Below are 115,343 nucleotides of genomic sequence, written 5' to 3'. Positions count from 1 at the left end.
GGCTGAAAGGATTGTATATCAATACGGCCAGGCTTCACATGTATCCCTATGATGAGAGACTGATGCCCCTGTATGACATATGCAGGGAATTCGGCAGGCCAATTATCTTTCATGCCGGACTCAGCCTGGAACAGAAGGCATTTTCAAGATTTTCCAGACCCGCGGATTTTGAGGAGATTTGCTGCAGCTATCCGGATGTCAATGTCTGCCTGGCCCATGTGGGATGGCCCTGGGTCCAGGAAACGGCCGCCCTTCTCCTGAAATACGAGAACTGCTATACAAGCACGGCGCTGATGAATTTCGACGGCCCTTACCAGACATACCGTAAGGTGTTTAAGGAAGATATGGGGGAATTGTGGGTGGAGCATAATATTTCCCGCAAAATCATGTTTGGTTCCGGCTCGCCCAGAATCCGCCCGGTCCGGTGTAAGAGAGGGCTTGACAGTCTTGGATTCTCTCCCGAAACCCTGGAGAACATATATTATAAAAATGCCCTCAGATTTTTGGGATTGGAGGAATGGACAAATGGAGTTTAAACTAAAGGAAGCAGCTGTCTGTGCGGACCAGGAATTTGAGATGATTAGGATTACTCCTGAGGTCAGGCAGTTTGTGGAGGAGAGCGGAATTGAAAACGGGCTGGTCTATGTGATTACCGAGCATACCACCACGGGCATCACGGTCAATGAAAGCCTGGACTGTGTGGAAAAGGATATCATGGAATGCTTAAGCCGCATTGCCCCGGAGGACTATCCGTATCATCATAACCATTATCTGCCCACATACGGGACCATTGGAGGAAATACGCCGGGCCATCTGAAGTCCCTCCTGACAGGAAACCACTGTGTGTTTCCCATTGTCCGGGGAGAGCTGAAGCTGGGCCATGCAGCGGATATTTACTTCTGTGAATACGATGGAATCAAAATGCGCCATTATATGATATACGCCGTGGGGGAAAGGAAGGAATAAAGCATGAAACGGGCAATTGCAATGGCAGATAACTGCATTGATGTTTACTATAAGCTGGACCGGTATTACCTCACCGGAAACAGCATTGATTTTGCACTTAATTACCGGGATTTGGGCGGTGACGTGACAGAGATGACCATTCTTGGCAATGATGTATTTGCCATGGCCCTGGAAGAACGCCTGAGGGAAAGGGGAATAGACCTGCGGGTGCTGAAACGCGCGGACCGTCCTACGGGAATGGCTGCCATGGACATTGTGGATGGGGATAAGAAGCATCTCCATTTTGAGGGCAATGCCATGGAGGAGATTGAACTTTCAGGGGAGGACCTGGAATTTGTCAAAACCTTTGATATTGTTTATGCGGAACGCTGGTCCAGGATTGACCGTTATATAAAGGGACTGAAACAGCCGGGGCAGATATGGGTGTATGATTTTTCCAAGCGGCTGGAGCAGGAGAGCAATGACAGGATTATTCCCTATCTGGATTATGCGTTTTTCTCCTATGACCAGGACGACAGCTATATCAGGGACTTTATGGTAAATGTAAGGGAAAAGGGCGCCGGTACTGTGATTGCCATGTTGGGCGAACACGGCAGCCTTGCATATGACGGCAACAGGTTCTATGAAAAGGAAGCGGAAAAAGTACCGGTGGTGAACACGGTGGGAGCCGGGGATTCCTATATTGCCGCCTTTACCTATGGCGTAAGCCTTGGGGAATCCATACCTGAATGCATGGACAGGGGAAAGGCGCGGGCTACTGAAATCATTCAGCAGTTCAATCCATATAAATAAAAGAAAGCAGGAGATGAAATGAAGGATTACAAAATAATTGCGGTGGGAGATAATGTCTGTGATAAATACCTTTCCAGAGGCAAAATGTATCCTGGCGGCCAGTGCGTCAACACCTGTGTATATGCCAAGCTCAACGGGGCCCGGACAGCCTACCTTGGCAAATATGGCAGCGACCAGGTGGCGGAATGCGTCCGGGACACCCTGAAACAGATTGGGATTGACGACAGCCGCTGCCGCCGCCATGAGGGTGAAAATGGATTTGCCCTGGTGACACTGAAGGGAAATGACCGGGTATTTCTTGGCTCCAATAAAGGAGGCATTGCCAGGGAATACGGCTATGATTTTACTGAGGAAGATTTTGCGTATATCAGGAATTTCGACCTGATTTATACCAATTTGAATTCTTACATCGAGGACGACTTAAAGAGCCTTAAGGGAACCGGCGTTGCCATTGCCTATGATTTTTCTACCAGATGGACGGATGAGTATCTGGAGAAGGTATGTCCTTATGTGACGGTGGCCATTCTTTCCTGTGCGCATCTGACCAGGGAGGAACGGGAGCAGGAGATGCGGAAGGTCCAGTCCTACGGCGTCCAGGTAGTCCTTGGCACTGTTGGAGAGGACGGGTCCTATGTGCTGTATAAGGACAGTTTCCTGTATGTGCCCGCTGTCCATGCGGACGATGTGATTGATACCATGGGCGCCGGTGATTCTTACTTTGCAGCCTTCCTGTGCTCCCTGCTGGAAACATCGGAGACAGGAGCTGTGGTGGAGGGCTCAGAGGAACGCATGAAGGAAAGACTGGAAGAAGCCATGAAGAAGGGCGCTGCGTTTGCAGCAAAAATGTGTGCAAAGGAAGGGGCATTTGGTTATGGCGTGCCCATTCTTGGCAGGACTGAAATTTAGCACATAAGCGCCTAAAATACAGGCGCTAAGTGCTCATAACGAGCCACTGCACTAAGCTCGAAAGGACCATCATATGACTAAGTTCGTGAGGGACCTCACTAAGTCATATGAATGCATCGCACGTAAGCCGCTAAAAGACAGCGGCAAAGTGCTCATAGCAATCGCTAAGTGCCAGTGACATGTATCGCACATATGCGCCTAAAATACAGGCGCTAAGTGCTCATAACGAGGAGGATATGATAATGAAGCCGGATGTATATGAGAATAACGGAGAAGGAATTCTGTGTGTTTATAAAAATGAAAAGTGGCTTGTAAGTATTAAGAACTGGAAACCGGATAATGACATAGACGGCATTGCCCACCTGGAAATCCATCACTCCACTGACGAGCAGTTTATATTGGCTGGGGGAAAGGCAATCCTGATTACCGCAGAGAAGGAAGAGGACGGGTTTCAGATTGAACTGACTCTGATGGAGCAGGGAAAGGTATACAATGTGCCCAAGGAGTGCTGGTTTTATTCCATTACCCAGAAAGATACCAGGATGATGTATGTCCAGGATTCCAACTGTTCCATGGAAAACAGCGATTTCTGCGACCTTTCCAAAGATGAGATTGCATACATACAGACCAATGCCCGCAGGCTGTTTGAGCAGTAGGCGGTGCGCCTATGGAAACAGAATTCGTACTGTTTGACTTTGACGGGGTCATTGCAAATACGGAGGAGAGCAATGCGGCATATCTGGAGAAGGCCCTGGGAGCTTTTGGAATCCGCCTGACAGAGGAGGACAAAAGGCTGTTAATCGGAACCAATGACAAAACTGCCATCGAAGCCCTGCTTTCAAGAGCCCCTGTGAAGGTCGCGGCAGAGGAACTGGCCAGAATGCGGAAAGAGGTGGGCAATACCTATGAAAACAGCGACATCCGTCCCATGCCGGGCGTGGTATCCCTGATTCAGCATATACGGGGCAGGGGAATGAAAACAGGACTGGTGACTTCCACCTCCACCCGTCTGATTATGATTGCCCTGAACCGAATGAAGATGACCAGCCTGTTTGATGTGGTCGTATGCGGCGATATGTGCACCAACCTGAAACCGGACCCGGAGTGTTATAAAAGGGCAATGGATTATCTGGGAGCAGAGCCGGGCAGATGCATTGTGTTTGAGGATTCCGCCGTGGGCATACACGCCGCAAAGCTGGCCGGAGCCCGGGTGGCAGCCTACCGGGGCTCAGGAATCCCACAGGATGTAAGGGAAGCGGATTATATTGTAGATTCATATATTGGGTATAAGAATACGCTGGATTGCATTTTGCAGGGCCGGATAATGCCCGGTAAACAGATGCCGTAATAAAAGTTCAGGCATGCTTTAAACCCAGGGAACAGGAAAGTCCGGGGACCGAAAGACCGCGTCAAATCAACACAATATAACTCTCATTTCTATCGGCATGCCGTTAACCCAGGCATGCCGATTTTCTCTTCCAGTCCTGGTTTGAGTATAACGGATGGAGATGCACCTGACCCTCTGCCGCTTCTGCACTCATATCCAGCCTCTGTCTGATGTTCATAGATAAATTCATATTGCTGCCAATCCGTTTAAGGGATAAAATATAGTAACGCTGATTATGGGAGGAATACACTATGATTTTATCGGACAAGACATTATATAGAATGCTGGAGGCAGGTACTTTGTCAATCACGCCTCTGGAAAAAGAGCAGGTACAGCCGGCCAGCGTGGATATACGGCTGGGAAATACCTTCAGTATTGTGGAGGATTTATCCACAGGAATCATCACCTTAAAGGATGAGGTCAGGTATAAGACCATAAGCACAGATACCTACATCCTTCTGCCGGGCCAGTTTGTGCTTGCAACCACCATGGAGTATGTTTCGCTGCCGGACAACCTGACCGCGTTTGTGGAGGGAAGAAGCTCTCTGGGGCGTCTGGGTTTGTTTATACAGAATGCAGGCTGGGTGGATCCGGGCTTTAAGGGAGAGATTACCCTTGAACTCTTTAATGCAAACCGCTGTGCCATTGAACTGAAGGCAGGAAGAAGGGTGGGACAGCTTGTGTTTGCGGAGATGGACGACATAGCGCTCAACCCATATAATGGAAAATACCAGGGGCAGAGGGGAGCCACCGGGTCCCGGGTATATATGGACTGACGGTCTGGTCGGATTAAACGGCTGCCAGCGTCCGGTCATTGATTGACGGAAGATATGGGGGCATGATATGATAGTACCAGTTACAAGGTTCGGCGGAGAATAAAATAAAAACAAATTGAAAAGGAGAAATGACATGGCATTCTATTTTGAGGAACCTTCCCGCACGTTCAGTGAGTATCTTTTGATTCCAGGCTATTCATCCACCCAGTGCGTCCCTTCCCAGGTAAGTCTGAAGACGCCGTTGGTAAAGTATAAGAAAGGAACGGAACCGGATATATCCATCAATATCCCTATGGTGTCCGCCATCATGCAGTCCGTGTCGGATGACAGGATGGCCGTTGCCCTTGCCCAGGAGGGCGGACTTTCCTTCATCTATGGGTCCCAGGCCATTGAAAAGCAGGCTGAGATGATTCATAAGGTGAAGCGGTACAGGGCTGGTTTTGTGGTAAGTGATTCCAATGTATCACCGGATATGACGCTGGCGGATGTGCTGGCCATCACGGAGGAGACTGGCCATTCCACCATTGCAGTGACTGAGGACGGACAGCCAAACGGAAAGCTGTTGGGCATTGTCACCAATAAGGATTACCGTGTCAGCAGGATGGGACCTGATACAAAGGTAAAGGACTTCATGACCACGCTGGAGAATTTGGTCTATGCCGACGAGTCCACCACCCTGAAGGAAGCCAATGACATTATCTGGGAGCACAAGATTAACTGTCTTCCATTGGTGAACAAGAACCAGGAGCTGGTGTATCTGGTTTTCCGCAAGGACTATGATACCCATAAAAAGAATGAGAACGAACTGATTGACAGCTCCAAGCGGTATATGGTGGGAGCCGGTATCAATACAAGGGATTATGCGGAGCGGGTGCCTGCCCTGCTGGAGGCGGGAGCGGACGTGCTGTGTATTGACAGCTCGGAAGGTTTCTCAGAGTGGCAGAAAATCACCATTGATTATATCAGAAAGAATTACGGGGATTCCGTAAAGGTGGGAGCCGGCAACGTGGTGGATGGAGACGGATTCCGGTTTCTGGCAGAGGCAGGAGCTGATTTTGTCAAGGTAGGCATTGGCGGCGGCGCTATCTGTATTACCCGTGAACAGAAGGGAATCGGAAGAGGGCAGGCCACAGCCCTCATAGAGGTGGCAAAGGCCAGGGATGATTATTATAAAGAGACAGGCGTATATGTGCCCATCTGTTCGGACGGCGGCATTGTACACGATTACCATGTCACACTGGCGCTGGCCATGGGCGCTGATTTTATCATGCTGGGGCGGTATTTTGCCAGATTTGACGAAAGCCCTACCAAGAGGGTGAATGTCAACGGCAGCTATATGAAAGAATACTGGGGCGAAGGAAGCGCCAGGGCCAGGAACTGGCAGCGGTATGATATGGGCGGGGATAAGAAGCTGTCCTTTGAGGAGGGCGTGGATTCCTTTGTTCCATACGCAGGAAGCCTTAAGGACAATGTGAACCTGACACTGAGCAAGGTGCGTTCCACCATGTGCAACTGCGGGGCCCTTACCATTCCGGAACTTCAGGAGAAGGCTAAAATCACTCTGGTATCCTCCACCAGTATTGTGGAGGGCGGAGCCCATGACGTTATGCTGAGAGACAAGAGGTAGAAGGCAGGGATATAGGGATAGGGATATCCGGGCCGGGGCATAAGGGAATGGAAGATAGAGAATTTGGAAATTAGAGAATTAGGAAATCAGAGAATAGGAAATTCGGGGGACTGCTGCAATGAATGCCGCAGTCCTTTTTTTGGCCCCAGACATTTTGATGTGGATGGAGGCAGGTAATATAATTGCAAATATGGTTTATTCCCGGGCATACCCTGGGAATCGCTGCCCTTAATGCCCTGGGTATGGATGTATGGGAGTGGGAAAAGCCGCAAGGGTGCGGGATATTTAAAAAATCACATGGAAAAGTCTTGCATTTTATGCGGGTTGTTAGTATAATACAGATAGTTAGCCGAAACTAACACATGTGAATCAATCATGGAACTCCTTTTGCCCTGATTCTTACGGGTCAGGGCAGGGGCGTACATGGGAAAGGACGCGTATGGATTATTTAGAGATAGAGAAAGTCATTGGAAGGGAAATCATTGACTCCAGAGGAAACCCCACCGTGGAGGCAGAGGTATATCTGGCAGACGGCACCATTGGAAGAGGAGCTGCTCCCAGCGGGGCGTCCACAGGTGAATTTGAGGCGCTGGAGTTACGGGACGGTGATAAGAGCCGTTTCGGTGGCAAGGGAGTCAGCAAGGCAGTACATAATATCAATACTATTATCAATGACGCTGTCAGGGGAATGGATGCATCCGATATATATGGCGTTGACCAGGCCATGATACAGGCGGACGGCACAGAGGACAAGTCCAATCTGGGGGCAAATGCAATTCTGGCTGTGTCCATTGCCAGCGCAAGGGCGGCTTCCATGGCTCTTGGGATTCCGCTGTACCGCTTCCTGGGTGGTGTGAACGGAAACAGGATGCCGGTGCCCATGATGAACATTCTCAACGGCGGTGCCCATGCGGCCAATACAGTGGACGTGCAGGAATTCATGATTATGCCTGCGGGCGCACCGAACTTCAGGGAAGGTCTGCGCTGGTGCACGGAAGTATTCCATGCCCTGGCAGCGCTGCTTAAGGAAAAGGGGCTTGCCACCTCTGTCGGTGATGAGGGCGGGTTTGCCCCTGACTTGGCAAGCGACGAGGAAGCAATCCGGTTTATTTTAGAGGCAGTCAGGAAGGCTGGCTATGAACCGGGAACGGATTTTGTGCTGGCCATGGACGCGGCCTCCAGTGAATGGAAGAGCGGAACAAAGGGAGAGTACATGCTTCCTAAATGCAAAAAGCATTTTACCTCCGCAGAACTGGTGGGACACTGGAAGGAACTGTGTGCAAAATACCCCATCTACTCCATAGAGGACGGCCTGGATGAGGAAGACTGGGAAGGCTGGCAGCTCATGACAAAGGAACTGGGCGGCAGGGTACAGCTGGTGGGCGACGACCTGTTTGTTACCAATACAGCAAGGCTTAAGAAGGGAATCTCCATGGGATGCGGAAACTCCATTCTCATAAAGCTGAACCAGATTGGCTCTGTGTCGGAAACACTGGAGGCCATCAAGATGGCGCACAAGGCAGGGTATACAGCCATTGCGTCCCACCGGTCCGGAGAGACAGAGGATACCACTATCGCGGATTTGGCAGTGGCTCTCAATACCTGCCAGATTAAGACAGGCGCGCCCAGCAGGAGCGAGCGTGTGGCAAAGTATAACCAGCTGCTGAGGATTGAGGAGGAGCTGGGAGACAGCGCTGTTTATCCAGGGATGGGAGCATTTAATTTCCTGTAGGGCATTTTCTGTCACGGACAGGGGAGTGGACTTGATTTTCCTTTGGTAATTTATTATAGTAACGGGGAAAGCATGTTGAGAAAAATGATTTGACGTGCAGGAAAGGGGATTTGACAGGCATGGATATCAGGATAAGACAGTATTCAGAATCTGACGTAGAAGAGGCAGTCAGGATATGGAATCATATTGTGGAGGAGGGCGTGGCATTTCCGCAGATGGATACACTCACAGCAGAGACAGGAAATCAGTTCTTTTCTGAACAGTCTTTTACCGGAATTGCATATGACGCTGGCAGTGGGAGCATCGTGGGTCTGTACATCCTTCATCCCAACAATGTGGGGCGCTGCGGCCATATCTGCAATGCAAGCTATGCAGTAAGGTCCGATATGCGGGGACATCATATCGGAGAGGCGCTGGTGACGCATTGTATGGAAAAGGGAAAAGAACTGGGATTTGGTATCCTGCAGTTCAATGCTGTGGTGAAGAGCAATGCTTCAGCGCTGCATCTGTATGAAAAGCTTGGATTTACCCGGCTGGGCGTGATACCGGGAGGATTCCTGATGAAGGACGGACATTATGAGGACATAATTCCCCACTATCATGTTTTGTAAGGATTTATAAAAGATATTAAAAGGATTTTATATTCTGCGCAAATGTACTTGATTTTCATTTTTAATCATTATATGCTCTTTGCAGACACCGGTGTACTTATAAAAATCAAGGAGCTTTTATGCAAAAAGAAAATTGGCCTGTGCCGCAGTGGCGGTTAGCAGGACCCGGAGAACAGGGCATAAACCCGGAGCTGCCCCGGCAGCTGCATTCCGTTATCACATCAGAATACGGGAATACCAATGGAATCCTGGTTGTCAGGAACGGCTGTATTGTTTATGAGGAATATTTTAATGGCTTTGGGCCGGATAAGCCGGTCCATGTGGCGTCCGTGACAAAAAGTGTTCTGTCTGCACTGGTGGGAATTGCCGTTGATAAAGGATACATACCATCCGCCGGTCAGAGGGTGATGGAGTATTTCCCGGACCAGGTATCGGAGGAACACGTCAGGAATTGCGGCAATGCAACCATTGAGGACCTGCTGAATATGACGGTGCCTTATGGATTTGAGGACTGGAAGGAACCATTGGAGCGGATGTGCACCTCTCCTGACTGGGTGGGATTTACGCTGGATATGATGAGGGGAAATTGGGAAAACAGTAAGGGGAAGAAGCACTTCCAGTACTGCACGGGCGGCGCCCATCTCCTGTCCGCAGCGGTACAGCGGGCCGTTGGGACAAGTGTCCGGGAATTTGCCAACCAGCATTTGTTTGCGCCCACAGGCATGAGGGTGATTCCGGATTATCCCATGGAGTCCTATACCTATGAAAGCCTGTTTGGGGAGAAAGTCAGGGGATGGGTACAGGACCCCGGCGGCATTACCACCGGCGGCTGGGGACTTACAATGACGCCCAGGGATATGGCGCGGTTCGGCCTTCTGTATCTGAATATGGGTATGTGGAATGGAACGCAGATAATACCTGAATCATGGGTCCGGAAGTCTGTGAAGCGTAATTCCAACCGTTATGGTTATATGTGGTGGCAGTTTGAGCGCAAGGGCGTGGCTGTCCATGCAGCGATGGGAGACGGAGGAAATATGATTTGCTGGATTCCTGACAGGAATCTGGTGGTGGCTATGGCATCTGGTTTTAAACCGGATGCGAAAAACAGGTGGCTGCTGGTCAGGGATTATATACTGCCGGCTGTTGAGGCGGTTTAGCGGCAGAGCATGGCTGGGGATATAGAAATCTGAATCTGATGAGCCGTATACAGGTACAGGAGCTGGCAAGGCCAGCTCCTGTTATCTGTTATCTGCGGCTTTATTCAGCTTTAAGAAGCTACGGGTGACGCTGCGGAATTGAATGTTGGGACAAGCCCTGGTTTCCTTTCACTCCGATTATATCTGTCCGTTCCAGTGCATCCGTAATCCAGCTGATGAAACGGCTGTAAAAGTCAAAGACAGTGTCATCGAAATGGATGCGGCTCATGTCATCCTCAATTTTCTGTATAATGATATTCCAGGTACCGGCAGGAATCTGGTTATCCCGGCAAACGTCAACTTCAGGATATTCTGATTCCAGATAGGACAGCAGGAGTTTGGTATAGTCTGTCTTAAAGACCAGCAGTGGGTCCTGACAGCATGCATAGCAATCCCCCTGGCCAGTGTCGGAGCAGCAGGGATAAAAACTGAGATACACCTTTTCATCCGGAGCCGAAAAACATCTTAATACCATAACCATCCCCCCGTGTATGATTGCATTGACGTGTGCCTGGTTTACTATGTCTGGTCTTAATGTGATAATTAAATTATAACACGCTGGGGGGAGATTGGATAGTACGAAAAAACAATACGGGTATTACATCTGGGAACTTTTGGGCCGGCTTTCATCGGGATGCAGACTGCAGGGAGCAAGGCGTCAGGGAGGAATGCAAGGCGGATTGACAGGAACCGGGGGCAGCTATAAAATAGAAGGATACCGGTTCTTTATTATGATGCAGGGATGGAAAAAATTGGGGCCTGAAAAAATGGGGTGTATAAAAGAAAACAAAGGGGGCAGAAGAAAATGAAGGAATGCCGAGTACTGACAAAGCGGCTTTGCATTCTGCCGCAGAGCATGGAACAAATCGCTGCTTTGCGCGATGCAGAGCCTGATGAAGAGATGAGGCAGGCATATGGGGAAATGATGGAAACCATCAGGCTGCTGCCCGGACAGGAAGAGTGGGGCACACAATGGGAAATCCAGCTGCGTGGCGGGTCTGCCATCGGAGGGCTGTGTTTTAAAGGCGCTCCGGACCAGGATGGGGCGGTGGAAGTCGGTTACGGTATAGATGAAACGTATCGGAACCAGGGATATGCAGCAGAGGCAGTAAGCGGAATTGTGAAATGGGCCTTGGCCCAAAAGGAAGTGACATGTGTGACGGCACAGACTGAGGCGGATAATGTTATATCACAGAGGGTACTGACAAAATGCGGTTTTGTCCGGGACGGGTTGGGACCGGAAGGCCCTCTGTACAGGATTAGATTGGAGGAAAACAGCAGTGGAAGGACAATGGATACGGATAGTTAAAAAGAATGATGAGTTCTCCATGGAATACCAGGCGGGAGATGTCTTTTCCGTTGACAGCACCTGGTATGGCGGTGTGAATGTGACCAGTAAGTCGGGGATTCCCCTGTCTCTGGACAAGGAAGAGTACGAATTTGTGAACAGGGAACAGAACCCCCATGTAATTGACGCATATTCCTATGGTCTGGGTGTCATGGACTGCTTCTGTGAGATGGTATCCGCCGGCCTTAAGACCCTGGCCATGAGCCATCCCTGTGATACCAGGGAGGAGCGGGATTCCTATCTGGAGGATGTGAAAAGGCTGTGCGGAACATACGGGGTGAAGTTCTATCCGGAGGATGAGGCCTTTATTACGGATTTGTTTCCGGAGGAGTTAAATAAGGGTAAGTATAATTATCTCTTTTACCGGACCGACGATGTGCTGGAGCGCTACCTGGGTCTGAAGGAACAGAAGAAAAATCTGGTTGGAAATGGCGCCTATACAGGACAGGAGAGATTCCGGATTGCCGCGGAGTTTGGGAGGCTGCTGTCTTATCCTGAAGAAGGAATAGAGAGGCTGATTGGGAAAGCAGCCGGAAAAACGCTTGGAGAAAGCAGGTCCGGGGATTAAGGGGAAATCATATAAAGGGTAATGAAACAGGACAATGACGGTTCATAGGGCTGAGTGAAAAAGCCCGGTGAGCCGTCATTTGCGCTGCAGCGGATTTCCGTGATTAGACAATTGCGTCTGAGTTATGGGTATAGTGCAGAATGAACTGGTAAAATGTATCAATGCACGGCACAGATATCCGGTTCCTCCGGACTGCCAGATATATTTCCCTATGGGCCCGGTCGTGCTTAATACGAATGCGTTTGATGGGAAAGTTGGTGAAAAAATCCAGGTCAGGTACAATGGCAATCCCGTAATTAATGGAAACAAGACCGGCAATGGACATCTCTTCCTCTACCTCACATATAATATTCGGTTTCAGGATGCTGGTACTGAATAAGTTGGATATCACGTTCTGGGTTTCACTCGCCTTTGAGTTATAGCCAATAATGGGATATGAAATTAATTCCTCAATGCAGACTTCCTCTTTTACGGATAAGGGATGTTCAGGCGCTGTAATCAGGATTAAATCCTGGTGCAGTACGGGAGTGAACAATATTTCTTCCTCGTTGGGAACAAAGGTACACAGGGCCAGGTCATAGTTGCCTTTTTTAAGATTTTCAACAATGACCCTGGAATTATTCTGCTTCAGGGAAAAGCTGATGTTTTTAGAGGTTTCCAGCTTTAAAAAATTAGAAAGTAATCCGGGAACAAAATTTGCTCCCAGAATATAAAGAAAGGCAAAATCAATCATCCCGGAATCATTTCTGGATAATTTTCTTATGGTTTTTTCGCCGTTTTCAATTTCATCAAATCCCTTCGATATATAGGAACTGAAGATTTTTCCATATTTGGTGAGCTCTACATTGCGTCCTTTTTTTTGAAACAGGGGAACACCCAAATCCTTTTCCAGAGCTGATATGGCATGGCTTAAGCTGGGCTGGGATATGTATAAAAGTTCTGCAGCCTGGGAGTAGTGCTGCAATTGGGCTAATACCTTAAAGTAATACAGTGTGTTCAGATTCATGATTAACCTCCTGGTTTGTCTTTTGTAAAATTTATATACAAACAAATTTCGCATATCACAGATAAATCCATAGATTGTATCTATAGATTGTGGGGTAAATATGCATTTGTGCGAATAAATAAAGGAAGATATAATTAAATCATGAAAAAACTATATTACATCAAAAGATTATAGATTATTTTGCTAAGATTTACAACAAAATAAATCAATTTATCCATGGGAATATCTGGAACAAAAGCAATGAACCGGTTTATGCATAATAAATAAAAAAGGGGTATATGCAAATGGGAGACAATTATAATCCTTATGATGAGGTATTGGAAATTGTGCGTCAAGCCGCGGATTTGTTAGGATATGCGCCAAAGGATTACGAGGCAATCAAATATCCGGAAAGAGAGCTTAAGGTTTCCATCCCTGTGGAGATGGATGATGGTTCAGTGCGTGTATTTGAGGGCTTCCGGATACAGCACTCAACTTCCAGGGGACCTGCCAAGGGAGGTATCCGCTACCACGAGGGCGTAAACCAGAATGAGGTAAAGGCACTGGCTGCCTGGATGACTTTTAAGGCTGCTGTTGTAGGGATTCCCTACGGAGGAGGAAAAGGCGGTGTGGTAGTAGACCCGTCCAAGCTTTCCGAGAGGGAGCTGAGATGTCTTACAAGGCGGTTTACTGCCATGATATCACCCATCATAGGACCGGACCAGGACATTCCTGCGCCGGATGTGGGAACCAATGCAAGGGTGATGGGGTGGATGATGGATACCTACAGCATGCTGAAGGGCCATTGTGTCCCGGGAGTGGTAACAGGGAAACCTCTGGAGATAGGAGGCGCCTTAGGCCGGAAGGATGCCACGGGAAGAGGCGTCATGTTTACTGCCCTCAATGTGCTGGAGGTACTGAGAATGGGCAGGGATGAGGCTACGGTTGCGGTCCAGGGATTTGGAAATGTGGGGGAGACCACTGCAAGACTTCTTCACCAGGCCGGAATCAAAGTGATTGCAGTCAGCGACGTCAGCGGTGGGTTGTATAAACAGGAAGGGCTGGATATTCCGGATATCTGCAGATACGTCACATCAGGAGAAAACCGCCTTTTAAAGGATTACAGGGCGGATGGCGTGACACATATATCAAACAGGGAGCTGCTGGGGCTGGATGTGACCATTTTAATTCCGGCAGCACTGGAGAACCAGATTAACAAGGCAAATGCGGATGAGGTAAAGGCCAGAATTGTATTGGAGGCAGCCAACGGACCCACTACCAATGAGGCTGACAAAATATTATTTGAGAAAAATATCGTGGTAATCCCGGATATATTGGCCAATGCTGGCGGCGTTATCGTGTCCTATTTTGAATGGGTCCAGAATATCCAGGAAGTAATGTGGAGTGAAGAAAAGATTAATCGGAAACTGGAAGAGATAATGGGTAATGCGTTTTTGAGCGTTTGGGATACGGCAACGGGACGGAAGATTTCCCCTCGTATGGCAGCATATCTGATTGCAGTAAAACGGGTTGTGGAGGCAAAAAAAATCAGAGGAATCTGGCCATAGGGAAGGAAACCGATACAGAGGCTGATAAGACGGCAAAGGCGCAAAGACGAAAATAAGTTTTTGCGCCCTTTTACTATGAACCGAATAAACTTAGGAGGATTACTACGATGATGAATGCATGTGAACCAGCAGAGCGGTTAAAAGAAGTACAGTTTTCACCAGTAAGAAAGGTTTTGGAAAAGGCAAATCAGATGGCGGCTGAAGGACGGAAAATTATCCATATGGAGGTTGGGGAACCTGATTTTGATACACCCAAACCCATAGTGACCGCAGCAGTGGATGCGCTGACCAGGAAGAAGATGACCCATTATGCACCCAACAGGGGAACATTAAAACTGAGAAAATCCATTGCATCCATGCTGAAAGCAGAATATCAGGTGGAAGTGGACCCGTCGGATGAGATATTGGTAACAGTAGGTGCGGCAGAGGCTATTTTTGATGTAATATTTTCACTGGTCAATGCATCAGATGAAGTTATCATACTTACCCCTGCCTACATGAATTATGAGAATTGTATCCATATGACCGGCGCGACATGTGTAAAGGTGGCGTTGGAGGAAAAGGACGGATTCCAAATTGACCGGGAACGTCTGGAGGCAGCCGTAACAGAGAAAACAAGAATGCTGGTGGTGACAAATCCCAACAATCCCACAGGGACCGTTCTTACAAGGGAAAGCCTGTCAATCATTGCGGATTTGGCCAAAAAACATGAATTTATTGTATTGGCCGATGAAATTTATTCCAGGCTGTCTTATGGAAACAGGAAGTTCTGTTCCCTGTCTTCCCTGGACGGAATGAGAGACAGGACCATCATGGTAAACGGGTTTTCAAAAGTATTTGCCATGACTGGATGGAGGGTTGGGTTTGTTGCCTGCCATCGCAAATTCATTCCTGCCATACTGAAAGTCCATCAGTACGCGACGACCTGTATACCTGGTTTTATCCAGGAGGGTCTGGCTGAAGGGATGGAAACAGAGGCGTGCACAGAAGCTGTGGACCATATGATAAGCTGTTTTGAGGAGAGGAGGGACTTTGTAGCATCTGAACTGGATAAGATACAGAAGCTCAGTTACGTCGATTCCATGGGGGCATTTTATTTCTTTATTAATGTATCAAAAACAGGAATGGATGGAAATGAATTTGCGGAAAAGCTTTTGGAAAAAAAGGGGGTGGCATTGGTTCCGGGACAGGCCTTTGGCGAAGCCTATGGTGATTTTGTAAGGCTGTCTTACGGAAGGGGGATGGATGTATTATCGGAAGGACTTACTCTGATGAATGAGTTTGTTAGGGAACTGTAAAAAACATACGCACAAATGATTAGGAGGAAACTGGGAATGAGAAAAAGAATCATAAGCTTACTGACAGCGGCAGCTATTGTGGTTTCATTTACAGGATGCACCCCCCAGGGGTCAGCCGGAAATTCTTCTGAAAACAAAGAGACACAGGCGTCTCAGGCAAAGACAGAGGAGGAATCCCAAACCATTAAAATAGGAGCGGTTTATCCTCTGACAGGGACCAGCGCTGAGACAGGAAACCAGACAATCAATACACTGAAGGCCATGGCGGAGCTTATCAATCATGAATATGATATTGATTATCCCTTTGCCAAGACCCAGGGACTTCCTAATCTGGGCAATGCAAAGATAGAAATCATTGCAGCGGACAGCCAGGGAAATCCGGAAGTGGGCGCCACGGAAGCAGAGCGTCTGATAACGGAGGAAAATGTGACGGGATTAATTGGCTGTGATGCCAGCGGGGTGACTAAGACAGCCAGCGCTGTGGCTGAAAAATATGGTATTCCGTTCATTAATGCAGAGTCATCGTCGCCTACCCTGACGGAACGGGGACTAAAATATTTTTTCCGCACAGGACCAACGGATGCTACATTTGTGGAAGATACGTTTAATTATATGGACCTTTATAGAAAGGAAGCCGGCTTTGAAAATGTGGCTATCATAGCGGATGAGGCTGAGGCCGGCGTGAATTTTAAGAAATTGTGCGAAGCAGCAGCCGGGAATCATGGCTACAACATAGTCCAGTCCATTACATATCCTGGAAATCCTACCGGACTTACGTCAGAGGTACTTAAACTGAAGGATGCGAAACCGGACGTGGTACTGATTTATGCATTGACCGCAGAGGCCATTCTATATACCAATACATGTAAAGATTTGGATTTCAGCCCTAAGGCGACCTTTACAGCCAGGGGAGGATTTGTTGCAACGGAGTATTTCGACACCTGCGGCAAGGATGTGGATTACATATTTACGGCAAATGCCTGGAGTATGGACCTGGCTAATACAAAACCGTATCTGACCGAAATCAATAATCTGGCCAAGAAATTTTCCAACCATGATATGACTGGAAATACAGCACGCGCAGCCCAGGGTTTCCTTATCTTTGCAGATGCAATCAACCGGGCGGGGAGTACGGACGCCGACGCGATTGTCAAGGCATTGGAAGAGACGGATATGAATGAGGAATACCTGATTGTACCATGGACCGGGGTAACCTTTGACGAAAGCCATCAGAACACCCAGGCAACAGGCATCATCACCCAGATTCAGAATCAGGCATATGTGACCGTATATCCGGATTCTGCCAAGAGTGCTGAGTCTATAATCCCGGTACCGGCATGGAGTGAACGAGACTAGCGGAAAGGCAGGTGCATTTTATGACATTGCTGTTGCAGGTCCTGCTGGAAGGGACATTTACAGGGATGATTATTGCCCTGATAGCGATGGGGGTTTCGCTTATTTGGGGTGTCATGTACATTGTTAATTTTGCTCATGGGGAAATACTGATGCTTGGTATGTTCATATCCTATTATTTCAGCGTTAAATCAGGACTGGACCCGCTTCTCTGTCTGCCTATTGCAGCGGTGGTAATGTATTGTTTTGGAATTGTTTTTTACAAGGTGCTTATAAAGCGTGTCATGAATGCGCCTATGTTAAGCCAGCTTTTGCTTACATATGCCCTCAGTATTGTGCTGGTCAACGTTGCTCAGATAGCGTTTGGTTCTGACTTTAAGACAGTGCCGAACCAGATATTTACAGGCTCGTTTTCCGCAGGAGGTCTAATTATATCCTACTCAAAGCTGGTTCCCTTTATTATCTGTATCGTCACTGCAGTTACCCTGTATTATATTCTGAACAGGACACAGCTGGGGAGGGCCATTAAGGCGACTGCCTTAAATAAGGACGCGGCAGCGCTGGTGGGAATCAATCCGGAAAAGGCATATATGCGCTGCGTTGGTATTGCCGCGGCTACTGCCGGAATCGGCGGAGTGGCGTTGTCCTATTACTTTTATGTATATCCAAGCGTTGGTTCGGTATTCATTAATTTTGGCTTTGTAGCTTGTTGTATCGGCGGTATGGGAAGTATACCCGGGGCTGTAATCGGGGGTGTCCTGATGGGAATCATGGATACGGTGGTGGGAACTTATACCAATGCAGCTCTTAAATACCTGGCTGTATTTGCCCTGTTCCTGCTGGTGGTTTATAAAAGGCCCAAGGGCCTGTTTGGGTGGTGATGCTTATGAAAATTGGAAAACGAATGAGAGAAGCCCTTTTTATCAGCAATATAAAGCCTTGGCATCTGATACTCACTGTCCTGATTATAATTGCATATCCCCACGTATTCACCAAAAGTTTTCAGCAGAATTTGGGAATCCTGATTCTGATGTGGGCATGTCTGGGTTCTGCCTGGAATATATTCGGCGGATATACAGGCCAGGTGTCCCTTGGCCAGGCCATGTTCTTTGGCGTGGGGGCATATGGAGCGGTGCTTCCTTTTTATTACTGGAATGTCACTCCGTGGATTGGCATGTTGATAGGTATGTTTTTTGCAACGCTTCTTGCGCTGCTGGTGGCTCTGCCTATATTTAAATTAAGCGCGCAGTATTTTGCCATTGCCACCATGGCGCTGGGGGAAACCGTACGTATCATAGCGGTGAACCTGCCCTTTACAAAAGGAATGATGGGGATTGATTTTCTTAATATGAAGATGAATCCCTGGTATTCCCTGCAATTCAGGGGAAAGCTGCATTATTATTACATTTTCGGTGTCATACTGATGCTTGTGATATCTATCATGATATATATCAACAGCTCAAGAATCGGATATTACTTCAGAACAATCAAAGCGAATCAGACAGCGGCAGAAAGCGTAGGAATCAATGCCAGAAAATATAAGACCATTGCGCTGGTAATCAGCGCATGCATCGCATCTCTGTGCGGCTCTTTCTACGCCATGTATCAGACCTATATTGACCCGAGCACCGTGTTTATAAATACCCTTTCAACAAAAATGATTATCATGGCGGTAATCGGGGGCGTGGGAACCATTTACGGACCTGTGATTGGGGCTGCGCTTATTGTGCCGCTGGGAGAATATACCAGGGCCACCATCGGAGCCACTATATCAGGGATTGACCTGGTTCTGTACGGCGTCTTAATCATACTCACTATTTTGTACCAGCCTCAAGGCGTTTTGAAGCTGTCCGGTAATCTGATTCACAAAGCCAGGAGTAAGGAGCCGGGCCGCTCCGCCGGGAAGGGGGGCAGTGCATGAGTATATTGGAGGTAACGGGCCTGACAAAAAAGTTCGGAGGTTTGACTGCGGTATCGGATGTGACGTTTGATATTGAAGAAGGTCAGGTGTATGGCGTCGTGGGACCTAATGGGGCAGGAAAGACAACCATGTTCAATCTTATCAGTGGAATTTATCCCGCCACAGCCGGGACCATACTTTTTAATGGGGAGGATGTGACATGCCTGCCGCCGTATGAAAGAGCAAAAAAGGGGATTGGCAGGACGTTCCAGATTCCCATGTCCATGGATTCCATGACTGTGCTTGATAATGCCACTGTAGGCGCCATGCTTCACATTCCGGGCACTATGGAGGCCAAGGAATATGCGGATATGATACTTGAATTTGTGGGACTGGGAAGTAAGAAGGACCAGCTGGCCGGTTCTCTCAGCGTCATTCAGAAGAAACGGCTGGAGATTGCAAGGGCACTCAGTACAAAGCCGAAACTCCTGCTTTTGGATGAATGTATGGCAGGGCTCAATGGAGCGGAACGTGAAGCTGCCATCGACCTGGTGAAGAGGATAAATAAGAGGGGAATCTCCATCCTGGCCATTGAACATGTGATGCCGGTGGTAATGGGAATCTGTGAACGGGTCCTGGTATTGCAGTATGGACAGCGGATTGCAGAAGGAACACCGGAGGAGATTACAAAGGATGAAAAAGTGATTGCTGCTTATCTGGGGGAATGATTATGCTGGAAGTGAAAAACTTGAAATTTGGATACAGCGCTATGATGCCGGTCCTGAATGATATATCCTTCCAGGCCGGGAATCAGGAGATTGTTGCCATTCTTGGCTCAAATGGAGCCGGAAAGACCACGACATTAAAAACAGTTTCCGGATTACTAAAGCCCTGGGAGGGAGCCATAACTTATAATGGGGAAGATATCACCGGCATGCCCGCGTATGAGGTCCTGAAAAAAGGAATATCCCTTGTACCGGAAGGAAGGATGCTGTTCGGAAAACTGACTGTCTATGAAAATCTGTCCATGGGGGCATATACAAGAAAAAATCAGGATGAAATCAAAAAGACACTGGATATGGTCTATGAATTGTTTCCCAGGGTCAGGGAACGCGCAGAGCAAAAGGCGGAGACCTTGTCAGGAGGAGAACAGCAGATGGTAGCCATTGCAAGGGGCCTTATGTCAAAACCATCTTTGCTGATATTGGACGAACCGTCCCTGGGCCTGATGCCTAAGCTGGTAAAAGAAGTGCTGCAGTTTGTAAAGACAATCCGTGAGACGGGCATATCGGTTCTGATTGTAGAACAAAATGTCAACGAAACCCTTGCGATTGCAGACCGGGCCTATGTCATACAGGACGGCACTACGGTGATATCAGGAACCCCGGAGGAACTTAACGGTAATGATGAAATACGCAGGATATATCTTGGAATGTAGGAGGAGCTATGGGAGAAATGCCATTAGGAATCCGGTCTCTTCTGGGACCGATTACCGACTTAAAACCAGAGGAACGAGTCCTCATTGTTACGGATACGGAGAAATTTCAGATAGGAAAGGAACTGTTTGACTGGGCTTCCAAGGCCAATGAGACATCTATGGCAGTGATGACGCCCAGGACGTCCCACGGGGATGAGCCCACTGCGGAGATAGCGGCAGCCATGGACACAGCCGATGTTATCTTCGCAGCCACGTCCATGTCCATGTTCCATTCCCAGGCCAGACGCAGGGTGGTACTAAACGGCCATTGCCGGTATGTGAATCTGGTTGATTATATACCATCCATGTTTCATGAAGGCGGGCTTACAGCCGACTTTTTGGAGATTACAGAGATATTAAACCGCATTGCCCCGCATTTCAGCGGAAAGAAACTGGAACTCACATCACCCGGGGGAACAAACCTGGTATGCAGTGTGGAGGGAAGGGGGCCTGTGATTGATTATGGCCGCAGCATCCGTCCGGGCCAGTCGTCATCGCCGCCTAACGCTGAAATTGCCCTGGGACCGGTGGAGGGAACCGCCCAGGGGGTATTGGTAATAGACGGAAGCATCCCGCACCCCAGTCTGAACATGATACGGGAACCCATTACCATGCAGGTTGAGGATGGACAGATTGTGATGATTTCCGGAACAGATGAAGCTGAAACATTGAGGCGGATTCTGGAACAGTATAAGGACAGCCGGGTTTATAATATCGGTGAAATAGGGCTTCCTGTAAACCGGGAAAATAAAATATGCGGACGCATGCTGGCAGATGAAGGCGCCTATGGGACCGTACATATTGGAATTGGAAACAATCTTTCATTTGGCGGCAATGTGGAGGCTCCCCTTCATATGGATATGGTTATAAGAGATATCACGTTGAAAATTGACGGGAGGGTTATATCTCAAAACGGGATACTGCAGGTATAAAATACGCTCTAAGGCATACGTAAATTAAAGAGAGGGAAAATTATATGAATACAGAATTTATAAAGGGAGTCATTGTCCCCATACTGACACCCATTGATAAAGATGAAGTGATGGATGAAGGAAAAATGAGAAAACAGGTGGATTTCGTCATTGATGGAGGTGTTTCCGGCATTCTGGCATTTGGAAGCAACGGCGAATTTTATATGGCGGAAGAGGATGAGATGATATGGGCCTTGAATATCATGCTGGACCAGTCTTCCGGCCGGGTACCGGTTTATATGGGAATCGGGGCAATCAGCACCAAGAAATGCATCCGCATTGCAAAAGCCGCAGCCTCAGCCGGCGCAGACGGCATATCGGTTCTCCAGCCCATGTTTCTGAAACCCACAGAGGACGAGCTGTACCTGCATTTCAAACGTATTGCGGATGCAGTGCCGGATACCCCCATGTTATTATATAATAATCCGGGGCGTACCGGGTATACCCTGAGCGCCGGCCTGGTGGAACGTCTGGCCAGAGAAGTGCCGAATATTGTAGGTATGAAGGATTCCTCCGGTGATATGACACAGACAGAGGAATTCATAAGAAGAACCTCCGATATAGGCTTTAAGGTTTTTGGAGGAAAGGACACCCTGATTTTTGGGGCAATGGTCCACGGAGCCGCGGGCTGTGTGGCCACAACAGCAAATTTTATACCGGAATTAGTTACAAGTATCTATAATCTTTATATGGAGGGAGATTTGGACGGCGCGAGGAAAGCGCAGTTTAAGCTGAATCCCATCAGATTGTCCATGGATAAGGCCAGCTTTCCGGTGGCCACAAAAGATTTAGCCAATATGCTGGGCCTGGACGTGGGAAAACCATATACACCGAATCTGCCGGGGCATAAGCAGGCAATAGAAGCAATGGAACTGCAGATGCGCGGAGCGGGTTACATAGAATAGAGGTTGAGGCAGATGATGAAAGTTGGATTTATCGGTCTTGGTATCATGGGGTACCATATGGCGTGTAATTTGAGTAAAGGCGGATATCAGGTTTATGCCTACGATATTATGCCGGAGGCTGTGGAACGGGCAGAAAAGTCAGGATGCATCGGCTGCGCAAGCATTAAGGAGGTAGCAGATCAGTGTGAGGATATCATAACAATGCTGCCCAACGGCCCGCATGTGAAATCCGTTGTTTTAGGCAATGGGGGAATCGCTGAATTTGGGGGATGCGGGACATTTATCATTGACATGAGCTCCATTGCTCCGGGAGTCTCCAGGGAAATTGCTGAAGAACTTAGTCTGAAAGGAATCCATATGATGGATGCTCCTGTATCAGGAGGCGAGCCAAAAGCAGCAGACGGAACCCTGGCAATCATGGCAGGAGGAAGCCGGGAGGATTTTGAACGGGCCGGAAAATATTTTGATATACTGGGGTCTTCAGCCATACTGGTTGGCGGTGTGGGAAGCGGAAATACATGTAAGCTTACCAACCAGATGATTGTGGCAGTGAACATAGCTGCCCTGTCAGAGGGATTACAGCTGGCAGCAAGGGCAGGCGCAGATGTGGAGAAGGTGTACGAAGCAATTAAAGGCGGCCTTGCAGGTTCAACCGTTATGAATGCAAAGGCTCCTATGATGCTGGAAGGAAATTATAAACCGGGCTTTAAAATTGATTTGCATATTAAGGATTTGACCAATGCAATGGAGACAGGGTACGCCACCCATACCCCAATGCCGCTGACCGCCCAGGTGATGCAGATGTTTCAGGTTCTGAAGGCAGACGGGTGCGGGCAGGAAGACCACGGAGCGTTAATCAAGTATTATCAGAAATTGACAGGAACGGATGTGACACAATAGAGTGGGGAAGGGCGCACGGACACTTGGAGGAATGGGAGCGATATCACCCGCTTGAATCAATTTGAATAAAGGGGAAATTATTTAATCAGGACGATGGGGTCCTTCTTATCTATCGGCATGTCAGTGTATCTGGCATGCCGTTTTTTTGCGGCCTGTAAATGATGCTTCTGCGGACAGGTTAAGACATTGGTTATTGTCCATTTTACCCGGAAGCAGTATAATAAATGCATTATGGATAAAGGGCAGGCACAGAAAACCAATGAAAAACCGGGTACGCATGGAACGGATTATTGTAATTGCAGGAATACTGGTAGTGCTGTTCCTCACGCTGGTTACCAGCTCCTATTACCAGAATGTCTTAAAGCAGGTAGGAGATGAGGGCGGAGAGGATGGGAATGGATACCGCTACCACTATGTCATGATAGTGGAGGACTCCGACATGCCCTTCTGGAAGGATGTGTATGAGAGTACCAGGGAGGCTGCCAGGGAGAACAACGCTCTGGTGGAGCTGATGGGAAAGAGCCTTTCCTCCACCATAGAGATGGAGAGCCTTATGGATATGGCCATTGCCTCCAGGGTGGACGGAATCATCCTGGAATACACAGGCGGCCATAAAATAGATGAGCGGATTAATGACGCGGGTAAGGCGGGAATACCTGTGGTCACGGTTCTTAAGGACGCTTCGGATACCAGCCGTATAAGCTTTGTGGGGGTCAATGATTATCAGCTGGGCCGGCAGTACGGGGAACAAATCCTTAAGCTGGTGCCCCGGGATAAGGATGATGTGGAGGTGATGCTCCTCCTGCATGACAGGGACAACAGCAGCCAGGCCCAGATAGCAGAGCAGGTCAACAACCTGCTGGTGACCTCGCCGGACACATCGGGAAGGGTCAGGCTCATACAGGAAACCATGCGTTCCACCGGAAAGGTGGATGCGGATGAAACCATAAGGAACATATTTTTCCGTAAGGAGGGCATACCGGATGTCCTTGTATGTACGGAGGCCGTGGACACAGAGGCAGCCTATCAGGCTATGATAGACTATAATAAGGTAGGGGAGCTCCAGCTGCTGGGGTATTACAAGTCAGACCAGATTCTGGAGGCTGTTACAAAGGGAAATATTCCGGTTACGCTGGTCATTGACACGGAGCAGATGGGGCGTTACTGTGTACAGGCATTGGAGGAGTATCTGCAGGAAGGACATGCCAACTCCTATTACAGTGTGGATTTGCAGTTTGTCACAAAGGAAAATGTAGGCCAGCTAATGAAACGCGGGCGTTGAGTAAGGAAAAGTGGGCAATGTATATGGAAAGACCGGGAAAGAACATATGGGGCCGCCTGAGCCTGGAGAAAAAGATACTGCTGGCCGTAACCCTTATGATACTGACGTTATTTGTAAGCAATATATTTATCTATCTCCAGGTAAATAAAATAGCCGGAAAAATGGATACGGTATATGCCAGCAATGTCAACCTGAGCGAGCTGTCAGAGGCATTGGAACATGTGCAGAAGGACATGGGGGACTATGTGTCCGTGAAGAGCTCAGACAGCCTGGAGAGCTATTATAAAAGCCAGCAGGAATACCAGGAATTTTTAGAACGCCTGAATGACAAAACAGTTGACAAGCCGGGGAAAATCCTGGAAAAAAACATCCGTATGATGTCGGAATCCTATCTGGCCGTGACCCAGGATGCGGTCCAGGCCAAGAGGGGACGGAATGTGGAGCGGTACAGGGAGGCTTATGAGAGGGCACTTACCCTGTACCAGTACATCAACATGCGTATATCGGAGCTCAACGAGCTTCAGTTTAAAAATAACTCAGCCAGTTATCAGACCATGAGAGAGGCCCTTCGCTATATGGAGGTGTTTAATATGGTAATCCTGATGATTGTGATGATGGCCGGACTTATGGTGCTCAGGATGCTGGTAAAGGATATGGTGACGCCTCTTACCAGTCTGGCAAGGACCGCCAATCTGGTGGGCCAGGGTAATTTTAATGTTAAAATGCCGCATACGGACTCCAATGACGAGATTGGCATTGTCACCAGGACCTTTAACCAGATGGTGGGCAGTCTGGAGGAGTACGTGGCCAAGGTGAAGGAGGGGGCGGAGAAGGAGCAGGAGCTCCTGGAGCGTGAGCTATTAATGGAAAACCATCTGAAGGAAGCGCGTCTTAAATACCTCCAGTCCCAGATTAATCCCCATTTCCTGTTTAATTCCCTCAATGCAGGGGCGCAGCTGGCCATGATGGAGGATGCGGAAAAAACCTGTATTTTCCTGGACAAGATGGCGGAATTTTTCCGCTATAATGTAAAAAAGGGGCTGGAGGACGCCACCGTAGGGGATGAGACTGCTGCGGCTGAAAATTATATTTACATACTGAACGTAAGGTTTGCAGGGGACATACAGTTTAAGGAGTCCATAGACCACCGGGTATTGGATGTGAAGATGCCCAGCATGATACTGCAGCCCATTGTGGAGAATGCGGTCAGGCATGGAATCCGGGGCATGGAAGAGAATGGGACCATCCTGCTGACGGTCCGGGGAGGCAGGGATTTTATCCGCATCAGTGTCCGGGATAACGGAAAGGGCATGAGCAGGGAGAGGATTCTTGAGGTCATGGAAGGCAGGAAGCAGGAAACGCCGGATGACGGCGATTCCACGGGAATCGGACTGGATAATGTGGTAAGCCGTCTGGAGCTGTATTACCAGCAAAAGGGCCTGGTCCAGATTGTGAGCGAAGGCCCCGGAACGGGGACCGAGGTTATCATCCATATTCCGGTGAAGGAGGAAGACGAACATGTTTCGGATATTACTGGCAGATGACGAGGGGATTATGCTGGAGTCCCTAAAGCATATCATTGCCACCAGCTTTGGAAGTGAATGTGAGATACAGTGTGTCAAGACAGGAAGGGCTGTTGTGGAGATGGCGGAGAGCTTTCACCCGGACATTGCGTTTGTGGACATCCATATGCCGGGGCTCAGCGGTATCCAGGCCATCCAGGAAATCAGGAAGGTCAATAAGGAGATGATTATCATCATCATCACGGCCTACGACAAATTCGCCTATGCAAAGGAGGCTGTAAACCTGGGGGTTATGGAGTATCTGACCAAGCCAATTTCCAATAAGAAAATCATTCTGGACGTATGCATGAAAGCCATGCAGAGGGTGGAGGAAGCCAGGCAGAAACGCAGCGACGACCTTAAGATAAGGGAACGTCTGGAAATCGTGGTGCCCATGATTGAGAGCGGATTTATCTACAACATGCTCCAGGACGACGGAGGTACGGACAGCTCCGGCTATCAGGAACTGCTGGGAATCCGTGACGGCTACGGTTTCTGCCTGGTGCTGGAATTCGGAGACAGGGATGAGAACGGCAGGCTGACCAATGCAATTGGCTCCAGCGTAAAGGCTAATAAATATTATCAGGATATGAGGGAAATCCTTAAGGATTATTTTTCCTGCATTACAGGACCTGTCATGGGCAACCGGGTGGTGCTGTATGTGCCCTCCCCTGAGCCGGTGCTTAAGTATGAAGAACGGGTGGAGGTCATTACCAGGACAAGAACCATGCTTCAGAAACTGGAGGAGCGCATTGGCAGTGATTTCCGCAGCGGCATCGGGAGTACAAAACCAATGGAAAACGCAAAAGAGTCCTATGGGGAGGCGCTGAGAGCCCTGCGGGAGAGCGGAAGCCATGTGGTCCACATCATGGATATCCCAAGCAGACAGGAGGACGTGACCGGGGAATATCCAAGGGAGCTGGAAAACAGCTATTATGAGCGGGGAATGAAGGCGGACAGCGAGGGAGCCGCTGCCTGCGGAGCGGAACTGTTTTCCTGCATGGAGGGAAGGTATGGCTGCCGCGAGGACATGGAGGCAAAGGTGCTGGAGCTTATCATGCAGCTGGAGTACCGGATATGCGCAAAAGACGGCACTGAGTTCGGCCTGAAGCCCAGGGGCAGCTATATACGCGAAATAAGGGATGCATCTGACAGCGACAAATTATGCCTCTGGTTCCTGGAAAAGACACGGGAAATATGCAAATGCGCAGGTACTGAGAAAAAGAAGGAGATGGAGTATCTGGTGGATTCAGTGAGGAAATACATTGATGAAAATTACCAGAAGGATATATCACTGGACGAGATATCCAGAATGGTAAATATAAGCCCTTACTATTTCAGCAAGCTGTTTAAGCAGGGAACAGGGGAAAATTTCATCGAGTACCTGACCCGGACCAGGATGAGACAGGCCTGCGTCTGTCTTCAGAACCCGGATTACAGCATCAAACAGATATGCGCCATGGTAGGATACAGCGACCCCAATTACTTCAGCCGTATTTTCAAGAAATACGAGGGCGTCAATCCCAGTGAGTACAGGGAACGGATGGAGAATGGAACAGGAAAGGGGTAAGGAAGGGGCCGGAGAATGGGCGGGAAAAGGATAAGGAAAAGATGAGGAAAGGATAGGGAAACGGTATGGGTATACGCAAAAGGGGTACTGCAGGACGCATTGCCTGTATACTGGCAGCAGTCCTGTTTACAGTCCTGGCTGCTTCGGGCTGTGCCGGAACAGAGGACGCAGCGGCGGGCAGTGTGGAGCAGGAGGAGCCTAAGGTACAGATTGGTCTCAGCTTTGAATCCTTTGTCATAGAACGGTGGATGCGTGAGCGGGATGTGTTCGTGTCCACGGCAAAGGAGCTGGGGGCGGAGGTCAATGTGCAGAATGCCAACGGGGATGTGCAGGAACAGATTTCCCAGATAGAGTATTTCATCAAGAAGCAGGTGGATGTTATCGTGGTGGTGGCAGGGGACTGTGAGGCGCTGTCGGATGTGATGATTAAAGCACGGGAAGCCGGAATCAAGACGGTTTCCTATGACCGGCTTATAATGAATTCCGGATGCGACCTGTACATATCCTTTGACAATACCGAGGTGGGAAGACTGATGGCCAGGAGCCTGCTGGAAAACATACCGGACGGAGGCGATATTTTCCTGATTCAGGGTCCGCTGACGGATAACAATGTAAAGCTTATCCGTGAGGGCATTGACGAGACGCTGGCAGGCAGCAATCTCAACGTGGTCTACGAGTCCAACTGTGTGGGCTGGATTGCGGAGAATGCCTATACCTACACCAAGGAGGGCTTAAAACAGGACCGCAATGTAAAGGGAATCATCTGCGGAAACGACGACCTGGCCAGCCAGGCCTTCCGGGCCCTGTCCGAGGAAAGGCTGGCCGGAAAGGTATGTGTGACTGGTCAGGACGGCGACCTGGCAGCCTGTCAGCGCATTGTGGAGGGTACCCAGGAGATGACGGCTTTTAAATCAGTGGAGCAGGAGGCCAGCATGGCAGCCAAATGCGCAGTGCTCCTGGGACTGGGGGAGGAAATCGAGGAGGTGCAGGACACTGCCTATGACGGTACCTATAACGTGCCCTATCTGGAGCTGCAGCCCATTGCCGTCACCAAGGAAAATATGGACGAGGTTATCATTAAGGGCGGGTTTCATGCCAAGGAGGATGTGTATCTGAATGTAAATTAGCATATTTTTAACTAAGAACAATATAAACTGAGCAAAAATGTCCTGTAGAGCACAGGGCATTTTTTTAAATCCCTTAAAAGTGTGCAGATGGGTGCCAAGCAAGTCCAGAGCCGGTTATGGTATATTGAAACCATCAAAAACATTTGGAGGAGGATTTACAATATGAAAAAGAAATTGTTAGTGACCATGCTTACATTAGCCATGGCAGGCAGCCTTATGGCATGCGGAAGCAAGGAGGGAGCCGCTCCTGCTTCAGAGGCAAAGACAGAGGCGCCGGCTGATTCAAAGGCAGAGGATGCCAAGGCTGAGGACACCAAGGCAGAGACAGAAGCAGCAAAGGACGGGGCTGCATCCGGCGAAAAGCATCTGGTTGGCGTGGCAATGCCCACCAAGGATTTGCAGAGATGGAACCAGGACGGAAGCAACATGAAGGCAGAGCTGGAGGCAGCAGGATATGAGGTAGACCTTCAGTACGCCAGCAACGATGTGCAGACCCAGGTATCCCAGGTGGAAAACATGATTTCCAACGGCTGTGAGATGCTGGTAATTGCATCCATCGACGGAAGCTCTCTGGGCGAGCCTCTGGGACAGGCCAAGGAAGCGGGCATACCGGTTATTTCTTATGACAGACTTCTTATGAACTCTGACGCTGTTACATACTATGCAACCTTTGACAACTATATGGTAGGACAGAAACAGGGCGAGTATCTGGTAGAGGCCCTTGGATTAGAGGAGAACGACGGACCGTTTAATATTGAGATGTTCACCGGCGACCCGGCTGACAACAACTGCAACTTCTTCTTCGGCGGAGCCATGGACGTGCTTCAGCCATACATTGACAGCGGAAAGCTGGTTGTAAAGTCCGGCCAGACCACATTTGAGCAGGTGGCAACCGCCAACTGGGATTCAGAGAAGGCACAGAACAGGATGGATACCATCATCGCAGGCAACTATTCCGACGGAACCGTATTACATGCAGTACTTTGCTCCAATGACTCCACTGCACTGGGTGTTGAGAATGCCCTTGCATCTTCCTATACCGGCGAATATCCTATTATCACAGGACAGGACTGCGACATTGCCAATACGAAGAACCTGATTGCCGGTAAGCAGGCCATGTCCGTATTCAAGGATACACGTACCCTGGCATCCCAGGTAGTTAAGATGGTGGACGCTGTTATGCAGGGCGGAGAGGCAGAAGTAAATGATACCAAGTCTTATGACAACGGCACAGGCGTAATCCCCACATATCTCTGCGAGCCGGTGGTTGTCACAATCGATAATTACAAAGAAATGCTGATTGATTCCGGCTATTACACGGAAGACCAGTTAAAGTAATCAGATGGACCGGTGAAACAGGCCGGAAAAGATGAGAATCGTACAGGCGGGGAGAAATACCCGCCTGTACGGTTGTAGGAGGGATAGAATGGCAGAGATACTTTTGGAAATGAGAAATATCACCAAGACCTTCCCCGGAGTAAAAGCCCTTGACAATGTAAACCTGAAGGTGGAAAAGGGAGAAATCCACGCACTGGTGGGGGAAAACGGAGCCGGTAAATCCACTCTCATGAACGTGCTCAGCGGCATATATCCCTACGGCACATATGAGGGCGATATCATTTACGACGGACAGGTGTGCAAGTTCGATAAAATCAGCGACAGTGAGGAAAAGGGAATCGTCATCATCCACCAGGAGCTGGCATTGATTCCATACATGTCCATTGGTGAGAACATGTATCTTGGAAATGAAAAAGGAAAGAAGATGGCAATTAACTGGGATGAGACATACGACGAGGCTGACCGCTATCTTAAGACAGTGGGCCTTAACGAGTCCTCCCATACGCTGATTAAGGATATCGGAGTGGGAAAGCAGCAGCTGGTGGAGATAGCCAAGGCCCTTGCCAAAAAGGCCCGGCTGCTGATTCTGGACGAACCAACGGCTTCCCTAAATGAGGATGATTCCAAGGCCCTGCTGGAGCTGCTGCTTAAATTCAAGCAGGAAGGCATGACATCCATCATTATTTCCCATAAACTCAATGAGATTGCATATGTGGCCGATAAGATAACGGTTATCCGGGACGGCGCCACCATTGAGACGCTGGATAAACAGACCGATGACATTTCAGAGGACCGAATCATAAAGGGCATGGTGGGACGTGAGCTGACGGACCGGTTCCCCAGGAGGGAAAACGTAAACATCGGAGACACTGCCCTGGAGGTTAAGGATTGGGTGGTATACCATCCCCTGTATTCAGACAGGAAGGTGGTGGACCACGTATCCCTCCGCGTCAACAAGGGGGAAGTGGTGGGAATCTGCGGGCTTATGGGAGCAGGGCGTACGGAGCTGGCCATGAGCATTTTCGGAAAGAGCTACGGCACCAATATATCGGGCCAGCTTTTTATCGGGGGAAAAGAGGTCCAGCTGAACACGGTTCACGATGCCATACACCATAAAATCGCATATGTAACCGAGGACAGGAAGGGGAACGGCCTTATCTTGTCCAATCCAATCCGTGTTAACACAACCCTTGCCAATATGGAGGCGGTCAGCAGCCATGGAGTCATAGACAAGGATAAGGAATATATGGTGGCTGTGGAGTACAAGGATAAGCTGAAAACAAAATGTCCGGGAGTGGAGCAGAACGCGGGAAACCTAAGCGGCGGCAACCAGCAGAAGGTGCTTCTGGCCAAATGGATGTTCACAGAGCCGGATGTGCTGATTCTGGATGAGCCCACAAGGGGAATCGACGTGGGCGCAAAGTACGAGATATATTGTATCATAAACCGTCTGGTGGAGGAGGGAAAGTCCGTCATCATGATATCGTCGGAGCTTCCGGAGGTGCTGGGCATGTCGGACCGCATTTATATCATGAATGAGGGTAAGCTGGCCGGGGAAGTGGACGCAGCAGAAGCGACCCAGGAATATATCATGTCCTGTATTCTTAAAGCTGATAAAGGAGAGTAGACCATGAATCAAAAGCTGAAAATCTCAGAGATTCTGAAAAAATATACAATGATAATCGCTCTTGCGGTCATCATCATACTGTTTACCGCGAATACGGGAGGCAAAATGCTGCTTCCCCAGAACGTCAACAACCTGATTGCCCAGAACGCCTATGTATTCATTCTGGCCACCGGTATGCTGTTCTGTATCCTGACCGGCGGAAACATTGACCTTTCGGTTGGTTCCGTGGTGTGCTTCGTGGGCGCCATCGGCGGTAAGATGATGGTGGAAATGGGCATCAGCCCTTACCTTACCCTTATTGCCATGGCAGTCATGGGAATGCTGGTGGGAGCATGGCAGGGCTTCTGGATTGCCTATGTCAGGATACCTCCTTTCATCGTTACCCTGGCGGGAATGTTAATGTTTCGGGGACTTTCCAACGTGGTGCTCCAGGGCATGACCCTTGCACCCATACCGGACCAGTTCCTGGTGCTGTTTAATACTTATGTACCGGATTTCTTTGCAGTGGAAGGCTTTAACCTGACCTGTTTCCTGGTGGGCGTCATTGCCTGCGTTGTCTATGCATTTATCGTGTTCAATGGAAGACGGCAGAAGCTGGCAAAGGGGTATTATGTGGAACCCCTTACAGGCGTTGTTATCAAGATGGCAGTCATCTGCGTGGTCCTGCTTTCCTTCATGTTCCGTCTGGCCCAGTACAAGGGGATTCCCAACGCTCTTATATGGGTTGCGGTTATCATTGGAATCTACAGTTATATTGCTTCCAAGACCACCACAGGCCGTTATTTCTACGCTGTGGGCGGCAATGAGAAGGCAACAAAGCTTTCCGGTATCAATACCAACCGCGTATATTTCCTGGCTTACCTGAACATGGGCCTTCTGGCAGCCATAGCAGGCATGGTTACGGTGGCCAGACTGAATTCCGCCAACCCAACGGCAGGAAACAGCTATGAGATGGATGCCATCGGAGCTTGCTTCATCGGCGGAGCTTCGGCATACGGCGGAACCGGTACAGTCCCCGGCGTTATTGTGGGCGCTACCCTGATGGGCGTACTGAACCTGGGCATGAGCATCATGGGCGTGGACCAGAACCTGCAGAAGGTGGTAAAGGGCGGCGTTCTGCTGGCAGCGGTTATATTTGATGTGGTAAGTAAGAGAAAGTCGTTTATTGTCAAGTAATTATGTGAGATACAGGAAGAAACAAAATACCCTGCAGCCGGTTGTTTTAACAGCCTGCCGCAGGGTATTTTGCTTGAGAAACAGACGGGCGTCATGTATAATAAAAGTGCATTGCAGCATACAAAGGAGATAGGACATGACAAAGGAAAAACTTGCATTGGAAATCATAGACCGCCTGAAAAAGGAATACCCGGATGCAGGCTGTACCCTGGATTATGACCATGCGTGGAAACTGCTGGTCAGCGTACGTCTGGCGGCGCAGTGTACGGACGCAAGGGTGAATGTGGTGGTGGAGGACCTTTACGCCAGATACCCGGATGTGGATGCACTGGCAGAGGCGGATGTGGAAGAGATTGAACGGATTGTGAAGCCCTGCGGTCTGGGACACAGCAAGGCCAGGGACATCAGCGCCTGCATGAAAATACTGAAGGAACAGTACAAGGGTAAGGTGCCGGATGATTTTGACGCCCTGTTAAAGCTTCCCGGAGTGGGAAGAAAGAGCGCCAATCTGATTATGGGGGATGTGTTTGGAAAGCCGGCCATTGTGACGGACACCCACTGTATCCGCCTGGTGAACCGCATGGGTCTGGTGGATGGTGTCAAGGAGCCAAAGAAGGTGGAAATGGCTCTGTGGAAGCTTGTACCGCCTGAGGAAGGCAGTGATTTCTGCCACAGGCTGGTATTCCATGGCCGGGATGTCTGTACGGCCAGGACAAAACCCCATTGTGAGGCATGCTGTCTCAGTGATATCTGTAAAAAAGCAGGCGTGGAATAAACTTAAAATAATCCGGAATATCATGGGTTCCTAAAATGCGGGATGTGTGCTATATTAAAGAATAATATTCTGTTGCAGGTCAATCATGCTGCGCACATCCCTTGTATGTGCATGAAAGGAGAGGACTATGATGAAGAATTCCGGAACCGTAAGATTGGAGACAGAGCGGCTGGTACTGCGGCCTTTTGCGGCGGAGGATGCTGACGCCATGTACAGGAACTGGGCTAGTGATTCCCAGGTCACAAAGTTCCTTTTCTGGGAACCGCACAAGGATGTGGATGAGACAAGGGGAATCCTGGAGGGCTGGATTCAGTCCTATGGGTCCGGTGATTTTTATAACTGGGCCATAGCCTGGAAGGAAGATGAGAGCAATGTCATCGGAAGTCTGGGCGTTCCGCAGCTCAACCAGAAGGCGGGGCGTGTGACAGTGGGATACTGTCTGAGCCGGAAATGGTGGAGGCACGGAATCATGAAGGAGGCATTTGCTGAGGTAATCCGGTTCTTTTTCGAGGAGGAGGGTGCTAACCGTGTGGAGGCCCTCCACGATACACGAAATGTGAACAGCGGAAAGGTTATGGCAGCCTGCGGGCTTAAGAAGGAAGGAACCCTGCGCCAGTATGGGTGGAATAATCAGGGGATATGCGATGAGTGTATCTATGGGATGGTGGCTTCGGATTATTTTGAAGGGAAATAGTAGAAAATATAAGGAATAATTTGTGTTTTCCCACCAAACATAGTATAATCAAACTGTTTTATACGGCTTAACCAAGAAGGAGATTTATATGGAATTGTTTGAAGAAAAAAATACAACAGAGACATCAGCCCCTGCAAATCGATATGAAGGCAAGTCCTTCATTTTCTCAGATATCCCGTCACAGGAAAAAATCATTCAAGTACTGTGCGCAACCTTTGGTCTGGACCCGGAGGGAAAGGGGGATACCCTGGTACTGCATAACGGAGATATAGAGATTCGTCTGGCAGTGGCCAGCGAATCCGCCGGTGAGCAGGCAGAGGAGTTCATAAAGAGACAGGTGGAGGGAACCTGCGACCATTTCTATCAGGTTGAAACAGGGGTGACGGATGTTAAAACCAACCTGCTGTACCAGATTGGACGGGCCAGAAGTTTCGTGCTGGTGGAATACGCCTTTGACGTGGAAGACCAGGAGGACATTGAGGACAAGAAGACCATGATTGAGGACATGTTTGTGTCCATCTTAAACGACCTGGAAGGAATCATTCTGATTCAGAACCAGGAAGAGAAAGAAGACAGCATGTTCTGCTGCGGTGAGAATGGGGAAAAGCTGCTGATTCTGTCCGACAAGGGCGGAAGTGCATTTACCCGCTATCTTCCCTATCAGGAGCCGGAGTTAAAGGCCGGAAAGGATATTACCCAGGAACAGGTAGACCGCAGGATGCGTACCATGCAGACCCTTATCGGCAATGCCGTCTATGTACCCGGATGGCTGCCCCCGGTTGCGCCTGCTTCACAGGTGACCTGTCCCTCCCTGGAAGAGACAGCGCAGAGGGCGCTGGCCATCATGGGCGTGGCCATTTATTCGGAATGCCTGCTGGATGAAAAAAACGGGATGGAAAAGGCCCAGAATTTCCTGATGGATTATATTGATAATAACAATACGCAGGATTATTTTTCACCCAGGGAGTGGAAGTATCTTCACGATACAGCTCCTGACAGGAAGGAAGTCCTGTCATTCTTAAGGCAGTATGAATCTCTATACGTGGTAGAGTGGGCGCTGGGACTGGTGGAGGAGCTGGGATTCCCGGACCATCCATGCAATCCGGCTGATTTGGTGAAGTCCCTGAGAAATGGCACCAGTATCAGTAAGATTATGGCAAAATCAAGGCCCAAGAGCCCAAGGGAGCTGCTGGATGCCTGCGACCTTATTTCCTGTCTGGAATGGTCCTGCATCAATGCCAGACGCCACAGGCTGCCGGAGCCAGTGGGTATGAAGTCAGGAGTGGTAAGGGAATGGCGCAAGGCGCTTAACTGGCTGACAGGCCAGGGCGATTGGGATGGTGTAAGGGCTGATTCCTAAGATGCGTCTGTAAAGAGGTTGATGGAAATGAAAACTGGAATTGTTGTGGAAGGCGGCGGAATGCGTGGCATTTACGCCGCCGGCGTATTGGATGTATTATTGGAACATGGCATTAAGACAGACGGCCTGGTGGGCGTTTCGGCCGGAGCCATCCATGGGTGCAGTTTTGTGGCGGGGCAGGCCGGACGTTCCATCCGGTATAATCTGAAGTACTGCCGGGACCCCCGGTATATGAGTTTCCGCTCCCTGGTTATGACCGGGGACCTGGTGGGAAATGATTTCTGCTATCACGAACTGCCGGAGCGGCTGGACCCCTTTGACAATGATGCCTTTGAGGCGTCGCCGATGGAGTTTTATGCCACCTGTACGGATGTGGAAACCGGAAGGCCGGTGTACCACAGATGCGACAGCCTGAGGGGGGAGAATATTGAATGGATTCGGGCATCCGCGTCCATGCCTCTGGTTTCCAGGATTGTAGAGATAGAGGGACAGAAACTGCTGGACGGGGGAGTATCCGACTCCATACCGGCGGCAGCATTCCGCAAAATGGGCTTTGGCAAAAGCCTGGTCATACTTACAAGGCCGGATGGTTACCGCAAAAAGCCGGGCCACATGCTTCCCGCCATCCGAAGGGTGTACCGCCGGTATCCTGAATTTATAAAAACCATGGAGTGCCGTCACCTGATGTATAACAGGGAACTGGAAGAGGTCAGACGCATGGAGGCTGACGGGGAAATCTTTGTCATACGCCCCAGCCATCTTATTAAAATCAGCCGGACAGAGAACAGACCGGAGAAGATACAGAAGATGTATAATTTGGGGCGTCTTGACGGGATGAAGGCCCTCCGGGACACAGCAGATTTTTTAGGACTGGAGCCTGTTATGTACAGGTAATACCATAAAGGAGCCATGAACACCGGGATTGTGAAACGTATCCGGGTTCACGGCTCTTTTTGCGTTGATGTCTGTCCCATATTGTTTTTGTAATCCGTTCCCCAGGCCACCATGGAGTCCAGTATGGGCTTCAGGCTGTACCCTGTCTCTGTCAGGGTATATTCCACTTTTGGGGGAACCTGGGGGTATATCTTCCGGGTAATCAGTCCGGCCTGCTCCATGGCCCTGAGATGGCTGGTCAGAACTTTCTGGGTTATGCCGCTGACGGACCGCATGAGCTCGTTGAATCTCTTAGTGCCTGTGAGCAAATCCCGGATGATGAGAACCTTCCATTTATCGCCAATGAGCTGCAGTGTCATTTCCACGGGACAGTCAGGGATTTTCATTCCGTTATCCATTATGTATCTCCTTCTGGTATCTTTATGATTGTATGGTGCAAAATAGCTGTTAGTATAATTGTATACCTATAAATGAGCCGTGACAATGGGGAAATTGGAATCAACCATAACAAAAAGTTAGAGCTTACCGTAAAAAATATAATTTTACATCTTACATATGTAAATATATAATGGTTAAATGTATTGTAAACTGTGTTTGAAAGGAGTCAATACCATGGAATATAAAAGATTTGGAGAAAAAATTGTTGTCCGCCTGAATCCGGGCGAGGAAGTGGCGGAGTGCATCCGGGAGGTCTGCAGAAATGAAAAGGTGGCACTGGGCGAGGTTTCCGGGCTGGGAGCTGCCTGCGAGGTGGAACTGGGGGTATTTGACACAGGGGAAAAGAAATATTACGGAAAGTCTTTTAAGGGAATCTATGAGATTGCCTCCCTTACAGGCAACATCACACAGCAGGGAGGAAATCCCTACCTTCATCTTCACATGGTAATCGGCAACCCTCTGGAGGGAGAATGCCATGGAGGGCATTTGAACAGGGCGGTTATCAGTGCCACTGCTGAGATTTTCATTACGGTGATTGACGGAACCGCTGGCAGAAGAATGAGTGAATCAATCGGACTGAATCTGATTGAATTCGCAGAAGTGTAGTAACCGGAAGGACAAAACTGAATTTGCAGAAGTGAAATATCCGGAAAGACAGGTCCGGGCTGCCCCATGTACAGGAGGCGGTCCGGCTTTTTTTGCTCATACCCTTTAATTGGGATTTGGAAATACTAAGGAATCATGATATACTAAGGAAAACGCGTTGTACATGAAAGAAAACAGCGCAGAGGGAGGCTTGATATGGAGCGGACGATTCTGCTATTGGGAAATCCTGAATTATATGAGGTCAGCGGGGAAGTAAAAAAAGAGGAGCTTCCGCAGATGGAACAGGTAAGGGAGGATTTAAAGGATACGCTGCTGGCATTCCGGTCCCGCTATGGCGTGGGAAGGGCCATTGCGGCGCCTCAGATTGGGGTGAGGAAACGTGTTATTTACCGGCATCTGGATACCCCAGTGCTGTTTATCAATCCCCGTCTTTCCTTTCCGGACCAGGAGCTGATAGACGTGATGGATGACTGTATGTCATTTCCCGGCCTTTTGGTGAGGGTCAAGCGGTATAAACGGTGCATCATATATTATAAAGATTTGGAATGGAATGACTGCTCCATGGAGCTGGAAGGGGATATGTCGGAACTGATTCAGCATGAGTACGACCATCTGGACGGAATACTCGCAACCCTCCGGGCTGTGGACAAAAGGGCCCTGGTGATGAAGCCTTATTGACGGATGAAGTATGGCGTCTGTGAGGACACACAGCGGCCATGCATATACAGCCGCCGCGGATATACATGACAGCTGCGGATATACACGGCCGCCGCAAAGATACATGACAGCTGCGGATATACACGGCCGCTGCGGATATACAGACATTTTCGGACACACAGGAGGAATGATACCGGATGATTGAAAAGGAAAGGTTTTTGACAAGCTATAACATTGAACCTGAGGAACTGGAGGCGGCAGGACTGGATTGGGAAGAGCTGGCGGCCATATATGATGATTATCTGTCCATTGAGGGGAAGCTGCGCAGCATTGGTAAGGATTTTGTATACGATTATCTCTATGATATAGAGAGAGCGGGAATCCACTCTTACAGGTACCGCACCAAGGACCCAGGCCACCTGATTGAAAAAATCATACGAAAGCGCAATGAGCATTTTGAACGGTTTGAGGATATAGATTCCGGCAATTACCATAAGTATATCACTGACCTGATTGGCATCCGGGTGTTTTTCCTTTACCGGGAGGATTGGATTCATTTTCACAAATATATAACCAGCGTATTTGAGAATAACCCTGGTCTTTATGTGGTGGACCGCATCAAGGATTTTGATGAGGACCCCGGACATTATTACATTGCGGAACGGCCAAAGGTTTACCGCAGGAACGGGGACACCAGAATTTATGATGAGAATCTGATTGAGATTAAGTCCAATGGAATATACCGTTCCCTTCACTATATTATCAAGTATAAGGGATACTATGTGGAAATCCAGGGGAGAACCCTGTTTGAGGAGGGGTGGAGTGAGATAGACCATGATATCGTGTACCCTTATTTCCAGGACGATGAGATGTTAAAGGATTTTTCCACTCTTTTGAACCGTCTCTCTGGTATGGCGGATGAGATGAGCTCCTATTTCCGCAGGATGAAAGGAGTAAAGGAAGAATGGGAGAAAAAATCAGAGAGGCATGATGATGAGGGATAGGCAGAGAGAGAAGCTGGAGACAGAGGCCGGGAATCCAGAGCAGACAGAGGCCGGGAATCCGCTCTCTGGAATGAGCCTGGAAGAATTGTGGCGGCTGTTTCCTATTTTCCTTACAGAACACAGGCCGGTTTGGGCGCAGTGGTACCAGGAGGAAAAGGAACGGCTGTGCCGCCTTCTGCCCATGGAGGATATCTGTGAAATCAGCCATGTGGGAAGCACGTCCATTCCAGCCATCTGGGCCAAGCCCATTGTGGATATTCTGGTGGAAATTAGCAAAGACGGAGATATGCAGGCCATGAAGGAACAGATTACCTGCTGCGGCTACACTTGCATGATGGAAAAGGCGGGAAGGATTTCGTTTAACCGTGGATATACGCCTTCTGGATTTGAGGAGCGGGTATTCCATCTGCATCTAAGGACAGCAGGGGATAATGATGAGCTGTATTTCCGGGATTATCTGAGGGAGCATACGGAGGCTGCCAGGGAATACGAGGCCCTGAAGCTGGGGCTCTGGAAGGAATACGAACATGACCGTGACGGATATACAGAACACAAGGCAGCCATGGTGGCAAGATTTACCGGAGAGGCAAAGCGCCTTTATCCCGGCCGGTATGAACGGCCCATGCTGCGGTTTATGAGGGCAGAGACAGGAGAAACAGAGGAACTGCGCCGGCTGGCCAGGGAGTCGGAGGCTCACTGGGGATATGACGAAGCATTTATGGAAACCTTTGACGCAAGATTTAATATTACAGACAGTTTCATCCGCAGCAATCCTGTGTTTGCAGCCAGGGAAGGAGGCTGCCCGGCTGCCTTCTGGGGAATCAGGCAGGATGGATATGAATGGGAGCTGGAATATTTTTATGTGGCGGAGGGTAAAATGGGGAGCGGTCTGGGAAAACGGATGTGGAAGCATATGACAGGCTGGTGCGCGCACCAGGGAATCGGCCGCATTCACTTTGTCACCAGTCCCCAGGCTGCGGGATTTTACAGGAAAATGGGCGCGGTGCAGGACCGGGAAACCAGGTCCATTGTGGACGGACGGCTTATTCCCCATTTTGTATACGATGTATGATATTACATAGGAAAAGGCGGACTGGATATACTGCAATATTGGTTTGTGCAATAAAGAGGTTATGGCCGTAACCTGTTGACCTTGTACAGGGTATCTGTATATAATCGCATCAAGACATGGATGAAAGCCGGGCGCGGCTTTCGCAAAATTTAAAATCATGAGGAGATGCATGTATGAGCGATTGGTGGAAGAAGTCCGTTGTATATCAGATTTATCCCAGAAGTTTTATGGATTCCAATGGGGATGGTTTTGGGGATTTGCAGGGTATTATCCAAAAACTGGATTATCTTAAGGACCTGGGAATTGACGTAATCTGGCTGAGTCCTGTATATGATTCACCGCAGCAGGACAATGGATACGATATCCGGGACTACCGGCAGATGTATGAAAAGTTTGGCACCATGGAGGACATGGATGAGCTGATAGAAAAAGCCCATGACCGGGGAATCAGGATTGTCATGGATTTGGTTGCTAACCATACCTCAGATGAGCACCAGTGGTTTGTGGAGAGCCGGAAGTCTGCCGACAATCCTTACAGCGATTATTACATCTGGAAAGACCCAAAAGACGATGGAGGAGAACCGAATAACTGGGGCTCCAGCTTCTGTGGAAGTGCCTGGACCTATGACCCGGAACGGGGACAGTATTACCTGCATTTCTATGATAAGAAGCAGCCGGACCTGAACTGGGAAAATGAGACTGTGCGCAGGGAGGTCTACGACCTGATGAAATTCTGGATGGATAAGGGCGTGGACGGCTGGCGCATGGACGTGATTGCATCCATTTCCAAATACACGGATTTTCCGGACTATCCGGAAGAACCCGGCAGGCGTTACTATACCGGTTTCATGCATTCCAACGGTCCAAGACTCCATGAGTTCCTTCAGGAAATGAACCGAGAGGCGCTTATGGGATATGACTGTATGACTGTGGGCGAGGCCCCTGGTTCCACCTCTGAAAATGCCCGGCTGTTTGTGGACCCCAGGCGCCAGGAGCTGAATATGATATTTACATTTGAACACATGAACATTGACCGTATTCCAGGCCATGTGAACCGCAAATGGGCATTGAAGCCATTTGATATCCGGAATCTGAAGCGGGTCATGTCGGACTGGCAGGAGAAGCTGGAGGGCCATGGCTGGAATGCGCTTTATCTGGAAAACCATGACCAGCCCAGAGTGGTTTCCCGGTGGGGCAGCGATACCTGCTACAGAAAGGAATGCGCCAAGGCCTACGCGACAATTCTGCACGGCATGAAGGGAACCCCCTATGTATACCAGGGGGAGGAGATTGGGATGGTAAATGCTTCCTATGAGCTGGATGAGTATGAGGATGTGGAAGTGAAGAATGCCTGCCTGGAACTGGTGGAACGTGAGAAAACCATCAGCCGGGAGGAGTTTAAAAAGGCGGTCTGGAATAAGAGCCGGGATAATGCCAGGACGCCCATGCAGTGGACCGGTGGGGAGAACGCAGGATTTACTTCCGGCACTCCGTGGTTCAAGGTAAATCCGCGTTATAAGGAAATCAATGTGGAGGAGGCTCTTAAGGACCAGGATTCCGTATTCCATTACTATCAGAAGCTGATTCGTCTCCGCCATGAGGAGGATATCCTTACAGAGGGAAGCTACCGCCTGCTGCTGCCTGAGGATGAATCGCTGTTTGTGTACGAGAGGGAATATGATGGAAAAAAGTGGCTGGTGGCCGCCAATCTGACAGGCAGCCCGGTGCCGGCCGGCCGCCTTGAGGGGATTTTGTCTCCGGAGTACAAGGTTATCATTCAGAATAAGCCGGAGGTCATGAAGGACGGGATGATACAGCCCTATGAGGCTTTTATTGCTGAGATAAGAGGAGACAGGTTAATATAGAGGAAGCAGGAGTGCCGCTCTCATTATAATTGAGGGCGGCACTCCTGTCTGCGTTCAGTGCGGTAAATGCTAAATATCTGTCAGCACAGAATAACAGTAAATTTAGACACTAATATTGGACACAGCCATTAGACACTTTGCAGGCTGGTGTGGTAAAATTTTTATAGACAGAATGGTGAATAGAATATTTCCTTATAAAATCAAGGATTTTACGGCCGGTTTTTAGTGTCTAAAAAAAGTTGGCATCGTATTTGCTTAATATATAAGTGAAATGAAAATAAAACAGAAAAGGGAAGGAGTTCCAACATGAAGAAGATATTGATAGCCACCCACGGAACCTTTGCCTCCGGGGCGGAGAGTACGGTCAAGTTCCTTATGGGAGATGTTGGGAATATTACCTGCATCAATGCTTATGTGGACCAGGACGAAAATCTGGTGGAGACACTGGAACGGTATTTTGCCCAGGTCCGGCCCGGGGACCAGGTGATTGTGCTTACGGATATCAAGGGGGGAAGCGTGAACCAGAAAATTGTACCCTATGCGGTCCGGGAAAACGTATTTCTGGTTGCAGGCTTTAACCTGCCGCTTCTGGTGGCCCTGGCCATTGCGCCGGAAGGAATCACTAAGGATGAGGTCAGACAGTACATTGAAGATTCAAGAAACCAGATGGAGCTGGTGGAGCTGGAAGCGGAAGATGGCCGGGATGAGGATTTTTTTGAATAGGATGAACGTGACATGTATCGCACGTAAGAGACCAAAAGACGGTCTCTAAGTGCTCGTAACGAGAGGAGAGTATTGTATGGTTAAGGCTTTAAGGGTAGATGAGAGACTGATTCACGGACAGGTGGCAATGGCGTGGACCAGGGATTTGGGAATTCAGGGAATTATGGTGGCGGACGATGAGGCTGCTTCCAATGAGATGCAGAAGATGACACTGAAAATGGCTGTGCCGGATGGTATTAAATGCATCATCAAGACAGTGCCGGAAATCATTGCACTGCTAAGTAATCCAAGGTCTGAGGGGATGCGGATTCTGGTGCTGGTAAAGACGGTGAAGAATGCCCTGGAAGTGTATAAGGCTGTGCCTGGCATCGAATATGTTAATATTGGAAATGCAGGACGGTTTACCAGCGGCGACGGTACGGAGCGCATGGTTATTTCCAGGTCCGTGAGCCTTACGGCTGACGAGGTGGGGGCGCTGAAGGAACTGGTGGAGCTGGCTCCGGGTACGGCTCTTCAGATGGTGCCGTCTGATGAAAAGAAGCTTGTTTCGGAAGTATTATAAATAAAGGGGGATAAATTTATGTTAGCACATACATCCATACTTGTTACTGCGTTTGTCATTGCAGTCATGGTACTGATAGCATCAGGCGTCAGGGACCTTCTGGGGTTTACCATGCTGGACCGGCCGGTGTTCATCTGCCCTATCATCGGATGGCTTTTTGGTGATATACAGCAGGGTCTTCTCATCGGAGCTTCCCTGGAAGCCGTGTTCATGGGAATTGTAAATATAGGCGGTGCGTCGGCGGCAGAGTGCGGAATTGCCAGCGTGGTGGGCTGTGCCTTTGCCATTATGAGCGGCGGAGGCCCTGAGGTGGCTCTTCCACTGGCACTTCCCATCGGAATGCTGGGGCAGCAGGCAAAAAACATTATCTGGATTGGAATTATAGGCTGGTTTGCACCTGTATTTGATAAGCTGGCTGAGAATGGAGAGGACAAAAAGCTTACAAGACTCCACTATGGGCTGTGGTGCCTGAACTGGGGACTATACTGCCTGATTCCGTTCTTTGCAATCCTGTTCGGCTCTAGGGCAGTGGAGGCTGCGGTCAAGGCCATTCCGGCTGTTATCATGAACGGCCTGACGGTCTGCGGAAACCTGCTTCCGGCCGTAGGTATGGCCATGCTGCTGAAGCTGCTGTGGAACAATAAAATCTGCGTTTACTTTTTCCTGGGATTTGTGCTGGTGGCCTACTTAAAGCTTCCGCTGATTGCATTGGCAGCCCTGGGCGTCATAGCAGCCCTGCTGGTGGCACAGAGGGATTTGGAGCTTAACCAGCTGATGAGGGTAAAGGCAGCAGCACCTGCCGGTGTTCCCGCACAGGGGATGTTAGATGAAGAAGAGGAGGATTTTTTCAATGTCTAAGATAACTGATGTTTCCAGAGAAGAAAAGAAGATGCTCAGGTCCGTATTTCTGCGTTCCTTTACCTTATATACATCCGTAACTCCGGCAAAACAGGGGGCGTCCGGCTTCTGCTACTCCATGATTCCCTTTATCAACCGGTTCTATGCCAACGACCCGGAGGGAAAAAAGGAGGCCATGGCAAGGCATATTTCCTATTTTAATACAACAGTGCCCATGTCCACCTTCATCATGGGTCTCTGCGGCGCCATGGAAAAGGAGAACAGTGAAAATAAGGACTTTGACGCAGGTTCCATCAACCCCATCAAGACCAGCCTTATGGGTCCTCTGGCTGGTATAGGAGACTCCATATTCTGGGGCGTATGGCGTGTAATCTGCGCAGGCATAGCCATCAGTATGGCTCTGGCAGGCAATGTGCTGGCTCCTCTCGTATTCCTGCTGCTGTTCAATATACCAAGCAATGTGGTGCGTTACTACGGTACCTTTCTGGGATACAGCCTGGGTTCCGAGTACATTGAGAAACTGTACAGCGGCGGTCTGATTACTGTTCTGACCAAGGCGGCCAGCATCATGGGGCTAATGATGGTGGGAGGCATGGCCAGCAGCATGGTGGTGTTTAACAGCAAGCTGTCATTGTCCATGGAGGGGACAGAGATTTTCTCTCTCCAGAGTATGCTGGACCAGCTGTTTGTGGGCCTGGTGCCCCTGTGCCTTACCCTGCTGTGCTTTTATCTCCTGACTAAAAAGAAAATGAGCATCAATGTGCTGATTGTGGGAGTGATTGTCCTGGGTATTGTGCTCTCTGCTTTGGGAATCGCATAGTTTGGGAATCACGTAGTTTGGGAATTGCATCCCGCCGAAGCAGCATGGTATGATGGTGCTGAGACGGCGGTGGAAACAGAACTGTTCCATTGTGGGAAAAGGAAATCGGAATCAGTAGGATGGGGGTCTTGTCCATGCAGGCAAAAGAACGGGTTTATGAAGCGCTGAAGGAATCTTGCAGCGATGGGAAGGTAACGGCAGCAGAGCTGGCTCAGAAGCTGAACCTGAGCCGTCAGGTGGTAAGCCATTATCTGACCAGGCTCATGGAAGACGGACTTGCGGTAAAAACCAGTACACGGCCAGTGTACTGGTTTCCCGTGACTTCGGAGGATTTGGAATTTTTTGGGGAGGAGCAGTGGGACTGTGTGAGTAACCGGCTGCCACAGGAGGAAGGGGAAGCAGCTGCCGTACAGCCCTGTTCTGTGTTTTCATCTATGGTCGGATACGCGGGAAGCCAGAGACAGACCGTGGAGATGTGCATGGCGGCAGTGAATTACCCTCCGGACGGCCTTCCCATGCTTCTTACCGGTGAAAGCGGAGTGGGAAAAAGTTTCATTGCCCGTTTGATTTATGAATATGCCCTGGAGCAGGGGGCCATTGGACCCGGGGCGCCCTTTGTGGTGCTCAACTGTGCGGATTATGCCAATAATCCGGAGCTCCTTTCCGCCACCCTGCTTGGCTATAAAAAGGGAAGCTTTACAGGCGCTGACCGGGACAGGGAGGGACTTTTAAAAGAGGCAGACGGCGGGTATCTGTTTTTGGATGAGGTCCACAGACTGTCCTTTGAGAACCAGGAAAAATTGTTCCTGTTCATGGATTCCGGCCAGTACCGCCCCCTGGGAGACAATGCCTGGAAAAACTCCAGGGTACGTTTTATCTTTGCCACCACGGAAAATCCGGAGGAAGTCCTTCTGGAAACCTTCCGCAGACGTATCACCCTTCAGATTCCCATACCCAGCATGATGGACCGGCCTCTTAGGGAACGGCTTCAGATGCTGTATCTCTTCTACCAGAAGGAGGCAAAAAAGGTGAACCGCCGGATAGAGGTGGAAGGAGCAGTGGCAGAAGCGCTGCTGTTTACCAGGCTGCAGGGAAATATCGGAAAGCTGGAGAATCTGATACAGGTCAGCTGTGCCAATGCATTTTACAGGCAGCAGCACAGGGATATGCTTCACATTACCATGGGGGAGCTGCCGGAAATAGCGGGTTTCAATCAGAGCAGCCCCGGCCAGAGCGGAGGCAGCCGGAGCAAACGCATCTATATCCTGTCCGATATCCTGGTGGATGGAGACGGCCTGCCCTTTGAGCAGACGGAACTGGCCTGCGAGGGTGCGGAGCAGGAGGCGGATGCCCTGTGGAAGGATATTTCGGGGATTCCCTTTGAACGCATGGAGACCTCGGTGGACAGCGTATATCTGAACTTTAAACGTATGGTGAAGAAGCTGAGAACCCAGGAGTACTCGGCCTGCCGGCAGGAGCCGGACTGGAAGCTGTTCAGCCCGGTATGCCGTGAAATTCTCTGTGCCTACGGTGTGGGCGAGGCAAAGGGTGTTCAGGATGAACTGGGATTCCTCTATGGTATATTTAAGTCCGGCAGTCCTGATGATGAAATGTGCCGGAAACTGGACGCCTATTTTGAGCAGGCCATGCCCAAGGCATACTATGTGGCGGGGCGGATTTGCAGGAGTCTGGATGAGATGGACCAGGAAGCAGGAAAGGCCCTTAACTTTTTGTTTGCCCTGTCCCTTCACGAATATATGGTGGAAACCATGGAATTTCACGGATTGATTGTTGCCCATGGGGATTCCACGGCCAGCAGTATCCAGAAGGTTGCCAACCGTACCTGCCGCACCTTTGTGTTTGAGGCCATTGACATGCCCATGGACACGGCAGTGGAGGATACCATAACAAAGGTCAGACAGTATCTGGAGCGGGTCAATGCCAGGAAGGGCATGATACTGCTGGTGGATACCGGTTCCCTCAGCCAGCTGTATTCCTCCATTAAAAATGACCTGGCGGGAGATTTGCTGATTATCAACAATGTGACCACGGCCATTGCCCTGGATGTGGGCATTAAGATGCTGGGACGCTGCTCCTTTCTGGATATCGTTAAGGCCGCCAGGGAGACCTATGCCTTTGAAATCCAGTATTTTGAGGGAGTATCCAGAGGAAGAAACATCATTGTTTCCTGCATGTCGGGCGTGGGCATTGCAGAAAAGCTTCAGGAGGCCATGTGCAAGGTGGTTGACCCGTCTGTCATTGATATTGTGACCATGGATTATCAGGAACTGCGCAGGCTTCTGGACGAGAATCAAAGGGAATATTTTAAGCAGACACTGCTCATCCTTACCACATCGGCCCTGCCGGAACATGTGAGGGTGCCCTGGCTGAACATCTATGACATACTGGACGGCAAGGGAGAGGACCTGCTGTGGGGTTCCTTTAAGGGATTGATGACCAGGGAGAAATTTGAGGAACTGAAACGGGAATACATCCGCTTTTTTTCCATTGAGGGAATTGTCAGCCGTCTCAGATTCCTCAATCCAACGGTGGTCATCAACGAGGTGGAGCTGGTGCTTATGAAATATGAGCAGTATTACCACCTGGAAATGACAGGACATATCAGGCTTAACCTGTATATGCACATTGCGTTTATGATTGAGCGCCTTATGACCACGGACCCGGCTCCGGAACAGGTACGGGAGCTGCCGCCGCGGGAAAAGCGGTTTTATGGGATATCCAGGGAAATTTTTAGCGACATGGAACAGAAATACAGAATCAGGATGAATTCCTATGAACTTTCCCTGCTCTATGAGCTGTTCCGCAGAATTATCATAGAAGAAAACAGTTAGGGCTGGCCAGAATCTTTGGAGGTAAAAACATGCCAATTAAAGTACACGGGGACGGAAGGGAATTCCACCTGTATAATCATAAGATAAGTTATATCATGACCATACTGCGCAACGGCCAGCTGGGCCATCTGTACTATGGAAAGGCTATCCGGGACCAGGCGTCCTTTGAACATATGCTGGAAATACGGATTCGTTCCATGGCTCCCTGTTTTTATGAAGGAGACAGGGAATTTTCCATGGAGCACATCAAACAGGAATATCCATCCTATGGCCACGGAGATATGCGCTGTCCGGCCTATGACATTCTCCAGGCGGATGGGAGCCACATCACGGAATTTGTCTATGAATCCCACCGCGTTTATGAAGGGAAGCCTGTACTTAAGGGACTTCCGGCCACCTATACGGAAAGGCCCGAGGAGGCTGCCACCCTGGAGATAACCCTGTGGGATGAGTGGATAAAGACTAAGCTGGTTCTCACCTATACAATTTATGAGAATCTTCCTGTTATTGCAAGAAGCGCCAGGTTTATCTGCCAAAATGAGCATGGCGTGATTCTGGACCAGGCCATGAGCGCCAGTGTGGACCTGCCGGACAGCAGTTTTGAGATGGTGGAGCTTACAGGGGCCTGGGCCAGGGAGCGGAGCATAAAGACCAGAAAGCTGGAACATGGTGTCCAGTCCGTGTACAGCATGAGAGGATGCAGCAGCAGTAATTACAATCCTTTTCTTGCCCTCAAACGGCCGGAGACAGGGGAGCATGCAGGGGAGGTTTACGGATTCAGCCTGGTGTACAGCGGCAATTTCCTGGCCCAGGCAGAGGTGGATACATACGATGTCACCAGGGTTATGCTGGGGATTCATCCCCATTGTTTTTCCTGGCCGTTAAAGTGCGGAGAGGTGTTTCAGACTCCCGAGGTGGTTATGGTATATTCGGACAGCGGACTCAACGGCATGAGCCAGACCTATCATGAGTTATACCGGAGCCGCCTGGCCAGAGGAGCCTGGAGGGATAAGGCCAGACCCATATTAATCAATAATTGGGAGGCCACTTACTTTGACTTTGACGAAGAAAAAATCCTGGGGCTGGCCAGGACTGCCAAGGACGTGGGCGTGGAGCTTTTTGTGCTGGACGACGGATGGTTCGGCCACCGGGACAACAGCTGCTCCTCTCTGGGAGACTGGTATCCCTGCCGGAAAAAACTGCCGGACGGGGTGGCGGGAATTGCCCGTAAGATAGAGGATATGGGGCTTAAGTTCGGCCTGTGGATAGAACCGGAGATGGTGAACAAGGAAAGTGATTTATACAGGGACCATCCTGATTGGATGCTGTCCGCACCCGGCCGCAGCGCCTGCCACGGCAGGAACCAGTTTGTCCTGGATTTTTCCAGTGAGGAAGTGGTGGATGGTATTTACCAGATGTTAAGACGTGTGCTGGATGAGGCTCCTGTCTCCTATATCAAATGGGATATGAACCGGTGCATGTCGGAGGTATATTCCCATTTCTGCCGGCCGGAGGAACAGGGAATGGTATTCCACCGGTATATACTGGGGGTATACAGCCTGTATGAGAAACTGACCAGGCGCTATCCCCATATATTGTTTGAATCGTGCGCCAGCGGCGGGGCGCGGTTTGACCCGGGTATGCTGTATTACGCACCGCAGTGCTGGACATCCGACGACACGGATGCAGTGGAGCGGTTAAAGATACAATACGGCACCTCCATGGTCTATCCTTTAAGCAGCATGGGCGCCCATGTGTCGGCTGTGCCAAATCACCAGGTCCTGCGCACCACGCCCATTGAAACCAGGGCCAATGTGGCCTGCTTCGGAACCTTTGGATATGAACTGGACCTGAATCAGCTGCCAGGGGAAGAGCTGGAAAAGGTGAGGAGACAGATTGCTTTCATGAAGGCGAGCAGGGAGCTCATCCAGTTCGGAACCTTTTACAGGCTGCTGAGTCCCTTTGAGGGAGGAGGGAATGTGACCGCCTGGATGGTGGTATCCGGGGACAGGAAAAAGGCCCTGGTGGGATATTACCGGATATTGGAGCCGGTAAATGAAGGGTACAGGAAAGTCCGTCTGGCCGGTTTAGAGGCAGGACTCCGTTACCATGTGTCTGTACAGGGAGGAGGATATCACGGCGGATTCAGGGAAGTGGATGTGTATGGCGATGAACTGATGAATTTCGGTCTCATTGTATCCGATTCATCCTCCGGGGACAATAAGGAGAAATACGACGGGACCAACGGGGATTATCAGTCCAGGATATATATACTGGAGGCTTAATATGGATGAGGACATGGGGACAGGGAATCGTGTGCAGAGGGAAAACCGCATGGATAAGCCGCAGGACAGACGTGTTACCATAAGGGAGATGGCAGAACTGGCAGGGGTCAGTACGGCTACGGTATCCAATGTCATTCACGGGAAAACCAGGCGTGTGTCTCCGGAAACAATACGCCGTGTGCAGGACCTGATTCAGACCATGGGGTATGACCGGGACAGTACAGGGGATGAGAAAAAGGCCGGCGGCTCCCGGCTGGTGGCGCTGGTGGCAAACCCGCATAAGACCTACGAGGAGGCCATTGGAGCCGACCCGTTTTATGGGAAGATAATCGGTATGGCAGAGCAGTATCTCAGGGAAAAGGGGTACTATATGATGTTTTATTCATCCTCCGACATGGACGATATTTTCCGTATGGTTATGGAACGGGAGGTAGAGGGAATCATAACCCTGAGTTTTCATAAGAATGACTGCGATAAGCTTGCAGGCCTGTTAAAACGTCCCGTGGTTTCCATTGATGCCAGCGGGTATCAGGGAAGGGTGCCCAACATTGGCCTGGATGACTGGCAGGGAGGCAGGCTGATGACAGAGTATCTGCTGGAATGCGGATACGGACCTGTCTATGTGTGCGCGGGGAGAGACCATGGCGTGGACCATATCAGGTATCTGGGGTGCCAGAGCGCCTGGAAGGAATGGGGAAAGAAAGGAGCTGCGGGGGAGAGCGCCGGACGGGATAGGGAGGGGAGATATAACCAGGTGCATTTTGTATCCCTGGGCATGAACCGGGAAAAGAGAATGGATACCCTGGCATCCCTTGTCCAGCCGGTGAAAGCCAATATCAGGGAAGGCCTCAGGCCGGCCTTATTCTGCCTTTCGGACCTGTATGCCCTGGAAACCCTGAACCATTTCATGGCCCATGGTATAAGGGTACCCCAGGACCTTGGGATTGCCGGATTTGACGATATAATGTATGCATCCCTTTCAAGTCCGGGCCTGACCACTGTGCGGCAGGATATGAAGCGGAAGGCGGCACTGGCTGTGGACACGCTGGTGGACATGGCGGAGGGACGGAAGGGGACAGGGGACGGGGGAGAGACCCTGCTTCCGGTTAAGCTGGTGGTCCGTGGGACCACGGCAAAAGGATAGCTGAATGGGGCGGTGTGCGGGCAAACATGGGGACCACAATAAAGGAAAGTGACTGAAATGACATTGTATAAAAAGACAGACACCGTAATTCCCAATATTAAGCTGATGGCAATCAATATGGACGGAACCCTGATGGACAGCAGCGACCATATTCCGGAGACAACCATCAAACGAATTCGGAAGCTGAGTGAACAGGGGATTTTGATGGTGCCCTGCAGCGGGCGGTATCTGAAGAGTATTCCTCAGAATCTGCTGATGGCGGGGAATGTCCGCTATGCAATCACAGCCAATGGAGCACAGATTTGGAGGCTGCACCCCCTCTCATCCTTATACAGGGCAAAGCTTCCGGACAGGACCGTAAAAACTGTCTTGGAATTCCTGAAAGGGCGGGAAGGGTATGGGGAACTGTTTTCACAAGGGAAATCGTACATAAACGAAGGGGACTGTATCAGGGCATCCCGTATGAAGCAGGATTATAATTTTGTCCAGTATTTTACCCGGAACCACACACTGGTCCCTGACTTGTCAAAAGCCGCGGACCTTTGGAATGAAACAGAGAAAATAAACCTGTTTTTTCTGGAGGCAGGGGACCGGAAGGAACTGGAAGGAATACTGCGGAAGCAGGGAGGAGTTAGGCTGACCAGTTCCATGGCCGGAAACATGGAAATCAATGATGGGTCAGCCCACAAGGGCGCTGCGCTGAAATGGCTCTGCCGCTATCTGGATATTCCCATGGAGCAGACACTGGCCATTGGGGATGGGGACAATGATGTGGAGATGATACGGTCCGCTGGCTGGGGTATCGCCATGGGCAACAGCGGGGATGAACTGAAGCGCCTTGCCCGCTTTGTGACAAAGGACAATGACCATGGTGGGGTGGAAGAAGTGCTGAAATGGGTGGAAGGATAAAGGGATGAACAGGCATCCGGCCGGGTAAATGGCTGCGGACGCCTGTTTTACTTATAATCTGTGCTTTATTTTAAGAACAATGAGGGCAAAATGCATTCAGACGGTTGCTTTTTTTATGAGCTGTTATATAATCGGTACTGTTAAAAGCGGAATGTATCGCACGTAAGAGTCCAGAATATGGTTACTAAGTGCTCATAACGAACCGCTGCACTAAGCGGTCAAAAGACGCCCGCCAAGTGCCAGCGGAATGTATCGCACGTAAGAGACCAGAATACGGTCTCTAAGTGTTCATAACGAGGAGGCAGGAATATGCGAGGAGTGGAGACACGTATACAGGAAATAAGGCACAGGATATTCAGGGAAGTGGCAAGGATGGCTTACCATACGGAATGGCCGGTGGATAAACGTATTGAAGAGCTTCCATATAAAATTATACCGGGAGAAGTGGGCAATTTCCGCAACGACGTTTTTCTGGAGCGGGCTATTGTGGGGGAGAGACTGAGACTGGCCATGGGGCTTCCCTACCGCAGCGCGGCGGAACATGCTCCGGTTTCGGATAATATAGAGGCGGCAGACAGGCCGGAGACTTACTATACGCCGCCCCTGATTAATGTGATTAAATTCGCCTGCAATGCCTGTCATGAGAAGCGGGTATTTGTAACCGACGGCTGTCAGGGGTGTCTGGCCCATCCGTGTGAGGAGGTCTGCCCCAAGGATGCCATTAAACTGGACAGGACCAACGGCCGTTCCCATATTGACGACGAAAAATGCATCAAGTGCGGAAGATGTGCGGATGTCTGCTCCTATAAGGCCATCATTATCCAGGAAAGACCCTGTGCAGCTGCCTGCGGCATGGACGCCATTTCCACGGATGAAAATGGGAAGGCGGATATTGATTACGACAAATGTGTGTCCTGCGGCATGTGTCTGGTGAACTGCCCCTTTGGCGCCATAGCGGACAAATCCCAGATATTCCAGGTCATACGCGCCATCCAGTCAGGAGAACGGGTTTATGCCGCGGTTGCCCCTGCCTTTGTGGGACAGTTCGGTCCCAAGGTGACGCCGGGCAAACTCCGTGCAGCCATGAAGGCGCTGGGGTTTGCAGATGTATTTGAGGTGGCGGTAGGCGCAGACCTGTGCGCTACCCAGGAGGCAATCGACTTTATTCAGGAAGTGCCGGAAAAGCTTCCCTTCATGGCAACATCCTGCTGCCCGGCCTGGTCCATGATGGCAAAAAAACTATTCCCGGAACAAGCGGACTGCATTTCCATGGCACTGACTCCCATGACCCTGACGGCAAGGCTGATTAAACGCCACCATTCCAATGCAAAGGTGGTGTTTATCGGTCCCTGCGCAGCGAAGAAGCTGGAGGCCATGCGCACGGATATACGAAGCGACGTGGATTTTGTCCTTACCTTTGAGGAAATGGACGGTATCTTTGACGCCAGGCATGTGGATGTGGAGAAGATAGAAGAAGACCCGGAAGGCGTCAATGACGCTTCCACAGACGGCCGTAACTTTGCAGTGTCAGGCGGTGTGGCCAAGTCCGTGGTGGATGTGATTCATGAACGTTACCCGGATAAGGAGATTAAGGTGGCCAATGCAGAGGGACTCAGGGAATGCAGGAAGCTGCTGACCATGGCAAAAGCAGGGAAATACAATGGCTACCTGCTGGAGGGAATGGCATGTCCCGGAGGGTGTGTGGCCGGGGCTGGCACCATGCAGCCTATTAAGAAATCCCAGGCATCCGTAAATCTGTACGCATCCAAGGCAAAGCATAAGACATCCAATGAGACAGAGCATGTGAAGGAACTGGATAAGCTGGTTGACTAAAGGAGCTGCGGTTTCGGGTTTCACGTCAGGCGGAATGATATTGACTATAGAGGCAAGTGGGAAGCAGCAGGAAAACGCAGGCTGGCATGCGTTTTCCTGCTGTTTTGCTGTCGGGATTTGCTGCGGGAAGTGCGCTCCTTCCATTTAACTTCTTTCCAATGAAGAAAAAATAATATATAATAACAATGGCATGTGCACTATCATATGCAGCGGGGAGGGACTGATTTGCGCAGAGGCATTTTTCATAAATATTTGTTGGGTTTTACATCTTTTTTCCTGGTACCTATGGTGGTGCTTTCCATTTGTTTACAAATCATTATGTACCGGAATCTTTCCAGGGAAATTCTCGGGTACAATGAGAATATCCTGGAGCGCCTGGGGGATGATTTGGTCACCATGAACGGCCGCCTGATGGAGGCAGGGAACCGAATCAGCTTCAGCAGTCCTGTGGTGTCCAGGAGCCGGGACACAGACAACCAGATACAGATGATGGACATGCTGCGCCGGGAAAATGCAGCCAATCCTTACATAACAAAAGCCTATATTATTTATGAAAATGAGGATATGAGCTTTTCCTCCCAGGGCCGGTATGACAAGGATATTCTGCTGGCGGGCCAGCTGAGGATACCGGAGGGGGAGAGACAGCCTTTTCTGGATAAACTGTATAAAATGGACCATCCCGGGTACGACATCATCAACAAGGAATACCATATGAAGGACGGGGTCATAACAAAACCGCAGATGGTATTTATTTATCCGGTATATAATTATTCCTATAAAGCGGAATCCTGGGTGGTGCTGGAGCTTCAGTCCTCCAAAATCAGCCAAAGCATGACCACATCCCCGGGCAGCTACAGCCATGGAATCGCTGTGCTGAATGGAGATGGGAAGCCGCTGGTGACAGAAGGGGAGGATATGGAACCGGACGGAGTGATGGGACAAATCCTGGAGGCGGAGCCGGGACTGTGCACCGCATTCCAGGCGGGCCAGGGCCGTTATATCGTATATCCCATGGACCATCCGCCTCTTATCATATTAAGCAGAATTACCATGCCGGACCTGCTGGGGGACGTGGTGCAGAACAACAGCCTGCTGGTTACAGGGGTTTTGGTATTTTTGATTCTGGGATGTTTCATGGCAATTTACATGGCCTACCACTATTACAAGCCCATCCGTCAGCTGGCCCAATATATGAAGCAGGATAATGAAAACAGTGAGGACAGGAGCCGGGATGAGCTGGTATTTATAAAGAACCGGTATGACAGCCTGAATTCCGTCAAGGATTCCCTGGCAAAGGAGATTGAGAACCAGTGGCCTCTGGTGGAGGAACGGCTTGTGACAAAGCTTCTTTACGGGGAGGATGATGCCGGAGAGGATGATATGGTGAACGGCATTCTGACAGAGCAGATGAAGGGGCGGAATCACATGGTGGTCCTGGCGGCGGGAGGCGGCCTGTCCTCCAGGGAATTATCCGCCCTCTACAAGGAGAAGGAAGGCCCTATAAAAGAAAAATTCCAGACGGATTACGGAGTGTATACAAGTTTTCTGTACTATTTTGGTGCAATCGCTGTTATCCTCAGCCGCAAGGTTCTGGCTGAGGAGCATAAGAGTGAGGCAAAGGAGCGCCTGAGGGAGGTATTCGGCAGTCATGAATGCATCATTTCCGTGGGCAATATTCACGAAGATGCATCGGGGGTGCATCTGTCCTATCTGGAGGCTCTTACCAACATGAAGTTCCGCCTGCTCAATCCCCACAAGGAGCTGGATTTTGAGAGTATGGAACAGGGAAGGGGCGAGGAGTACAGCGCCACCATCAGCCGCTATCAGACAGAGTGCCTTCTGTGTATTAACCGGTGTCTGGACAGCGGTTCTCCGGAGGAGGTGGAGGGTTCTGTGCAGGAGGTGATGCTGAGTCTGGAGGAGCTGCCGGGCCAGATGGCGCTGATGTGCTGTTATGACATCGTGAGCCATCTCCTGAAGGAGGTAAAGAAAAATGACATCCGCCTGACGGAGAAGGAATTGTACCAGCTCACTGCATTCCGGACAGTGGAAGAATTCGGGGATAAGCTGGGGGATGCCCTTATGAGAATCAATGGTGTCCTGGCAGCCTCCAGACAGGATGCGCGCAATGATTTGATAAAACAGGTGCTTGCCTATATAGAGGATAACTACAGGGACAGCAGTCTCTGTCTGGTGGGGATGGCGGAGCATTTCGGCTACTCGTCCAGCTATATGAGCAAGTTCATTACCCAGAATCTGAATACCAGCTTCTCGGAACTGATATCCAAAAAACGTCTGGATTACACAAAGGATTGCCTGGTTCATACAGATAAGCAGATAGCCCAGATTGCCCAGGAAGCAGGCTATGCCAATCTGTCCAATTTTACCAGAAGGTTTAAGAGCTCGGAGAATGTGACGCCGGGACAGTATAGGAACTTGTATGGGGATGGTAAGAAGGCATAGAATGAGTATGGCAGGAGATATGGCGGTGAGAGAACCGCCATTCTCCTGCTATTTCTTTGATTGATAGAAAAAATGGACTAGATGCCATGTTATTGTACGTTAAAATTAAAACAGACCCGCATGCTGAATCCATCATATTCGCAGAGATAAAGCCTTTTACCATTAAAGGAATATATGGCCATTGGGAGACGCTTGGCCACGCGATAAATATGTAATAAATGCATAAAAATATGACATTAATATAGTGCAATATTTATCTATTGACAAATATAAAAAATAGTAATAAGATTAAATCACGAAATAAATTTGGAAAAACGCTTTACTAAAAGCTTTTTCCTGGTAAAAGAAAACAACTATATTTTAGGTGAAGGAAGGAGTAGTTTTTATGAAGAAACGTTTTTTGGCAATGACAATGGCAGCGGTATTGGGATTAAGTCTGGCAGGGTGCGGCTCCAGCAGTACAGGAGCAAAGGCAGAGAGCAATGCAGGTAATGAGCAGACTGCAGGGGAAGGCGCCGGTGAGGCTGCGGATGCCCAGGGTGAAAGCCCGGTAAAGGTAGCGGTTGTCTATTCCGGTAATCTGGGCGATAAATCCTATAATGATTCCTGTAATGCCGGTGCACAGCAGGCAGCCAAGGATTTTGGAGTAGAGGTAAAGAACCTGGAGGGCACAACTGCAGACGAGTGGGAAGCTAACCTTCTGGCATGCTGTGAGGGAGGTTATGATTTGGTTATCTGTTCCAACTCTAATTTCCAGGAATACCTTGAGAAATATAAAGACAGCTATCCGGATGTTAAATTTGCTATCATTGATACAACTGTAAAAGGACCAAATGTGGTTTCCATCAGTTTTGCCCAGAATCAGGGGTCATTTTTAGCAGGTGCAGTGGCAGCTATGTTTACGACCCATTCCGAGATTGAGGGAGTAAATGACGATGCCATCATAGGCTGGGTGGGAGGCCAGGATATTCCGGTGCTTCACGATTTCTATGTTGGATTTGAACAGGGTGCAAAATATATTAATCCTGATATTACGATTCTTCAGTCTTATGCCGGAACATGGATAGACCCTCTTAAGGGCAAGGAGCTTACACTGGCTCAGTATGAGCAGGGCGCTGACATTGTTATGAATGTTGCTTCCGGTACAGGCACAGGTATTCTGGAAGCTGCCAAAGAAGCAGGAAAGTATGCAATTGGCGTTGATTTGAATCAGGATAACGACCAGCCGGGACATGTGGTAACATCCATGGTTAAGCGGGTTGATACAGCCTGCTATAGTGTGATTCAGTCCGTTGTGGATGGTACTTTTAAAGGGGATACAACCAGTTATTTGGAAATTTCCAATGATGGTGTGGACTTAACTGATTTTGCAGTTATTAAAGAGCATTTAGGCGATAAGTTCCCGGCAGATATCCAGGACAAGGTGCAGGAACTGAAAGATAAAATCATTTCTGGTGAGATTGTGGTAAATAACTACGAAGGATTCGGCAAAGACGCTCAGTAAGGCAGTAAAAGATGCAGGAATACTTCAGGGGCGGCAGGGCGTGAATAGGTCCTCCCGCCCCGGGTTTTATGAAACCTTTACAGGCAAAGATTCAGGGAAAAAGGTGACCGGAATGAACGGATATGTAGTGGAAATGAATAGCATCAGGAAATCATTTGGTTCCGTACAGGCGGTAAAGGATGGACAGTTCAACCTGAAAAAGGGTGAAATACATTCTCTGATTGGTGAAAATGGAACAGGAAAATCCACCATGATGAAACTGCTATACGGACTATATGATTTTGATGGGGGAGAGATAAAAATTAAAGGTGAAAATATGAACCACATCACCCCCAAGATTGCCATAGAAAAGGGAATTGGCATGGTACACCAGGAATTTATGCTGGTTAATGAACTTACTGTGCTGGAGAACATTATTCTGGGATTTGAGCCCAGAAAGGGATGTACCATAGATTTCGAAAAAGCGAAAAATACGGTGCAGAACTATATAGACCAGTACGGCATGGATATACAAATGAGCAAGAAAATAAATCAGATTTCCGTGGGAGAAGCCCAGAGAGTGGAAATCATTAAGATATTAACCAGAGGAGCAGATGTAATCATACTGGACGAACCAACAGCTGTGCTGACTCCTCAGGAAACCCGCAGACTTTTTGAGATTCTGGAGAATCTGAGGAAGGACGGCAAGTCCATCGTTTTCATCTCACACAAACTCAATGAGGTTATGGAGATATCTGACCGTATTACGGTAATGCGTCAGGGATGTTTTATTGGTACGGTAGATAAACAGGATACATCGCCTTCGGATTTGGCCAGGATGATGATAGGAAGGGAAGTTTTCCTGGACATAAAAAAAGAAAAGGCCGATATCGGGGATGTGGTTCTGGAAGTCAAGGATTTGTGGACATCTGGTGAAAAAGAAATATCCAAGATACGCGGGGTTTCCATGGAGGTCAGAGCTGGAGAAATCGTGGGAATTGCCGGGATTGACGGTAATGGACAGAGCGAGTTTATAGAAGCTATAACCGGATTGAGGAGAGTGGAGAAGGGAAGCGTTATTCTGGGAGGGACGGAAATTACGAATTTCTCCCCGAAAAAATCCAGAGAAGCCGGACTTGCCCATATTCCTGAGGACCGTAATACCAGAGGATTGAACCGTACCATGACGATTCGGGAAAATCTGGTGGCTGTTCAGGAGGATAAAGCCCCCTTTGCCAAAGGAATTCTGGTAAATGATGCTGCTTCCTATCCGTTTGCAAAAGAGATGGCGGAAAAGTTCGATATACGTCCCAGGGATACGGAAATCCCCACATCCTCTCTTTCAGGCGGAAATGCCCAGAAGGTAGTGGTGGCCAGAGAGGTTTCCATTGGCGGAAAACTTCTGGTGGCATCCCAGCCTACAAGAGGTGTTGATATAGGCGCTATAGAATCAATCCGTACTATTTTGCAGGATGTTAAGAAAAAGGGTCTGGGAGTTCTTTTGGTATCTGCGGACCTGGAGGAAATCATGTCCCTGTCTGACCGGATTGTGGTCATGTATGAAGGACGGATTACAGGGCGTATGATGGCGGAAGAAGCAGACGAGGAGAAACTGGGTCTTCTGATGATGGGCGGTCACGATATGGAAGGCCACAATATTCAGGAGCAGGAAGGAGGCAGACAATGAACCCAAAAGTAGAATCAGTGATGAAAAGCCTGAGGAGGATTTTACTGCTGGCACTTCTGGCACTGGGCATAGGAGCTGTTTTTATACTGCTGATTCATGAAAATCCGCTGGAGGCATATGCTGCTTTGTTTAAGGGGGCTTTTGTCGGGAAGCTAAAGATAGGAACCACTCTGGCAAACTTTACCCCGCTGCTTTTGACATCCATCTCATTTGCAGTGGCAGCTAAAGCTGGTGCCTTCAATGTTGGCGTAGAGGGCGAGGTATTCCTGGGCGGTATGGCGGCCGCCTATGTAGGAATTTACTGTACATGGCTTCCTAAGCCCCTTCTGCTGGTGGCATGCTTCGCAGCTGCCGTTGCAGCCGGCGCAGCGTGGGCCTGGATACCGGGATTTTTAAAAGCATATTATGGTGTCAGCGAGGTGTGTACTACCATTTTAATGAACAGTGTGGCATTGTACATTACTTCTTATCTGGTAAGCGGACCAATTAGTGCAGGTGTTGCCAACCCGCAGTCCATACCGGTAAATGTGACGCTTCCTAAGCTTTTGAAACCAAGTAATGCCAACGCAGGGCTGTTCATAGCGATTATAGCGGTGATAGCGGTTATCTGGATGCTGAACAAAACGACCCTGGGTTATAAGATAAGAACGGTGGGAACCAATCCGGCCAATGCCGAGTATGTTGGCATTAATCCCAAGAAGGTGTTTATTCGTACCATGATGCTCAGCGGTGCAATTGGCGGGCTGGCAGGCTGTATTGAGGTACTGGGTACATATGGATACTTCCTGAATAATTTTGCGACCAACCTGGGGACAAACGGAATGCTGGCTTCCCTGATTGTTAAAAACAATGTGGTTACTACCCCGTTTATCGCATTTTTCCTGGCGGTGCTGCGTTCCGGCGCTTTGGGTATGCAGCAGAATACCGGCGTTCCAAAATCCATTGTAGATACTATTACTGCAATTTTTATCATCGTGGCTACCATGGAATTGCTGTTTCAGTTTAACAAGAAACGCAAGGCAAAAGCAGATGCGCAGTAGGAGGAGGACATATGCAATTTGATAAAATTTTTGATATTTCATTAATATATGCGACGTTCCGTTCAGCTACGCCCATCATATATGCTGCTCTCTGTGCAGCCATTACCCAGCAGGCAGATATTCTTAATATTGGTACTGAGGGTATTATGCTTACAGGTGCATTTACAGCTGTAACCGTTAGTTATCTGACCGGAAGCTGGGTTCTGGGAATCCTTATCTCAATGGTAGCCGGTCTTCTCATTGCCATGATAATGGCTGTGGGACACATTAAGTACAAGGCTGAGATTTGCGCAATTGGAATGGGTATTAACCTGTTTGCCGTTGCTTTTACTAAATTTATGCTCAATAGTGTGCTGGGAGTAAGCGGCTCCTTTACCAGTCCTCAGATTAAAGGCATACCTAAGGTACATATGCCGTTTTTGGATGGTGTGCCTGTTCTGGATAGCTTGTTTAATAACTGGAGCGTGACGGAGTGGTTTGTGATTGTACTGGTATTTCTTATGATGTTCCTTTTTTATAAGACAGTATGGGGACTGCGGCTGCGGGCAGTGGGGCAGTTTCCAATGGCTGCAGAAACAGCGGGAATCAATGTAAATGCCATGAAATACCAGGCAATTGCCATATCCGGATTGATTGGAGGGCTGGCAGGAGCCCATCTGTCCCTGGGATACAGCCAGCTTTTTACAGAAGGCATGACCAATTCCAGAGGATTTATGGGCGTGGCTGCCATGTACTTTGGAGGTGCTCATCCTGCACTCACCGCGGTGGGCTGTCTGATATTCGGATTTACAGATTCATTGGGGGCCCGCATACAGGCTTATGGTGTTCCGTCCCAGTTTGTACTGCTGATGCCCTATGTAGTAACCATAGCTGTGCTGGCAGTTTCCATGATTTCTAAGAAAAAAGCCCAGGAGAAGAAAAAGAGTTCGCTGGTTACGATTGAATAACAGGAGGTTGATATATGGATAAGCGTAAGATTATTTTAGACTGTGACCCTGGACACGACGATGCGGTGGCCATCATGCTTGCGGCCAAAAGTCCGCAAATTGATTTATTGGGCATCACGGTGGTCGCCGGCAACCAGACCTTGGAGAAGACTACTGCCAATGCATTGAATGTATGCCAATATCTGGGATTGGATATTCCTGTGTATGCAGGCTGCGGACAGCCTATGATACGGGATAAGCAGGTTATTGCAGATGATATACATGGGGAGACCGGACTTGACGGACCGGTATTTGAGCCTCTTCACCGTAAGGTGGAAGATAAACATGCAGTGTTGTATATCATAGATACGTTAATGGCCTCGGACGGTGATATTACCCTTGTACCCACAGGTCCTTTGACTAATATAGCCATGGCGGTAAGACTGGAACCAAGAATCCTTCCCAAGATTCGTGAGATTGTGCTTATGGGAGGCTGCTATCAGCTGGGAAATGTGACGCCTGCAGCGGAGTTCAATATTTTGGCAGATGGTGATGCGGCTCATGTGGTATTTACCTGTGGAAGACCCATAACCATGGTTGGACTGGATGTTACCAGAAAAGTACTGTGTTATCCTTCTGTCATTGAACGGATGGAAAAAATCGGAACAAAGTCTGCAAGGCTGTTTGCAGATTTGATGCGATTTTTCAGTAAAAGCCAGAAAGCTGTATTTGGATGGGAGGGAGGGCCTCTTCATGACCCTCTGACAATCGCATACCTGATAGACCCAACCGTACTTACAACAAAGGCTATGTTTACAGAAATAGATATTCGCAGTGTCCAGAGCTATGGCCGTACAAATTGTGACTTCTTCGGATATTTCAAGAGGGAGCCGAACAGCAATGTGGCAGTGGAAGTGGATGTGGATAAGTTCTGGGATATTATTGAACAGGGAATCCGCAATTATGGTTGATACGGTCTGCTGGTTATGAATTGCAGCAGCCATGTCTGGCTGAAAAAAGGAGTTGAAATCATGAGGCATCTAAAAGAAGTTCTGGAGCAGAATAAACAAGCATATATACAGCATTTGATGGACCTGATAGCGATTGATACCCATGACTTAGGCCACGGAATATCAGGGGGACTGGAGAAACAGGGGCAGGAGTATATGGTGAAATTATTCGAGGATATGGGAGCAGACAACATCCGCCGGGACCCCATGACCGAGGAAGCCATCAAAGAATGCCTGGACAGATATCAGGAAGGAAATCCCGGTCATAATTACGACGGACGCTATAATGTGTATGCTGTTTTCAAAGGGGACCAAAACGGCAGGAGCCTGATGTTCAATGGCCATATAGATACCATGCCTGCCGGTAATGAAAATGAATGGAATACACCGCCGCATACGCCAACCATGAAAGACGGTAAGATTTACGGCCTGGGTGCAGCTGATATGAAGGGCGGCCTTATGGCGTCCGTTATGGCAGTACAGCTGCTTAAGGATGCCGGGATAAAACTGCCCGGAGACATACATATCACTTCCGTCTGCGATGAGGAGGGCGGGGGCAACGGCTCCATGGCGGCAATCATGTCAGGAGAAAAGGCGGATGGAGTGGTTGTCTGCGAACCTTCTTCTGATGAACTGATTCTGGCTCATATGGGATTTGTCTTTTTTAAGGTGGAATTTGAAGGAAAAGCAAATCATTCCGGTGCAAAGTGGAAGGGAGTCAGCGCCATTGATAAGGCCCTGAAGGTCATCAGGGAGCTGGAGGAATTGGAACACAATTGGCTTCTTACCTATAAACATCCTCTGCTCCCTGCTCCTAATCTGAATATAGGTACGATTCATGGAGGAAGCGCTGGTTCTACCGTACCAGGACATTGCTATTTTGAGACATGCATCCATTATCTGCCCGGGCAGATGAGCTATAACCAAATCGTAGAAGAATTCACAGATGCAGTGAACCGGGTGGCTGACAGTGATGTATGGCTTCGCCAGCATAGGCCGGTGATAACTATGTATCAGGCTGGAGGGGCTTTCGAACAGGAGCCCGGCGACAGCTTTGTGGCCTGCTTTATGGATGGATATGAGAAGGCGCTTGGAAGACAGGTGCGCCAGGTAGGCTCTCCGGCTGGCTGTGATTCACGATTATGGAAGAATATTGCGGGCTGTCCAACTATGCAGTTCGGACCGGGACGTCTGGAAGAGTGCCATTCTGTCAATGAGTATGTGGAGACGGATTCTTATTTGGAGGCCATTCTTGTGTATGCTCAGCTCATACTGGAATGGTGTAAGGCAAAAGAATAGAAAGAATAATAAGGAGAATAGAGATGAGTAAGAAAGTATTGTTAGCAGGCGAGTCCTGGATGAGCTATACCACACACGTGAAAGGATTTGACAGTTTTTATACTTCTGTATATGAGACAGGAGAAAAGTGGCTGAAGGCAGCGCTGGAAGAAGGCGGATATGAGGTTACTTTTCTGCCGAACCATCTGGCAGGAGAGGAGTTTCCGTTTACGATGGATGAATTAAAGGCATATGATGCGGTTATTCTTTCTGATATCGGTGCCAACACGCTTCTTCTTCCAACAGCAACATTTATGAGAAGCGAGAAGAAACCAAACAGATGCAGCCTGATTCGCGATTATGTTTTGGATGGAGGAGCCCTCATGATGGTGGGAGGATACCTCACCTTTTCAGGTGTGGATGCAAAGGGAAAATGGCATGATACTGCAGTGCAGGAAGTCCTGCCGGTAGAGGTGCTTACGGTTGATGACCGTATGGAGCACTGCGAGGGAACTGCGCCGGTGATGGTTGCTGAACATGAAGCCCTGAACGGGATTCCTAGGGAGTTCCCCCAGGTATTGGGTTACAATAAGACCATTGCAAAGCCGGAAGCAGTTGTGGCTGCCGTAGTGGATGACGACCCGTTTATTGCCTTTGGAGTATATGGGAAAGGAAAGAGCGCTGTGGTAACCACGGACTGTGCTCCTCACTGGGCTCCGCCGGAATTCTGTGAGTGGGAATATTATAACAGGATGTGGCAGGGAATCATGGACTGGCTGACAAAGTAAGAATAAGGATGGGGACTGCTGCCTGAAATCAAGGGATTCCATGGGCAGCAGTCCCTTTTTTACAGGAGGATTGCAGATGGAAGCAGAGAAGAAAACAGAGGAACGGAAAAAGACAGCGGCTCTGGAGCTTTTAAAACATATACTGGATATTCCCAGTGTTAATGGAAAGGACAGAGAACAGAGGGTAGCTGATTATCTGGCAGAATATTTAAGAGGAAAGGGTATGGAAACCACAGTACAGCTGATAGATGAGCATCACGGCAATCTGATTGGTGTGCTCAAAGGAAAAACAGAAGAAACCATACTTTTTAACGGTCATCTTGATACGGTTCCGTACGGTGATATACAAGAGTGGAATACCAATCCGGCGGTATGCGAGGAACAGGATGGACGTTTTTATGCAAGAGGAGCCAGCGATATGAAAAGTGGGCTGGCTGTAATGACCTTTGTTCTGGGAGAGCTTGCGCAGAGCGGATACGTTCCTGAAAAAACAATTGTTTTTGTGGGAACCTGCGATGAAGAGCGGGGAGGCCTGGGGGCAAGGGAAGTAATAAAGAAATATCCTGATTTATTTCCGGAACTGGTTATGATTGGAGAGCCTACTTCATGCCAGGCAGGTGTCGCCCAGAAGGGGTGTATCTGGTTAAAACTTACTGTTTCAGGAAAGACAAGCCATGGAGCAGAGCCTTGGCAGGGAATCAATGCACTGGAGCAGGGCTTTGACCTGCTTGGTGATTTGAGAGAGGAGCTGCAGGGAGAGGAACATCCTGTGCTGGGACGCAGTACACTCCAGATTACCATGGCAGAGGGAGGAATTGCCCCCAATATGACTCCGGACAGGGCGCAGTTTCTGGCTGATATCAGGATTGTACCGCCCTTGGATGAAAAAAAGGTCCTAAACCGTCTGGAATATCTTATAGAAAAGCGTTGTGAAGAATATAAGGGGGAACTGGTTTTTGTACCTGAGATATCAAATTATAGAATGCCGGTAGAAACTGATTCGGAAAACCAGTGGCTTCACAAGCTGAAAGGCCTCATCGGCGATGAGGTCAGGGAGGTTGGCATTAATTATTTTACGGATGCATCCATTTTCCTGACAGCCTGGCCGGACTGCCCGGTACTGCTCTTTGGACCGGGAGAACCTCAGATGTGTCATAAACCTAATGAATACGTTGAGATATCCAAATATTTTGAAGCAATTCAGGTCATGGAAAAGTTTTGCAGGCACATTGCTAAATGATAAACTTATGATATAATGAAATGTAAGACTTTGAGCATAGTTTTAACAGGGGGCAGGATTTGCGAACTACAATTAAGGATATAGCGAAACACACAGGATTTTCAATTACCACCATATCTTTGGTGCTGAATGGTAAGGCACATAAAATCCCAAAGGCTACAGAGGAGGCAATTCTCCAGGCTGCGAAGGAACTCAATTACCGGCCAAATCAATTAGCTGTAGGATTGGTAAAGAAGCAGACAAAAACCCTGGGACTGATTTTATCTGACATCCGAAACAGCTTTTTCGCAAATATGGCTAAATCCATAGAAGATGAATGCCGCAGAAACGGATGGAATCTTATTCTGTGCAATACCAACGACCTTCATGAGCGGGAGATGAAATATCTGCAGATGCTGGCTGACAAAGGCGTGGACGGAGTATTGATTTGTATGGCAAGGGAGAATGACAGTGAGAAAGTAGAGGAGATGGTAGCGCTGATGGATTCCCTCAACATACCGTTTGTACTTGTGGACCGTTTTTATCCTGAAGTCAAAGGCTGTTCCGTGATTGTGGACCATGACGAGGGCGGATATCTGGCAACCAGGCATCTGCTGGAGCTGGGGCACACCAGAATCGGCTGTGTGGGCGGACCGAAGGACCTGGCTGATTCCAACCGAAGAACGCAGGGATATATAAGAGCGCTGATGGAGAAAGGAGTGGAATTTAACCCCTCCCTTATCTTTTATGGGGATTATGACCTGAACAGCGGCGTGCGGGGGGCAGAGTATCTGCTCAAAAAAGATGTAACAGCAATCTTCGCTTATAATGATATGTCGGCATACGGCGTATTTCACTATTTAAAACAGCAGGGAATTTCTGTTCCGGAGGACATATCATTGATTGGATATGATGATATCTTTTTTTCTGAGATATTAAGCGTACCTCTTACATCAGTCCATCAGCCGGTGGAGGAAATGGGAACAGAGGCGGTCCAGCAGATGATTCGGATTATCCGCCAGAAACAGAAGCAGGATACAAAGAAAAATATTATGTTTCAGCCATACTTAGTGGTCAGGCAGAGTACGGCAGCTCCAACAGCTGTAATGCATGTATAGATGTATCTGTATTTCCCGCATCTTAAGAAATTTCAGATTTTTATAATAATTTGTTCACATTCGGTTCAGAGGCAGGCATTATACTTAATAGAGAATACGGGAAGAAGGAGTGAAAAAATGAACATACTGTTTTTCCTGACTCCTAAAAGTGACGTGGCGTATATAAGTGAGGATGATACGTTAAGGCAGGCTTTGGAGAAAATGGAGCACCACAAGTATTCCGCGGTACCGATTGTCAGCAGGACAGGGCGCTATGTGGGGACGCTGACGGAAGGTGATCTGTTATGGGGAATCAAGAACCAGTTCAATCTGGACCTGAAAGGGGCTGAGAAGATACCTGTCACAGCCATACGCCGCCGGTGTGACAACCGTCCGGTTAAGGCAGACGCAGATATGGAGGACCTGATTGGGAAGGCGCTGAACCAGAATTTTGTGCCGGTTCTGGATGACCAGAAGAGTTTCATTGGTATCATTACCAGAAAGGACATTATTAAGTATTTCTACCAGAAGTGCGAGACCGCTGAGGAACGTTCCAGGAAGTGTCAGGAACAGGGCGGAAAGGAACATAAAAAGACGGACCTGTCCGCAGTGGTAAAGCTGCGCAGCCAGGAGGGAGTCCTGGTGTAGCAGGACAGAGCTGTCCGGCACAGTAAAGGCTGTGCGATTGCAGGGAATCATGCAGAACGCCGTGGGGCGGGGCATGATTCCCTGTTTTCATAAAGGGACATTGGCAATATGTCCCTTTCCCCATATGGCCTAAGTCATGAAACTGTGATAATATGTATATATGGTCGCTCTTTGGTTTTGTGCAGATGATTCCGGCGTTAAAACTGGGGACAGAAAACTCATATGGAATTTGCACGAAAACAGCAGACAAACCCGGGAAAAGATGGTATAATGTCGCCAGACATTATAATGCGCCAATGCGTTGTCACGTCAAAGCGGGATAGTACAGGAAACCGGACAGGATACACGGGTGCAGGGAAAGGGAGGTCAGACAACATGATTTGGGCAAAAGAAGAGACAATGTCCAGGGCGGAGATTGAGGCAATACAGCTGAGCCGCCTAAAAGACACGGTGAACCGGGTTTATGAGAGGGTACCGGCATACCGCGCCAAGATGGAGGAGGCAGGTGTAAGGCCGGAGCACATACAGACACTGAAGGATTTGCAGAAGCTTCCTTTTGTAACAAAACAGGATATGAGGGATAATTATCCCTATGGCCTGTTTGCGGTTCCGAAGAAGGAACTGCGGAGAATCCATGCATCCAGCGGTACCACGGGAAAGCCTACTGTGGTGGGATATACGGAGAATGACCTGGAGGTATGGAAGGAATGCGTGGCCCGTCTGGCAGTGGCAGGAGGCGCATCGGACGAGGATGTTGCCCAGATTTGTTTTGGGTACGGCATGTTCACAGGCGCCCTGGGACTTCACAATGGCCTGGAAAAGGTGGGCGCTGCCGTGGTTCCTTCCTCCACCGGCAATACCCAGAAGCAGCTGATGTACATGAAGGATTTTGAGACCACCCTGCTGGTGGCCACCCCGTCCTATGCCATGCGTATTGCTGAGGTGGCTCTGGAGATGGGAATTAATCCAAAAACAGACCTGAAGGTGAAGACGCTTGTACTGGGCAGCGAGCTGATGACAGAGGCCATGAGGAACGAGCTCTACAAGGTATGGGGAGAGGATGTAAACCTGACCCAGAATTACGGCATGAGCGAACTGATGGGCCCCGGCGTGTCAGGAGAATGTCTGGAACTGAACGGAATGCATATCAATGAGGACCATTTTATTGCGGAGGTAATCGATTCCGCCACAGGCGAAGTCCTTCCTCCCGGAGAAAAGGGGGAGCTGGTTATCACCTGTATATCCAAGGAAGCGCTGCCTCTTATCCGCTACCGCACCAGGGATATTACAAGGCTTATGTATGAACCGTGTTCCTGCGGCCGTACCACTGCCAGGATGGAAAATCTGTCAGGACGTACGGACGATATGTTAAAGATTCGTGGTGTCAACGTATTCCCAAGCCAGATTGAGGAAGTGCTGATTAATACAGAGGGAATCGGACCTAACTACGAAATTGTGGTGGACAGGAAGAACCATTCCGACATATTGATTATCAAGGTTGAGGTGGAAGCAGAGAGCATGATGGACTCCTATGCTGCACTGGAACGGCTGGAAGACACATTGAAGGATAAGATGCGCCTGATGCTTGGCCTGGATGCCAAGATTCAGCTGGTATCCCCCAACACGCTCCAGCGGTTTGAGGGAAAGGCAAAGAGGGTCACGGACCTGCGCAAAGAAGTCTGATGAGGCAGCAGGACAGTCCTTAAGATGTCCGGTGCATTTAATACATACTGAAAGGAAGGAAGAAACGTGTCAGAGAAAAGAATATTACTTGGCAATGAAGCCATAGCAAGAGGTGCCTATGAGGCAGGGGTAAAGGTATCCGCCGCCTACCCGGGCACTCCCAGTACGGAGGTCAGCGAGTCACTGGTCCAGTACGATGAGATTTATGCAGAGTGGGCTCCCAATGAGAAGGTGGCCACAGAGGTGGCTATCGGCGCGTCCATAGCGGGCGTGCGTTCCATGTGTGTCATGAAGCACGTGGGAATGAATGTGGCTGCGGACCCCCTCTATACGGCTGCATACACTGGTGTAAGGGGAGGACTGGTACTGGTGGTGGCCGATGACCCGGGCATGTACAGTTCGCAGAACGAGCAGGACAGCCGCATGGTTGCCAGGGCTGCCATGGTCCCCATCGTGGAGCCATCGGACAGCGCCGAGGCCAAGGAATTCATGAAATACGCATATGACCTCAGTGAGAAATATGACACTCCGGTCATTCTGCGGAGCACCACCCGTCTGTCCCATTCCCAGGGTCTGGTGGAGCTGGAGGAAAGGGCGGAGCCCTTTGACATCCCTTATGAAAGGGATATGGCCAAGTATGTTATGATGCCTGGAAATGCCATCAAACGCCATGTGGTGGTGGAAGCCCGCATGAAGCAGCTGGCGGAGGACGCGGACAGCCTTCCAATCAACCGGGTGGAATACAATGATTTGTCCGTGGGCTTCATCACGGACGGTATTGCATACCAGTATGTAAAGGAAGCCATGCCCCAGGCATCTGTCCTGAAGCTGGGACTTCTGAATCCACTGCCCAGGAAGCTGATTGAGGAATTTGCGGCCAAGGTGGATAAGCTTTACATATTTGAGGAGCTGGAGCCCGTTGTGGAGGAGCAGGTTAAATCCTGGGGCATCACCAAGGCAGTGGGAAAGGAAATATTCACGGTCCAGGGTGAATACAGCGCAAACCTGATTCGGGAGCGTGTGCTGGGCCAGGCATCCCAGGTGGATAAGGCGGCCCAGGTGCCTGCAAGACCTCCCATACTCTGTCCGGGATGTCCTCACAGAAGCGTATACACGGTGCTTAACAAGCTGAAGATACATGCTGCCGGAGACATCGGATGCTATACACTGGGAGCCGTGGCGCCTTTAAGCGTCATTGACACCACCATCTGTATGGGAGCCAGCATCAGCACCCTTCACGGTATGGAAAAGGCAAAGGGAAAAGAATATATAAAGAACTGGGTGGCTGTAATCGGTGATTCCACCTTTATGCACACAGGTATCAACTCCCTTATGAACATGGTTTACAACCAGGCCACGGGCACGGTCATTATTCTGGATAATTCCACCACAGGAATGACAGGCCACCAGGACCATGCTGCCACAGGCAAGACCCTTAAGGGTCAGGTGGTTCCTGCCATCAATATCTACGGGCTGTGCAGGTCGCTGGGAATTGAACATGTATGTGAGGTAGACGCTTTTGACCAGGCGGAATTAGAGCGGGTAATCAAAGAAGAGGTGGCCAGGGATGCGGTATCCGTTATCATCACCAAGGCGCCCTGCGCCCTGCTTAAGGGAATCAAGTTCCCCAATAAGTGCAGGCCTCTGCCGGATAAATGTAAAAAATGCGGAGCATGTTTAAGGCCGGGCTGTCCTGCCCTTACAAAGAATGAGGACGGCACCATATCCATTGACGAGACCATGTGCAATGGGTGCGGACTGTGCAAACAGCTGTGTAAATTTGACGCAATCAATCTGGTAAAGGCGGGTGAATAAAATGACATCAAAGAATATTATGATAGTAGGCGTAGGCGGCCAGGGAACCCTTCTTACCAGCCGCATACTTGGAAAGCTTGCAATCGGAGCAGGTTATGATGTGAAGCTGTCCGAAGTGCACGGCATGGCCCAGCGCGGCGGCAGCGTGGTTACCTTTGTGCGCTATGGCGAGGATGTGGCGGAACCCATTGTGGAGGAAGGCCAGGCAGATGTGCTGATTGCCTTTGAGCGCCTGGAGGCGCTGCGGTATCTCCATTTCCTCAAAAAGGACGGAGTGGTTATTGTCAATGACTGGCGTATTGACCCCATCACGGTGGTGACAGGGGTGGCTGAATATCCGGAAGGAATCATTGACCGGTTAAAGGAGGCGCGCAGGACCATTGTGGTGGAGGCCACGGAGGAAGCGAAAAAGATGGGCGCCCCCAAGGCATTCAACGTCATTGTCCTGGGAGCAGCTGCAAAGCATATGGGATTTGAAAAGGAAGACTGGCTGAAGGTGATTGAGACAACGGTTCCGCCCAAGACAGTGGAGATTAATAAAAAGGCATTTGAAACCGGTTATGCACTTTCAGTATAGATGGGCTGAAGCCGGAAGAAAATCCGGAAACGGACTGTAAGCGGAAAAGGGATATGAAATTATATCAAGTGAGAGTTGGAGGGGTTACAGGCAAATGATATGGAATGAGACGAAGGAGTGCATGAGCAGGGATGAGATGACCAACCTGCAGAGCGCAAGGCTGAGAAAATTAGTTGACAGGGTGTACCACAGTGTGGAATATTACCGCAAGAAAATGCAGGCAGTGGGATTGGAGCCCGGAGATATCCGGGGAATCGAGGACCTGGAACGGCTTCCGTTCACCACAAAGGATGATTTGAGGGACACATATCCCTTCGGCATGTTTGCAGTGCCCAATTCCCAGATTACCCGTATCCACGCATCCAGCGGCACCACGGGTAAGTCCACGGTGGTGGGATATACCCGCAAGGACATTGATGTGTGGAGCGAGTGCGTGGCCAGGTGCATCACCATGGCCGGACTGGGAAGCAATGATATCATCCAGGTGGCTTACGGATACGGACTGTTCACCGGTGGGCTGGGTGCCCACTACGGAGCTGAGGAGATGGGCGCCACCGTGGTCCCCATGTCCACAGGCAACACCAAGAAGCTGGTGACCATGATGGTGGATTTCGGGGTCACAGGAATCATGTGTACGCCGTCCTACCTTCTTCATATTGCAGAAACCATCGAGGAGATGGGAGTAAAGGATAAGATTAAGCTGAAGGCATCCATCAACGGAGCAGAGCCATGGACCGAGAAGATGAGGACCCAGATTGAACGGCAGCTGGGAATCCATGCCCATGATATCTACGGCCTCAGCGAAATTATGGGACCGGGCGTTGCCACGGACTGTCAGTTCCATGAGGGGCTTCACATTCATGAGGACCATTTCCTTCCGGAGATTGTGGACCAGAATACATTGAAGCCGCTGCGGGACGGCATGACCGGAGAGCTGGTAATTTCCACCCTGACCAAGGAAGGACTGCCCTTAATCCGTTACCGCACAAAGGATTTGACCAGTCTTGACCACAGTGTCTGCAAGTGCGGAAGGACCACGGCCAGGATTGCCAGATTCACGGGAAGGACCGATGACATGCTGATTATCCGCGGCGTCAATGTATTCCCGTCCCAGATAGAGTCAGCCCTTCTGGAAATGGGCGGCACCACGCCTCATTATCTTCTGATTGTGGACCGTGTAAACAATCTGGACACCTTAGAGGTCCAGGTGGAAGTGGAGGAACGCTTCTTCTCAGATGAAATCCGGGAGCTGGAGAATCTGACCGGGAAGATTGCCTATATGATTCAGCAGGCCATAGGTCTGGCGGTAAAGGTAAAACTGGTGGAGCCAAAGAGCATTGAACGCAGCATGGGCAAGACAAAGCATGTGATTGACAAGAGGAATCTGATTTAGGAAAGGGCGGGGTGAAAGAATGTTTGTAAAACAATTATCTGTATTCATAGAAAACCGTGAAGGCAGGCTGGAGCAGGTCACAGAGGTACTGAGGGAGGAGGGAATCAACATACTGTCCCTCAGTATGGCGGATACCACGGAGTACGGTATGCTGAGAATGATTGTGTCTGACCCGGATAAGGCAAAGGCAGCGCTGAGGGAAAAGGGATTTTCAGCTATGCTGACCGATGTGCTGGCAGTAAAACTGGAGGACCAGGTGGGCGAACTCCACAAGATGACCCACATTCTCTGCAGCCAGGGGCTGAACATAGAGTATATGTATGCCCTGGCTTCTGCAAACCGCAGGGCCATGATTGTGAAGGCATCTGACGGAGAGACAGCCGCCAAGGCAGTGACAGATGGGGGATTGGTGCTGTACAGCAATGAGGAGATGTGCTGGTAGGATGTGACGGCAGTTCTGCAGGGCAGGGATTGTGCGGCAGGAAGATATGCGGCAAAAAGATGTGCGGCAGAAATATATGCGGCAGAAAGATGTGCGGCAGAAATATGTGCGGCAGGTAAAATAGAGGCGCCGTACTATCATCTGTGAGGATGATGGTACGGCGTCCCTGTTTTTTGCTTTTATGTGCTCCAAAAGGATGCCCTTAGCTGGAAGTGTCCTTCTTGGCCATATTTTACCTCCGGATGCAATGACTATCCTTTGGAGAAGCCGCTGGATGTTACGTGGGCCACCTCATTGCCCAGGTCGTCCTTTACATCTACCAGATAGTAACAGGTGCTGCGTCCTTCCTTTACTTTATGCGCCTCGGCTATGAGCCGTGCGCCTCTGGCAACACCCAGGTAGGTGATTTGAGACGTGGTTGAGACGTGAAGGGGTTTGTTCCAATTGGAAGCCACTGCAAAGGCAAAATCAGCCAGAGTAAAAATAGCGCCCCCCATGACCGTGCCCGCTGCATTGAGATGGTGCGGTTGTATTTCCAACGAACATTTTGCATATCCCTCATCCACCTGTTCGATAACAGCACCGTTTTCCGTGGCAAAACGGTCATTGGAAAAGACCTTCTGTATTTGTTCCAGTTTCTGTGCATCCATATGGAATACCTCCTGTGGTTGAATGTATGGGTTAAAAATGAATATAAACCAACTATATACCAGAAAAAGGAAGGTTGTCAATGATTGTCGGCTATGTAAGGCATTATGTGTGATGAGAAAGGAGGAGAGAGGTAAAAGAGGAAGTGTGCAACAACAGGATATACGAAAAAACAGGGCCTCGTTGGGAGGTCCTGTTTCGTATGGTATCACTTATTACCATTTATTTTAGTTGCCGCAGCCACAGCCGCCTTCTGCTACGGCTGGTCCGGGCCCTCCGGCTGTACGCGGTGTGGGGCCGCCGCATCCCGGATTATTGCCCCAGGTGGCATCGTTGAAGCCTTCCCAATATCCATTGCGGAAGCCTTCCCTGAATGCCTGACGCCTGGCGCCTGCACAGATGTCATGGCCGCCGCTGTTATTTCCACAGCCGCAGCCGCAGCCACAACCGCAGCCGCAGCCGCAGCCACTGCCGCTGCCGCTGTTTCCGCCGCAACCGCTGTTATTTCCGCATCCACAACCGCAACCGCTGTTACTGCCGCAGCCGCATCCACATCCACAATTACAACGATTCCATCCACATCTACAAAATCTAAAGCAACACATATATTGCACTCTCCTTTTTTGTTGGTTTGTACTATATCATATGGGACGCCCAGATGAAGTGTGAGTGATTGTCTCAATGTATTTTATTGTCACCTGCTGTTTTTATTCTCATAAACTATAGTAGAAAAAGATATATGGAAGGAGTATCCAACCTATGGATTCTTATACAGATGTAAGCACTCAGTGCTGCGGCCGCAGCCGTATGTCATGCGGCACATCATTTGGAAATGAATGCGGTTCCTATACAAGTCCGGATTATCGGGATATGAACGCATTTCCATGGGACTCATGGGGGAGCAATCCTGAGCTTTCTTATCCTACCCCAGCAGCCCCAGCAGCCCAGACCGCCAATATGTCATGTCCCTCAACTGAGGGCGGTGTGTTGGAACAGCAGTTTCCGGTAGCCATGGCTTATGTGCCATGGCAGCAGTGGCAGACCACCTATGCCCCTGAGCGGGGTCTTGTCCAGGGGACTATTTTCCCTGACCTGGACCTTCAATTTAATTACGGGAGGTGCGGCAGATGACGAATCAGATGATGAATCCTGACTTTAATGTTTCCCGTGCTGCCATGCTCCGGGAGGTAGACCAGGCCGGTTTCGCAGTGGTTGACGCTAACCTTTACCTTGACACCCATCCCTGTGATGCAGCTGCCATTGATTATTATAATCAGATGGCAGACGCATACAGAAATGCAGCGGCGGCCTTTGAGGCCCAGTTCGGACCTTTGACTGCTTCCGCCAATAATGATGCTTCATACTGGTCCTGGATTAACGACCCGTGGCCATGGGAAGGAGGGTGCTATTAATGTGGATTTATGAGAAGAGATTGGAGTTTCCGGTTAATATCAAAGAGCCCAATGCCCAGATGGCCCAGTTTATAATGAGCCAGTACGGCGGGCCGGATTGTAATAACCTATGATATATAAAAGTGAATATATAAATGCCCCTTTTTGCGGTCAAAAACAATGTCCTTGACAATTTTACGGAGGGCATTTCCTTTTGTTTCATAATCTATATTTGAGTCTGAAATGATTTCGTGTACATGAGCAACCTGACGCATGACATCCTCTTTGCTGGGGACTACGTCAGGAGCCTGTTCGGCCTGACGATGCAGCCGTTCTGCATCAGCCATGAGTTCCTCCCGCTCTGATTTAAGGCGGAGCTTATTCTGCTTATATTCCTCCAGCGTGTCTATCTCATTCTCATAAGCCTCCCTGATGCGCCGTTCCTTGACTTCCAGGTGCGCCAGGGCCTCCTGGATGGCAACTTCTTCTGCATTGACGGTATCATTGGTTTTCCGGATGTATTCATATTCCAATTCATTTGTTGCCAGAACTTCCTCCAGTGATTCAATCACAGCCTTCTCCGCCAGTCGGACTGACAGACAGCAGGAACCTTCATGGAATCCCTTGGCATATTTCCAGCACTGGAAGAAGTCAGGACGTTTCTTCTGGTCGTTGGAGCGGTTATAACCAAGGCTGCTGCCGCACACGCTGCATTTCAACATGCCGGACAGCCAATGGGCGTTGCTGGAAACTTCACGGCGTTTCTGAGGGCGGTACTCTTTTTCGAGCCGCTTCTGGACATCGTCAAAGATGGACGTAATGGATGTTCGAATCTCATGTGTCCCTTGAAATGTGTATCCGTTCCATACTACTTCCCCAATATAGAAACGATTAGTAAGAATACGGTTAATTCCACGGCGGTCGAACCGATTGCCGCGGCGGGTTCGATATCCCTTTGAGTTAGTAGCCCTGGCCGTGGCGGTCATATCCTTGCCACTATGGTATGTTTGGAAGATATATTCCACGATGGCGTAGGATTTTTCATCAACAATGAAAGGCTTGCCTTCTCCTACAGCTCGGTAGCCAAGGCAGGGAGTGGACTGATATCCTTCGCGGAGAGCCTTTTCAGTCATGCCGCGGATTACTTCACCAGAGAGGTTGATGGAATAGTATTCATCAAACCATTCAATGATGGTCTCAATCAGCCGGCCGAACATGCCTTCCATGATTGGCTCAGACACGCTCTTGATTTCCACGCCACATTTTTTTCGAAGGATGCCCTTGTAAAAGGTACTTTCCTCCTGGTTTCTGGCGAACCGAGAGAACTTCCAAAGATATAACCGCTTGAATGGTGCAGGCCGTTGCGATTTCGCAAAGGCAATCATGCGCTGGAACTCAGGCCGGTTATCTGCCTTCCGGCCAGATATCCCCTTCTTTTCGATGAATATGTATTCTTTCGGGATTATAAAGCCATCTGCTTTGGCCGCATCCATGATGACGCGAATCTGGGCGTCCGGGGACAGCTCCGTCTGGTCATCTGTGCTGACGCGGACGTAGGCGGCGCCGATTTCCAGGGTGGTTGGTGTGGTCATTATATCATCTCCTTTGTTATAACCATATGAAAAATGGATATAAAAAATACGCCCCTTGCCAGGACGCTTCAGGAATGATATAATTTAGGTGTTCAAGCTAAATATATCTGCTGGAGCAGTCCGGCAAGAGAGTTATGTTAAAAGTCATTCCTGCGCCAACAGGGGTGGCTTTTTGCGTATGCGGTTTAACAAGCTGTGAAACTAAAATGTGTGGGCTTGATTTAGATATACCTCATAGCTATCATAATCAACATCATAAGGAGATGCTTTTTCGGTAACCGTTTTACCAGCCTCAACATTAGCAATATCCTGCGGATAATCTACATGAGCAATGTCATTACCCTTATAGTAGACCACGATATATTCGATTTCATCAATGGAGACACTGTCATTATTTGTTATTTCAATGATTATACCGTCTTCACCTTGGTTTGAGGAAACAGACACTTTATCAGCATGGTTCTGGTATGATGGATAGCAATTTAATTTAATATCACTGTTTATCTCAAAGTCGTCATACTCTGGGGGGGCACTTAACTTTGAAACAACCGTGCTACCTGGTAAAACCATGTCGTGCCCATCATCGGCTGTATCTATCGTGTTTCCTGAACCGTTTTTGTAGTTAATCTGGACACTCAATTCATCAATTGTAGTATTGCTATTATTAGTTATAAATAGGCAAACCTCACCGTCAAGCGTTTTTTGAGGCGTTATTTCTAATTGCGCCTTTATAGCGTCTGGGTCATCCTCGCTTTTGGTGGCGATGGTCTCACTCGTAGCAACGCCCTTGGAAGTTTCACTTGGATTTTCTGAGGCCGTTTGCGCAGATGCTACTGGTTCAGCAGTAGTATGCTCCGCTTTCCCTCCACAAGCGGTCATCATGCTAATTGCTAACGCAGTTGTAATAATGATTTTTTTCATATACTTTTCCTCTTTTCTTTTATTTATTAGGCTATGAGCCTTCAAATTAATAACGTTTTTTGTGAGAATTTCCCCCTTAATCCATAAGTTTACCAATTACTTTACCCATACATACAACATTATCTTCTTCATGAATGGGGATATTAGGATATTCACCATTCTGGGAGATAAGCTCATTTTTTCCAAGTTCTTTGATAAAAGCGCTTCCATTTACAACGAACACCCCGATATCTCCTACTTGCATTTCCATATTCTGACTAACCAAAGCAATATCACCGTCAATAAAACTGGGTTCCATGCTGTCGCCATTTACATCAAGAGCAAAGTCTGCGCCGTGATATTCGGGAATATCAGGCAGTTCTATTTCATCTTCCGCTTCATTGCCTAATATAAAAATACCGGTTCCGGCAGACACACCGCCGCGGTAGTAGGGGATAACAAACAGGCCAGTATTATATTTAGGTTGAAACTCTATAATAGTTGAGCTTCCTATATTTTTTGCATTAGTATCTTGATATTCTGGTATCTTAGTTAGTAAGGTTACCTGCTCAAGAGCCTTATCTTGTCCAGCGCTGTTTAATAAGCCGAAACTGCCAAGCAGCTGTCTTACTCTTTCTCTTTCATATAAATCAGATATTTTACGATGAAGGCCATTGAAAGCTTTGGCTGCTCTTTCCGTCACTATAGGCAATTCTTCTTTGATAGCCTCATGTTCTTCTTTGGTTAAATCGTAATCATTGTTCAATAATTTTTCTAATGCAGAGTTGAAGGGACAGTCATCGGGCGTTGTGGGAAAATTTAAAGAACGGCGCCCCATTGGAACATCATAGCCCATAAGCCAGGTTTCAGACACACCTAACGCCAGCGCTAACACTGTAAGTTTCTCCTGCCCGGGTGACACTTTTCCAGAAACATATTGAGATAAATCGTTTCTTCCTAATTTAACATCAAATTGTTTGCAAAAAGGTTCTGCACGTCTCAATATATCCGCTTGCCGTAACTCATATCGATTCATTGCCTCCTTTAATCTGTCGGCTGTTGTTGCTTTCATGATGCACCTCTCTTTCATATAGCATTGTATCATGAATTGAACAAAAGTTCAAGATAAACATTCAAAATAGTTGAACATATCTATTGACAAGAAAACACCATAATGTTAAGATAAGTGTGTTCAATTAAATTGAGCAAATGCAAAAGGAGGTGAAGCTTTTATGACATATGATTACAGTAAATTAAAGGGAAGGATAGTCGAAAAGTTCGGAAAACAGCAATCCTTTGCCGTGGCAATGGGATGGTCTGAAAGAACGTGCTCTTTAAAGTTAAGTAATCAAGTTTTTTGGAAACAGCCGGAAATATCTTTGGCATCACAATTACTGGACATAGACAGGCAATACATACAAGATTATTTTTTTGTGCAGTGTGTTCAATGTAATTGAACAAAAAAGGAGGACACACAGAATGACTGATTTAGAATATCGGTTAATTAAAGAAGCAGTAAAACAGGAAGTGCTTCAGGAAATGAAAAGCAGTGAGATGCGGAAAAGGGACTCTTTTCTTAAAGAGGTAAGGAAAAAACAGCATGTCATATTTGATGAGTATTTTCCTGGCCTATATCAGACAGATGCAGGAAGATATTGGCGGACAAAAGAGGCGATTACAAAACTCACCAATCTGTGCCGTTTTAGAATGAGTTACGGTAGCGCGTGGGATGCCTCAATTAATTCAGAGGTAGAAGCAGAAAGTGCCATTAACACATACACTGAAATCTGTGCGCTGGCAGCGAAACTGATTGGATGACAAAGGAGGATATACATAACATGAACGAGATTAAAGTAACAGGAAAACAGGAGTTCATGGGATTGGTTATCCCGGTGGTACTCGGAGGATTTGGAGATAGAAAGAAGTGCATTTCGGATAAAACCATCGCTGAGATACATGGGATAACCAGTAGTGACGTAAGAAAGGCAGTGGGGAGGAACACATCCAGATTTCAAGAGGGGATTGATTTAATGGACTTAAAAAGCCCGTCACCATATGACGACCTCTTGATTTCGCTAGGATATAGTAAGCAGCAGATAATTCAGGCCGAACACATCTATATATTATCGGAACGCGGTTATGCAAAGCTGATTAAGATTATGGATACGGACCTTGCCTGGAAAGTTCACGATAAACTGATGGACGAGTATTTCGAGCTCCGGGACGAAAAAGTAAAGATGGATAACCTGTCCCCAGAGCTCCGCCTTCTTATCAACATGGAAATGGAACAGAAGCGACAGGCGGCAGTGCTGGCAGAAGTTAAGGAAGCCAACCAGAAAAATGCTGACCGGATAGAAAGCATCCGGGACGTAGTATCACTGGACACCACATCGTGGCGGGATGATACACGGAACCTCATTAATAAGATAGCCCAGGAGTTGGGGGGCGGAACAGCTTTTCAGCAGGTACGGGCAGAAAGTTACGAGCTCTTGGAAAAGCGGATGGGTGTGAGCTTGAAACAGCGCCTTACCAATAAACGCAGACGCATGGCAGACGAGGGTGTGTGTAAATCCAAGAGGGACAGGTTATCACAGGCGGACATCATAGCGGAGGATAAGAAACTGATTGAGGGTTATACCGCGATTGTAAAAGAAATGGCCATCAAATACGGGGTAGCGTAGGAATGGAGGTACATATCAACACGACATGCAAGACATGCCGGCATAGCCAGTGCCCGGAACGGACACGGTGGTATCCGTGTAAGGACTGTGAGAGGAAGGAAACAAGTACAACCGGTACCGCATACAATCTACCAGAGAGGGGTGGTGATAGTGCAAAAATTACAGGTGTTCAATTTCATAGAAATTGATGGCCAGGATGTTCCAATAGAATCGCTGACGGACGAAGAAAAACGACGCATTGCCTATGCGTTGCAGGACAACTTGATGATACCGCTGGGATTCAGGCGGAAGAAGACCGCCTAAGGGCGGTCAGAGTGGACAAGCATATGAAAGGAGGGACAAGTCATTGAGAGCTAAGACATTCGCAGAACACCGTATCCGACAGTACCTGGATGTGGTTTACCCAGGGCTGGATGGGCACATGGAAACTGTCAACGCGCATGAGGTCATAGTCACTGACATCAATGGTGACAAAATCCGTGTGGCGTATGACAGAGGGGAGGTGTATGAAGTTGAGATGTAGCGATGACAGGGACGAGCATCCTTTAATGACGGCAACGAGATGGATTATCATAGCATCTTTTTGGATGTTCGGAATGGTGGGTGCAGCAACGGCAGTTATGGCGCTGGCCATGGGCGTACTGTAAGAGGAGGCAGCCATGGAGTCAGTGACATGCCGGAGCTGCCGGTACCGGAACCGATGTATGGAGTACAGCCGGATGATTCCGTGCCGGTCGTACAAAAAATGGACCCCAGACGGGTGGAGCCGTCCGAAGTCCAGGCAATTAAAATAATCACACCCTTATCATAAGGGATTATGGAGGAAAAATCAATGACTAAAGGAATAATACAGACAGAATTCGATGGAGCGTTAGTCCGCACGACAGAGATTGAGGAGAGCGATGTTGTCTTTGTGGTAGCCGCCAAGAGGGGAGGGGAATCCCTCACTGATTCGGACTGGACAGTACAGAACATTGCCCGGATTGATGGCGCGAACAGGAAGGAGCTTATCGAACTTCTGGTGGGCTTCATTAAGGAAATCCTAACCAACATATGCGACGGGAAACCAACGGAATCAGCAGATGCCATGAAACTGTTCCTTAGACGCTTGGATAGCCAGACGGATAAGTATATACTGGAACACTTCCACGAGATTATGGCTGGGAAGGAGTCTGGCCATGGAAGATAGGTATCGCCGTATGTGGCTCCTCTACCGGGAACGGATGGCCCGCCGGGCAGGCGAGGCAGCCAGTACAGAGAAAAAGGAGATGTATGATTGGGTGCTGGAGGAGACAGCACTGATAGAAGCGGAGGTGTTCCTGGAGGAATGAAACAGATATTGATTGACCGGACGGAACTGCTGGGAAGGATAATTGCGATTGAATCCGGATGCCTGGACGTGAAGTCACGTTCCGTAATCCAGCAGATTAAGGAAACCATCCTGCGTCTGCCAACAAAGGAACAGAAAGGGGATGCAGACCATGGATGATGGGAAGATACATATCCCGGCCAGAAAAAGGCAGCCGGTCCAGGATGGGCAGCCTGTGGTCAAGCTCACACAGGAGGCATACAATGCTCTGGTTGAGATATATAACGAGAGCCAGCTGTCCATGAAGCAGATAGCAAGCCTCATCATCATGCAGAGCCTGGACCGCATCGTGTATGACAAGGAGGGTTAACCATGAACGTATATGAGAAACTACAGCATGTCCAGTCCGGTCTGAAAGCTCCGAAGAACCAGTACAACAAGTTCGGGAACTACCATTACAGGAACTGTGAGGACATCCAGGAGGCGGCCAAGCCCCTCCTGCAGGAGGTCAAGGCAGCGCTGGTGGTCGGAGACGAACTGGTCATGATAGGAGAACGGTATTACATCAGGGCCACGGCCCGGTTCGTGGATTGTGAATCCGGCGAGACAGTGGAGAACACGGCCTATGCAAGGGAGGAACAGGAAAAGAAGGGCATGGATGTGTCACAGGTGACAGGGAGCACCAGCAGTTATGCCAGGAAATATGCATTAAATGGTCTGTTCTGCATTGACGACGTGAAGGATGCGGACAACCAGGACAATACTGCCGGTAAGGCCCAGGCAGCCGGAAAGGGAACCAGGGATAATACGAAGCCAGCCGGGAAGACGAAGGCAGGTAAGGGAACGGATGTAGGAGCGGGGCAGACAACAGCTCCGGCAGAAGAGGGAGATAAGGCAGCACCAACAGGGGCAGGGATGGTCACCAAGGCCATGATTGCGTCCATCACGTCCCTGATAGAAAAGTACAGCTCCAAAGGGCTTAAGATGGAGAAAATTCTTAAGATGTACCAGATTAAAGATATCGTGGAGATGACCGTGGACCAGTACAGGGACTGTATGGACAAGCTCAAATTGTACGAGAAGGCAGATAAGGAGGGGGCAGCGTGAACAGTGTGCAGTTAGTAGGAAGGCTGACCAGGGACCCGGAAGTGAGGTATTCAGATGGAGGCTCCACCGTGGCCAAATTTACCCTGGCAGTAGACCGGCGGTTTAAGAAAGATGGCGGAGATGATGCGGATTTTATTTCTTGTGTTGCGTTCGGAAAGACGGCCGAATTCCTGGAAAAATGGTTCCGGAAGGGACAGCGCCTGGGATTGACCGGCCGCATCCAGACCGGTTCCTATGTTAACCAGGAGGGGACCAAGGTCTATACCACCAATGTAGTAGTGGAAAATGTGGAGTTTGTGGATAGTAAGGGGGCATCTGCAGAAAATGACGGACCGCAGCAGCATCCTACGCCTACAAGTGCCATTGGTGATGGCTTCATGAACATCCCGGATGGAGTGGAGGATGATGGTCTGCCCTTTAATTGACCAGAGGTGATTACTTGAACATACAGATTGACAGCCGAGAGAAGGCCCGCGCCATCCAGAAGATTGTGGCGGAGTTTGACCGCCAGGGCGTGGACCATTTCGTATCAAAATTATATGTCGGGGATTATATGAACTATGATAATCCCCGTTTGATTATAGACAGGAAACAGAACCTGACGGAGCTCTGCAGCAATGTCTGCCAGGGACATAACCGTTTCCGGGATGAGATGCTGAGGGCCCAGGAGCACGGAATCAGCATGATTATCCTGTGCGAGCATGGCAAGGGGGTGGAGTGTCTGGAGGACGTAATCTGGTGGGATAACCCGCGCCGGCATAAACGCTTCCAGGACCAAAAGACAGGACGGTGGATAGAAAGGGAGACCAATGCGACCACTGGGGATAAACTGTATAAGATTCTGTGTACCTTCCAGCGCAAGTATGGATGCCGGTTCCTGTTCTGCGAAAAGAAGGATACCGGTAAACGGATAATTGAGCTGCTGGGCGGTGATGGCCATGACCAGTGAGGAGATTAAGGCAGCCTACAGCATGAGGGATGTGGTGGAACGGTATGGTTTCCAGCCAAACCGCGCCGGTTTCATCCATTGCCCATTCCACGGCGGTGACCGGGAGCCATCCTTAAAGGTGTATGACCGTGACTTTCATTGCCATGCCTGCGGCGCCCATGGTGACATCTTTGATTTTATCATAATGATGGATGAGGTCTCCTTCAAGGAGGCATTCATGAGCCTTGGCGGGGAATATCAGAAGCCTACATTTTCCAGCCGGCTGGCGGTTTACCGGGCGCAGAAACAGCGCGCGATGCGCCAGAAGGAGGCGGAGCGAGAGCGGGAGAAGCGCAGGCTGAACAATATGCTTATAAGTATCTACAGGGCCTATATGGAGCGCTCTGAGCCCCTGAGTGATGTCTGGTGTGATTGTTATAACGCCCTGCAGTACCAGCTCTATGTACAGGCAGGATTATGCGGATTGGAAGCGAGGTGGTAGCATGGTGCCGTTGAAGGAGCTGACGGCCGAGACAGTATTGTCGGATGATGTGCTGACAGAGGTATTTGACCAGGAGGACGAGCTGTACAAGTCAAGGCTGCTGCTGTCGCTGGAGGACCGGGCCGGGGAGCTGGGGGTAAAGAAGAAGTTCCAGGAACTGGTCAAGGCCTATAAACGTGTGGAGCGGGAGATGCGGCGCCGGGAACGGGATAAGAAAAGCCAGCCCTGCACGCTGGAGCAATGGACCAATTTTGAAGGACCCTATAACCGGATGCAGTGCAAGGAGTGGATTGCCGGCGAGGGAGGTATATTCCTCCGGAATCCCACCACGGGATATACGGACATCCTGGCCTGCTACCATCCCATTCTGCCAGTGGAACGCCTGCGTAACCTGGAGACCGGTGAGGAGCAGATAAAACTGGCCTACAAGAGGAATGGCCGTTGGGATGAACTCATCGTGCCCAAAACAATGGTGACATCCGCCAACAAGATTGTGAGCCTGTCCGGACGGGGGATTGCAGTCACCAGCGAGAATGCAAAATATCTGGTACGTTATCTGGCCGATGTAGAAAACGCGAATGAGGAACATATCGCGGTGCAGTATTCCACATCGAAACTGGGTTGGGTCAGAGGAGGATTCCTGCCTTACGACACGGACATTGTGTTTGATGGGGATGTGCGGTTCCGCCAGATAGCGGAGAGTATAGGGCCTTCCGGCAACCGGAATAAGTGGTACGAGCATGTAGTGCAACTGCGCAGTCGGGGGAGGATGGAAGTTAAATTTATGTTGGCAGCATCGTTTTCCAGTGTGTTGGTGCAGCCCCTGGGAGGATTGCCATACTTTGTGGACCTCTGGGGCGAAACGGAAGGAGGAAAGACTGTGGACCTGATGCTGGCGGCATCTGTATGGGCAGACCCGGATGAAAGCGCCTATATCAAAGACTACAAGGGAACAGAGGTTGGCCTGGAGGCCATCTGTGACCTGCTGAATAACCTTCCCCTTATCCTGGATGATTCCAGCAAGAAGAACCGGAAGATAGAGGATAATTTCGAAGGTCTGGTCTATGACCTGTGTTCGGGGAAGGGGAAGACACGTTCCAATAAGGAACTGGGATTAAACCGGGAAAACCACTGGAAGAACTGTATTCTGACCAATGGGGAACGGCCTTTAAGCTCTTATGTGACCCAGGGAGGCGCCATCAACCGCATCCTGGAGATTGAATGCGGTGAGCGTGTGTTTGAGGACCCGGGGTACACTGCAGAACTGGTAAAGCATAATTATGGCTATGCAGGACAGGAATTTGTGGATGTCGTTAAGAACATTGGCGTGGACTGTATCCGAGAAATACAGCAGGGTTTCCTGCGACAGCTGGCAGATGATGAAAAGATGCAGAAGCAAAGCCTGTCCCTGTCCATCGTTCTGACAGCTGACAAACTGGCAACGGATTATCTATTTAAGGATGCCCATTACATAAGCCTGGATGAGGCCAGGGAGGTCCTGATAGACCGCAATGAACTTTCTGATAATGAGAGATGTTACCAATTCGTCCTGGACAAGGTGGCCATGAATCCGGCCAGGTTTGATAACAAGGTGGAGAACGTGGAAAAGTGGGGCACGATTGAGAATGGATATGCCATCATCTACACCACGGCTTTTACGGCGCTATGCAAGGAAGGCGGCTTTTCGCGTACATCGTTCTTGTCTTGGGCGAACAGGAAAGGCGTCATCCAAGTGGAAGGGAACGGAAAACGGATGGATAAGGTGAAGAGCTTCAACGGAAATAAAATCCGGTGTATCTTCCTGAAACTGAACGATAACACGGATAAGGATGGATTTGTGAAGGTGGACGATGATAGTCAGGAACGGCTTCCATTCAACTGATGGGAACCATAGAGTAACCAAGACATGGTTACCGCAAAAAGCTAGGTTCTATGCGGGTTTGCAGACTTATTTAAGGGGAGTAACCAAGGAACCACTAAAAACACGCACCTATATACAGAAAAAAATATTTTATGTACATGTTGATATAAAAAATGCCTCGCGCGTAAGGAAACCTAAAAAATATGGTTACTTTGGTTACCGTAGTCCATAAAGCCTTATTCTATGAGGGTTTGAGCGGTATCCAGTGAGGCGAAACAGATGGTTACGGGAACCATAAAAAAGGTTACTCAGGGTGAATTGTATGACAAATAAGGAAATATCAAGCATATTTAATGAAACTTACAATCAATTTTGGATGAAGTGGCGTGATAACGTTCCATCAAGGGGCTCAATGGAGTGGGATATCCTGCAGGGCGAAGCCTATATCATCAAGCTGAGGCATGGCACACGCCTGGTCAGAAAGTGGGAAGGCCCTGTCCCAACCATGGAGGAGGAACCGGTGGCGGCGCCGATTGTCAACTGGTTCATGGATGAGCTGGAGGACAGGGAACGGGAGAAATATGGGAAGGAGCGTCATGGCGATTAAGGCAAAAGAAAAAAAACAGCCGAAATCCCCGGTCTACATCTGCAGCCAGTGCGGGCAGGAGATAAGCGGGGACCATGTATATATCAAGACCAGGCGGCGGACGGAGCTGCACATACACTTCGGATGCATGCCGGTAGGAAGGAGAAGAGAAGATGAAGGTTAGGATATCAATGCCAGGAGCATGTATGGTGATGGACATGGAGGAGGGCCAGGCACGGATGACGTTCCACAAGATGGCAGAGTTAATGTGGTTGATTGGTGAAAAGAGCCATAAGCCGGCGGAAGAAGCAGATATGGAACCAGAAGAGGTTCCGGAACCGGTGAGAGAAGTCTATCCAGGCCAGAAGAAACAGGAGGCTGAGACAGTGATGGAAACTGGGGTTCCAGAAAAGGAAAACGAAGAACCGGCGCCTAAAATTATCTCCGCAGGGTATGGAGGATATCTGTACATGAAATGCTCTGCCTGTGGAAAGACCAGGGGCTTCTGTGCCAAGACGCGGCTGAATCATTACCGGTGTGAATGTGGGGCCGTAACGAGGATGGAAAGTATGGTCCCTCTGTATATGAGATGTGAGTGCGGAAGACAGGCCAGGTATCTGACCAATATGACAGAGGATGAATTTGACATAACCTGCTATGACTGTGGGGCGCCGGTGGCAGTGCGGTGGAACGATAAGAAGGGGCAGTATGAGCCGATGTGCTGATGGAGGGGAAGCCAATGGATGAAGTAATGCAGTGGTATGAACGTGACATGACCCTCGAGCAGGCCATGGACGGCATAGAGACCAACATGCGGTCATCAGTCAGGAACTACATAGCGGTTGGGTTTTACCTAAAGGCCATCCGGGACAGAAAACTCTTCCAGGAGGCTGGATATAAGAATTTTGAGGAATTCGTCCGTGACAAATACGACCGCGATAAAGGATGGGCCAGCCGATGCATCAAGGTCAATGACCAGCTGAGTAAGGACGGGAACAGCCCCGTCCTGGCGGAAGGGTATAGGGATTACAGTGTCTCACAACTGGTAGAACTGGCGTATCTGACCGAAGAACAGCGGACTCTGGCCAATCCGGATATGACAGTGAAGCAGCTGCAGGCTATTCGGAAGCCGGAACCTCAGCTGGAAAAGGAAGTTGTGACATTACAACCGGAGCTGAAGGAACATGAGGGAGAGCTGAGAGAAAAAGTTGTAACATCACAACTGGATGAAGGAGCTGAAAAAGAGCCGGAAGTAATACATTTCACTGCTGGAAACAGAACGATAGACAATGCTTATGGAGCTACTATTGCCGCGGTTGTAGGAGCATACCTGGATGCCGGATATGCTAGACCCGAAAAAGAGTGTGAAGTTACTGCTTTTGGACTATCATACAAAGTTCTTAAACGACAGGACGTTACAGTTTTTTACACGGATTTGGGACGGACCGTATTCGACGTAGAAAATACCCGTCTGGAGGAAGAATACCAATTCCGACACAGAATAAAGCCAGAGCCGGCCCCGCAGGATGAAGAACCAGAGCCTGAGCCGGAACTACCAAAGACAGAGCAGACCCAGTTAGAGAAGTCCGGTAAGTGCATCCACCGGCCAGAATTTGACTGCACCCTGGAGGAGGCCCATAAGCTCATCCCGGGAACTGGGGAGGACTGCAGCCGGATGTGCTGCTGGGAATGCATCAGGCGCGGTGACTGTGAGTTGGAATGTTACAGTTCACAGCGGCGCCCGGAACATCTGGAACCTCCAAAGGCAGAGCCGGATTGTCAATCACTGGATGCTGCGGATGTGCAGCAGGTGAAAACAGCCATCCCTTCCCAGGAGGAATGTATTCTGGACTTCTATCAGCATCACATGTCCATGCCGTGTGCGCAGGCCGTCAATGACAGGAATGCGAAACTGCTGAGGCAGGAGCTGATAATCAATCACGGGGAACCCCATAACAGCGGGTCAACGGAGTACGGCTTTTATCAATGCGGCCCGGAACGGATTCATTTTCAGGATAATATGTGCGAGACATTTCTGAGCTTGACCTGGGGTAAGTACGTAAAGGAATTACTCAACCTCTTGGGAAGTGCTGAGGATGAGGCATCTGAACATGAAAACGATGTCCCCGATATGCCAGAATGCCAGGAACCCGTGATTGATGGTGAATTCACGGAGATTCCAGAAACGGAGGAGGACATCCAGGACCCGGAGGAACCCATGACCGAGCTGCAGATTGCCCGGGATGAACTGGAACGTGCAAAAAAACTGCTTAATGCCGGACTGGGATGCGGGGTGGACGAAAACGACACCCATATCCGCCGGCTGAAAATAAAGGTTTGCGCCCTGGCCAGCTATGTGTGCGATTTGGATGACATCGTGAATCCGCCGCCGCAGCCAGAGCAGCCGGAACTGCCGGTGCTTAAGAACAATGACCAACGGGCTGCCTTCGTGGATGCATATGAGATGTGGCCGTTATGGATTGAGACGAAACAGACCGGAGAGCGGTACTATCGGTATGACCTGGAGGACGGGACCAGCATGGTGGTCAAGGTATACCACGCAAGGATGTTTGGTGGGTACAAGGATGGGAGCTATGAGGCCCAATATTATGATGGCTACGGCCGGCATGAGTACTATCTGCTGCGGGATGGGAAGTTATTCCGGGATTGTGAGACGAACAGGGGGTTATTGATTGAGAAACTGAAAGAGATTCAGAAGGTGAAGAAAGGATAGGATGTACAATGTCAGAAAAAATGATTGAAAACAACAAAGTAAGTGTAATTGGTGGGATTGTATCGGAATTTACCTTTAGCCATGAAGCTTTTGGAGAAGGCTTTTATCTGGTGGATGCTGCTGTGAAGCGGCTCAGTGGCCAGGCGGATACCCTGCCGTTAATGGTGTCAGAGCGTCTGCTGGATGTGCACCGGGATTATTCCGGTGATACGATGGAGGCCATTGGCCAGTTCCATTCCTACAACCGCCATGAGGGCGCCAGAAACCGCCTGGAGCTGTCCGTTTTTGTCCGGGAGGTCCGTTTCATGGAGGAATTTACAGATTATACAAAGACAAATCAGATATCCCTGGATGGCTACCTTTGTAAGCCGCCGGTTTATCGCAGGACTCCCCTGGGACGTGAGATAGCGGATATCCTTCTGGCCGTCAACCGGCCGTATGGCAAGTCTGATTACATACCTTGCATCAGCTGGGGCCGGAATGCCCGGTATGTAACTAGTCTTGAGGTGGGGACTAGGGTGAGGACATGGGGCCGGGTACAGAGTAGGGAATATGTGAAGCAACTAAGTGAGACTGAGTGTGAGAAACGGATTGCGTATGAGGTCTCAATCAGCAGACTGGAGGAGGTTAAGGATTATGTTTGAGAAACAGATTGATATGATAGAGGCCTTGCGGCAGGACGTGATAAGGCAGATGTAGACGTACCAGAAAGGATGCCATTTTCCAATCAAGCCCTAGGTGAATTTATCTGGCGGTCAACTTGCCAATTAACAGTGTGGAATTCGTGGATTGGATAGTCAACAAAATAAGAAGGTTATCGGCTTAGGCAGACTGGCATACCATTGCCAACGACCCAGCTAATACTAAAAGATACTAATACAGTAAAAAAGGCTGAAATAACATTATACATTGGCCTCACTCCTTTAAGTGAATCGCTAAATGATAGAAATAAACTTGCGATAACAAGGAAAACAAAAATAGGAAATGTATTAGCTAAGTGCATGGATTCGAACCATGTAGGGTCTACCACTGCCTAAACCGATAACGTTTATATATTAACATATTGTGATAAAAATTGCAATAACACTGATATTTTCAATATAAAGGGAGGTGTCCGATTGAGGATAAGAGGCAGTAAGCAGTCCAAGGTCAACCGCATCGACCGCAGCAAGGCTCTGGCGGCCCAGGCAGACGAGGCCGTAAAGGAGCGCATCCGGACGGCGCCGGCCTACATGTATACCAGCCTGTGTCCAGTTCCGGAGTTGCGCCGGCCGCCGAAGGGAGTGATACGGTATCATGAGACACTGCTACATAGACAACGGGCGTCACGGGTGTGATGGCCAGAGGACCAACAAGGGCAGGATACGGTACGGGTGCTGGTCATGTCCGTATCTGGATGCGGGAGGAGGTGATGCCGATGGACAAAGACATTCTAGTGGTGTATGCGGATGCCAGGGCCAGGATAAGGCTGGTGCGGGAACAGACGGAGAAGAAGCGCCGTAGGCTTGAGAAGCTGGAGCAGAAGGGAGTACGGGTATCGGATTCCGTGTCCTGCGGAAAGAGGGGAAAGAAATCGCTGGCAACTGTGAGGATTACGGGATACCCAGTTCCTGAACATGACAGAGCCAAAAGAGAATATGAGAAGCAGTATAGCAATTTGATGCGAGAGGAACAAGAGCTTCTGGAGCTTCAGACACAGGTGGAGGAGTACATATCCGGTTTGGATGATATTGAGATACGCAATATAATGACTCTGTATTATGTGGAGGACATGACCTGGATACAGGTGGCGCACGGCATGAACCGGATATATCAGAGCAAGAACCGGTGTTATACAGATAGCAGTTGCAGGCAGAAACATGATAGATTTTTAGACAAATTATAAAAACGGCGGTTTTGGCGGTTTTTATGTGGTAATATTTAAGCTGGAAGTGGTGTAAAAGCCGCTTTCAATCCTCCCCCATTATAAGCAACGGCCGCTAGGTATCATAGCCTGGTGGCTGACTAACCGGTATTGTGTAATCCCTCATAAGACAGACCTGTACTTTCACGGGACAATGCCGCAGGGTATGCAAGCGGTGAGGTATCTGGTTTTATCCCCCGTGACGTTTTCCAGATACATAGATTGATTTTCTCCTTTGGATTAGTCCCTGCCAGTGCGGCGGGGGCTTTTCTTTTGTCGGATTTTGATGTATGATGGAAGAAAAAGTTGGGGAGGATTCAATGGATAGAAAAAGTTTTATGAGAAACTATTGGATGTATTATCTTATGCTGGAAGAAAGATTTATTCAATCTACAAGATATATAGAACCAGTAGAGGATAATGAGGAAGTATATTCACTTGAATATGTAAATCAGCTTCAGGCAATTGGATCGGAAATTGATGTATTGATGAAAGTAATATGCAATATTTCTCAAAGCGCACGCAAAACAATAGCTGATTATTATCCAATAATTGTCCATAAAATACCAAACATTACAACATATCGAGTAAGATGTTATAATTTTGAGTTTAAACCGTTTGAAACGTGGCTACAGGCCCAACCGTCACAAAGTTTGTTTTGGTGGGATGCGTATAACCAAATAAAGCACGGTCGTGTAGAAAAATTCAAGTTTGCAAATATGAAGGTTGTAATGTATGCATTATCGGCATTGTGTTTATTGGAATTGCTCTATTTAAAAGAGATAGTAAAAAATCAACAGCTTTTAGATAGGCCAGATAGAGAATCAGAAATTTTTAGATTTCCAGACATTAATTATCAATATATAAATGTTGGAGGGGGACTTATTCTCGAAATGAGAAGTTCTCAGAAAGATGATCCGGCGGAAGTTGATACCCTTATATTGGATGGGGGAAGCTTGTAGAACTTTGAGGGGCCGCCTCCGGACGGCCCTTTTCATACCCCAAAACAAACAAAGAAAAGGCAGCCTAATCGGCCGCCTCATCCTCAGAAATGAAAGTGTTTATAAATTTTTTGATTTCCGTTGTGGGAGTGGTTCCTAGCTCGTCGCATTTGGCTTTGAATGCCTCTAGGACATCAGGCTTTAGGTCGAGAGGGAAACGAACATATTTGGTGCGCAGGTGTTTTTGCTGAGACGCATATTTCTTTTCTTCTGGCATGATAGGCCTCCTTAAAATAAGAGTTTGATTAAACCAATGACAATGATAATTAGCCAAAGGATGGAAACAATAAGATGGAATAGGTTTTTTACATTTCTTCTCATATTGTTTTTAGAATGGATATGTGTTATATTTTAGGTGGGGAGGTTTCCCTCCCCTTTGGTTAGCGGATACTCTCTACAATCATTTTAATGACTGCTATGAGAGTTCCAATTTCTAAGGCAAGCTGTGTAAGTGCTCGAACCACTTTTATTAGCTTGCCTATTTGTTTATCCATTCCGTATCACCTCCTTTCTATGATTTAATTATAGCATATACGTACGTATATGTCAAGCAAAATATAGATATTTATAAGATTTTTTGCATCTGCGGATACCTGCAGGTGCTTTTATTATGCCATAACAAGAGGTGGTGATTATGCCAAGACCCAGGAGCCCTAACAGGGACAAAGCACTGCAGCTATGGCTGGACAGTGGGCGGAAACGCCAGTTGAAAGATATAGCTGCTGAGTTGCAGGTATCAGAAGAACAGATTCGTAAATGGAAAAATCAAGATAAGTGGGATAAAGTAACGTTACCAAATGCAAAAGGTAACGTTACTAATCATAAAGGGGCTCCTGTAGGTAATCAAAATGCTGTTGGCCATGGGGCGCCGAAACAGAATAAGAACGCAGAAAAATACGGTTTCTTTAGTAAGTACCTACCTGAGGAGACCGTTTCCATTATCCAGGAGATGCCCACGGACCCGCTGGACATCCTTTGGGACCAGGTGCAGATAGCCTATGCTGCCATCATCCGGGCACAGTCCATCATGTATGTGAGGGACCAGAAGGATGTGACCATCACTAAGATAGGCCAGAAGGACGGCGAGACAGTCACGGAGGAGCGTTGGGAGGTGCAGCAGGCCTGGGACAAGCAGGGCAACTTCCTGCAGGCGCAGGCCCGGGCCCAGAAGACGCTGGAGGGGCTTATCAAACAGTATGATGAACTCCTGCATAAAAACTGGGAACTGGCCAGCGAGGAGCAGAAGGCGCGGATAGCACAGATGAGGGCCCAGACAGATAAGCTTACTGGGAACAACCAGGAGCTGGAGGATATGGACGGGATAGAGGGGGATATCTATGGCAGTAGCTAATCGGTTCACCAGGAAAAGGACCATTCCTTTTAATTTCTCTGAAAAGCATAAGGAGTACATCCGCAAGTGCGAGGCCAACATGTATAACGTGGCCGAGGGGGCCGTCCGTGCAGGCAAGACGGTTGACAACGTGTTTGCCTTTGCACATGAGCTTAAGACTACACCGGACCGTATTCACCTGGCTACCGGTTCCACGATGGCCAATGCAAAGCTTAACATTGGGGATGCCAATGGCTTTGGGCTTGAATGGATATTCCGGGGACAGTGCCATTGGGGGAAGTACAAGGATAACGAAGCTCTGTTTGTCAAGGGTCCGGATACCAGGTGGAAGCAAAGGATAATCATCTTTGCTGGCGCCGCCAAGGAAGACAGCTATAAGAAAATCCGTGGAAACTCCTATGGCATGTGGATTGCAACGGAAATCAACCTGCATCATGACAACACCATCAAGGAGGCATTCAACCGTCAGCTGGCTGCCCGTCGGTTGAAAGTGTTCTGGGACCTTAACCCGGACAATCCGCGTGCGCCAATCTACTCAGATTACATAGATAAGTACCAGGCCCAGGCCGATGTGGGTGACTTCCCTGGCGGATACAACTACATGCACTGTACCATCTATGACAACATCAACATCTCCCAGGAGCGTCTGAGGGAGGTTGAGAGCAGGTACGACAAGAACAGCATCTGGTACCTGCGGGACATCAAGGGGATGCGTGTGGTGGCCAATGGGCTCATCTACCGCCGGTTTGCGGATGATACAAGTACCAAGCAATACACGTTCCGCCTGTCTGATAAGCCCAAGGATATCATGGAGATTATCCTGGGGATTGACTTTGGCGGCAGTGGTTCCGGCCATGCTTTCACGGCCACAGCCATCACCAGGGGATACCATAACGTAGCTGTCCTGGCATCGGAATGGATTGGCTGCAAGGACGAGAAGGGGAACCAGATAGAGATTGACCCAGAAATGCTGGGGACCATGTTCTGTAACTTCTGCCAGAAGATTATCAGCAGGTACGGGTACATTACAACGGTCTATGCAGACAGTGCAGAGCAGACGCTGATATCTGGCATCCGAAGTAGTCTGCGTAAACATGGATTTGGATGGGTGCGTGTAGAAAATGCACTGAAAACTGAAATTAATGACAGGATTAACGCCACCGCCATACTGATGGCGCAGGGGCGTTTTTACTATGTCCGGGGAGAGTGTCAGAGCCTTGTGGATGCCCTAAGTACAGCGGTGTGGGACCCAAAGGAATTGACGAAGAACGTCCGGTTAGATGATGGTACAAGCGATATTGACAGCCTGGACAGCTTTGAGTATACATTTGAACGGCAGATTAGCAGACTCATAAAGTATGGATAGGAGGTGAGGGGAAGATGAGATTCACCAAGATGTTGGACTTAATTACGAATGTCTTGAATAAGGATGCGGACACGCAGGTGGATGTGTGCCTGACATCCCAGATGGCGGACCGGATTGAACTGTGGACAAGAATGTACGAGAACCGGTCCCCGTGGGTCAATGGAAAGGATGTGCTCAGTGCCAGCCTTGCCCCGGCCATCGCCTCTGAGATTGCGCGTCTGGTGACGCTGGAACTTAAGTCAGAGGTGACAGGTGGGCCAGCGGCGGATTACCTGAATGGACAATATCAGCGTAAGGTGCTTAAGGACCTGCGCCGGTATGTGGAGTACGGCTGCGCGAAAGGTGGCTTGGTCATGAAGCCGTACATCACTCGGCAGGGGATTGAGGTACAGTTTGTACAGGCGGACTGTTTCTTCCCATTGTCTTTTGACAGTTCCGGACGGATTATACAGTGTGTGTTCACGGAGCAGTTCCGTAAAGGGCAGAAGATATATACCAGGCTGGAGATACACACGCTGCAGGGGAGCCGGGTACACATCACCAACCGTGCGTTTGTGGCCACCAATGATTACAGCCTTGGCAGTGAGGTGACTGTAAGCTCCATTGACAGATGGTCGGAACTGGTTCCGGAACTGTCCCTGGAGGGTGCGGACCGGTTGCTGTTCGGATACTTTAAGGTCCCTCTGGCCAATGCGGATGATTCTGACAGCCCCCTGGGGGTATCCGTGTACTCCAGGGCCATCGGGCTCATCCGGGAAGCGGACCGCCGGTATTCCAATATCTGCTGGGAGTATGAGGGTACACAGCTGGCCGTGCATATAGCGTCATCGTTGCTTAAGTACAACCAGGCCCGGGATAAGTTTGAGTACCCTGGAGGTCACGAGCGGTTATACCGGGATGTGGAATATAATACTGGAGCTGCAGATAAGCCATTCATTGATACATTCAGCCCAGAGATTCGAGATACAGCTTTATTTAATGGATTCAACAACCAGCTAAAACTGGTGGAATTCAACTGTAACCTGGCTTACGGTACTTTGTCGGACCCGCAGAGCGTGGATAAGACCGCCACTGAGATTAAAACCAGCCGGCAGCGCTCCTATGTGATGGTGTCCGATACCCAGATGGCATTACAGGATGCCCTGGAGGACCTGGTGTATGCCATGGGCTTCTGGGCGGCACTGTATGGGCTTATTCCAGCCGGAAGTGATTATGAGGTATCATCTGACTGGGATGACAGCGTGATAATGGATGCCGAGACTGAACGGCAGACTGACCGGGCAGATGTGGCTATGGGGGCACTCAATCTGTGGGAGTATAGAATGAAATGGATGGGGGAAACGGAAGAACAGGCAAAAGCAATGATACCTGACCCCGCATTGGTAGACGAATAAAAAGCGCTTGACTTGTTGCATGTAACATGATATAACTGTTACATGCAACAGGAGGTGAGAACGATAGCTGAACATAGCAGAGCTGATTATTTCAAAGAACGCCGCGAGAAATACAAAGCGTTCCATGTTGAAGTTGAAAGAGAGAAAATGGAGGCTTTTGAAAATAAACTTCACATGAAAAAACAGACAAAAAAAGAATGGCTTGATGAAAAAATCAGTGAAGAAATAAAAAAATAAGGAATTCCGCCCCTACCAAAGTTTGGAATCCCTTATTGACACTTAGAAGTTTCCTTCCATGAAATATCATATCATGGATTGAGACTTCTTTCAAGAACCTAATTTTGAAAGGAGTTTTTATTATGGCAAGAGTAAAGAAAACCATGCAGTTAATTGAGAAATCTATTGGACGAATCAATAATAATTATGATATGTGTACAGAGAATATAGAGGATATAAGAAAAGCAAGTCGAGATTTCTACGATTTAATTTGTTATGGATTTCGGTTTGGCTATATGCAGGGTATGAAAGCCACCAAAGCAGAAATGGAGAAGGGCGGTGCTGTGAATGGGTAAGATGATAGATTTGACAGGGCAACGCTTTGGACGATGGACAGTTCTTGAATATGTTGGATACGAAAAAGGGGTGATGTGGAGATGCAAATGTGATTGTGGAACTGAAAGGAATGTTCGTTCAGACCATTTGCGATATGGAAAAACTATATCCTGCGGGTGTTTCAGAGCAGAAGTAACAGCTAAAGAAACGGGAAAGAAAATTCAAAAACATGGTATGTGGAATACTAGATTATATCATATTTGGCAGAGGATGAAGCAACGATGTAGTCCATCTTGTCCTAAACATGAAATCCATAATTATTATGATAAAGGAATTAGAGTTTGTGCTGAATGGGAAAGTGGTTTTGAATTATTCATGAATTGGGCATTATGTAATGGATATAAAGAGAATCTTTCCATAGACAGAATTGACGGAAATAAGAATTATGAACCATCAAATTGCAGGTGGGCAACAGCAAGGGAACAAACTAATAATCGGCGGAATACGTATTTTGTAGAGTACAAGGGGAAAACGAAAGCCTTAACAGATTGGGCAGATGTATTAAAAATCGCTCCATCCACACTTAGTAATAGATTAAGACGAGGGATGTCTGTAGAAGATGCGTTTGAAAGACCAGTTAAGAAAAAATAATAGCAGAGTAAAAACACATTGTTCCGGCGGTGTGTTTTTTCTTTTGTATTGACAGAGGAGTGATGCCATGACGCCTGAGGAATTGGAAAAACTGCCAAAGCCATTAGAACGCACCATGACGGACCTTGAACTGTCTATCATGGATGAAATCATACAGCGCATCAAGGAGGCCGCACAGATTACTCCAGTCATTGACTGGCTGCTGGTCAGGATGGATGCCATTGGTAAGAGCCGTAGCAGCATCAGACAGATGATTGGCAAGGCCCTGGAAAAGACGGACCTGCAGGTGGATGACATCTATGAGCAGGCAGCGCGGTCTGATTATATCCGCAATAAAGCAATCTATGAGGCTGCCGGCAGGGACTATCTGTCTTATAAGGATAACCAATGGCTCCGGCAGGTTGTGGACGCTGCCAGGAGGCAGACTAAGGACAGTCTGAGGCCCTTGGAAAACATTACCCAGACCACGGGCTTCAACGTGCCGATGGGCGGCGGCAGGAAAGTGTTTACACCGATGTCCGAATACCTGGAGCGCAGTCTGGACAAGGCCATGCTGGGAATCACCACTGGCACCAGGACATATAGCCAGGCTATAGGTGAGGTGATTGACGAGATGACGGCCAGCGGCATCCGGACAGTGGATTATGCATCCGGGAAGTCTGACCGCATCGAGGTGGCAGCCAGGCGTGCGGTAATGACCGGTGTGGCCCAGATGACGGATAAAGTCAACGAAAAGAACATGGAGGAACTACAGACAGATTACTGTGAAGTAGACTGGCACATGGGCGCCAGGAACACCGGGACCGGATATCTCAATCATCAATCGTGGCAGGGTCGCGTGTATTCTTCGGAGGAGATGCGGACAATCTGTGGAAAAGGACAGATGTTAGGTTTTGGGGGAATCAACTGCTACCATATAGCCTTCGTATTCATCCCAGGTATATCCAAACGTAAGTACACGGATGAGTGGCTGGCGGAGCAGAACCAACGGGAAAATGAGAAGAAACCTTTTCATGGCAGAGAGTACGACACCTATTCGGCCCTGCAGTATCAGCGCCGACTGGAGCGTACTATCCGGAAGCAGAAGCAGGATGTGGAGCTTTTGGAAAAGGCCGGAGCAGATAAGGAGGATATTACGGCGGCTAAGTGCCGGCTGAGGTTGACCAATAAGACTTATGTGGATTTTTCTAAGGAGATGGGCCTGCGGCAACAGCGGGAGAGACTGAAGATTCCAAAACTGACCGATGGCAGGCTATTGGATAAAAACCGTATAAAACTTCCAGATGAGATTATGTCAGTCAAAGGGATGACAGAAGATGAACGTATCCGCATTGAAAAAACCATAACGGTAATGCAGAAAAAATATGACATCCGGATTGGGGAAATATCAGTAGAATCAATGGGAGTGAAAGAAAAGGGAACATATTTCATTTCTGGTCCATACATGGACGGAAAGAACCTAAAAATGGCACTGGTAATTAACAGGGATATTGATTATACTGGTATTGACAAAAGGATAGGAGAAGGATATGGTTCAGGCTATCTTGCTGCTAGAAATCTGGAAGATAGCGTTAAACATGAATTGGCTCACGTGATGACCTTTCAGGGATGTAATACCTACGAAGAATATCAGGCACTAAAAGAAAAAATACCGTTCATACCGGGCATTTCAGGATATGCTGATAAATGTAAAGATGGAACGGAATCGCTGGCAGAAGCTTTTGTAAAAATGCAAAACGGAGAAAAGGTACCATTGAAGGCCAGAATGCTTGTTAATAAATATATTGGGAGGTGGAAAAGTTAATGCTGAAATTGCCAAATTGTGATTTTTGCCAATATTATTTGGATAACAACAAAAGTAAAGTTTGCTGTCAGGCGTTTCCACAAGGAGTCCCATTAGAGGTGATGGTAAAAGCAGAGCCCGGGGTCGAGTGTGCTCCAGGATATACCTTTTTAGAAAGGAAAGATGATAAAGTTTACGAAGAACCACCAGAAAACGGATTGTATAGTAGAATATTAAGATAAACACCATCGGTCAGTAAATGGCAGGTGGTATTTTTATACCCAAATTTGCCCGGAACGGCGTAAAACTACCACCACAAGGGACGCGACCCCGTAGAAAAGCGTAGTGAGAAAGGAGCAGTATGAAACGTAAATTTTTAGAGGACATGGGCCTGGCCAAGGAGCAGGTGGACAGCATCATGGCTGAGAACGGGAATGACATTGAAGCTGTCAAGCAGGAGAGGGATACATACAAGACCCAGCTTTCCACGGCGCAGTCTACCCTTAAGAGCTTTGAGGGGGTCAATATATCGGAACTTCAGGGGAAGATACAGACCTTGACCACAGACTTGGCCAACAAGGACGCCGAGTACCAGAAGCAGCTGGCAGAGCGGGATTTTAACGACCTGCTGAAGACTACCGCAGAAGGGTTTAAGCCCAGGGATATTAAGGCAGTTATGCCCTTTTTGGATGTGGAGAAACTCAAGGGGAGCAAGAACCAGGAAACAGATATCAAGGCTGCCTTGGAAGCCGTTAAGAAGGATAAGGGTTATCTGTTTCAGGACGTCAGTATTCCCCGGGTGGTTGCGCCTACTCCTGGGCCTGGTGGTGAGAAAACAGATGACACAAGGACACAAGCAAACAATGCCCTGAGAAGTATTCTGGGCAGAGAATAAGGAGGTAAATTATGCCAGTAAATATTACAAGCAGGGCCGACGCGGAGGCCATCATCCGCGAACAGGTCATATCAACCATTTTCCAGGATGCACCGAAGCAGTCCACATTCATGTCCCTGGCACGGAAGCTGCCGAACATGACAAGTAACCAGACCCGGATGCGGGTGCTTGACTTCCTGCCGACTGCATATTGGGTGGACGGTGATACCGGGATGAAACAGACCACCAGGCAGGCCTGGGATAACGTATTCATTGAGGCTGCGGAGCTGGCAGTCATCGTGCCGATTCCTGAGGCAGTTCTGGATGATGCAGAGTTCGACATTTTCGGTGAGATTACACCGCGGGTCAACGAGGCAATTGGCCAGCGCGTGGACAGTGCGATTATTTTCGGCGTGAACCGCCCGCGTAACTGGCAGAATGACATCATCACGCTGGCCAGGCAGGCGGGTAATAACGTGGCTGTAGGTTCCAGTCCGGATTATTATAACCTGCTCCTGGGTGAGGGCGGCGTCATTTCCAAGGTTGAGGAAGATGGGTTTATGGCAACCGGTGCGCTGGCTGCCATGACCATGAGGGCAAAACTGAGGGGCATTCGCGCAGAGGACGGCAGTCTCATCTTCAAATCTGATATGCAGGGTTCCACGAATTACGCGCTGGATGGGGCGCCCATGTACTTTCCGCAGAACGGCGCCTATGACAACACCATTGCGCAGCTGATTGTGGGCGATTTCAAGCAGGCGGTATATTCCATCCGCCAGGATGTGACGGTGAAGATTCTTGACCAGGGCGTCATCCAGGACCCGACAACGAAGGAAATCGTCTACAACCTGGCGCAGCAGGATATGGTTGCCCTGCGTATCGTATTTCGGATGGGGTGGGCACTGCCTAACCCGGCAACCAGGATGGACGAGGACCGCGTAGGCTGTCCATTTGCATACCTGGAGCCGACAAGCCCAGCTGTTACCCAGAAGGTTACCTTTACGGTTAAGGACAACGCCGAAACCCCAGCAGCTATTGATGGGGCAATTGTAGACGTGAATGGTTCCAGGGTTAAGACAGACGCGTCCGGCGTGGCGGAGTTCAACCTGCGGGCAGGGACATATCCAGCGAAGATTAAGAAGTCAGGCTACAGCCAGGTTACCGAGAACGTGACCGTAGCAGATGTGGCAGTGACAAAGGATGTAACCCTGGTTAAGTAGTAAGGAGGCCAAAACGATGCAGGCTTACGCAGATGAAATGTACTATATCAACGATTACCTGAAGGGGAGGAAGCCGGTCATCACAACTGGCTTCCATTTTTATGTCAGGTCAGCCAGCCAGGTCATTGACCGGTATACATTCAACCGCCTGAAGGATGTGGTAGAAATCCCAGATGAGGTACAGATGTGCTGCTGTGAACTGGCCGAGTCTGAGTACTGCAGAGAGAAACAGCAGAAGGAATCTGGAGGGAAGGTATCTGAGAAGATTGGGACTTATTCGGTCAGCTTCGGAAGCGTACAAGAATCGGCGCAGGCCACAGCCAAGGAACAGCGTAGCATTGTCATGAAATGGCTGGAAGATACCGGCCTGTGTTACCAGGGGGTGTGATATGTATACCAATGCAGATGTGACGCTGTACTTGTACAGCAAGGATGGGAAGGTGGAGAAGTACACCAGGATGTCCATAGAGGGCGTGTACTGGGAGGATGTGAGGCAGTCCACCTATCTTAAGACTGGCCAGCGGGACGGCACATCCGTCCTCCTGGTCATCCCACTGGAAAGTCTGGACGGTCCCATAAAACTGACACAGGGTAAGGACCTGGCTGTCAAGGGCATCATTGAGGATGAGATAGACTGCAGCAGCCAGGAGGCCATGTCGAAGTCTTTGACGGCCCTTAAGGCGGCCCATGGATTCCTGACAGTGGTCACGGTAGATGAACGGCTGTATGGCAGCGAGTCCGTGCAGCATTATGAGCTGGCTTGTAAGTAGGAGATGAGACTATGAAGGTGGAATTCAACATCAGCACTGCGGAAACCATCAAAAGAAACCACGGCTTACAACCTGAAGGGCCCGTGCAGAAACTGGTAGACAGTGAGGCCATGCGGTATATGAGCGACTACATGCCGCGCAGACAGGCAGGGGAGCTGGAGCATATGATGGTCATGGCTACGGTAATTGGCTCCGGCCAGATTGACATACCTGGTCCTTATGCGCATTATTTGCATGAGGGCATTTTATACGTGTCCCCGACAACGGGTAGTGCTTGGGCCAAAGAGAATGAAATCAAGGTTCCCACAGACCGGGAGTTGACCTATGCCGGCGCCCCTATGCGGGGCAAGAAGTGGTTTGACCGCATGAAGGCCGACCATAAGGATGATATACTGCAGGCGGCCCAAGCCCTGGTAAATAGAGGAGGGAAGGTATGACAATCATAGATTTTATGCGCCAGAAACTGACAGAGTATCCGAAGATATCGGAGTTCCTGGTTGATGGAGATATCCATGTGGATTTCACGGAGCCGGGCTCCAGTTATGGCCTGTCCAGCAATGGGGACAGCCTTGTCAAGGAGGACATGCTGGGGAACCAGACCCGGCGCCACAACTTTGCTATGTACGCAGTGGTACCGTCCTTTACGGATTACTGCCGGCTGGCCAATAGCAATTTTTTGTTGGAGCTGGGGTACTGGCTGGAGCAGCTGCCCGAAGAGGGTGGCCTTACTGCCAATATCGGAGGACAGGAGCTGGAAGCAAGGTTCCTGAAGGCAATCACATCCAACGCAATGGCCATGCAGCCCATGGGAGAGACAGTTAACGATGGAATCCTGTACCAGATACAGATACAGGTGACCTACAAAATAGAAAGCGAGGTATAACCATGCATAAAATGCAGTTACAGCTGTTTGCGGAATTAATCCCTGCGGCTGGAAAGATTAAAAGGAAATGGATGGCACATTATATCGATGCAGCCCTCCCATCCGCCAATAAGGCTGATTATAGCCGCCTGGGGAAGGACCTGGAGGAGTACATCGTGGAGATGAACGCCAACGTGGAGACAAGGAACAACATATGGGGGGAGACGTCCGTAAACCTGGACAGCTACCAGCCCCAGGCATCCACAGACCCGTACTATGCCGAGATTGGGGAGCCATTGTTTGACCGCTTGCAGGGGATTGTGGATGAGCGTCAGACGCTGGATGATTTAAAAACCAGTGTGGTGGAGGTTCATCTGTGGGACCCGGTTGAGGCGGCAGACGGCACATACGTGGCTTACAAAGAGGATGCAATCATTGAGGTATCCAGCTATGGCGGAGATACTACAGGGTACCAGATTCCATTCAACGTGCACCACACCGGAAACCGGGTTAAGGGTAAGTTTGTACTTGCGACAAAGACGTTTACAGCAGATGCATGAAGAGCAATGCCGGCGGCCGATTCTGTGCCGCTGGCAGTCAAAGAAGAGGAGGTAATATCAGATGGCGAAAAAAATGAAGAGTCTGTTATTTGATGACGGCTATGAGAGCTTTGCGGTAAATGACGACCCGACCCGGATTATCCGGTTTAACCCGGCGGACCCGGAAATCATCAACCGCGTGCTGGATGTGCAAAGACATTTCAAGGATTACAGTCCCCCGGAGGGTATAGAACTGAACCCGGACGGGACCCCTAAAAGCGATATGGAAAGGGACGGTGCATACGTGGCTGAGTTCTCCGGGGAGATGCGTAAGGCGTTCAACGGCATCTTCCTGTCAGATGTATATGACACGATTTTCGCGGGGCAATCCCCTTTATGTATTGTTGGCCAGAAATACCTGTATGAAGGGGTACTGGATGGCCTGCTTGTGCTGATGCGGCCAGCTGTCGAGGAATACAGTAGAAAGAACCGAGAAAAGTCCATGAAGTATCTGGAGGATATAGAAAAATGATTGGCCGGTTACCAACCAGCCTTGATGTGGGCGGGGTAAGATATCCCATTGAAACAGATTACCGGAACATACTTGTTTTCCTGGCTGCCTGTTCCGACCCGGAGCTTTCGGCCCCGGAGAAGCTGGAAATCCTCATGAAACGGTTATACAGGGATGGATTTGGGCAGATACCTCAGGAATATCTGGAGGAAGCTATCCTACAGGCCAAGTGGTTCGTGGACTGCGGCCAGGAGGAGGACGATAAGAAGCCGGCCCGGAAGGTGATGGACTGGGAGCAGGATGAGCCCATTTTGTTCCCGGCAATCAATAAGGTTGCGGGGATGGAAACCAGGGCGGCCCCATACATCCACTGGTGGACCTTTTCTGGATATTTCATGGAGATAGAAGAGGGTACCTTTTCCACGGTTCTGGGCATCAGGCAGAAGAAAGCCAAGGGTAAGAAGCTGGAGAAGTGGGAACAGGAGTTTTACCGCAACAACAAGAAACTCTGCGACATCCGGAAACGGTATACCGAAGAGGAACAGGCGGAGATTGATTATTGGAATAACTTATTGGGTTAAGACGCTAGACGGGCGTCTTATTTTTATGCCTGGACAGGAGGTGATTGTATGGCAGCAGATGGCAGTCTGAGATTTGATACAAAAATAAATACGGATGGCTTCGAGGATGGGGTAAGTTCCATAAGGAAGGCAGCTGACCGGTGCGCAAAAGCACTTGAAGCGGCTGGTCAAAGTGCGAATGAGGCGTTCAACAAATCTACCAGGATTTCATCCCTTGAGAACCAAATTGTACAGACCGAAGAGAAGATACGGAGTCTTGTGTCTGAAATGGAAAAGATGGAGGGAACAAGCGTCCCGACAGAAGAATATAGGGAACTGTCTGGCCTGGTGGAAAAGACCCAGCTTAAACTGGATGGACTTCTGGACAGACAGGCTAAAATGGAGAGCCAGGGCGTAAAGCATAACTCATCCCGATGGAAGAGCCTGCAGTATGATATTGACGAAACAACCAGGAAGCTGGATACATACAAAGCCGAGCTGCAGGACACTGTGGACCGCGACCGGGCATTTACCTCCGGACAGGAAAGCGCCTCGTATGAAAAGAAGGCTGCCGCACTTGATGGACTGAATAACCGCCTATATGTACAGAAACAGCGCTTGATAGAACTGATTGAAAAGGAAGGCAGTGCGGCGGATGAGGCAATCAGGCTGAGGGAGATTGCGGAGAATGCCCAGGTAAGCAGCCAGAGGATTGTTGACCTGAACAAGCGTCTGCAGGAACTGAAAGCACGCCAGAAGGAGCTGCAGTCATCAGGTATTGGTCTGGGGCATCAGGAGTACGACAGTAATGCTGCTGAAATCGCCCAGATTAATTCAGAATTAAAGGATTATCAGAAATTACTGACGGATACCGGACATGAAACAAGAAAGTTTTCCAAAACAATCCAATCCGCATTTTTAAAAGCTGCAAGCGCGGTTGGTAATTTTGCAAAAAGTATTGGTCGAGGTCTGGCCAATAAGGCTAAACAGGCAGTATCCAGCTTGAAGGGCCTGGGGAAGTCTTCCAACAACGTCAGCAAGAGCATCCTGAAACTATCAAATATGTTTAAGCTCATGCTTATCCGCATGGCGATGAGGGCGGCCATCCAAGGAGTTAAGGAGGGTATGCAGAACCTGGTGCAGTATTCGGACAGCGCGAACCAGTCCATGTCCGGACTGATGACCAACATGACCTACCTTAAAAATAGTTTTGCGGCGGCGTTCGCACCCATTCTGTCCTATGTGGCTCCGGTACTTAATACTCTGATTAACCTGCTGGCTACAGCGGTGAGTTATATCAACCAGTTCTTTTCTGCATTGGGAGGCGGGAGTACATACATCCGGGCCAAAAAGGCCAATGAAGATTATGCAGCCAGTCTTAAAAAGACAGGAGGGGCTGCGAGTGCAGCCGGTAAAGAGGCCAAGAAAGCCCTGGCTCCATTTGATGACCTTGTACAGATACAGCAGCAGGGCGCGGATGCATCCGGAGGCGGAGGAGGCGGAGCCAGCCCATCAGATATGTTTGAGACTGTCGGTATAGACAAGGGAATCAGCGATTTTGCCAACCGGCTGAAGGAGATGTTCGCAGCTGGGGATTGGGAAGGAATCGGCCAGTTGATTGGCCAGAAAATCAATGAAGCAGTACAGAGTTTCACACAGTTTATCAGCTGGGATAACATTGGGGCGCAGATAACTGCATTCGTGACAGCCTTCACGACCATGTTCAACAGCCTGGTTGCAACGATTGACTGGTATGCCATCGGCATCATGTTTGGTACCGGCATCAACACCCTGGCCAATACCCTATATCTGTTACTCACGCAGATTGACTGGTTCATGCTGGGAAATGCTCTATCGCAAAGTCTTATGGGAATGGTTAATACGGTAGAGTGGGGACTTGTGGGAGCTACTATTGGGGCTTATTTCCAGGCGCAGATATCCGGTCTGCTGGGATTTATCGTTGGGACTGACTGGGGAGCTATCGGGGCTGCCCTTGCTACCTGCCTCATGGGCATTGCGGGGGCAATAGACTGGGTACAGTTTGGATATCTTATAGCTGCGGGGCTTAACGGGGCTTTCGCTCTGCTCCTGGAATTTGCATCCACGTTTGACTGGACGGAGTTTGGCAATAAGGTGGCAACAGGCATCAGCACATTTTTCCAGACATTCCAGTGGGCGCAGGCCGGAGAGGCCTTGAGCACATTTGTCATTGGTATCCTGGACTTTTTGATTACCGTGGTACAGGAGACTGACTGGGCATCCTTCGTGCAGGGCATTGTTGACTGCATTGAGGCAGTGGACTGGATTGGTCTTGCGGGGAAGATTTACACGTTGTTGTACTCTGCTCTGGGTGTTGCCTTTGGTGCTCTGGCTAACTTCATTGGGACCCTGATAGCGGACGGGTTCGCGGCGGCGAAGGACTACTTTAACGGCAAGATAGAGGAGTGCGGCGGCAATGTGTGGGAGGGCATGCTTAAGGGCATAACAGACGCTGCCAAGGGCGTGGTCACTTGGATTAAGACCAATGTCGTAGACCCGTTTGTAAACGGTGTGAAGGCAGGGTTTGGCATCCATAGCCCGTCAACGGTCATGGCCGGGATGGGGCAGTATCTTTGGGATGGATTCTGCAACGGCGTCAAGGAGTTCTTCTCCAACCCGGTTGGCTTCATAAAGGCCAACATCACAGACCCGTTCGTGAATGGTATCAAGAGCCTGCTGGGAATCCACAGCCCATCAACAGTGCTGTCCGGCATAGGTTCCAACACCGTGGCCGGGTTTAACCAGGGTGTGACAAATGAGCAGGCAGCTTCCCAGGGCGTGATACAGTCCTGGGCGTCCGGCGTAGCCAGCTGGTTTGCCAACAAGTTTGGAATCAGCACCGGGGACTCCACGGAGGCCCGTCAGTGGGCGACAAGTATCCTGTCCGGATTTAACAATTCGGTCAGCAAGAACTATACGAAGTCCCAGACAGTCATGGAGACCTGGGCAGAGAATGTCAGGAAGTGGTTCGTGGGAGCGGATGAGGTGCAGGGCGTGAATGAGTTATCCTGGGCGAAGTTTGCGGACCTTATTATCCAGGCATTCAAGGTCAAAATTGAGGGAAGCCATGTTGAAACACAGGCACCAATGGAAACCTGGGCTAAAAATGTGCGTGAATGGTTCTGGGGCGATAGCGACCCGGAGGGCACCGGCGGGATGTATAAGGCATTTTACGGCATGGCCAGACGCATCAACGAAGGTTTCGCCAATGGAATATCTGACTTTGCGTATATGGCCAAGAACGCCATCAGGAAGTGGGCCCGCGAGGCCATGGAAGCAGCGGAGGAAGAATTTGACATCAATTCCCCGTCCAAGGAGTTTTACGGTATTGCGGAGTATGTGGTGCGCGGATTTAATAACGGCATTAGTGCTATGGCGGCATCATCCCGAAGCATAGTCCAGAAATGGCTGGATGGTGTCATGGATGTGTTTAACGGTGTGGAGATGCAGCTGCCTATCGGTATCAACATCCCGAACGCAGCATCCTACCTGCCCAGGATGGCCAGCGGAACCGTTGTGCCGCCAAGGGCAGGTGAAATGTCCGCAAGCATGAGGAACACGGCAGGATATGGCCAGGAGGAGACTTTAAGCGCTTTGATTGCTGAGATGAATGAAAGGATAAGCCGTTTGGAGTCTGAGGGTAACAGGCCGATTCAGATTGTACTGAAAGTGACAGGGAGTCTGGCGGCAATGGTACGGTTGCTTAAACCAGAACTTGACAAAGAGGCAGCGCGCAAGGGCGTAAGTCTGGTAATTGTAGGAGGTTGATATGGGTAGTGTATTTTTGATGGACGGCAAGGCCTATAACGTTGAGGTAGAGAAGGATTCGCTGGAACGGAGTTTTGCCGTTACGGATTCAGAGCAGTCTGGACGTGCCATGGATTACAACATGGACAGGGACATCATAGGTACCTTCTACAACTACACAATGAAAATTTACCCCAAGATGGACGACCTAGCATCCTATGATGCGTTTTACAACATCATATCCGACCCAAACTACGCGAGCCATGAGATGACCTTTCCCTATGGCCAGGAGACATTGACCTTCCAGGCTTACGTCAGCCAGGGTAAGGATAAGCTGCGGATACGAAACGGTAAAAACATATGGGGTATGGATGGGCTGTCCCTGAATTTTACAGCAATGGAACCACAGAGGAGGCGGTAAGCGGTGAAGTGGGATGTAAGGGTAGAGACCAATGGACAGCAGCCGTACTCATCTGTGGACGACCTGTCCAGCCTTGAACAAAATATGCCTCCATTTGCTTACTGTTTGCCCAGATATGCCAAGATGGATGGCACATATAGTAATACGCCGGACATGGTGGAGCAGGGGCAGAAGGGATATATCAGCACGGCGCTCAGCGGCCCTGAGGGAGTCTTTGAAACACCGCCAATGATTATAGTGACATTTGACCGGTTAAAGACCAGCAATGGTGTATCTGTGGTATGCAACCGGACATCCGGGGATTACGCCAGCAAACTTAAGATTGCCTGGTACAAGGATTCCGGACTGGTCCAGGAACAGGATTTCAGCCCGGATGGAGTGGAATATTTCTGCCGGGCTAAGGTACCGCTCTTCAACCAACTGGTGATTACCTTCCTGGAGACAAACCGTCCATACCGTTATCTCTGGCTGTCGGTGCTTAAGAACCAGCGGATGACAGACGCCGGTGGCCTTAAGATTGTCTATGATGACATTGCCTTGGGGGCTGCAGAGGATAACGAGGTCATATCGGATGACAAGGATTATTACGTAGACCTGCAGGACCTGAAGGCAGGTGTGGAGTTTCCGGACTATGCCATGTGTCTCCCGAGATATGCCAAGATGGATGGAGGGTATATCAACGCACCGGATGCCTTGGATGATATGGGATACGTAAGTGACAGTATATCTGACAGAAATGGAATTTTTGCGAATCCCCCAGCATTGATATTCACGTTCGGGCAGAATTATTCCAGTGTTGGGATAACTTTGGCGTTTAATGATTATTCTGGAGATTATTGCAGCAAGGTCAACATCAGATGGTACCGGGATGATACCCTGCTGGCTGACCGGATTTACCATCTGGATGCTGGCAGCTATTTCTGCTACGGAATCGTAGATTATTACAACAAGGTGGTCATTACCTTCCAGGAGACCAGCAAGCCATACCGGAACGTATTCCTGACCGGGATAACCTGGGGACTCATCCGTGTGTTCAAGGATAATGAGATTGACGATATCAGCTGTCTGATGGAGCTGAATCCGATATCCGAAGAGGTAAGCATCAATACCATGGACTACACCATCCGCAGCAAGTCAGAATATGCGTTTGAGTTTCAAAAACGGCAGAAGCAGACGCTATATTTTGACGAGGCAATCATGGGGATTTTTTATCTGAAAGATGGGAAGCAGCTGGGGGCAAAGCGGTATTCCGTGGAGACTCAGGATGCTGTGGGAATTCTGGATAATAACCAGTTCATGGGCGGTGTGTATGACGATGCCCTGGTATCAGACATCCTGGCCAGTATCATGGCCGGGGAGGGTATCACATACTTCCTGGATGACTCCTATGTAGATGCGAGGGTAAGTGGGTACCTACCAATATGTACCAAGCGCGTGGCTCTGCAGCAACTGGCCTTTGCAATCGGTGCCCTGGTAGATACCAGTTACGACCGGCAGCTTTACATATACCCACAGCAGACCGGGGTCACTGGTGAGTTTACGGCCAGGGATATCCGGCTGGGACTATCGGTGGAACACAGTGACATCATAACCGGCATCCGGCTGTATGTACACAGCTATACCCAGGGAACGGAATCCGCGCAACTGTATAAGGGGACCCTGGACGGCAACACGAAGATAGAGTTTTCAGAACCTTACTACAGTCTGTCTGTTACCGGCGGGACCCTTGGGGAGCATGGAGACAATTATGCCTGCATAACTGGCACAGGTAAAGAGGTGGTACTGACCGGGCTTAAGTATAACCACAGCACAGCTATGCTACTGACAGAAAACCCAAAGATTACTCAGAATAAGAACATTGCCGAAGTTAAGGAGGCAACTCTGGTAACAGCTGCTAATGCCCAGGAAGTTCTGGACAGGGTATATAGCTATTACAGTAGCAATGAAATCATCAGCTTTCGGGCAGCCATCAACGACCAGGAGCTGGGAAACCGTGTGAATGTATCTACTGGTTTCCGGGGGACAATGACAGGCAATATCACGAAGCTGGATTTTAAGTTCAGTCGAAGGAAGATTACAGCGGAGGTGACAGTGAGGTGAGTACGGTATTAGATACATTGATTACTGACAGGACAGCGGCAGACCTTGCGGCAGACCTGGATAAGGTCTATGCGGATTATATTTGTTTAAACCGGGTGGAGGAGGCCTGTGCGCTTTTGGCAGAGCGTCTGGGGGTAATCATTCAAACGAAAGAATGGAAGATGGAGGATTTTCGGACCGACACAGAGATGACCAGATTACTGAGCAACATAAAGGCGCTTCGTTCAGCCTACTATGTCAAGGCCAGTACGCCAGCCAGCCCGGCGAAGATAACGTATGGCAGTATCTATCAGGCAAACGATATCGAACAGATACTCAAGGACCTGGGGGATATGTATGACAGCATGGTAAGTGGCCAGCAGCGCCTGGCGTTTAGGCTGGGCATGAGGGTAATAGGAAACAGGAGGTAAGAATGGCATTAAAAACAGATTACAAGGCAGATGTGTTCGAGGGCAACCGGAAGTATCTGATAAGCCAGGATGGGGAAGGAAAGTCGGAAATCCAGGATGTGACTGTATATAGTCAGGAAGGCGATGTTTTCGGGCCAGACGACATTAATCTTACCAACAAGGCAGTAAACGCCCTGAACCATGTTGTTTCCGTCTCACTTCCGGTATCCGGATGGAGTGTGGCGGCTCCATACACCCAGACTGTATCAGTAGAGGGGCTGACAGCGGAGGACAGCCCCATTCTGGTAAAGGTGATTGCGGACGGAGCGACACCGGAGCAGGTGAAAGCGTATAACAAAGCATTCGGGATGATTGACGATGGAGACACGGCAGATGGACAGGCAACATTTAAATGTTACAATAAGAAGCCCACGATTGACATGACCGTAGGCTTGAAAGGAGTGTAAAGATAGATGGGAGAAATATTGATGACAGGCGGGAGCGGAGGCGGAACTGGAAGTGACGAGTGCACAGCCACGCTGGACCATGTACTGGCTGGAGAGACTGCGGTCACATCGGACAGTAATGACGAACCGGGCATCGGACGAATGACGGTCAACAGTATAATGTCTTTTAGTGTAGCGCCGTATTCTGGGCGGCGCGTATTAGTAAAATGGCAGAATCCAAACCCCACTCCAGGGAAACCATTTGGTGGGGTTATCGTTAAATGTATGGCAGGCAGATATCCAGCATGGAATGAACCTGATGCCAACCTTGCCGCGGGATATGCTGGAGTTGGTAGTAATACAGCTCCGGGTGGTTGGTCACAGGTATTTATGGATATGCCAAATCTCAATACCTTATATTATTTTACATGTTTTGGATATGCAACAACAAGCTTTGGAGATATATGGAGTCCGGTATATGACCCAGCAACTATCAAGCAAGCAACTGTAGCCACTGGTGGAGTGCAAAATATTACAATTACTGGTACACAGGTATATACAATACCAGATGGATTCAGCACTATTGATGTATTCTGTGTTGGGGGTGGAGGTAATGGCAGTGAAGTATCAAGAAATCTTTCATCAACAAACCCATTACATGGCGGAGCTGGAGGCGGTGGTGGGTATACAAATACTGCCAAAGGTGTACATGTAACTCCTGGACAACAAATAGCCGCTACTGTAGGTGGTGCTTGCGCCGCAACTTCATTTGGAAATATCTGCTCTGCTGGTGGCGGACAGTCTGGTATAGTGGTTGGCGCCTCAAGAGTGCAGGGAGGAAATGGAGGTTCCGGCGGTGGCGGAGACGGTGACGCATGGGGGTATGCCTATCGAAATGGTGGTAGTGGTGGACAAGACGGTGGGAATGGTAGACCTGGAGGAGGAACTGGAGAATATGCATCACAAACATTAAATCCTGGAACTGGTCAGGGTAGAACCACAAGAGCATTTGGTGAAGCTGGTAATACACTATATTCTGGTGGTGGTGGTTCCGGTAGTGGGTACTGGCAAAGTGGTAGTTCATCAGAAGGACACTATTGGACCGGTTATTATGGCGGAGTTGGAGGGGCTGGCGGAGGAGGAAATCCAGCTACTAATGGTGGAGCAGGTACTGGTGGAGGTGGCGGCGGCCAGAATAGACCATATGGTGACCAATCATATAGACCATACTGTGGACCAGTTGGATACGGTGGCTCAGGAGTAATATTGTTAAGACTATATTAAGTAAGGAGGATGTAAATTATGGTAGCACATGAAGTATACGCATTGGTGCATGATGAAACAATCAGGGATGTTTGTGTTGCATATAGCTATGAAGATGCAAACAGGGTTGCAAGGATTGTATATGGTGATACTGCATTTGCCGTTGATTGCATGCAGTACGTTTGTGAGAGGAATGACAAGTATATCAATGGTGTATTCCTTAAGGCTGACGGTGTTACAGTAATTGACAGATTGCCAACTGACAAGGAAGAGATCCAGCAGCTAAGGGCAGATAATGCCCAACTTACAGTGGCTATGGCAGATATCATTGGAGGTGCAGTGTGATGAATGAAATATTTAAAGCGATAGTTATTAAGGGGCTCATAATAAGGAAGAATCAAGGAGAGGAGCCGGCAGACATCCTGGAAGGTTACAGGAACCTGACAAAAGGCGAGAAGGTCGAGATACTGGCGGTCTTGGAAAGGAGCAGTAATGGGTAAGATATGGATACCGGGAGGCGGTGATGGCGCGGACCTGGATGTGATAACAGCAGCGGAATCGGATGTACGAAAAGGGAAAATGATTGTAGATAAGGACGGAAATCCATTGACTGGAATCATGGCAGAGATAGCCGCTAAGACTTACACGCCAGGGACATCTAACCAGGTTATTGCGGCTAATCAGTTCCTGGCCGGGGCACAGACTATTAAGGGGGATGGAAACCTAAATGCAAATAATATTGTTTATGGGAAGAGCATTTTTGGCGTTTCCGGAAATGTGCGGAAGTATGCGAGTATAACAAAAACCCTTACATCATCTACCGGTAAAGTCAATTTTACGGGAGGTGATTGCTCCATATATGCTTATTATGTGAGTATTAGCAATATTGGATTCACACCCCTCTATGCATCAATTGTAGGTGAACACGCTGATTACACCCCTATTCATGGAGGAGGAGATGGATGGGGGTTTGCTTATGCTGAAAGAAGCAACCGAAGTAGTTATGGAACCCAATTTTTATATTGGCTCAATGGAGGATATTATTCCTTAAACTCCAGCTTGGTAAGACTCCCAGCGGGCTCAATAAACGGGGGAAGAAATATGACAGTTAAAGTATTTGGTTACTATTAATAATATCCGGCGACACAGTACCAGACAGTACCATTTTCAATACAAGGTAAGACAGCATTAGTACTATTTACATGCCAAGCACCACTCATATTAAAATCAAATCGGTAACCCCCTCCGGCACAGTGGGCAGGATTACCAGACCAAAATCCCACTAGGGCACCATCTGTCCAGGCAATACACGATACATTAAACCCTGTTGGTATTGTCGCCTTATACATTGACCTTCCAGGGTCATATCCAGCACTGATAGAGATGCTTGCAGTACCAGAGGATGATACGGTACTGTTTTTCATGGCATACTTGCGTACATTGCCAGCCACACCAAATATAGACTTCCCATAAACAATATTATGACTCTAAAAACAAGCTTCCCATAAACAATA

The 115,343-nt window shown here is 49.1% G+C and carries 126 protein-coding genes and 1 pseudogene (1 of these 127 running past the window's edge); 117 read left to right on the top strand and 10 right to left on the bottom strand.

The window, feature by feature from the left end; all coding sequences use genetic code 11:
- The 11 genes from FGS84_RS10855 to FGS84_RS10805 all read left to right on the top strand — a co-directional run.
- On the top strand, positions 1-536 hold the 3' portion of the coding sequence (locus FGS84_RS10855) for an amidohydrolase family protein (RefSeq protein WP_138308249.1). Its footprint begins 331 nt before the window's first position; 536 of the gene's 867 nt are visible here — the last part of the coding sequence; its start codon lies beyond the left edge, outside the window; it ends in the stop codon at positions 534-536.
- Positions 526-966, top strand: a complete 441-nt coding sequence (locus tag FGS84_RS10850; RefSeq protein WP_138308247.1) for a secondary thiamine-phosphate synthase enzyme YjbQ — start codon at positions 526-528, stop codon at positions 964-966. Before FGS84_RS10855 ends, FGS84_RS10850 begins: the two co-directional genes overlap by 11 nt.
- 3 nt (positions 967-969) lie before the next feature.
- Complete coding sequence (locus FGS84_RS10845; protein ID WP_138308246.1) at positions 970-1,758, top strand: PfkB family carbohydrate kinase; 789 nt, start codon at positions 970-972, stop codon at positions 1,756-1,758.
- An 18-nt stretch (positions 1,759-1,776) separates the two neighbouring features.
- Entirely contained in the window at positions 1,777-2,664 is an 888-nt protein-coding gene (locus FGS84_RS10840; RefSeq protein WP_138308244.1) for a fructoselysine 6-kinase, read from the top strand.
- A gap of 242 nt (positions 2,665-2,906) precedes the next feature.
- Positions 2,907-3,320 (top strand): cupin, encoded by a 414-nt coding sequence (locus FGS84_RS10835; RefSeq protein WP_138308242.1) that lies wholly within the window; start codon positions 2,907-2,909, stop codon positions 3,318-3,320.
- 11 nt (positions 3,321-3,331) lie between these two features.
- Positions 3,332-4,012 (top strand): HAD family hydrolase, encoded by a 681-nt coding sequence (locus FGS84_RS10830; protein WP_138308240.1) that lies wholly within the window; start codon positions 3,332-3,334, stop codon positions 4,010-4,012.
- 290 nt (positions 4,013-4,302) lie between these two features.
- Positions 4,303-4,827 (top strand): dCTP deaminase, encoded by a 525-nt coding sequence (gene dcd, locus FGS84_RS10825; protein ID WP_138308237.1) that lies wholly within the window; start codon positions 4,303-4,305, stop codon positions 4,825-4,827.
- Between the two features lie 133 nt (positions 4,828-4,960).
- On the top strand, positions 4,961-6,454 hold the full coding sequence (locus FGS84_RS10820) for an IMP dehydrogenase (RefSeq protein WP_138308234.1): 1,494 nt from the start codon (positions 4,961-4,963) through the stop codon (positions 6,452-6,454).
- Positions 6,455-6,893: 439 nt separating this feature from the next.
- Positions 6,894-8,186 (top strand): phosphopyruvate hydratase, encoded by a 1,293-nt coding sequence (eno, locus tag FGS84_RS10815; RefSeq protein WP_138308232.1) that lies wholly within the window; start codon positions 6,894-6,896, stop codon positions 8,184-8,186.
- A 119-nt stretch (positions 8,187-8,305) separates the two neighbouring features.
- Positions 8,306-8,797 carry a GNAT family N-acetyltransferase gene (locus tag FGS84_RS10810; RefSeq protein WP_138308230.1) on the top strand — a complete coding sequence of 164 codons (492 nt, stop codon included), beginning with the start codon at positions 8,306-8,308 and terminating at the stop codon, positions 8,795-8,797.
- Between the two features lie 119 nt (positions 8,798-8,916).
- Complete coding sequence (locus FGS84_RS10805) at positions 8,917-9,954, top strand: serine hydrolase (protein ID WP_138308228.1); 1,038 nt, start codon at positions 8,917-8,919, stop codon at positions 9,952-9,954.
- Positions 9,955-10,072: 118 nt separating this feature from the next.
- Here FGS84_RS10805 and FGS84_RS10800 read toward each other — a convergent pair whose 3' ends face one another.
- On the bottom strand, positions 10,073-10,468 hold the full coding sequence (locus tag FGS84_RS10800; protein WP_138308226.1) for a hypothetical protein: 396 nt from the start codon (positions 10,466-10,468) through the stop codon (positions 10,073-10,075).
- Positions 10,469-10,798: 330 nt separating this feature from the next.
- Here FGS84_RS10800 and FGS84_RS10795 point away from each other — a divergent pair, with 330 nt between their 5' ends.
- Both FGS84_RS10795 and FGS84_RS10790 read left to right on the top strand, forming a co-directional pair.
- Complete coding sequence (locus FGS84_RS10795; RefSeq protein WP_138308224.1) at positions 10,799-11,302, top strand: GNAT family N-acetyltransferase; 504 nt, start codon at positions 10,799-10,801, stop codon at positions 11,300-11,302.
- Complete coding sequence (locus FGS84_RS10790) at positions 11,274-11,909, top strand: hypothetical protein (protein WP_138308222.1); 636 nt, start codon at positions 11,274-11,276, stop codon at positions 11,907-11,909. The genes FGS84_RS10795 and FGS84_RS10790 overlap by 29 nt, the downstream gene beginning before the upstream one ends.
- 103 nt (positions 11,910-12,012) lie before the next feature.
- Here the strand turns inward: FGS84_RS10790 and FGS84_RS10785 are convergent, their stop codons facing one another.
- On the bottom strand, positions 12,013-12,915 hold the full coding sequence (locus FGS84_RS10785; protein WP_171042610.1) for a LysR family transcriptional regulator: 903 nt from the start codon (positions 12,913-12,915) through the stop codon (positions 12,013-12,015).
- A gap of 284 nt (positions 12,916-13,199) precedes the next feature.
- On the opposite strand from FGS84_RS10785, the gene FGS84_RS10780 reads away from it, so the two are divergent.
- The 21 genes from FGS84_RS10780 to FGS84_RS10680 all read left to right on the top strand — a co-directional run bounded on the left by FGS84_RS10780 (position 13,200) and on the right by FGS84_RS10680 (position 36,671).
- On the top strand, positions 13,200-14,462 hold the full coding sequence (locus FGS84_RS10780) for a Glu/Leu/Phe/Val dehydrogenase (RefSeq protein WP_138308218.1): 1,263 nt from the start codon (positions 13,200-13,202) through the stop codon (positions 14,460-14,462).
- 107 nt (positions 14,463-14,569) lie between these two features.
- A complete protein-coding gene (locus FGS84_RS10775; protein WP_138308215.1) occupies positions 14,570-15,760 on the top strand; it encodes a pyridoxal phosphate-dependent aminotransferase in 1,191 nt (396 codons plus the stop codon).
- A 36-nt stretch (positions 15,761-15,796) separates the two neighbouring features.
- Positions 15,797-17,116, top strand: a complete 1,320-nt coding sequence (locus FGS84_RS10770; RefSeq protein ID WP_171042609.1) for an ABC transporter substrate-binding protein — start codon at positions 15,797-15,799, stop codon at positions 17,114-17,116.
- Between the two features lie 20 nt (positions 17,117-17,136).
- Positions 17,137-17,994 carry a branched-chain amino acid ABC transporter permease gene (locus tag FGS84_RS10765; protein ID WP_138308211.1) on the top strand — a complete coding sequence of 286 codons (858 nt, stop codon included), beginning with the start codon at positions 17,137-17,139 and terminating at the stop codon, positions 17,992-17,994.
- A 5-nt stretch (positions 17,995-17,999) separates the two neighbouring features.
- On the top strand, positions 18,000-19,034 hold the full coding sequence (locus FGS84_RS10760) for a branched-chain amino acid ABC transporter permease (RefSeq protein ID WP_171042608.1): 1,035 nt from the start codon (positions 18,000-18,002) through the stop codon (positions 19,032-19,034).
- Positions 19,031-19,741: an ABC transporter ATP-binding protein gene (locus FGS84_RS10755; RefSeq protein ID WP_138308207.1), complete on the top strand. Its 711-nt coding sequence runs from the start codon at positions 19,031-19,033 to the stop codon at positions 19,739-19,741. Before FGS84_RS10760 ends, FGS84_RS10755 begins: the two co-directional genes overlap by 4 nt.
- 2 nt (positions 19,742-19,743) lie before the next feature.
- Positions 19,744-20,451, top strand: a complete 708-nt coding sequence (locus FGS84_RS10750; protein ID WP_330641038.1) for an ABC transporter ATP-binding protein — start codon at positions 19,744-19,746, stop codon at positions 20,449-20,451.
- An 8-nt stretch (positions 20,452-20,459) separates the two neighbouring features.
- Positions 20,460-21,422: an aminopeptidase gene (locus FGS84_RS10745; RefSeq protein ID WP_138308203.1), complete on the top strand. Its 963-nt coding sequence runs from the start codon at positions 20,460-20,462 to the stop codon at positions 21,420-21,422.
- Positions 21,423-21,466: 44 nt separating this feature from the next.
- Positions 21,467-22,366: a dihydrodipicolinate synthase family protein gene (locus tag FGS84_RS10740; RefSeq protein WP_138308201.1), complete on the top strand. Its 900-nt coding sequence runs from the start codon at positions 21,467-21,469 to the stop codon at positions 22,364-22,366.
- Positions 22,367-22,381: 15 nt separating this feature from the next.
- Complete coding sequence (garR, locus tag FGS84_RS10735; RefSeq protein ID WP_138308534.1) at positions 22,382-23,266, top strand: 2-hydroxy-3-oxopropionate reductase; 885 nt, start codon at positions 22,382-22,384, stop codon at positions 23,264-23,266.
- A 259-nt stretch (positions 23,267-23,525) separates the two neighbouring features.
- Positions 23,526-24,548: a substrate-binding domain-containing protein gene (locus tag FGS84_RS10730; RefSeq protein WP_138308199.1), complete on the top strand. Its 1,023-nt coding sequence runs from the start codon at positions 23,526-23,528 to the stop codon at positions 24,546-24,548.
- Between the two features lie 17 nt (positions 24,549-24,565).
- Positions 24,566-26,092 (top strand): histidine kinase, encoded by a 1,527-nt coding sequence (locus tag FGS84_RS10725; RefSeq protein WP_138308197.1) that lies wholly within the window; start codon positions 24,566-24,568, stop codon positions 26,090-26,092.
- Positions 26,067-27,680, top strand: coding sequence for a response regulator (locus FGS84_RS10720; RefSeq protein WP_138308195.1), 1,614 nt, complete (start codon positions 26,067-26,069; stop codon positions 27,678-27,680). Before FGS84_RS10725 ends, FGS84_RS10720 begins: the two co-directional genes overlap by 26 nt.
- 65 nt (positions 27,681-27,745) lie before the next feature.
- Positions 27,746-28,807 (top strand): substrate-binding domain-containing protein, encoded by a 1,062-nt coding sequence (locus tag FGS84_RS10715; RefSeq protein WP_138308193.1) that lies wholly within the window; start codon positions 27,746-27,748, stop codon positions 28,805-28,807.
- Between the two features lie 162 nt (positions 28,808-28,969).
- The gene (gene chvE / locus FGS84_RS10710; RefSeq protein WP_138308190.1) at positions 28,970-30,145 is read left to right on the top strand and encodes a multiple monosaccharide ABC transporter substrate-binding protein; all 1,176 of its coding nucleotides are present in this window, start codon (positions 28,970-28,972) and stop codon (positions 30,143-30,145) included.
- An 88-nt stretch (positions 30,146-30,233) separates the two neighbouring features.
- Positions 30,234-31,772: a multiple monosaccharide ABC transporter ATP-binding protein gene (gene mmsA / locus FGS84_RS10705; protein WP_138308188.1), complete on the top strand. Its 1,539-nt coding sequence runs from the start codon at positions 30,234-30,236 to the stop codon at positions 31,770-31,772.
- 3 nt (positions 31,773-31,775) lie between these two features.
- Positions 31,776-32,948 carry a multiple monosaccharide ABC transporter permease gene (gene mmsB, locus FGS84_RS10700; RefSeq protein WP_138308186.1) on the top strand — a complete coding sequence of 391 codons (1,173 nt, stop codon included), beginning with the start codon at positions 31,776-31,778 and terminating at the stop codon, positions 32,946-32,948.
- 136 nt (positions 32,949-33,084) lie between these two features.
- Positions 33,085-33,723: an endonuclease III gene (gene nth / locus FGS84_RS10695; protein WP_138308184.1), complete on the top strand. Its 639-nt coding sequence runs from the start codon at positions 33,085-33,087 to the stop codon at positions 33,721-33,723.
- Positions 33,724-33,850: 127 nt separating this feature from the next.
- Complete coding sequence (locus FGS84_RS10690; RefSeq protein WP_347563823.1) at positions 33,851-34,417, top strand: GNAT family N-acetyltransferase; 567 nt, start codon at positions 33,851-33,853, stop codon at positions 34,415-34,417.
- An 88-nt stretch (positions 34,418-34,505) separates the two neighbouring features.
- Entirely contained in the window at positions 34,506-35,777 is a 1,272-nt protein-coding gene (locus FGS84_RS10685; protein WP_138308182.1) for a DUF4272 domain-containing protein, read from the top strand.
- Positions 35,778-35,804: 27 nt separating this feature from the next.
- On the top strand, positions 35,805-36,671 hold the full coding sequence (locus FGS84_RS10680) for a patatin family protein (RefSeq protein ID WP_138308180.1): 867 nt from the start codon (positions 35,805-35,807) through the stop codon (positions 36,669-36,671).
- 47 nt (positions 36,672-36,718) lie between these two features.
- Here the strand turns inward: FGS84_RS10680 and FGS84_RS10675 are convergent, their stop codons facing one another.
- A complete protein-coding gene (locus FGS84_RS10675; RefSeq protein ID WP_138308178.1) occupies positions 36,719-37,069 on the bottom strand; it encodes a helix-turn-helix domain-containing protein in 351 nt (116 codons plus the stop codon).
- A gap of 214 nt (positions 37,070-37,283) precedes the next feature.
- Between FGS84_RS10675 and FGS84_RS10670 the strand changes: the two genes are divergently transcribed.
- The 30 genes from FGS84_RS10670 to FGS84_RS10525 all read left to right on the top strand — a co-directional run bounded on the left by FGS84_RS10670 (position 37,284) and on the right by FGS84_RS10525 (position 73,848).
- Positions 37,284-37,715, top strand: a complete 432-nt coding sequence (locus FGS84_RS10670) for a PPC domain-containing DNA-binding protein (RefSeq protein ID WP_138308176.1) — start codon at positions 37,284-37,286, stop codon at positions 37,713-37,715.
- A 195-nt stretch (positions 37,716-37,910) separates the two neighbouring features.
- On the top strand, positions 37,911-38,393 hold the full coding sequence (locus FGS84_RS10665) for a peptide deformylase (RefSeq protein WP_138308174.1): 483 nt from the start codon (positions 37,911-37,913) through the stop codon (positions 38,391-38,393).
- A gap of 176 nt (positions 38,394-38,569) precedes the next feature.
- A complete protein-coding gene (locus FGS84_RS10660; protein WP_138308172.1) occupies positions 38,570-39,376 on the top strand; it encodes a GTP pyrophosphokinase in 807 nt (268 codons plus the stop codon).
- Positions 39,360-40,448: a GNAT family N-acetyltransferase gene (locus tag FGS84_RS10655; protein ID WP_243129948.1), complete on the top strand. Its 1,089-nt coding sequence runs from the start codon at positions 39,360-39,362 to the stop codon at positions 40,446-40,448. Before FGS84_RS10660 ends, FGS84_RS10655 begins: the two co-directional genes overlap by 17 nt.
- A gap of 173 nt (positions 40,449-40,621) precedes the next feature.
- On the top strand, positions 40,622-42,313 hold the full coding sequence (locus FGS84_RS10650; protein ID WP_138308170.1) for an alpha-glucosidase: 1,692 nt from the start codon (positions 40,622-40,624) through the stop codon (positions 42,311-42,313).
- 306 nt (positions 42,314-42,619) lie between these two features.
- Entirely contained in the window at positions 42,620-43,036 is a 417-nt protein-coding gene (locus FGS84_RS10645; RefSeq protein WP_138308167.1) for a PTS fructose transporter subunit IIA, read from the top strand.
- A 76-nt stretch (positions 43,037-43,112) separates the two neighbouring features.
- Positions 43,113-43,598, top strand: coding sequence for a PTS sugar transporter subunit IIB (locus FGS84_RS10640; RefSeq protein WP_138308165.1), 486 nt, complete (start codon positions 43,113-43,115; stop codon positions 43,596-43,598).
- Between the two features lie 18 nt (positions 43,599-43,616).
- On the top strand, positions 43,617-44,456 hold the full coding sequence (locus tag FGS84_RS10635) for a PTS sugar transporter subunit IIC (RefSeq protein WP_138308163.1): 840 nt from the start codon (positions 43,617-43,619) through the stop codon (positions 44,454-44,456).
- Positions 44,449-45,276 (top strand): PTS system mannose/fructose/sorbose family transporter subunit IID, encoded by an 828-nt coding sequence (locus tag FGS84_RS10630; protein WP_138308161.1) that lies wholly within the window; start codon positions 44,449-44,451, stop codon positions 45,274-45,276. The genes FGS84_RS10635 and FGS84_RS10630 overlap by 8 nt, the downstream gene beginning before the upstream one ends.
- A 134-nt stretch (positions 45,277-45,410) precedes the next feature.
- Complete coding sequence (locus FGS84_RS10625; RefSeq protein ID WP_138308159.1) at positions 45,411-48,128, top strand: sigma 54-interacting transcriptional regulator; 2,718 nt, start codon at positions 45,411-45,413, stop codon at positions 48,126-48,128.
- Between the two features lie 29 nt (positions 48,129-48,157).
- Positions 48,158-50,413: an alpha-galactosidase gene (locus FGS84_RS10620; RefSeq protein WP_138308157.1), complete on the top strand. Its 2,256-nt coding sequence runs from the start codon at positions 48,158-48,160 to the stop codon at positions 50,411-50,413.
- A gap of 1 nt (position 50,414) precedes the next feature.
- Positions 50,415-51,557, top strand: coding sequence for a LacI family DNA-binding transcriptional regulator (locus FGS84_RS10615; RefSeq protein WP_138308155.1), 1,143 nt, complete (start codon positions 50,415-50,417; stop codon positions 51,555-51,557).
- 57 nt (positions 51,558-51,614) lie between these two features.
- Positions 51,615-52,466: a Cof-type HAD-IIB family hydrolase gene (locus tag FGS84_RS10610; protein WP_138308153.1), complete on the top strand. Its 852-nt coding sequence runs from the start codon at positions 51,615-51,617 to the stop codon at positions 52,464-52,466.
- A 309-nt stretch (positions 52,467-52,775) separates the two neighbouring features.
- On the top strand, positions 52,776-54,299 hold the full coding sequence (locus FGS84_RS10605; protein WP_138308151.1) for a 4Fe-4S dicluster domain-containing protein: 1,524 nt from the start codon (positions 52,776-52,778) through the stop codon (positions 54,297-54,299).
- A gap of 252 nt (positions 54,300-54,551) precedes the next feature.
- Positions 54,552-56,762, top strand: a complete 2,211-nt coding sequence (locus tag FGS84_RS10600; protein ID WP_243129947.1) for a helix-turn-helix domain-containing protein — start codon at positions 54,552-54,554, stop codon at positions 56,760-56,762.
- 385 nt (positions 56,763-57,147) lie between these two features.
- Positions 57,148-58,266, top strand: a complete 1,119-nt coding sequence (locus FGS84_RS10595; protein ID WP_138308147.1) for a BMP family ABC transporter substrate-binding protein — start codon at positions 57,148-57,150, stop codon at positions 58,264-58,266.
- Between the two features lie 112 nt (positions 58,267-58,378).
- A complete protein-coding gene (locus FGS84_RS10590) occupies positions 58,379-59,932 on the top strand; it encodes an ABC transporter ATP-binding protein (RefSeq protein WP_207739898.1) in 1,554 nt (517 codons plus the stop codon).
- On the top strand, positions 59,929-60,972 hold the full coding sequence (locus FGS84_RS10585) for an ABC transporter permease (protein ID WP_138308142.1): 1,044 nt from the start codon (positions 59,929-59,931) through the stop codon (positions 60,970-60,972). Before FGS84_RS10590 ends, FGS84_RS10585 begins: the two co-directional genes overlap by 4 nt.
- A gap of 11 nt (positions 60,973-60,983) precedes the next feature.
- Positions 60,984-61,919, top strand: coding sequence for an ABC transporter permease (locus FGS84_RS10580; RefSeq protein ID WP_138308140.1), 936 nt, complete (start codon positions 60,984-60,986; stop codon positions 61,917-61,919).
- 14 nt (positions 61,920-61,933) lie between these two features.
- Positions 61,934-62,869 (top strand): ribosylpyrimidine nucleosidase, encoded by a 936-nt coding sequence (rihB, locus tag FGS84_RS10575; RefSeq protein ID WP_138308137.1) that lies wholly within the window; start codon positions 61,934-61,936, stop codon positions 62,867-62,869.
- A 60-nt stretch (positions 62,870-62,929) separates the two neighbouring features.
- On the top strand, positions 62,930-64,207 hold the full coding sequence (locus FGS84_RS10570) for an ArgE/DapE family deacylase (protein ID WP_207739897.1): 1,278 nt from the start codon (positions 62,930-62,932) through the stop codon (positions 64,205-64,207).
- A gap of 23 nt (positions 64,208-64,230) precedes the next feature.
- Complete coding sequence (locus FGS84_RS10565; RefSeq protein WP_138308135.1) at positions 64,231-64,974, top strand: glutamine amidotransferase; 744 nt, start codon at positions 64,231-64,233, stop codon at positions 64,972-64,974.
- A 76-nt stretch (positions 64,975-65,050) separates the two neighbouring features.
- Positions 65,051-66,214, top strand: coding sequence for a M20 family metallopeptidase (locus FGS84_RS10560; protein WP_138308133.1), 1,164 nt, complete (start codon positions 65,051-65,053; stop codon positions 66,212-66,214).
- Between the two features lie 59 nt (positions 66,215-66,273).
- Positions 66,274-67,311 carry a LacI family DNA-binding transcriptional regulator gene (locus tag FGS84_RS10555; RefSeq protein ID WP_138308131.1) on the top strand — a complete coding sequence of 346 codons (1,038 nt, stop codon included), beginning with the start codon at positions 66,274-66,276 and terminating at the stop codon, positions 67,309-67,311.
- A 117-nt stretch (positions 67,312-67,428) separates the two neighbouring features.
- Positions 67,429-67,938 carry a CBS domain-containing protein gene (locus FGS84_RS10550; RefSeq protein ID WP_138308128.1) on the top strand — a complete coding sequence of 170 codons (510 nt, stop codon included), beginning with the start codon at positions 67,429-67,431 and terminating at the stop codon, positions 67,936-67,938.
- Positions 67,939-68,313: 375 nt separating this feature from the next.
- Positions 68,314-69,621, top strand: coding sequence for a phenylacetate--CoA ligase (locus FGS84_RS10545; protein ID WP_138308126.1), 1,308 nt, complete (start codon positions 68,314-68,316; stop codon positions 69,619-69,621).
- Between the two features lie 66 nt (positions 69,622-69,687).
- Positions 69,688-71,436, top strand: coding sequence for an indolepyruvate ferredoxin oxidoreductase subunit alpha (gene iorA / locus FGS84_RS10540; RefSeq protein WP_138308124.1), 1,749 nt, complete (start codon positions 69,688-69,690; stop codon positions 71,434-71,436).
- A 1-nt stretch (position 71,437) separates the two neighbouring features.
- On the top strand, positions 71,438-72,013 hold the full coding sequence (locus tag FGS84_RS10535) for an indolepyruvate oxidoreductase subunit beta (RefSeq protein ID WP_138308122.1): 576 nt from the start codon (positions 71,438-71,440) through the stop codon (positions 72,011-72,013).
- Positions 72,014-72,107: 94 nt separating this feature from the next.
- Positions 72,108-73,406 carry a phenylacetate--CoA ligase gene (locus FGS84_RS10530; RefSeq protein ID WP_138308120.1) on the top strand — a complete coding sequence of 433 codons (1,299 nt, stop codon included), beginning with the start codon at positions 72,108-72,110 and terminating at the stop codon, positions 73,404-73,406.
- 19 nt (positions 73,407-73,425) lie between these two features.
- Positions 73,426-73,848 (top strand): ACT domain-containing protein, encoded by a 423-nt coding sequence (locus FGS84_RS10525; RefSeq protein ID WP_138308117.1) that lies wholly within the window; start codon positions 73,426-73,428, stop codon positions 73,846-73,848.
- Between the two features lie 251 nt (positions 73,849-74,099).
- Here the strand turns inward: FGS84_RS10525 and FGS84_RS10520 are convergent, their stop codons facing one another.
- Both FGS84_RS10520 and FGS84_RS30835 read right to left on the bottom strand, forming a co-directional pair.
- Positions 74,100-74,498, bottom strand: coding sequence for a PaaI family thioesterase (locus FGS84_RS10520; protein WP_138308115.1), 399 nt, complete (start codon positions 74,496-74,498; stop codon positions 74,100-74,102).
- Positions 74,499-74,752: 254 nt separating this feature from the next.
- Complete coding sequence (locus FGS84_RS30835) at positions 74,753-75,076, bottom strand: hypothetical protein (protein ID WP_171042607.1); 324 nt, start codon at positions 75,074-75,076, stop codon at positions 74,753-74,755.
- Between the two features lie 179 nt (positions 75,077-75,255).
- Between FGS84_RS30835 and FGS84_RS10510 the strand changes: the two genes are divergently transcribed.
- The 3 genes and pseudogenes from FGS84_RS10510 to FGS84_RS10500 all read left to right on the top strand — a co-directional run.
- On the top strand, positions 75,256-75,627 hold the full coding sequence (locus FGS84_RS10510; protein WP_138308113.1) for a spore coat associated protein CotJA: 372 nt from the start codon (positions 75,256-75,258) through the stop codon (positions 75,625-75,627).
- Positions 75,624-75,908, top strand: coding sequence for a spore coat protein CotJB (locus tag FGS84_RS10505; protein ID WP_138308110.1), 285 nt, complete (start codon positions 75,624-75,626; stop codon positions 75,906-75,908). The genes FGS84_RS10510 and FGS84_RS10505 overlap by 4 nt, the downstream gene beginning before the upstream one ends.
- Positions 75,908-76,006 (top strand): annotated as a pseudogene (locus FGS84_RS10500) (manganese catalase family protein); the annotation flags it as partial. The gene FGS84_RS10505 and the pseudogene FGS84_RS10500, both read left to right, overlap by 1 nt.
- A 9-nt stretch (positions 76,007-76,015) precedes the next feature.
- On the opposite strand, the gene FGS84_RS10495 reads toward FGS84_RS10500, so the two are convergent.
- The 3 genes from FGS84_RS10495 to FGS84_RS31485 all read right to left on the bottom strand — a co-directional run bounded on the left by FGS84_RS10495 (position 76,016) and on the right by FGS84_RS31485 (position 79,451).
- A complete protein-coding gene (locus FGS84_RS10495; protein ID WP_021893129.1) occupies positions 76,016-77,479 on the bottom strand; it encodes a recombinase family protein in 1,464 nt (487 codons plus the stop codon).
- 201 nt (positions 77,480-77,680) lie between these two features.
- Positions 77,681-78,400 carry a hypothetical protein gene (locus FGS84_RS10490; RefSeq protein WP_021893130.1) on the bottom strand — a complete coding sequence of 240 codons (720 nt, stop codon included), beginning with the start codon at positions 78,398-78,400 and terminating at the stop codon, positions 77,681-77,683.
- Positions 78,401-78,476: 76 nt separating this feature from the next.
- Positions 78,477-79,451 carry a S24 family peptidase gene (locus FGS84_RS31485; RefSeq protein WP_021893131.1) on the bottom strand — a complete coding sequence of 325 codons (975 nt, stop codon included), beginning with the start codon at positions 79,449-79,451 and terminating at the stop codon, positions 78,477-78,479.
- Positions 79,452-79,611: 160 nt separating this feature from the next.
- Here FGS84_RS31485 and FGS84_RS10480 point away from each other — a divergent pair, with 160 nt between their 5' ends.
- From FGS84_RS10480 to FGS84_RS10400, 23 genes are all read left to right on the top strand, one after another.
- Positions 79,612-79,836 (top strand): DUF739 family protein, encoded by a 225-nt coding sequence (locus tag FGS84_RS10480; protein ID WP_021893132.1) that lies wholly within the window; start codon positions 79,612-79,614, stop codon positions 79,834-79,836.
- A 22-nt stretch (positions 79,837-79,858) separates the two neighbouring features.
- Positions 79,859-80,197, top strand: a complete 339-nt coding sequence (locus FGS84_RS10475) for a hypothetical protein (protein WP_021893133.1) — start codon at positions 79,859-79,861, stop codon at positions 80,195-80,197.
- Positions 80,198-80,217: 20 nt separating this feature from the next.
- Positions 80,218-81,060, top strand: a complete 843-nt coding sequence (locus FGS84_RS10470; RefSeq protein WP_171042606.1) for an ORF6N domain-containing protein — start codon at positions 80,218-80,220, stop codon at positions 81,058-81,060.
- Positions 81,061-81,210: 150 nt separating this feature from the next.
- The gene (locus FGS84_RS30830; RefSeq protein WP_171042594.1) at positions 81,211-81,363 is read left to right on the top strand and encodes a hypothetical protein; all 153 of its coding nucleotides are present in this window, start codon (positions 81,211-81,213) and stop codon (positions 81,361-81,363) included.
- Positions 81,364-81,406: 43 nt separating this feature from the next.
- Entirely contained in the window at positions 81,407-81,583 is a 177-nt protein-coding gene (locus FGS84_RS30825; protein ID WP_171042605.1) for a hypothetical protein, read from the top strand.
- Positions 81,567-81,707 (top strand): hypothetical protein, encoded by a 141-nt coding sequence (locus tag FGS84_RS30820; RefSeq protein ID WP_171042604.1) that lies wholly within the window; start codon positions 81,567-81,569, stop codon positions 81,705-81,707. The genes FGS84_RS30825 and FGS84_RS30820 overlap by 17 nt, the downstream gene beginning before the upstream one ends.
- Before the next feature lie 185 nt (positions 81,708-81,892).
- Entirely contained in the window at positions 81,893-82,249 is a 357-nt protein-coding gene (locus FGS84_RS10465) for a hypothetical protein (RefSeq protein ID WP_138308106.1), read from the top strand.
- Positions 82,239-82,391 carry a hypothetical protein gene (locus FGS84_RS30815; protein WP_171042603.1) on the top strand — a complete coding sequence of 51 codons (153 nt, stop codon included), beginning with the start codon at positions 82,239-82,241 and terminating at the stop codon, positions 82,389-82,391. The genes FGS84_RS10465 and FGS84_RS30815 overlap by 11 nt, the downstream gene beginning before the upstream one ends.
- Positions 82,388-82,549 (top strand): hypothetical protein, encoded by a 162-nt coding sequence (locus FGS84_RS30810; RefSeq protein WP_171042602.1) that lies wholly within the window; start codon positions 82,388-82,390, stop codon positions 82,547-82,549. The genes FGS84_RS30815 and FGS84_RS30810 overlap by 4 nt, the downstream gene beginning before the upstream one ends.
- The gene (locus FGS84_RS10460; protein ID WP_138308104.1) at positions 82,542-82,739 is read left to right on the top strand and encodes a hypothetical protein; all 198 of its coding nucleotides are present in this window, start codon (positions 82,542-82,544) and stop codon (positions 82,737-82,739) included. The genes FGS84_RS30810 and FGS84_RS10460 overlap by 8 nt, the downstream gene beginning before the upstream one ends.
- A 2-nt stretch (positions 82,740-82,741) precedes the next feature.
- Positions 82,742-83,476 carry an ERF family protein gene (locus FGS84_RS31800; RefSeq protein WP_138308102.1) on the top strand — a complete coding sequence of 245 codons (735 nt, stop codon included), beginning with the start codon at positions 82,742-82,744 and terminating at the stop codon, positions 83,474-83,476.
- Positions 83,473-83,901, top strand: a complete 429-nt coding sequence (locus tag FGS84_RS10450; RefSeq protein WP_138308100.1) for a single-stranded DNA-binding protein — start codon at positions 83,473-83,475, stop codon at positions 83,899-83,901. The genes FGS84_RS31800 and FGS84_RS10450 overlap by 4 nt, the downstream gene beginning before the upstream one ends.
- Positions 83,902-83,915: 14 nt before the next feature.
- Positions 83,916-84,425, top strand: a complete 510-nt coding sequence (locus tag FGS84_RS10445) for an ERCC4 domain-containing protein (protein WP_138308098.1) — start codon at positions 83,916-83,918, stop codon at positions 84,423-84,425.
- On the top strand, positions 84,391-84,906 hold the full coding sequence (locus tag FGS84_RS10440; RefSeq protein ID WP_243129946.1) for a CHC2 zinc finger domain-containing protein: 516 nt from the start codon (positions 84,391-84,393) through the stop codon (positions 84,904-84,906). The genes FGS84_RS10445 and FGS84_RS10440 overlap by 35 nt, the downstream gene beginning before the upstream one ends.
- Position 84,907: 1 nt before the next feature.
- On the top strand, positions 84,908-86,788 hold the full coding sequence (locus tag FGS84_RS10435; RefSeq protein ID WP_138308094.1) for a DUF927 domain-containing protein: 1,881 nt from the start codon (positions 84,908-84,910) through the stop codon (positions 86,786-86,788).
- 391 nt (positions 86,789-87,179) lie between these two features.
- Positions 87,180-87,374, top strand: a complete 195-nt coding sequence (locus FGS84_RS10430) for a hypothetical protein (protein WP_243129945.1) — start codon at positions 87,180-87,182, stop codon at positions 87,372-87,374.
- Positions 87,364-87,537, top strand: a complete 174-nt coding sequence (locus FGS84_RS30805; protein WP_171042601.1) for a hypothetical protein — start codon at positions 87,364-87,366, stop codon at positions 87,535-87,537. The genes FGS84_RS10430 and FGS84_RS30805 overlap by 11 nt, the downstream gene beginning before the upstream one ends.
- Positions 87,527-88,078 (top strand): hypothetical protein, encoded by a 552-nt coding sequence (locus FGS84_RS10425; protein ID WP_138308090.1) that lies wholly within the window; start codon positions 87,527-87,529, stop codon positions 88,076-88,078. The genes FGS84_RS30805 and FGS84_RS10425 overlap by 11 nt, the downstream gene beginning before the upstream one ends.
- Positions 88,079-88,092: 14 nt before the next feature.
- On the top strand, positions 88,093-90,087 hold the full coding sequence (locus tag FGS84_RS31475) for a hypothetical protein (protein ID WP_243129944.1): 1,995 nt from the start codon (positions 88,093-88,095) through the stop codon (positions 90,085-90,087).
- 8 nt (positions 90,088-90,095) lie between these two features.
- On the top strand, positions 90,096-90,731 hold the full coding sequence (locus FGS84_RS10415; RefSeq protein WP_138308089.1) for a single-stranded DNA-binding protein: 636 nt from the start codon (positions 90,096-90,098) through the stop codon (positions 90,729-90,731).
- Positions 90,732-91,205: 474 nt separating this feature from the next.
- Positions 91,206-91,424: a hypothetical protein gene (locus FGS84_RS10410; RefSeq protein WP_138308086.1), complete on the top strand. Its 219-nt coding sequence runs from the start codon at positions 91,206-91,208 to the stop codon at positions 91,422-91,424.
- An 80-nt stretch (positions 91,425-91,504) separates the two neighbouring features.
- Positions 91,505-91,972, top strand: coding sequence for a hypothetical protein (locus FGS84_RS31190; RefSeq protein ID WP_178332089.1), 468 nt, complete (start codon positions 91,505-91,507; stop codon positions 91,970-91,972).
- A 308-nt stretch (positions 91,973-92,280) separates the two neighbouring features.
- Complete coding sequence (locus FGS84_RS10400; protein WP_138308084.1) at positions 92,281-92,952, top strand: hypothetical protein; 672 nt, start codon at positions 92,281-92,283, stop codon at positions 92,950-92,952.
- A gap of 64 nt (positions 92,953-93,016) precedes the next feature.
- Here FGS84_RS10400 and FGS84_RS10395 read toward each other — a convergent pair whose 3' ends face one another.
- Positions 93,017-93,208 carry a hypothetical protein gene (locus FGS84_RS10395; protein WP_138308082.1) on the bottom strand — a complete coding sequence of 64 codons (192 nt, stop codon included), beginning with the start codon at positions 93,206-93,208 and terminating at the stop codon, positions 93,017-93,019.
- Between the two features lie 417 nt (positions 93,209-93,625).
- On the opposite strand from FGS84_RS10395, the gene terS reads away from it, so the two are divergent.
- The 22 genes from terS to FGS84_RS10290 all read left to right on the top strand — a co-directional run bounded on the left by terS (position 93,626) and on the right by FGS84_RS10290 (position 112,587).
- Positions 93,626-94,342: a phage terminase small subunit gene (gene terS, locus FGS84_RS10390; protein ID WP_138308080.1), complete on the top strand. Its 717-nt coding sequence runs from the start codon at positions 93,626-93,628 to the stop codon at positions 94,340-94,342.
- Positions 94,329-95,708, top strand: coding sequence for a PBSX family phage terminase large subunit (locus FGS84_RS10385; RefSeq protein WP_138308078.1), 1,380 nt, complete (start codon positions 94,329-94,331; stop codon positions 95,706-95,708). Before terS ends, FGS84_RS10385 begins: the two co-directional genes overlap by 14 nt.
- A 14-nt stretch (positions 95,709-95,722) precedes the next feature.
- On the top strand, positions 95,723-97,102 hold the full coding sequence (locus FGS84_RS10380; protein WP_138308076.1) for a phage portal protein: 1,380 nt from the start codon (positions 95,723-95,725) through the stop codon (positions 97,100-97,102).
- A 42-nt stretch (positions 97,103-97,144) separates the two neighbouring features.
- Positions 97,145-97,339: a hypothetical protein gene (locus tag FGS84_RS10375; RefSeq protein WP_138308074.1), complete on the top strand. Its 195-nt coding sequence runs from the start codon at positions 97,145-97,147 to the stop codon at positions 97,337-97,339.
- A gap of 122 nt (positions 97,340-97,461) precedes the next feature.
- Positions 97,462-97,674, top strand: coding sequence for a hypothetical protein (locus FGS84_RS10370; protein WP_138308072.1), 213 nt, complete (start codon positions 97,462-97,464; stop codon positions 97,672-97,674).
- On the top strand, positions 97,667-98,305 hold the full coding sequence (locus FGS84_RS10365; protein ID WP_138308070.1) for a hypothetical protein: 639 nt from the start codon (positions 97,667-97,669) through the stop codon (positions 98,303-98,305). The genes FGS84_RS10370 and FGS84_RS10365 overlap by 8 nt, the downstream gene beginning before the upstream one ends.
- A 67-nt stretch (positions 98,306-98,372) precedes the next feature.
- The gene (locus FGS84_RS10360) at positions 98,373-100,109 is read left to right on the top strand and encodes a phage minor capsid protein (RefSeq protein ID WP_138308067.1); all 1,737 of its coding nucleotides are present in this window, start codon (positions 98,373-98,375) and stop codon (positions 100,107-100,109) included.
- A 98-nt stretch (positions 100,110-100,207) separates the two neighbouring features.
- On the top strand, positions 100,208-100,330 hold the full coding sequence (locus FGS84_RS31795; protein WP_279232803.1) for a hypothetical protein: 123 nt from the start codon (positions 100,208-100,210) through the stop codon (positions 100,328-100,330).
- A 119-nt stretch (positions 100,331-100,449) separates the two neighbouring features.
- Positions 100,450-100,983 (top strand): phage scaffolding protein, encoded by a 534-nt coding sequence (locus FGS84_RS10355; protein WP_138308065.1) that lies wholly within the window; start codon positions 100,450-100,452, stop codon positions 100,981-100,983.
- Positions 100,984-100,994: 11 nt separating this feature from the next.
- A complete protein-coding gene (locus FGS84_RS10350) occupies positions 100,995-102,182 on the top strand; it encodes a phage major capsid protein (RefSeq protein ID WP_138308063.1) in 1,188 nt (395 codons plus the stop codon).
- Between the two features lie 16 nt (positions 102,183-102,198).
- Positions 102,199-102,570: a hypothetical protein gene (locus FGS84_RS10345; RefSeq protein WP_138308061.1), complete on the top strand. Its 372-nt coding sequence runs from the start codon at positions 102,199-102,201 to the stop codon at positions 102,568-102,570.
- A gap of 1 nt (position 102,571) precedes the next feature.
- Positions 102,572-102,952, top strand: a complete 381-nt coding sequence (locus FGS84_RS10340) for a DUF6751 family protein (RefSeq protein ID WP_138308058.1) — start codon at positions 102,572-102,574, stop codon at positions 102,950-102,952.
- An 11-nt stretch (positions 102,953-102,963) separates the two neighbouring features.
- Positions 102,964-103,389 (top strand): minor capsid protein, encoded by a 426-nt coding sequence (locus tag FGS84_RS10335; protein ID WP_002594104.1) that lies wholly within the window; start codon positions 102,964-102,966, stop codon positions 103,387-103,389.
- The gene (locus tag FGS84_RS10330; protein WP_138308056.1) at positions 103,386-103,835 is read left to right on the top strand and encodes a hypothetical protein; all 450 of its coding nucleotides are present in this window, start codon (positions 103,386-103,388) and stop codon (positions 103,833-103,835) included. The genes FGS84_RS10335 and FGS84_RS10330 overlap by 4 nt, the downstream gene beginning before the upstream one ends.
- Positions 103,836-103,906: 71 nt before the next feature.
- Positions 103,907-104,374: a hypothetical protein gene (locus FGS84_RS10325; RefSeq protein WP_347563822.1), complete on the top strand. Its 468-nt coding sequence runs from the start codon at positions 103,907-103,909 to the stop codon at positions 104,372-104,374.
- A gap of 61 nt (positions 104,375-104,435) precedes the next feature.
- Complete coding sequence (locus FGS84_RS10320) at positions 104,436-104,885, top strand: hypothetical protein (RefSeq protein ID WP_138308051.1); 450 nt, start codon at positions 104,436-104,438, stop codon at positions 104,883-104,885.
- Entirely contained in the window at positions 104,882-105,445 is a 564-nt protein-coding gene (locus tag FGS84_RS10315) for a Gp15 family bacteriophage protein (RefSeq protein ID WP_138308050.1), read from the top strand. Before FGS84_RS10320 ends, FGS84_RS10315 begins: the two co-directional genes overlap by 4 nt.
- A gap of 48 nt (positions 105,446-105,493) precedes the next feature.
- On the top strand, positions 105,494-109,231 hold the full coding sequence (locus tag FGS84_RS10310) for a hypothetical protein (RefSeq protein ID WP_138308047.1): 3,738 nt from the start codon (positions 105,494-105,496) through the stop codon (positions 109,229-109,231).
- A gap of 1 nt (position 109,232) precedes the next feature.
- Positions 109,233-109,631, top strand: a complete 399-nt coding sequence (locus tag FGS84_RS10305; RefSeq protein ID WP_138308045.1) for a hypothetical protein — start codon at positions 109,233-109,235, stop codon at positions 109,629-109,631.
- A 3-nt stretch (positions 109,632-109,634) separates the two neighbouring features.
- On the top strand, positions 109,635-111,731 hold the full coding sequence (locus FGS84_RS10300) for a hypothetical protein (protein WP_138308043.1): 2,097 nt from the start codon (positions 109,635-109,637) through the stop codon (positions 111,729-111,731).
- Entirely contained in the window at positions 111,728-112,141 is a 414-nt protein-coding gene (locus FGS84_RS10295; RefSeq protein WP_138308041.1) for a hypothetical protein, read from the top strand. The genes FGS84_RS10300 and FGS84_RS10295 overlap by 4 nt, the downstream gene beginning before the upstream one ends.
- A 2-nt stretch (positions 112,142-112,143) precedes the next feature.
- Positions 112,144-112,587 (top strand): hypothetical protein, encoded by a 444-nt coding sequence (locus FGS84_RS10290; protein WP_138308039.1) that lies wholly within the window; start codon positions 112,144-112,146, stop codon positions 112,585-112,587.
- Between the two features lie 398 nt (positions 112,588-112,985).
- Here the strand turns inward: FGS84_RS10290 and FGS84_RS30795 are convergent, their stop codons facing one another.
- Positions 112,986-113,267, bottom strand: a complete 282-nt coding sequence (locus FGS84_RS30795; RefSeq protein WP_171042598.1) for a hypothetical protein — start codon at positions 113,265-113,267, stop codon at positions 112,986-112,988.
- A 113-nt stretch (positions 113,268-113,380) separates the two neighbouring features.
- Here FGS84_RS30795 and FGS84_RS31185 point away from each other — a divergent pair, with 113 nt between their 5' ends.
- From FGS84_RS31185 to FGS84_RS31470, 5 genes are read left to right on the top strand one after another with little or no spacing between them, the layout of a single operon-like run.
- Positions 113,381-113,539: a hypothetical protein gene (locus FGS84_RS31185; protein WP_157405818.1), complete on the top strand. Its 159-nt coding sequence runs from the start codon at positions 113,381-113,383 to the stop codon at positions 113,537-113,539.
- 39 nt (positions 113,540-113,578) lie between these two features.
- A complete protein-coding gene (locus FGS84_RS30790; RefSeq protein ID WP_171042597.1) occupies positions 113,579-113,830 on the top strand; it encodes a hypothetical protein in 252 nt (83 codons plus the stop codon).
- A gap of 38 nt (positions 113,831-113,868) precedes the next feature.
- Positions 113,869-114,174 carry a hypothetical protein gene (locus FGS84_RS10280; protein ID WP_138308034.1) on the top strand — a complete coding sequence of 102 codons (306 nt, stop codon included), beginning with the start codon at positions 113,869-113,871 and terminating at the stop codon, positions 114,172-114,174.
- A complete protein-coding gene (locus FGS84_RS30785; protein ID WP_171042596.1) occupies positions 114,174-114,329 on the top strand; it encodes a hypothetical protein in 156 nt (51 codons plus the stop codon). Before FGS84_RS10280 ends, FGS84_RS30785 begins: the two co-directional genes overlap by 1 nt.
- On the top strand, positions 114,322-114,960 hold the full coding sequence (locus FGS84_RS31470; protein ID WP_243129943.1) for a hypothetical protein: 639 nt from the start codon (positions 114,322-114,324) through the stop codon (positions 114,958-114,960). The genes FGS84_RS30785 and FGS84_RS31470 overlap by 8 nt, the downstream gene beginning before the upstream one ends.
- Positions 114,961-115,343: the final 383 nt, after the last annotated feature.

The sequence above is a fragment of the Clostridium sp. 1001271st1 H5 genome, assembly GCF_005845215.1.
Classification (GTDB): domain Bacteria; phylum Bacillota; class Clostridia; order Lachnospirales; family Lachnospiraceae; genus Enterocloster.
Note: the sequence above shows the minus strand (reverse complement) of the source record. Positions and strands in the feature narration are given on the sequence as shown.

Bases quoted from the DNA above. Each gene is read 5' to 3' on its own strand.
- FGS84_RS10490 (WP_021893130.1), bottom strand. From the start codon at position 78,400: ATGAAAAAAATCATTATTACAACTGCGTTAGCAATTAGCATGATGACC.
- FGS84_RS10655 (WP_243129948.1), top strand. From the start codon at position 39,360: ATGATGATGAGGGATAGGCAGAGAGAGAAGCTGGAGACAGAGGCCGGG.
- FGS84_RS30820 (WP_171042604.1), top strand. From the start codon at position 81,567: ATGAAGTTGAGATGTAGCGATGACAGGGACGAGCATCCTTTAATGACG.
- FGS84_RS10650 (WP_138308170.1), top strand. From the start codon at position 40,622: ATGAGCGATTGGTGGAAGAAGTCCGTTGTATATCAGATTTATCCCAGA.
- FGS84_RS31190 (WP_178332089.1), top strand. From the start codon at position 91,505: ATGGACAAAGACATTCTAGTGGTGTATGCGGATGCCAGGGCCAGGATA.
- FGS84_RS10645 (WP_138308167.1), top strand. From the start codon at position 42,620: ATGAAGAAGATATTGATAGCCACCCACGGAACCTTTGCCTCCGGGGCG.
- FGS84_RS10380 (WP_138308076.1), top strand. From the start codon at position 95,723: ATGAGATTCACCAAGATGTTGGACTTAATTACGAATGTCTTGAATAAG.
- FGS84_RS10345 (WP_138308061.1), top strand. From the start codon at position 102,199: ATGCAGGCTTACGCAGATGAAATGTACTATATCAACGATTACCTGAAG.
- FGS84_RS10320 (WP_138308051.1), top strand. From the start codon at position 104,436: ATGGCGAAAAAAATGAAGAGTCTGTTATTTGATGACGGCTATGAGAGC.
- FGS84_RS10820 (WP_138308234.1), top strand. From the start codon at position 4,961: ATGGCATTCTATTTTGAGGAACCTTCCCGCACGTTCAGTGAGTATCTT.
- FGS84_RS10630 (WP_138308161.1), top strand. From the start codon at position 44,449: ATGTCTAAGATAACTGATGTTTCCAGAGAAGAAAAGAAGATGCTCAGG.
- FGS84_RS10830 (WP_138308240.1), top strand. From the start codon at position 3,332: ATGGAAACAGAATTCGTACTGTTTGACTTTGACGGGGTCATTGCAAAT.
- FGS84_RS10505 (WP_138308110.1), top strand. From the start codon at position 75,624: ATGACGAATCAGATGATGAATCCTGACTTTAATGTTTCCCGTGCTGCC.
- FGS84_RS10685 (WP_138308182.1), top strand. From the start codon at position 34,506: ATGGAATTGTTTGAAGAAAAAAATACAACAGAGACATCAGCCCCTGCA.
- FGS84_RS10800 (WP_138308226.1), bottom strand. From the start codon at position 10,468: ATGGTATTAAGATGTTTTTCGGCTCCGGATGAAAAGGTGTATCTCAGT.
- FGS84_RS10305 (WP_138308045.1), top strand. From the start codon at position 109,233: ATGGGTAGTGTATTTTTGATGGACGGCAAGGCCTATAACGTTGAGGTA.
- FGS84_RS10675 (WP_138308178.1), bottom strand. From the start codon at position 37,069: ATGGATAACGGAATGAAAATCCCTGACTGTCCCGTGGAAATGACACTG.
- FGS84_RS10750 (WP_330641038.1), top strand. From the start codon at position 19,744: ATGCTGGAAGTGAAAAACTTGAAATTTGGATACAGCGCTATGATGCCG.
- FGS84_RS10775 (WP_138308215.1), top strand. From the start codon at position 14,570: ATGATGAATGCATGTGAACCAGCAGAGCGGTTAAAAGAAGTACAGTTT.
- FGS84_RS10850 (WP_138308247.1), top strand. From the start codon at position 526: ATGGAGTTTAAACTAAAGGAAGCAGCTGTCTGTGCGGACCAGGAATTT.
- FGS84_RS10525 (WP_138308117.1), top strand. From the start codon at position 73,426: ATGTTTGTAAAACAATTATCTGTATTCATAGAAAACCGTGAAGGCAGG.
- FGS84_RS10535 (WP_138308122.1), top strand. From the start codon at position 71,438: ATGACATCAAAGAATATTATGATAGTAGGCGTAGGCGGCCAGGGAACC.
- FGS84_RS10660 (WP_138308172.1), top strand. From the start codon at position 38,570: ATGATTGAAAAGGAAAGGTTTTTGACAAGCTATAACATTGAACCTGAG.
- terS (WP_138308080.1), top strand. From the start codon at position 93,626: ATGCCAAGACCCAGGAGCCCTAACAGGGACAAAGCACTGCAGCTATGG.
- FGS84_RS30785 (WP_171042596.1), top strand. From the start codon at position 114,174: ATGAATGAAATATTTAAAGCGATAGTTATTAAGGGGCTCATAATAAGG.
- FGS84_RS10755 (WP_138308207.1), top strand. From the start codon at position 19,031: ATGAGTATATTGGAGGTAACGGGCCTGACAAAAAAGTTCGGAGGTTTG.
- FGS84_RS10605 (WP_138308151.1), top strand. From the start codon at position 52,776: ATGCGAGGAGTGGAGACACGTATACAGGAAATAAGGCACAGGATATTC.
- FGS84_RS10430 (WP_243129945.1), top strand. From the start codon at position 87,180: ATGGAGTGGGATATCCTGCAGGGCGAAGCCTATATCATCAAGCTGAGG.
- FGS84_RS10530 (WP_138308120.1), top strand. From the start codon at position 72,108: ATGATATGGAATGAGACGAAGGAGTGCATGAGCAGGGATGAGATGACC.
- FGS84_RS10570 (WP_207739897.1), top strand. From the start codon at position 62,930: ATGAGGCATCTAAAAGAAGTTCTGGAGCAGAATAAACAAGCATATATA.
- rihB (WP_138308137.1), top strand. From the start codon at position 61,934: ATGGATAAGCGTAAGATTATTTTAGACTGTGACCCTGGACACGACGAT.
- FGS84_RS30805 (WP_171042601.1), top strand. From the start codon at position 87,364: ATGGCGATTAAGGCAAAAGAAAAAAAACAGCCGAAATCCCCGGTCTAC.
- FGS84_RS10415 (WP_138308089.1), top strand. From the start codon at position 90,096: ATGTCAGAAAAAATGATTGAAAACAACAAAGTAAGTGTAATTGGTGGG.
- FGS84_RS10395 (WP_138308082.1), bottom strand. From the start codon at position 93,208: ATGCCAGAAGAAAAGAAATATGCGTCTCAGCAAAAACACCTGCGCACC.
- FGS84_RS10680 (WP_138308180.1), top strand. From the start codon at position 35,805: ATGAAAACTGGAATTGTTGTGGAAGGCGGCGGAATGCGTGGCATTTAC.
- FGS84_RS31800 (WP_138308102.1), top strand. From the start codon at position 82,742: ATGAACGTATATGAGAAACTACAGCATGTCCAGTCCGGTCTGAAAGCT.
- FGS84_RS10590 (WP_207739898.1), top strand. From the start codon at position 58,379: ATGAACGGATATGTAGTGGAAATGAATAGCATCAGGAAATCATTTGGT.
- FGS84_RS10780 (WP_138308218.1), top strand. From the start codon at position 13,200: ATGGGAGACAATTATAATCCTTATGATGAGGTATTGGAAATTGTGCGT.
- FGS84_RS10805 (WP_138308228.1), top strand. From the start codon at position 8,917: ATGCAAAAAGAAAATTGGCCTGTGCCGCAGTGGCGGTTAGCAGGACCC.
- FGS84_RS10425 (WP_138308090.1), top strand. From the start codon at position 87,527: ATGAAGGTTAGGATATCAATGCCAGGAGCATGTATGGTGATGGACATG.
- FGS84_RS10435 (WP_138308094.1), top strand. From the start codon at position 84,908: ATGGTGCCGTTGAAGGAGCTGACGGCCGAGACAGTATTGTCGGATGAT.
- FGS84_RS10510 (WP_138308113.1), top strand. From the start codon at position 75,256: ATGGATTCTTATACAGATGTAAGCACTCAGTGCTGCGGCCGCAGCCGT.
- FGS84_RS10690 (WP_347563823.1), top strand. From the start codon at position 33,851: ATGATGAAGAATTCCGGAACCGTAAGATTGGAGACAGAGCGGCTGGTA.
- mmsA (WP_138308188.1), top strand. From the start codon at position 30,234: ATGGCAGAGATACTTTTGGAAATGAGAAATATCACCAAGACCTTCCCC.
- FGS84_RS10560 (WP_138308133.1), top strand. From the start codon at position 65,051: ATGGAAGCAGAGAAGAAAACAGAGGAACGGAAAAAGACAGCGGCTCTG.
- FGS84_RS10480 (WP_021893132.1), top strand. From the start codon at position 79,612: ATGACATATGATTACAGTAAATTAAAGGGAAGGATAGTCGAAAAGTTC.
- FGS84_RS10620 (WP_138308157.1), top strand. From the start codon at position 48,158: ATGCCAATTAAAGTACACGGGGACGGAAGGGAATTCCACCTGTATAAT.
- FGS84_RS10770 (WP_171042609.1), top strand. From the start codon at position 15,797: ATGAGAAAAAGAATCATAAGCTTACTGACAGCGGCAGCTATTGTGGTT.
- FGS84_RS10565 (WP_138308135.1), top strand. From the start codon at position 64,231: ATGAGTAAGAAAGTATTGTTAGCAGGCGAGTCCTGGATGAGCTATACC.
- FGS84_RS31485 (WP_021893131.1), bottom strand. From the start codon at position 79,451: ATGAAAGCAACAACAGCCGACAGATTAAAGGAGGCAATGAATCGATAT.
- FGS84_RS10670 (WP_138308176.1), top strand. From the start codon at position 37,284: ATGGAATATAAAAGATTTGGAGAAAAAATTGTTGTCCGCCTGAATCCG.
- FGS84_RS10610 (WP_138308153.1), top strand. From the start codon at position 51,615: ATGACATTGTATAAAAAGACAGACACCGTAATTCCCAATATTAAGCTG.
- mmsB (WP_138308186.1), top strand. From the start codon at position 31,776: ATGAATCAAAAGCTGAAAATCTCAGAGATTCTGAAAAAATATACAATG.
- garR (WP_138308534.1), top strand. From the start codon at position 22,382: ATGAAAGTTGGATTTATCGGTCTTGGTATCATGGGGTACCATATGGCG.
- FGS84_RS10495 (WP_021893129.1), bottom strand. From the start codon at position 77,479: ATGACCACACCAACCACCCTGGAAATCGGCGCCGCCTACGTCCGCGTC.
- FGS84_RS10375 (WP_138308074.1), top strand. From the start codon at position 97,145: ATGCAACAGGAGGTGAGAACGATAGCTGAACATAGCAGAGCTGATTAT.
- FGS84_RS10310 (WP_138308047.1), top strand. From the start codon at position 105,494: ATGGCAGCAGATGGCAGTCTGAGATTTGATACAAAAATAAATACGGAT.
- FGS84_RS10315 (WP_138308050.1), top strand. From the start codon at position 104,882: ATGATTGGCCGGTTACCAACCAGCCTTGATGTGGGCGGGGTAAGATAT.
- FGS84_RS10385 (WP_138308078.1), top strand. From the start codon at position 94,329: ATGGCAGTAGCTAATCGGTTCACCAGGAAAAGGACCATTCCTTTTAAT.
- dcd (WP_138308237.1), top strand. From the start codon at position 4,303: ATGATTTTATCGGACAAGACATTATATAGAATGCTGGAGGCAGGTACT.
- FGS84_RS10760 (WP_171042608.1), top strand. From the start codon at position 18,000: ATGAAAATTGGAAAACGAATGAGAGAAGCCCTTTTTATCAGCAATATA.
- FGS84_RS10725 (WP_138308197.1), top strand. From the start codon at position 24,566: ATGTATATGGAAAGACCGGGAAAGAACATATGGGGCCGCCTGAGCCTG.
- FGS84_RS10325 (WP_347563822.1), top strand. From the start codon at position 103,907: ATGGCACATTATATCGATGCAGCCCTCCCATCCGCCAATAAGGCTGAT.
- FGS84_RS10460 (WP_138308104.1), top strand. From the start codon at position 82,542: ATGGATGATGGGAAGATACATATCCCGGCCAGAAAAAGGCAGCCGGTC.
- FGS84_RS31475 (WP_243129944.1), top strand. From the start codon at position 88,093: ATGGATGAAGTAATGCAGTGGTATGAACGTGACATGACCCTCGAGCAG.
- FGS84_RS10370 (WP_138308072.1), top strand. From the start codon at position 97,462: ATGGCAAGAGTAAAGAAAACCATGCAGTTAATTGAGAAATCTATTGGA.
- FGS84_RS10635 (WP_138308163.1), top strand. From the start codon at position 43,617: ATGTTAGCACATACATCCATACTTGTTACTGCGTTTGTCATTGCAGTC.
- FGS84_RS10795 (WP_138308224.1), top strand. From the start codon at position 10,799: ATGAAGGAATGCCGAGTACTGACAAAGCGGCTTTGCATTCTGCCGCAG.
- FGS84_RS10360 (WP_138308067.1), top strand. From the start codon at position 98,373: ATGACGCCTGAGGAATTGGAAAAACTGCCAAAGCCATTAGAACGCACC.
- FGS84_RS10545 (WP_138308126.1), top strand. From the start codon at position 68,314: ATGATTTGGGCAAAAGAAGAGACAATGTCCAGGGCGGAGATTGAGGCA.
- FGS84_RS10340 (WP_138308058.1), top strand. From the start codon at position 102,572: ATGTATACCAATGCAGATGTGACGCTGTACTTGTACAGCAAGGATGGG.
- FGS84_RS10665 (WP_138308174.1), top strand. From the start codon at position 37,911: ATGGAGCGGACGATTCTGCTATTGGGAAATCCTGAATTATATGAGGTC.
- FGS84_RS30815 (WP_171042603.1), top strand. From the start codon at position 82,239: ATGGAAGATAGGTATCGCCGTATGTGGCTCCTCTACCGGGAACGGATG.
- eno (WP_138308232.1), top strand. From the start codon at position 6,894: ATGGATTATTTAGAGATAGAGAAAGTCATTGGAAGGGAAATCATTGAC.
- FGS84_RS10550 (WP_138308128.1), top strand. From the start codon at position 67,429: ATGAACATACTGTTTTTCCTGACTCCTAAAAGTGACGTGGCGTATATA.
- FGS84_RS10465 (WP_138308106.1), top strand. From the start codon at position 81,893: ATGACTAAAGGAATAATACAGACAGAATTCGATGGAGCGTTAGTCCGC.
- FGS84_RS10580 (WP_138308140.1), top strand. From the start codon at position 60,984: ATGCAATTTGATAAAATTTTTGATATTTCATTAATATATGCGACGTTC.
- FGS84_RS10585 (WP_138308142.1), top strand. From the start codon at position 59,929: ATGAACCCAAAAGTAGAATCAGTGATGAAAAGCCTGAGGAGGATTTTA.
- FGS84_RS10355 (WP_138308065.1), top strand. From the start codon at position 100,450: ATGAAACGTAAATTTTTAGAGGACATGGGCCTGGCCAAGGAGCAGGTG.
- FGS84_RS10280 (WP_138308034.1), top strand. From the start codon at position 113,869: ATGGTAGCACATGAAGTATACGCATTGGTGCATGATGAAACAATCAGG.
- FGS84_RS10715 (WP_138308193.1), top strand. From the start codon at position 27,746: ATGGGTATACGCAAAAGGGGTACTGCAGGACGCATTGCCTGTATACTG.
- FGS84_RS10400 (WP_138308084.1), top strand. From the start codon at position 92,281: ATGATGGAAGAAAAAGTTGGGGAGGATTCAATGGATAGAAAAAGTTTT.
- nth (WP_138308184.1), top strand. From the start codon at position 33,085: ATGACAAAGGAAAAACTTGCATTGGAAATCATAGACCGCCTGAAAAAG.
- FGS84_RS31470 (WP_243129943.1), top strand. From the start codon at position 114,322: ATGGGTAAGATATGGATACCGGGAGGCGGTGATGGCGCGGACCTGGAT.
- FGS84_RS30810 (WP_171042602.1), top strand. From the start codon at position 82,388: ATGAAACAGATATTGATTGACCGGACGGAACTGCTGGGAAGGATAATT.
- FGS84_RS10740 (WP_138308201.1), top strand. From the start codon at position 21,467: ATGAATACAGAATTTATAAAGGGAGTCATTGTCCCCATACTGACACCC.
- FGS84_RS10785 (WP_171042610.1), bottom strand. From the start codon at position 12,915: ATGAATCTGAACACACTGTATTACTTTAAGGTATTAGCCCAATTGCAG.
- FGS84_RS10720 (WP_138308195.1), top strand. From the start codon at position 26,067: ATGTTTCGGATATTACTGGCAGATGACGAGGGGATTATGCTGGAGTCC.
- FGS84_RS10845 (WP_138308246.1), top strand. From the start codon at position 970: ATGAAACGGGCAATTGCAATGGCAGATAACTGCATTGATGTTTACTAT.
- FGS84_RS10335 (WP_002594104.1), top strand. From the start codon at position 102,964: ATGAAGGTGGAATTCAACATCAGCACTGCGGAAACCATCAAAAGAAAC.
- FGS84_RS10640 (WP_138308165.1), top strand. From the start codon at position 43,113: ATGGTTAAGGCTTTAAGGGTAGATGAGAGACTGATTCACGGACAGGTG.
- FGS84_RS10810 (WP_138308230.1), top strand. From the start codon at position 8,306: ATGGATATCAGGATAAGACAGTATTCAGAATCTGACGTAGAAGAGGCA.
- FGS84_RS10615 (WP_138308155.1), top strand. From the start codon at position 50,415: ATGGATGAGGACATGGGGACAGGGAATCGTGTGCAGAGGGAAAACCGC.
- FGS84_RS10365 (WP_138308070.1), top strand. From the start codon at position 97,667: ATGGGTAAGATGATAGATTTGACAGGGCAACGCTTTGGACGATGGACA.
- FGS84_RS10765 (WP_138308211.1), top strand. From the start codon at position 17,137: ATGACATTGCTGTTGCAGGTCCTGCTGGAAGGGACATTTACAGGGATG.
- FGS84_RS10350 (WP_138308063.1), top strand. From the start codon at position 100,995: ATGCCAGTAAATATTACAAGCAGGGCCGACGCGGAGGCCATCATCCGC.
- FGS84_RS10730 (WP_138308199.1), top strand. From the start codon at position 23,526: ATGAAAAACCGGGTACGCATGGAACGGATTATTGTAATTGCAGGAATA.
- FGS84_RS10520 (WP_138308115.1), bottom strand. From the start codon at position 74,498: ATGGATGCACAGAAACTGGAACAAATACAGAAGGTCTTTTCCAATGAC.
- FGS84_RS10595 (WP_138308147.1), top strand. From the start codon at position 57,148: ATGAAGAAACGTTTTTTGGCAATGACAATGGCAGCGGTATTGGGATTA.
- FGS84_RS10745 (WP_138308203.1), top strand. From the start codon at position 20,460: ATGGGAGAAATGCCATTAGGAATCCGGTCTCTTCTGGGACCGATTACC.
- FGS84_RS10835 (WP_138308242.1), top strand. From the start codon at position 2,907: ATGAAGCCGGATGTATATGAGAATAACGGAGAAGGAATTCTGTGTGTT.
- FGS84_RS10470 (WP_171042606.1), top strand. From the start codon at position 80,218: ATGAACGAGATTAAAGTAACAGGAAAACAGGAGTTCATGGGATTGGTT.
- chvE (WP_138308190.1), top strand. From the start codon at position 28,970: ATGAAAAAGAAATTGTTAGTGACCATGCTTACATTAGCCATGGCAGGC.
- FGS84_RS10290 (WP_138308039.1), top strand. From the start codon at position 112,144: ATGGCATTAAAAACAGATTACAAGGCAGATGTGTTCGAGGGCAACCGG.
- FGS84_RS10330 (WP_138308056.1), top strand. From the start codon at position 103,386: ATGACAATCATAGATTTTATGCGCCAGAAACTGACAGAGTATCCGAAG.
- FGS84_RS10840 (WP_138308244.1), top strand. From the start codon at position 1,777: ATGAAGGATTACAAAATAATTGCGGTGGGAGATAATGTCTGTGATAAA.
- FGS84_RS10625 (WP_138308159.1), top strand. From the start codon at position 45,411: ATGCAGGCAAAAGAACGGGTTTATGAAGCGCTGAAGGAATCTTGCAGC.
- FGS84_RS10475 (WP_021893133.1), top strand. From the start codon at position 79,859: ATGACTGATTTAGAATATCGGTTAATTAAAGAAGCAGTAAAACAGGAA.